The following is a 110940-nucleotide window of genomic DNA, read 5'->3' as shown; positions in this document are numbered from 1 at the left end:
CAACAAGCCCGGCGTCGACGCCCGGTTCTCCCTGGACGGCGAGCGGCTGGCCTGGATCCCCGACCCCGCGGCCGGCGAGCTGGACCACCCGGTCCTGTACGCCGCACCGCACCCGGTCGTCCTCGACGCCATGAAGGCGGCCCCGGACCGGCCCCACCTGTGGAAGACCCTGCCCGACGCCCTCTGAGGCCTCGCCGAGCCGGGGTGCGCCGGGGACTCTTGGCGAAGTGGCCGCCGCCGGCCGCGAGTTCGCGCACCGGGCCGGACGAGAGCGCACCCGGCGTCGGCGGTGTCCTTCACATCACGGCCAGAGGAACCAGCCGGCCGGAGCCGTGCACGACCGCAGCCGCCGACGCCGCCATCGACCGGGGCCGCGCCGACGAGCCCGCTCTTCATGGCCGGCGCTTCCGCAACTCCCCAGGGGCGGTGTCCTGCTGACATGACGTTCATCGCTGGGCGCGACCAGCCCCACCGGCCCGCAGCGGAACACACCACCGAGGCCCGGCCGTCACCGCCCCACCCGGCCCAAGTGCCGCAGGCTACCGCGCTTCGGCCGCCCGCAGCTGCTCCGCAGTCGGTGCCGTGCCCCCGAGGTGGGCCGGCAGCCACCAGGCGTCCTCCAGGCCCTTGGGGCGGCCAGGGTAGGCGCGCTGTGCGGCGTCCAGCAGTTCCTGGACGCGCTCGCGGAGCCGGCGCGTGATGGCGCCCGCGTACTGGTCGCGGGGTGCCTCGACCGCCTCTCCGACCCGGATGGTGACGGGCAGGTGGCTGCGCTTGAAGTTGCGCGGCTGCCCCTTGGTCCACAGCCGCTGGGTGCCCCACACCGCCATCGGGATCAGCGGGACGCCGGCGTCCTGGGCGAGCCGGGCCGCACCCGACTTGAAGCTCTTCAGCGTGAACGACTGCGAGATGGTGGCCTCCGGGAAGACCCCGACGACCTCACCGGAACGCAGCGAGTCCAGCGCGTGCTCGTAGGCGGCCTCGCCCTGCTTGCGGTCGACCGGGATGTGCCGCATGCCGCGCATCAGCGGACCGGAGATCCGGTGGCGGAAGACGGACTCCTTCGCCATGAAGCGGACCAGGCGCTTCTGCGGCAGGGCCGCCAGGCCGTTGAAGATGAAGTCCAGATAGCTGATGTGATTGCTCACCAGCACGGCGCCGCCCGAGCGCGGGATGTTCTCCGACCCCTGGCAGTCGATCTTCAGATCCCAGACCTTGAACATCGTCTTGGCGAAACCGATGACGGGACGGTAGACCAGCTCTGCCATGGGCGGGGTGGACCCTTTCTGCTCTGCTCGGGAAAGGGGGGCTCCCGGCGGGGAAGTTACGGGGCCGTAGGTTTACGGCGTCTCGCAGATCGTGCCCGAAGAACGGACGGGTAGCCAGTCCTGGTGCCCCGCGGCGGCGAGATCCTCGTCACGTCGGCCTACACCCCACCTCGGATCTTTAAACGCCTTTTACTCCCCGCGTACCGTGGCCCTCTTCAGAAGCAGGAACATCTCGCACCCGAGGCAGTAGCCGAACGCGGCGTTGAGGAACGCGGCCGCGAGCGCGGCGCCGGTCGCGGCCAGCCCCAGCCACTCCGGACCCGCCGTGAACCCGACCAGGCCGAGCCCCGCGAACACCAGCCCCACGGCCTGCGCGAACCTCGGAGGCTCCGGCGCCTCGAACTCCCTGGGCGGCCCGAGCCGGGGCCGTACGGCCGTGCGGAAGGCCCAGCCGTAGGGCGAGCGCTGCACGCCCGCCGCCGCGCCCAGCGCGAACGCCAGCGTCTGCCAGCCCAGCACCCACACGTTCTCCAGACTCAGGGCCACGGCCAGGACGGCCGTCGTCACGGCCGCCGCGAAGCGCGGCCCTCTCGCGTCGATGTCCATGAAGCAAGCATTCCGCAACGGCAACGCCCCCGGGAGGCGGGAATCTTTGCAGTCTCGTGAATGCTTGTGCAGATGATGACCGGAGTGATGGTGTGCGTGGCGGTGCTCCTCGTGGCGAGCGCCGCAGGAGTGCTGCACAGGCGGCGGAGCGGGAGAGTGCGGGTGCGCGGGCGGGACGACGGCAAGCGGCTGGGACCGGCCGAACTCGGCGGCGAACTCGGCGAGCGGGCCACCCTGGTCCAGTTCTCCAGCGCCTTCTGCGCGCCCTGCCGGGCCACCCGGCGCGTCCTCGGCGAGGTCGCGGACATGGTCCCGGGAGTGACCCACGTCGAGATCGACGCCGAGGCGCACCTGGGCCTCGTACGCGACCTGGAGATCCTGAAGACGCCCACCGTGCTGGTGCTCGACGCCGACGGGCGGATCGTGCGGCGGGCCACGGGACAGCCCCGCAAGGCCGATGTCATCGCGGCACTCGGGGAAGCCGTGTGAGGGGGCCTCAGCAGACCGCGCGGCGCCTTCCGGATCCCGGACCGTGCTTGACTGTGCGCACCATCCATCGTCAGCCTGACCCTATGCCGATCCAACTCCTTCTCTACGGGCGGGTCCACGTCGACCTCGCCCGCACCGCGAGCGCCACTTGTCCGGGCTGCTGAGAAACCACGGCCCCCAGCTCGCGAACTCCGGCAGAAGGACAACTCCATGACGGCCTCTCCCGAACTCGGCACCGTTCAGCTCGCCTCTCCCGACCTGCTGCGCTCCACCTTCCGCCGGCACGCCGCCGGTGTGGCGGTGATCACGGCGCGTGGCGCATCCGGCCCGGTCGGCTTCACCGCGACCTCCCTCACCTCCGTCTCCGCCGAACCCCCGCTCGTCTCCTTCGGCATCGGCACCAGCGCCTCCAGCTGGCCCGCGATAGCCGCGACGGACCACGTCGGCGTGCACATACTGGGCGAGCACCAGAGCGAGCTGGCCGCCACCTTCGCCCGCAGCGGCGCCGACCGCTTCGGCGCGCCGACCGCCTGGCACGAGGGCCCCGAAGGCGTGCCGGTGCTCGACGACGTGCTCGCCTGGCTCGTGTGCCGCGTCATGGCCCGGGTCCCGGCCGGCGATCACCGGATCGTGCTCGCCGAGGTCGTCATGGGCGACCCCTCCGGCGCCGGCCGGCCGCTCCTCTACCACCAGGGGCGCTTCAACGGTCTGCGGGATTGATCACGCCACCCACTGCCTGCGGAGCCGTCCAGTTCCGGTTACGCTGCGTTGCGAAGGTCACAGTTCAAAGCGCTTGCTTAGCGGGCAGGAACTGGGTGTACTGACGAGTAATATTTCGGCGGGAGCGCGCGGACGCTCCGACCGGGATCGGCCGCTTGAGGCGCCTATGCTGCCTGCAAGAGGCAGCCAGGAAATGACGATGCAGTAGGAGAGCCGGCGTGAGCTTGAGGATCGTTGTCACTGTGAAGTACGTGCCCGACGCCACTGGCGACCGGCACTTCGCCGATGACCTGACCGTCGACCGCGACGACGTGGACGGTCTGCTCTCCGAGCTGGACGAGTACGCGGTCGAGCAGGCGCTGCAGATCGCGGAGAACTCGGACGACGACGTCGAGGTCACCGTCCTGACCATCGGCCCCGAGGACGCCAAGGACGCGCTGCGCAAGGCGCTGTCGATGGGCGCCGACAAGGCCATCCACGTCGAGGACGACGACCTGCACGGCACGGACGCCATCGGCACATCGCTGGTGCTGGCCAAGGCGATCGAGAAGGCCGGCTTCGACCTGGTCGTCTCCGGCATGGCCTCCACCGACGGCACCATGGGCGTCGTACCGGCCCTGGTGGCCGAGCGCCTCGGCGTCCCGCAGGTCACCCTGCTGTCCGAGGTCTCGGTCGAGGACGGCACGGTCAAGGGCCGCCGCGACGGCGACGCCGCCTCCGAGCAGCTCGAGGCGCAGCTTCCCGCGGTCGTGTCGGTGACCGACCAGTCGGGCGAGGCCCGCTACCCGTCCTTCAAGGGCATCATGGCGGCCAAGAAGAAGCCGGTGGAGTCCTGGGACCTGTCCGACCTGGACATCGAGGCCGAGGAGGTCGGTCTCGAGGGTGCGTACACCAAGGTCGAGGCCGCGAACGAGCGCCCGGCGCGCACGGCCGGCACCATCGTCAAGGACGAGGGCGAGGGCGGCAAGCAGCTCGCTGAGTTCCTCGCGAGCCAGAAGTTCATCTAAGGGCTCGCCCCCGCTGACCGCCCCTCAACTTCGTTTTCGCAGGAGAGCAATCCCATGGCTGAAGTCCTCGTCTACGTCGACCACGTGGACGGCGCCGTCCGCAAGCCCACCCTGGAGCTGCTGACCCTGGCCCGCCGCCTCGGCGAGCCCGTCGCCGTCGCCCTGGGCAAGGGTGCCGCCGACACCGCCGCGACCCTCGCCGAGCACGGCGCGACCCGCGTCCTGACCCACGACGCCTCCGAGTACGCCGAGTACCTGGTCGTGCCGAAGGTGGACGCCCTGCAGGCCGCCCACGAGGCCGTGTCCCCGGCCGCCGTGCTGGTGCCGTCCTCCGCCGAGGGCAAGGAGATCGCCGCCCGTCTGGCGCTGCGCATCGGTTCCGGCATCATCACCGACGCCGTCGACCTGGAGGCCGGCGACGAGGGCCCGGTGGCCACCCAGTCGGTGTTCGCCGCGTCCTTCACCACCAAGTCCCGCGTCATCAAGGGCACCCCGGTCATCACGGTCAAGCCGAACAGCGCCGCCGTCGAGGCCGCCCCGGCCGCCGGTGCGGTCGAGGCCCTGTCGGTGACCTTCTCCGAGCAGGCGACCGGGACCAAGGTCACCGGCCGTACGCCGCGCGAGTCCACCGGCCGCCCGGAGCTGACCGAGGCCGCGATCGTGGTCTCCGGCGGCCGTGGCGTCAACGGCGCGGAGAACTTCTCGATCATCGAGGCGCTCGCCGACTCCCTCGGCGCGGCCGTCGGCGCCTCGCGCGCCGCCGTCGACGCCGGCTGGTACCCGCACACCAACCAGGTCGGCCAGACCGGCAAGTCGGTCTCGCCGCAGCTGTACATCGCCAACGGCATCTCCGGCGCGATCCAGCACCGCGCCGGCATGCAGACCTCCAAGACGATCGTGGCCGTCAACAAGGACGCCGAGGCCCCGATCTTCGAGCTGGTCGACTTCGGCGTGGTCGGCGACCTGTTCGACGTCGTCCCGCAGCTGACCGAGGAGATCAAGGCCCGCAAGGGCTGAGCCCGACCCGGCACGTCCGAGGCCCCGGTGACCGACGCGGTCACCGGGGCCTCGGTGCATCCTGGTGACGGCCGCCGGGCGCCGCCCAGCGGTTGGACGGGGTGTTGACCAGTGAGAACCGCACAGATAACTTCATTCTACGGATTGTTGATTCCGTACAGCGGAAAATGGAGGGTGTGGGATGGGTCAGCAGGAGAAGGTGGCGACGAGCCTCGCGGGCGCCGTCAGCGAGGAGATCAGCGCCTCCCTGGCACCGGTCGACGCGGAGCTGGAGCGCCGCTACCCCGGGGACCCCGGCACCCGGCAGCCCGTGCACACCGTCTACGTCCCCGGTGACGCCTTCGCCGCCGGCACCATCCGCTCCTGGGGCGACCAGGCGCTCGCCGCCCTCGACGAACACGCCCCGGACGCCGCCTCCCTCGCCGCGGTCCTGGGCCTCGCCGACGAACTCGCCGAGCCGGTCTACTCCCGTGTCCGCGCCAAGCTCGAGCGCGAGCCGATCGAAGACCTGCGCGTCGACTTCGAGGACGGCTACGGCCCCCGCCCCGACGCCGAGGAGGACCAGGCGGCGGCCCGGGCGGCCCGGCTGATCGCCGAGGCGTACGCGAACGGCACGGCGGCGCCGTACATGGGCATCCGGATGAAGTGCATGGAGGCCGCGGTGCGCGACCGGGGCATCCGCACCCTCGACGTGTTCCTCACCGGCCTGATCGAGGCCGGCGGCCTGCCCGACGGCCTGGTGCTGACCCTGCCCAAGGTGACGTACCCGGAGCAGGTCACCGCGTTCGTACAGCTCCTGGAGGCCTTCGAGAAGGCGCACGGCCTGGACGCGGGCCGGCTCGGCTTCGAGATCCAGATCGAGACCAGCCAGTCCATCCTGGCCACCGACGGCACCGCCACCGTCGCCCGGATGATCCAGGCCGCCGAGGGCCGTGCCACCGGGCTGCACTACGGCACCTTCGACTACAGCGCCTGCCTCGGCGTCTCCGCCGCCTACCAGGCCAGCGACCACCCGGCCGCCGACCACGCCAAGGCCGTCATGCAGGTCGCGGCGGCGGGCACCGGCGTACGGGTCTCGGACGGTTCCACCAACGTCCTCCCGGTCGGCCCCACCGCCAAGGTCCACGACGCCTGGCGGCTGCATTACGGCCTCACCCGGCGCGCCCTCGCCCGCGCCTACTACCAGGGCTGGGACATGCACCCCGGCCACATCCCGACCCGCTACGCCGCCGTCTTCGCCTTCTACCGGGAGGGCTTCGAGCAGGCCGCCGGCCGGCTCGCCCGGTACGCCAACCGGGCCGGCGGCGACGTCATGGACGAGCCCGCGACGGCCAAGGCCCTCAGCGGTTACCTCCTGCGCGGCCTGGACTGCGGCGCCCTCGACATCGCCGAGGTCGCCCGCCTCACCGGTCTGACCCGCGCCGACCTGGAGGGCTTCGCCGCACCCCGGCGCGGCGACCTGACGGCCTCGGCGCAGTAGGGGCTGCCGAAGGCCGCGCGAGGCCTACGGCCGCTGGACGAACGTGCGGTGGGCCGGGACCGACGACGACAGTCGAGCCCCGACTCGGCCATCTCCGGCCGGAGTTGGCATCCGGTCGCCGTGCGGCAACCGGGCTCCTCCAGGGTGGGTCCGGTCACGGGCGGCTCAGTCGGCCGGCGGCAGTTCGCCGGAGCCGCGGGTGATCAGCCGGGTGGGCAGCTCGATGCGCTCCGGTGCCGCCAGGCCGCCGTCCAGCCGCTGGAAGAGGCGCTCGGCGGCGGTACGGCCGAGGGCGGCCGCGTCCTGGGCGACGACCGTGAGGCCGGGCCGGAGCAGATCGGCCAGCTCGATGTCGTCGAAGCCGACCAGGGCGACCCGGCGGGACTGCTCGGCCAGCACCCGGATCACGGTGACCGTCACCCGGTTGTTGCCGGCGAAGACCGCGGTGACGGGGGAGGGACCGGAGAGCATCTCCTGCGCCGCCCGGCGCACCCGCTCCGGGTTCGTCTGCCCGAGGGACATCCAGGCGTCCTCGACGGGTATGCCCGCGTCCTCCATGGCCGCCCGGTAGCCGCGCAGCCGCTCGGCGGCGGTGTGGATGCGGGGCATGTCGCCGATGAACCCGATCCGGCGGTGGCCGTGGGCGATCAGATGGGCGACGCCGTCCCGGGCGCCGCCGTAGTTGTCGGACAGGACCACGTCGGCGTCGATGCGCCCGGCCGGACGGTCCACGAACACGGTCGCCACGCCGGCCCTGATCTCCGGTTCGAGATAGCGGTGGTCGTCCCCGGCGGGGATCACCACCAGACCGTCCACCCGCCGCGCGCACAGGGCCAGCGCCAGCTCCTGCTCGCGCTCCGGGTCCTCGGCGCTGGAGCCGTTGATCAGCAGGGCGCCGTGGGCGCGGGCCACCTCCTCGACCGCGCGGCTCAGGGGACCGTAGAAGGGGTCGGCGAGGTCCTCCAGGACCAGTCCGATGCTCGCCGTACGGCCCTTGCGCAGCACCCGAGCGCTGTCGTTGCGGCGGAAGCCGAGCGCCTCGATGGCCTCCTGCACCCGGCGCTCGGTGTCCGGGGTGACGCCGGGCTCGCCGTTCACCACCCGGGAGACCGTCTTCAGGCCCACCCCGGCCCGCGCCGCCACGTCCTTCATGGTCGGGCGGTTGCCGTAACGGGTGCCGGGAGGGCTGTCTGCGCGGCGGGTGGTCTCGGGCACGGTGCGGTGTCCTGTTCCTGTCGTCCGTCTGTCGTCCCTCTGCCGCGGAGGCGGTGCGTCCGGGGCGGGCCGCCGGTGTGTGGGAGGCCGTGCACCCCGGGTGGTGCGCCGGTCCGCGGTCTGTATGAGGATGTGGCGTCGAGCATAGAGCCTGGACAACGTTGTCAGATGCGCGAGAGACTGTCCACCGTTGTCTGTCGGCCCGCGCCCCACCGCCCGACCGGCCCGCGCCTGTTCGTTTCTCGAGCTTCCACGGGGAGATCTGACTCTGATGCACACCGACCTCGTCGCGGCCCTGGACATCGGCGGCACCAAGATCGCCGGCGCTCTGGTGGACGGCGACGGACGGATACTCGCCCGGGCCCAGCGCGGCACGCCCGCCCGGCAGGACGGCGAGACGGTCATGCGGGCCGTGGAGGAGGTGCTCGGCGAACTCGCCGGCTCGCCGCTGTGGGGACGCGCTGACGCCGTCGGCATCGGCAGCGCCGGGCCGGTGGACGCCTCCGCGGGCACGGTCAGCCCGGTGAACGTGCCGGGCTGGCGGAACTTCCCGCTGGTCGAGCGGGTGCGTGCGGCCACCGGAGGGCTCCCGGTCGAGCTGATCGGGGACGGCGTCGCGATCACCGCGGCCGAGCACTGGCAGGGGGCCGCCCGGGGCCACGACAACGCGCTGTGCATGGTCGTGTCGACCGGGGTGGGCGGCGGCCTGGTGCTGAACGGCCGGCTGCACCCCGGTCCGACCGGCAACGCCGGGCACATCGGGCACATCAGCGTCGACCTCGACGGCGACCTGTGCCCATGCGGCTCGCGCGGCTGTGTGGAGCGGATCGCCAGCGGCCCCAACATCGCCCGCCGCGCCCTGGAACAGGGCTGGCGTCCCGGCCCCGACGGCGACACCTCCGCCGCCGCCGTGGCCGCCGCCGCCCGCGAGGGCGACCCGGTCGCCGTGGCCTCCTTCGAGCGCGCGGCCCAGGCGCTCGCCGCCGGCATCGCGGCCACCGCGACCCTGGTCGAGATCGACATCGCCGTGATCGGCGGTGGGGTGGGCAAGGCGGGCGACATCCTCTTCACGCCGTTGCGCAAGGCGCTCACCGAGTACGCGACGCTGTCCTTCGTCCAGCGGCTCACGGTCGTACCGGCGCAGATGGGCACGGACGCGGGCCTGGTCGGCGCGGCGGCGGCCGCGCTGGCCCGCCGCCCGGACGCGACGGCGGGGGTCTGAGCCGGGGCGTCAGCGCCCCGGGGGCGTGCGGGGCGGTGTCGGCACGCGGCTGCCGGTGCGAGGGGCGGTGTCGGCACCCGCGGACGCGCCGGATGCGATGTCGTGCCCGGGGCCTGCGCCGTCCTGACGGTGCGCGGGGGTGGTGTCGGCACGCGGCTGCCGGTGCGTGGGAGGTATCGGTACCCGCGGACGCGCTGGACGTGATGTCGTGCCCGGGGCCTGCGCCGTCCTCACGGTGCGCGGGGGCGGTGACGGCACGCGGCTGCCGGTGCGCGGGTGGTGTCGGTACCCGACCACCCGCTGGACGCGATCTTGCGCCAGGGGCCTGCGCCCTACCGACGGTGTGCGGGGGCGGTGTTGGCACGTGGCTGCCGGTGCGTGGGCTGTATCGGTACCCGCGCACCCGCTGGACGCGGTCTCGCGCCCGGGACTTGCGCCGTCCCGAGGGCGCGCGGGGGCGGTGTCGGCACGCGGGCGGTATCGGTACCCGCGCACTCGCCGGATGCGATTTCTTGCCCTGGATCGCCGTCCTGACGGTGCGCGGGGGTGGTGTCGGCACGCGGCTGGCGGTGCGTGGGCGGTATCGGTACCCGCGCACGCGCTGGACGGCCCCCGGGCACCCGCTGGACGCGATCCTGTGCCCGGGTCCTGCGCCGCCCCGAAGGCGCGCGGGCGCGGTGTCGGCACGCGGCTGCAGGCGCGCGGGCGGGACCGGCACCCGCGCACCCGCGGCCGGGCACGGTCTCGCGCCCCGCGCCTGCGCCGTGCTCAGCAACTCACGCGCGCGTCCGCCCAGTCCGCGTGGTCGGAGTCGTTGCCGTCGCCCGCGTCGGTGACGACCAGGCGGACCACCTGGGCGCCGGTGACGTCGGCGGCGAGCGGCTGGGCCGGCATGGCGTTGGTCAGGACGTCCGTCGAGGCGACCTTCGTGCCGTCCGCCCAGACCTCGAAGGTGACGCTGCCCTTCGTGCCCTTCTCGTCGTCGACCCCGACGTCCGCGGTGAGCCGGGTGCAGGACCTGCCGGTGTAGAAGGAGACGTCGCTCGGCGCATGGACGCCGAGGCCCTTGGCGTACACCGTGCCGCCGATGGTGATCGGGTGGCCGTCGCCCGCGGCGCTCTCGCCGTTGCTCGTGTCGCGTTCCACCGGACCCCAGCCGCTGGTCGCGGACAGCCACGGCAGGTCGCTCAGGTACGAGGTCCCGGCGGGCGGCCGGACGACGACGGACGCGGTCACCGGGAGGGTGTCGGTGACGCGCTGCCCGGCCGGCGAGAGATAGCGCGCCCGCAGGGTGAGGCCGTAGGAGCCGGTCGGGGTGCCGGCCGGCGCGGTGACGGTCCAGCCCGTGCGCAGGGTGGCGCCGGTGGCGAGGGCGTCGGCCGTCGTGGGCGATGCGGCCCGTACGGTCCACCCGTCGGGGCCGGTCAGGGACACCGACACCCGGCGCGCGGCAGTGCGGCCCAGATCCGTCACCGTGCTGGTCAGCGTGGCCGGGGTGCCGGCCTCGAGGAACGGGGTGCTGTCCAGGCCCAGTTCGGCGGCGGGCGGGTACGCGGCCCAGTGGGAGTCGGCGGCGACCCGCAGCAGCACCGTGCCGTGGGCGGGCACGGTCGCCGCGATGGTGCCGGCCGTGTTGGAGGTGCTGTGCCGCCACAGGTCCCGCAGGGTGTAGGCGGAGGCGTCGGGCAGGCCGACGGCGGACGCGGTGGTGGAGATGCGCTGGGCGGTGCCCGACTCGTTGAACAGAGCCACCGCGCGGCTGCCGTCCTTCATCTCCTTGGCGATCACCCAGCGTCCGCCCGCCGAGGAGACGACCGTGCCCTGCCTGCCCAGCGGGTCCTGGTCGACGGCGATGACCTCCTTGTTGTCCAGGATGTCGAACGTCGCGGGTGAGGCCTTGCGCAGGTCGGTGCCGATGAGCAGCGGCGCGGCCATGACCGACCAGAGGGAGAAGTGCGAGCGGTACTCGGTGTCCGTCATGCCGCCGTTGCCGACCTCCAGCATGTCGGGGTCGTTCCAGTGGCCGGGCCCGGCGTACGGCGCGAGCGGCAGGTTCTGCTTCAGGATCGACAGCATCGAGCCCCAGCTGTCGCTGATGTCGCCCGTGGTGCGCCACAGGTGACCGACGTCGGCCGCCCACTCCCAGGGCTTGTTCTGGCCCCATTCGCAGATGCTGTAGACGATGGGGCGCCCGGTGGCCCTGAGCGCGTCCCGCATGGTGGTGTACCGCTGCTTGGCGTCGACGCCCTGGTTGTTGCAGTTGTCGTACTTCAGGTAGTCCACGCCCCAGTCGGCGAACTGCCGGGCGTCGCTGTACTCGTGGCCGAGCGCGCCGGGGAAGCCCGCGCTGTTGCAGGTCTTGGTGCCGGCGCTGGTGTAGATGCCGAGCTTGAGGCCCTTGGAGTGGACGTAGTCGGCGACGGCCTTGATGCCGTGGGGAAAGCGTGCCGGGTCGGGCACCAGTTTGCCGTCGGCGTCGCGTTGCGGCAGCGCCCAGCAGTCGTCCAGGTTGACGTACTGGTAGCCGGCGTCCTTCAGGCCCTTCGACACGAAGAGGTCGGCGATGCCCTCGACCATGCTCTCGTTGAAGTCGGCGCTGCAGTGCGTGGAGTTCCAGTTGTTGAAGCCCATGGGCGGGGTGAGGGCGAGACCGTCGGCCAGGCTGGGGGCGACGGGGGCCGCGGCGGGAGCTGCCAGGGCGGGGCCGGCGAGGCCCGCCGCCAGGAGCAGGCCTGCACCGAGCGCTCCGAGCGCTCTTCTGCGGGTGGTACTGGTGGTGCGCGTGTGAGGGTGACGCATCGTTGACGTTCCTCCGACTCGCGACGGGTGGCTGACGACCGTCCGGACACCTGGGTGGGGCACGGGTGTCATGTGTGTGTCAGCTGTGCGCGTTTACGTTAGGACGTGTCGGACTGTGTTGGAAGAGGTGCGCGCACACTGTCCTGCAGCCCGTCAGACTCCGTGCAGCCGCGGTCCTTTCACCCGGTCGAGGTGAAGGGTGTTCGGATGTGTTGCCTTCCGGCCGTCAGGACCGGTCGTCGACCCGGCCCCAGCCGGGCAGCGGGGGCTGGGGCCAGGCGGGCGGGGCGGGCAGGGATCCGGGCGGCGCGTCGGTCGTCAGCACGGCGGCCGAAGCGCGGCCGCCGAGCCAGCCGAGCAGTTGGTGCCCGGCGCCCGCCACGGAGGGACCCTCGGTCGCCACGGACCAGCGCCGGCCCAGATCGACGGCCTCCACGGAGGCGATCGGAAAGCGCCGGGCGCGCAGGGTGGTGAGGGTGTCGTCCAGTGCCCAGGAGACGTAGCCGTCCGGCCACTGTTCGGTGCCGTGGCCGACGTCGAGGTCGAGGTGGTGCGTCTCCAGCTCGCGCAGACAGCGCAGCAGCAGGTACCAGGCGGGATGCCGCCAGCCGGCCAGCGCGGGGACCAGACGGTCCCAGGCGGGGGCGGGCAGCGTGCGCGCCTGCTCCGCGAACCGCTCCAGGCTCTCGCGCAGCCGGTCGGCGAGCCGGCCGGCGGGGAGCGCCGCGTCCCGTTCGACCGCGGCCGCCAGTGCCGCCGCGTCCGCGCGCGGACCCGGTTCGCGGCAGGTGCGGGCGAGCCGCAGCAGCCAGACGTACGCGTCGACGCTGTGGGCGACATGGGCGAGCACATGGCCTCGGGTCCATCCCGGCAGTCTCGACGCGGCGCGCAGTCCCGTGTCGGACAGGCCCGCCGCGGACCGCACGAGCCGGCCGCCCGAGCGCACGACCTCGTCGACGCGTTCCCCCGTGCTGGGGACGGCCGGGCTCACCGGAACTCCCGTACGACCTCGATGAGGCCGACGATATGGGCGTTGAACTCGTCCAACTCCTCGGCCGGTACCCACAGTTCGAGGATCGTCTCGCCGCCGGCCCGGCGGACCGGGTACCGGGCGAGGAACTCCGTGTCGACCTCGAACCTGGTCACGTAACCGGCGCCGTCGTGCTTGACGTTCCAGTCCCGGGCGATGCGGATCGCGTAGTCCTCGTCGAGGACGGGATAGAAGACGGGCTGCTCCGGGAGCCGGGGCGGCCAGGCCCGCCAGTCGAGGGCGCGGACCAGCTCCAGTTCCGCGGGTCCCGTGGGACGCCAGAGGGTTGTCGTCGGCTGCGGTGAGCTGGTCATCGGGTCGCGTTTCCGGGGGTCGGGGCCTGCCACGGGAGCGGGCGGGGCGGGACCTCGGACGATATCGGCGGCCCTCCGGCGCGGGCCACCGGTTTCCGGCCGGGCCGACGGGGCCCGCGCGTCCGCCCGGCGGACGGCCGCCCCGGTGCTCCGCTGCCTTCCCCGGGCACAGGGACCCGGCCCTCCCGCCGCGACGGCAGCCCGCGTCGTTCGCCCGTCGGTTTCCGCGTGACCCCTGGTCCGGTCCGGCAGTTGATCAGGCCATGAAGAAGCGCAGCATGCTCGCCATCGCCTCCCTGGCCACCGGATTCGTCGTGGCCGCCGTCACCCCCTCCCACGCGGCGGACCGGGGTCCCGTGAAGGACCTGCAGGTCTCGGACACCCTCGACTCGGTCGGCCACCTGGCCGGGCAGGACAGCCTCGCCGTCGACGACAACGCCCTCGGCGGCCAGGAGTAGCCCCGGCCCCGCAGGGCGCATGTGCCGGTGTCCCCGCCGCCGGGGGCACCGGCACACCTGTTCCGGCGCCCTCACCGGGGCGGGGTTTCCGTGGCAGGGTGGAGCGGGCAAGCCTCAGGGGGCCGACACATGAGGGGGAGTCCGTGACCGTCGTCTGGATCAACGGCGCGTTCGGTGCGGGGAAGACCACGACCGCACGGGAGCTGATCGAACTGATCCCGAACAGCACGCTCTTCGACCCCGAGGTCATCGGCGCGGGGCTCGCGCAGCTGCTGCCGGCCAAGCGGCTCGCCGAGGTCGGCGACTTCCAGGACCTGCCGATCTGGCGCCGGCTCGTGGTCGACACCGCGGCCGCGCTGCTGGCCGAGCTGGGCGGCACCCTCGTCGTGCCCATGACCCTGCTCCGCCAGGAGTACCGCGACGAGATCTTCGGCGGCCTCGCCGCCCGCAGGATCCCCGTGCACCATCTTCTGCTCGCCCCGGCTGAAACGATCCTGCGTCAGCGGATGGCCGACCGGGAGACCACGGGTGGCCCGTCCGACGGCGAGATACCGCCCGGCCGGCCCGGCGGCGAGATACCGCAGCGGCAGTGGGCCGACCACCACATCGAGCCCTACCGTGCCGCTCTCGCCGCCTGGCTCACCGCGGACGCCCACCTCGTGGACACCAGCGACCTCACCCCGTACGCCACCGCCGTCCGCATCGCCGAGGCCGTCGGCAGCGGCGCCGTACCGCCCTGTGACATCGTGCAGACCCCGGAGCCGACCGCCGAGACCCTCGCCGCCGGGGTGCTGCTCTTCGACGAGCACGACCGGGTGCTGCTCGTGGACCCCACCTACAAGCCCGGCTGGGAGTTCCCCGGCGGGGTGGTCGAGCGCGGCGAGGCGCCGGCCCGCGCCGGGATGCGCGAGGTCGCCGAGGAGACCGGGATACGGCTCACCGAGGTGCCCCGGCTGCTCGTCGTGGACTGGGAACGGCCGGCGCCGCCCGGTTTCGGCGGGCTGCGGCTGCTGTTCGACGGCGGCCGGCTGGCGTCCGGCGAGGCGTCGGGGGTGCTGCTGCCCGGCCCCGAGCTGCGCGGCTGGCGCTTCGCGACCGAGCAGGAGGCCGCCGAGATGCTGCCGCCGGTGCGCTACGAACGGCTGCGCTGGGCCCTGCGCGCCCGTGAGCGCGGTGCGGCGCTGTATCTGGAGGCGGGGGTGCCGGTCGGCTGAGCCGGCCGCGGCGGTGCGGTCAGTCCGCGCCCGCCGCCGCGCGCAGGGCCGGGGCGGCGTTCCCGACGACCGGGTCCCCGTGTCCGAAGCAGGCCACGTCGGCCGCGAGCTCCGCCAGCCGGCCGAGCGAGACGAGGAGCCGGGGCCGGTCGAGGTTGAAGACCCCGGGGACGACCGTGCCGTCGACGGGTGAGGCGGCCACCGTGTCCCCGGCGAACAGCACCCCGTGCTCGGGCAGGAACACGGCGATGCTGCCGTCGGTGTGCCCCGGGACGTGCAGCACCCGGGCGCCGCCGCCGAAGTCCAGGACGGCGCCGTCCGCCACCTCGGTCACCGCGGCCGGCGGCACGGGCGTGCCCTCGGGCAGCTGCTCGGCCGCGGCCGCGTGGAGCGGCAGCTCCCAGTCCTCGAACTTCGGCGGGGGGCCGGGCAGTTGCCCCCGGACGAACGGCGCGTCCAAGGGGTGCGCCAGCACCTCGGCGCCGCACATCCCGGCCAACTCGCCCGCCCCGCCCACGTGGTCCTCGTGGAAGTGGGTCAGCACGATCCGCCGTACGTCCCCCGGGGCGTGCCCCAGCGCCGTGACCGCGTCGGCGATCGCCCGGCCGGCGCCGATCGGGCCGGCGTCGATCAGCGTCAACTCGCCGCCGTCGCGCCAGAGATAGGCCTGGCCGACCGGGAAGCGCAGGAGATGCAGCCGGGGCAGTAGTGCGATGACGTCCATGCGCCGACCGTAGGCGGCGCCCCCACCCCCGAGCGAGGGCGCTCTGCCCACGGCAGAAGGGCTCAGCCCGCCGCGTAGTTGCGCAGGAAGAGCGCCTCCGCGACCGACAGCCGCTCCAGCTCCTCGGCGGACACGCTCTCGTTGACCGCGTGGATCTGCGCCGCCGGCTCGCTCAGGCCGATGAGCAGGATCTCCGCCTCCGGGTACAGGCCCGCGAGGGTGTTGCACAGCGGGATGGAGCCGCCCTCACCGGCGTACTGCATGGTCTCGCCGGGGTAGGCGGCGGCCATCGCGTCGGCCATCGCCTGGTACGCCGGGCTGGAGGCGTCGGCGCGGAAGGCCTGGCCCTGTCCGATCTGCTCGGTGGTGACCCGGGCGCCCCAGGGGGTGTGCGCCGCGAGGTGGGCCTCCAGCAGCTTGCTCGCCTCCGCGGCGTCCACGCCCGGCGGCACCCGCAGGCTGACCAGCGCGCGGGCGCTGGCGTGCACGGACGGGGTGGCGCCGACCACCGGCGGGCAGTCGATGCCGAGGACGGTGACGGCCGGGCGGGCCCACAGGCGGTCGGCGACCGAGCCGTCGCCGATCAGCCCCACCCCGTCGAGCACCTTGGCGTCCGCGCGGAACTGCTCCTCGGTGTACTCCAGGCCGTCCCACGCCCCCGTGGCGTCGAGCCCGTCGACCGTGGTCGAGCCGTCCTCGGCGCGCAGCGAGTCCAGCACGCGGATCAGCGCGGCGAGCGCGTCCGGGGCGGCGCCGCCGAACTGGCCGGAGTGCAGGTTGCCCGCGAGCGTGTCGATCCGCACCCGGACCAGGGTCATGCCGCGCAGGGTGGTGGTCACCGTGGGCAGCCCGGCACGGAAGTTGCCGGCGTCGCCGATCACGATGGTGTCGGCCTTCAGCAGCTCGGGGTGCTCCTCGGCGTACCGCTCCAGGCCGCCGGTGCCCTGCTCCTCCGAGCCCTCCACGATCACCTTGACGTGCACCGGGACGCCGCCGTTCGCCTTCAGGGCGCGCAGCGCGAGCAGGTGCATGATCACGCCGCCCTTGCAGTCGGCGGCCCCGCGGCCGTACCAGCGGCCGTCGCGCTCGGTCAGCTCGAACGGCGGGGTGGTCCAGCCGGCCTCGTCCAGCGGGGGCTGGACGTCGTAGTGCGCGTACAGGAGAACCGTTTTCGCGCCCTCGGGGCCCGGCAGGTAGCCGTACACGGACTGGGTGCCGTCGGGGGTGTCGAGCAGGGCCACGTCGACGAAGCCCTCGGCGCGCAGCGCGTCGGCGACCCAGTTCGCGGCGCCCTCGCTCTCGCTCCTCGGGAACTGGGTGAAGTCCGCCACCGACTTGAAGGCGACCAGCTCGGCCAGCTCCGCCTTGGCGCGGGGCAGCAGCGAGGCGACGGTCTCGGCGACCGGATTCGACGACATGGGCAACGCTCCTCGTGGGTGCGACGGTGAACCGCTTGTACAGGTGGGTACCCCTGATCCTCCCACAGTGGCCTGCGAGGACGGCCGCCGTAGGATGCGGGGGACACTACGGCAGCGGCTTGATCGGAGCGGTAGACCATCGTGAGCGGCGAGAACTCTTCGGCGGACGACGTGCAGCGGGTGTGGGACGTCGTCGTGGTGGGCGCGGGACCCGCGGGGGCGTCGGCCGCCTACGCGGCGGCGGTCGCGGGCCGGCGCGTGCTGTTGCTGGAGAAGGCCGAGCTGCCCCGCTACAAGACCTGCGGCGGCGGCATCATCGGTCCCTCGCGCGACGCGCTGCCGCCCGGTTTCGAGCTGCCCCTGCGCGACCGGGTGCACGCGGTCACCTTCTCCCACAACGGCCGCTTCACCCGCACCCGGCGCTCCAAGCAGATGCTGTTCGGGCTGATCAACCGGCCCGAGTTCGACCAGCAGATGGTCGAGCACGCCCAGAAGGCGGGCGCCGAGCTGCGCACGGGCGTCACGGTGCAGCGGGTCGAGCAGCACGGCTCGGCGGTGCCGGACCGGCGGACGGTGGCGGTCGTGCTCCAGGGCGGAGAGACGGTGCTGGCCCGGGCGGTCGTCGGCGCCGACGGCAGCGCCAGCCGGATAGGGGCCCATGTCGGGGTGAAGCTCGACCAGGTGGACCTCGGCCTGGAGGCGGAGATCCCGGTCCCCGAGCCGGTCGCCGACGACTGGAAGGGACGGGTCCTCATCGACTGGGGCCCCCTGCCGGGCAGTTACGGCTGGGTGTTCCCCAAGGGCGACACCCTGACGGTCGGCGTGATCTCCGCGCGCGGTGAAGGCGCCGCGACCAAGCGGTACTTGGAGGACTTCATCGCCCGCCTCGGGCTGTCCGGCTTCGAGCCGGCCGTCTCCTCCGGGCATCTGACCCGCTGCCGCGCCGACGACTCGCCGCTGTCCCGGGGCCGGGTGCTGGTCTGCGGGGACGCGGCCGGGCTGCTGGAGCCGTGGACCCGCGAGGGCATCTCCTACGCCCTGCGCTCGGGCCGGCTCGCGGGGGAGTGGGCGGTGCGCGTCGCCGAGGCGCACGACGCGGTCGACGCCCGCCGCCAGGCCCTGAACTACGCGTTCGCGGTCAAGGCCGGGCTCGGCGTGGAGATGAGCGTCGGCAAGCGCCTGCTGGCCGTGTTCGAGAAGCGCCCGGGCCTCTTCCACGCGGCCCTCACCGGCTTCCGCCCGGCGTGGAACGCGTTCCGCGACATCACGCGGGGCTCGACCTCGCTGGCCGACATCGTCCGTACCCACCCGATCGCCCACCGCGCCCTGAGCGCGCTGGACCGGCGCCCGGTGGCGGCTCCGGCCGAGGACCCGGCCGGTTCCTGACCGGGACCGGCGGGGGAGAGGCCCGGCACCGGCGGGAAGCCATCGGGTGCCGGGCGGAGCCCATGCGGACCGGGCCGGTGGGGGGGCGGGACCGGGACCGGTACCGGCGGCCCGGTGGCGGCTCCGGCCGGTGCCTGACCGGGACCGGCGGGGGAGAGGCCCGGCACCGGCGGGAAGCCATCGGGTGCCGGGCGGAGTGCGCGCGGACCGGGCCGGTGGGGGGAAGGCGCGGCCCGGGACCGGGACCGGCGCCCGGCGGCGTGGCCGGTCGGGGCGCTCGGTCCGGCGAGGCGTCCGGTCAGCTCGTGACCGTGATGTGGAAGACCGGGTGGTCCGGGGCGATGCGGCGCAGCTCCTCGTCCGGGGAGTCGGGACCGACGCCGTCGAAGAAGATGCCGACCTCCGCCTTCCAGCGCTTGAGGTAGGCGCGCAGCAGCGGAACCTTGTCGTCGTCGGCGACCTCGGTGGCGGTGAACACGTCCACCTTCCGGCCCAGCCGCAGCTCGCCGCCGCTGGCCGCGCGCATGTTGTGGGTCCACTGCACATGGCCGCGCGGGGCGACCAGGTACTGCTGTCCGTCCACCGTCAGCAGGTTCACCGGCGTGGTGCGCCACTCGCCGCTCTTGCGCCCGCGCACCGCGAGGACCCGGGAGCCCCAGACGCTGATGCCGCGCCCGGTGAACCAGGCGACCGACCGGTTCAAGACGTTGACGGTGAACCAGCCCGGCTTCTTGACGTGTGTCGACACGGGGACCCCCACGGTTTGGGAGAGCGGTGCTCTCGCTGGACTCGATTCTGGCGCACATGGCGCTCCAGAGCAAGAGCAGTGCTCTCGTTTGTGTGCACCGCTCTCGATCCATGGCAGACTGGCTCGTATGAGCACCACGGAGGGAGCCCGCGCACGGGCCAGGAGGGACGTCACGGCGGCCATCAAGGAAGAGGCGCGCAGACAGCTGGCGAAGGACGGCGCCGCCAAGCTCTCGCTGCGGGCCGTCGCCCGCGAGCTGGGCATGGTCTCCTCCGCGCTGTACCGGTACTTCCCCAGCCGCGACGACCTGCTCACCGCCCTGATCATCGACGCGTACGACTCCCTCGGCGAGGCTGCGGAACGGGCGCGGGACGCCGCGGCCGGCGCCGATCCCCTGCACCGCTGGACGGCGGTGTGCGAGGCGGTGCGCGACTGGGCGCTCGCCCGTCCGCACGAGTACGCCCTCATCTACGGCTCGCCCGTGCCCGGCTATGCCGCCCCGCAGACCACGGTCCCGGCGGCCGCCCGCGTCGGCCTCGTCTTCATCGGCATCGTCCGGGACGCCCACGAGCACGCCGGCCTCGCCGACCTTCCCCTGTCCGCCGAGCTGCGGCCCGAGGCCGAGCGCATGGCCGCCGACTTCGCCCCCGGGCTGCCCCCGGAGACCGCCGCCGCTCTTGTGGCGGCCTGGGCCCAGCTGTTCGGCCTGGTCAGCTTCGAACTGTTCGGCCAGTTCACCAACGTGGTCGAGGACCGGGCGGCCTTCTTCCGGCACGCGGCGGCCCGGCTGGCCCGGCAGGTGGGCCTCGACCGCTCCTGACGCCCCGGAAGGCGGCGCCGACAAGGGATCGCGCCGGAAGGGTCAGGCCCGCGTCGGCGGCCTCGGCCCGCAGCCGCGGGTACTCCCCGGGGAGTACGCGTGATCACCTCGTCCGGCTGACGCCCGCGCCGGCCGGCGGCGTCTACCGTGGCCCGCATGGAAGAGCAGCGCGCCCCGGAGCGGTGGTGGCGGCACGGGCCGCCGTGGCGGGACGCGCCCGACGGGGCGGAGCCGCACGGCACTCCCCGCCTGCCCTGGCGCACCACCGCGCTGATCACCGCGTTCGTCCTGATCGGCAGCAACTTCGCCGGGCACGGCCAGCCGCACCGCGTCCCCCTCGACGGCTACGGGCGCGTGCTGCTGCTCGCCGCCTCGCTGCTGCTCCTGGGCCGGCACCGGTATCCGGCGGCCGTGGCCTTCGGCGCCGCCGCGGCGACCCTCGGCTACCTGGCCGCCGGCTACCCCTACGGCCCGGTGTTCGTGGTGGTCGCCGTCGCCTGCTTCAGCGCGGTCGTCGCCGGGCGTCGGCGGGCCGCCTGGGCGTCCGTCGGCCTGCTCTGGGCCGGGCACGCCCTGGTCGCCCTCTGGCTCTACCGCTGGCTCCCGCCCGCGGGCGACCGGCGCGCGGGCCTCACGCAGGAGATCGTCATCGGCACCTGGCTGCTGGCGATCGTCGCCCTGGCCGAACTGGCCCGGGTGCGGCGCGAGCAGTGGGCGCGCGAGCGCGCCGACCGGGCGGAGGCGGCACGGCGCCGCGCGGACGAGGAACGGCTGCGGATCGCCCGCGAGCTGCACGACGTGCTCGCGCACAGCATCTCCGTCATCAACGTCCAGGCCGGCATGGGGCTCGCGCTGCTCGACAGCGACCCCGAGCAGGCGCGGGCCGCGCTCACCACCATCAAGGCCGCCAGCAAGGAAGCGCTCGGCGAGGTCCGCCAGGTCCTCGACACCCTGCGCGCCCCCGGCGCCGCCCCGCGCGCCCCCGCGCCCGGTCTGGACCGGCTGCCGGAGCTGGTGGAGCAGGCGGCCGCCGCCGGACTCACCGTGGAGGTCGAGGGCGAGCTCCCGCGGCTGCCGCCCGGCGCCGACCTCGCCGCCTTCCGCATCGTGCAGGAGGCCCTGACCAACGTCGTACGGCACTCGGGGTCGCGGCACGCGCGCGTGCGGTTCGCCCACGACGGCCGGGCGCTGCGGCTGCGCGTCGACGACGACGGCCCGGCCACCGGGGCCGACGCCGGCGGCAGCGGCAGCGGACTGGCCGGCATGCGGGAGAGGGCCGCCGCGCTCGGTGGCACCATCGAGGCGGGACCGCGGCCCGGCGGCGGCTTCCGGGTGCTCGCCGTACTGCCGTCGCACCTCAGGGAGGACCAGTGATCCGGGTACTGCTCGCCGACGACCAGTCGCTGGTGCGGGCCGGTTTCGGGGCGTTGCTCGGCGCGCAGCCGGACATCGAGGTGGCCGGGGAGGCGGCCGACGGCGAGGAGGCGCTGCGCCTGGTGCGGGAACTGCGGCCGGACGTCGTCCTGATGGACATCCGCATGCCCCTGCTGGACGGCCTCGCCGCCACCCGGCGCATCACCGGCGACCCGCAGCTGAAGGACGTGAAGGTGGTCATGCTCACCACCTTCGAGCTGGACGAGTACGTCTTCGAGGCGATCCGCTCCGGCGCCTCCGGCTTCCTGGTGAAGGACACCGAACCGGACGAACTCCTGCGCGCGGTACGGGCGGTGGTGCAGGGTGACGCCCTGCTGTCGCCGGGCGTCACCCGCCGGCTGATCGCCGAGTTCGCGGCCCGCTCCAAGGAGCCCGCCGCGGCCGACGCCCTCGCCCACCTCACCGAGCGGGAGCGGGAGGTGATGGCGCTGGTCGGCATCGGCCTGTCCAACGAGGAGATCGCCCGCCGCCTGGTGGTCAGCCCCCTCACCGCCAAGACCCATGTGAGCCGCACGATGGTCAAACTGGGCGCCCGGGACCGCGCCCAACTCGTCGTCCTGGCCTACGAGTCGGGGTTGGTGCGGCCTGGGTGGCTGGGCTGACCCGCCTTCCGGAAGCGCACCAGCACGCTGATCACCCGGGCTGTGAAGACGACCGGCGCGACGGCCGTGCCGAGCCGCAGCAGGACCAGGGACAGCAGGCGCGGGAGATCGAAGAGCAGCGCGGGCCCGGCCACGGCGCCGAAGAGCACCCCGGCCGCGAAGAGGGCGCTCACCAGCGCGTACCCGATCTCGACCGTGGCCGCGTCCTGCTGGGCCTTGGTGCGGCGTCCCCCGTATGCGTACATTCCGCCAGCTTCACAGACGTGCGCCCGGCGGGGCAACCCGCCCCGCCGGGCGCACTGTTGGAGGCCTCCCCCTAGTCGCGGACCGCCACGCGCTCCGCTTCGGCTTCCTCCAGGATGGACCTGGCGACCACGACGGACCGCTGCGTACGGCGCCGGCGCAGGCCGGTGAGGGTGATCAGCAGGCCCGCCACGGCGATGCCCGTGACGACCATGAAGCCGGGCCGGTAGCTGTCGAGGACGGCCCGCGGGGTGGCGTGCGCGGGGGCGCCGGCGGTCACCACGGCCGTGACCACCGCCAGGAAGATCGCGCCGCCCACCTGCACCGAGGTGTTGAGCAGACCGGAGACCATGCCCTGCTCGTGGTCCTCGACACCGTTGGTGGCCTGGATGTTGAGGGACGGGAAGACCAGGGCACAGGCCGCGCCGATCAGCAGCATGGACGGCAGGATCACCGCCGCGTACACCGGGTCCAGGTCGACCCGCAGGAACAGCGCGTAGCCGAGGACCATGAAGGCGAACCCGGCCGCGATCAGGCGCGGGGTGCCGAACCGGTCGACGATCGCACCGACCTTCGTGGAGGACACCGCCACCAGCGCGCCCGCCGGCAGGAACGCGAGCGCGGTGTGCAGCGCGGACCAGCCGAGCAGGGACTGCATGTACAGCGTCGTCAGGAACTGGAAGCCCACGTAGCTGCCGAAGAAGGCGATCGCGCCGAGCTGGGCGCGGACCTGGCTGCCCGAGCGCAGGACGCCCAGCCGGATCAGCGGGCTCGGCGAGCGCCGCTCGACGGCGACGAAGGCGGCGAGCAGAACGGCGACGGCGAGGAAGGACAGCAGGGTGCGGGCCGAGGCCCACCCGGCCTGCGGCGCCTGCACCACGGTGAAGACCAGCAGCAGCATCGACGCGGTGCCGAGGACGGCGCCCGGGACGTCGTAGCCGTCGTGGTTCTCCTCGCGGGCACTGCGCGGCAGCAGCCGCAGCCCGGCGAACAGGGCGACCAGGGCGATCGGCGCGGGCAGCAGCATGGTGAAGCGCCAGCTGGCCTCGGTGAGCAGGCCCGACAGCACCAGGCCCATGGAGAAGCCGGTGGCGGCGCAGGTGGTGTAGATGGACAGGGCCCGGTTGCGCAGCGGGCCCTCCGGGAAGGTCGTGGTGATGATCGACAGGCCCGCCGGCGCCGTGAAGGCCGCGCTCAGGCCCTTGACGAACCGGCTGGCGATCAGCAGCGGACCCGAGTCGACCAGCCCGCCGAGCAGCGAGGCGAGCGCGAACACGCCGAGCGCGACGAGGAACACCTGACGCCGGCCGAGCAGGTCGGCGGTGCGGCCGCCGAGCAGGAGCAGCCCGCCGTAGCCCAGGATGTAGCCGCTGACGATCCATTGCAGCGTCGACGTGGACAGGTGCAGGTCGGAACCGATGGACGGCAGCGCGACGCCGACCATCGACACGTCCAGCGCGTCCAGGAACATCGCCGCGCAGAGCACCAGCAGGGTGCCCCACAGCCGGGGCGTCCAGCGGACCGCCGGGGACGGGGCCGTGGAAGGGGTGAGCGGAGAGGTCATGCCGACGACACTACATGCGCATGCATGAGATGCAAATGCATTTAATTCCGATGCAACAATCTTGTCTCTCTGCTACGGTGCGCTCATGGCGTCGAACAGGTCCGAGCAGGCGCTCGTGGAGCAGTGGCGGGAGATCCTCGCACTGCATGCCCGCACCCAGTGCGAGCTGGACCGGGTGCTGCACGGACACGGCCTGTGCGCCAGCGACTTCGAGGTCCTCGACCTGCTGGCCGAGGCCGCGCCGGCGGACGGCGGGTGCGCCTACCGGGTGCAGGAGATCTCCGAGCGCGTCCATCTCAGCCAGAGCGCGCTGTCCCGGCTGATCGGCCGCCTGGAGAAGGACGGCCTGGTCGAGCGCGCGATGTGCGCCGAGGACCGGCGCGGCGTGCGGGTGGCCCTCACCGCGAAAGGGCGCGCGCTGCACGGCGAGGTACGGCCGGTGCAGCGCGCGGTGCTGAGCCGGATGCTGGCGGGCGAGCTCAGCTCCAGGTGACGGCCGACCGCTCCCGCCACAGCCCGGCGACGGCGGGGTCCCCGGTCACCTGCGGAAACGGCTGCCGGTTCCACAGCGCGAGATACAACTCGGCGGCGGGCCCGGCCACTTCGCAGTCGGTCACGCCCGAGGCATCCCGCGTGGCCGCCGGCGGCTCCTGGGACAGCCGTACGGTCCACACCGCGCCGTCGGTGTCCGTCGCCCGCACCCGCAGCACCCGGGGCTCGTCGCTGCGGACCCTGCTCTTGGGGCGGGCGTGGAAGCCGCGCAGCAGTTCGTCGATGCCGTCCACCGCGAACGCGGGGCCGATCCCGGACCGGGCGCCGCCCCGCGCCGACTCCGCGTCGACCCGGTGCACCGTCGTCTCGTGCGCCTGACGCCGCGCCCAGAACGCGAGCGGTGACGGCGCCGGCAGGAAGTGCCAGCACTCCACGTCGGGCGCGGCCGAGGCGAGGGTGTCGACGAGATACCGGTGCCCGTCGCGGAACCAGGCGAGCAGTGCGTCGCCGTCCAGGCCGGGCAGCCCGCCGTCGGGGTGGTACGAGGTGTGCCCCTCGGCGACGAAGGCGGCGGCCCAGCGGTGCACCATCCCGGTGTGCCGCAGCAGGTCCCGCACCTGCCAGTCGGGACAGGTCGGCACCTTGGCCTCGACGCCGGCCTGCGCGGCCGCCTCGGCCAGCAACCGGCCCTCCCGGTCCAGGGTCTGAAGAAAGTCGGCAGTGTCCATGCGCGCGAGTCTGCCGGATGGAGCAGGCTCGAAGGGCACTGGTTTTCGGCGCCGCGGAGCCGCTGCTCGGCAGGCGGTCAGACACCCGCCGTACGGCGGGTGCACACCCCGATGACCGCGGCGACGGCGGACAGGGCCGCCACGCTGGTCAGCGCGGCCGGCAGGGAGAACCAGTCGGCCATGAACCCGATCGCGGGCGGCCCGAGGAGCATGCCGCCGTAGCCCAGTGTCGAGGCGACCGCGACGCCGGAGGGGCCGGTCAGGGCGCCCGCCCGTTCCACCGCCACCGGGAACAGGTTGGCGAGGCCCAGTCCGGTGACCGCGAAGCCGATCAGCGCGGCCCAGAGGGACGGGGCGAGCGAGCCGAGCAGCATCCCCAGGGCGGCGACGGTGCCGCCGCCGATCACCGTGCGGGCGCGGCCGAGACGCTCCAGCAGGGTCGTGCCGGTCGCCCGGCCCAGGGTCATGGCCAGCGCGAAGCACGCGTACCCGGCCGCCGCCGCACCGGACGACGCCGCCAGGTCCTGCTGCAGGTGCAGGGCGCCCCAGTCGGCCATCGCGCCCTCGCCGTAGGCGGTGCACAGCGCGACCAGCCCGAAGACGACGACCAGCCCCCGGCCGCCGGTCCGCCGTGGCGCGACACCTTCCGTCTCCCCGCGCGCGGCGGGCGTACGGTCCCGGGGCGCGGGCGGCGCCTGCCGCAGCAGGACGCGCCCGGCGACGGCCGTGACGAGCAGCCCGATCACGGTGAGGCCGAGCAGGTGCCGCGTGGGGGAGAGCGCCCCCGCGACGAGACCGCCGAGACCGGCGCCGACCATGCCGCCGAGGCTGAACGCCGCGTGGAACGACGGCATGACCGGCCGCCGCAACGCGGCCACGAGGTCGACGGCGGCGCTGTTGAAGGCGACGTTGATGCCGCCGTAGGCGGCGCCGAAGAGCAGGAGTACGGCGCCGAGCGCGGGCGCGGAGTGGGTCAGCGGGGGCAGGCTGACGCTGAGGCAGAGCAGCACGGCGCACACCACGGTGACCGGATGACTGCCGTAGCGGCGGCAGAGCCGCCCGGTGAGGGTCATGGTGACGACGGCGCCCGCGGAGACACCGAGGAGGGCCATTCCCAGCGCGCCGGCGGAGGCATGGGTCTGCTGCTTGATGGCCGGAATGCGCACGACCCAGCCCGCGAAGACGAAGCCGTCGAGAGCGAAGAACGTGGTCAGCGCGATGCGGAGCCGGGTGAGATCACCGGTGCCACCCGGCACGACGCTGTGCGAACGGGATTTGTTTATTAGCGGCACAAAGTCAGGCTAGGTGGCGGGGCGGGGGCGCGGCAAGGGGAGCGCCGGGGAACCGGGGCGGGACGCGTGGCAGCACCACGTCTGCGCCCCGCCCGGGGTGTCAGCCCTCGCGGCCGGGGAGCATGGCCAGCGCCCGGGAGCGCTGTGCGACGAGGTCGTCGTAGGTGCCGTCGCGTTCGGCCCAGCGGTGCATCAGAACCCCCTTCACCAAGATCTCGTGCGGAGTGGGGTGCGCCGAGAGCAGGTGCATGACCTCGGTGGCGAAGTCGTCGAGCGGCAGTGCGTGCGGGTTCACCTGCTCCTGGCCCGCCGTGGCGACGGCCGGGGGCACGAGCTCGACGACGCCGACACCGGTGCCGTCGAGCTGCGCTCGCAGTGCCTCGGAGTAGGCGTGGACCGCGGCCTTCGAGGCGGCGTAGCTGGGCATCGGCGGGAACGGCAGGAAGGCGATGCCGGAGGTCACGGTGATGAAGGTGCCGGCGCCCCGCCGCACCAGGTGCGGGGTGAAGGCGTCGACGACCCGGATGGTGCCGGTCAGGTTGGTGTCGATCGTCGTCCGTGCCGCCTCGAAGTGCGCGGGGTCGCGCAGGTCCTCCAGGAGCATGACGCCCGCCATCGTCACCACGGTGTCGAGTTCGGGGTACCGGGCGAGCACGGCGTCACGGGCCGACGCGACGGAGGCGCCGTCCGTGACGTCGACACGGAACGTGCCGAAACCCTCCCCGGCGAGTTCCGAGAGCGCCTGCGGGCTGCGGCCGCCCACGGCCACGGTGCTGCCCGCCGCGGCGAACCGCCGGGCCAGCTCTCGCCCGATGCCCGAGGTCCCGCCGACGACGAGAACGGTGCGGTTGGACAGATCCACGGGATCTTCCCTTCGTCCAGGGCGCCGCCGGCGTACGGGCTCACGGCGCAGACAGCGGTGTTTCCTGCCTCTTGCACGGCAGTGCTCCGCAGTCTTGACGGAATCCGCCGGGTGGGGCAGGGCCCCCGTCTTCCCTGGTCCTGTCAGGGCCCCCGCTGGGACACCCGCACCGCATTACGGTGGCGTCATGAGGGATGAGCAATCCGGCAACCGGCTCGGCAGCTACCTGCGTGCCCGGCGTGAGCTGGTCACCCCGGCGCAGGCAGGACTCCCGCCCGGCGGCAACCGCCGCGTGCCCGGCCTGCGCCGAGAGGAAGTCGCCCTGCTCGCCGGCATCAGTCCCGACTACTACCTGCGCCTGGAGCGGGGCCGCGACAAGAACCCCTCACCTCAGGTCCTCGAATCGCTCGCGCGCGTCCTGCAGCTCGACGACGTCGAACGGACGTACCTGCTCGGCCTCGCGGCGGCACGCTCCAGGGCACCGCGCCGCAAGCAGCCCGAGCACGTGCCGGCACGGGTGCACCAGCTGCTCGCCCACCTTCAGATCCCCGCGTTCGTCGAAGGGCGCGCGTTCGACGTCCTGGCCTCCAACCCCCTGGCCGTCGCACTCTCCCCCCGCCTGCGGCCGGGCGAGAACCGGTTGCGTTCCCTACTCCTCGATCCCGAGGAACGAGCCTTCCACCAGGACTGGGCGAAAGCCACCGCCGATTTCGTCGCCGCGCTGCGGACCACCATCGGCGACGACACCGACAATCCCCGGTTCGTCGAGCTCGTCGGGGAACTCGCGCTGTCCAGCGAGCGGTTCCGCACCCTGTGGGCCCGCCAGGACGTCCGCAGCCTCGACGGAGGCACGACCACCGTCCACCACCCCGTCGTCGGCGACCTGCGTCTGCACCGGGACAAACTCCCCGTCGACGACGTCATCCTGGTCCTGTACTACCCCGACAAGGACAGCGACAGCGACGAGAAACTGCGGCTCCTCGCCTCACTCTCGTCGACCGCGTCCGCCGGCCCGGCACACGACAGGCCGGCGGACGATCCGGGCCCGAGAACGCCCTGACGACCACACGCGGCCCCCGCCTCACACCGGCTCGACCCCCTTGCCCGTGACCACCAGCGCCGTCTCCGTGCCGTGGTCCTCGTCGGAGACGATCCCGAGGATCGCCCGCGCGACGCCGGCCGCGTCCAGTGGCACCGGGAACCGCTCCTCGAGGCAGGCGTCCGCCGACTGGCCGGTCTCGGCGCCGTACGCGGCGGCCGCGGCCCGGCCGATCGCGGTTCCGTTCAGCAGCCGGCCCGGAACGAGGGCGACGAAACGGATGCCGAGACCGCGCGCGTCGGCGGCGCGCTGGAGATAGCCGGCCAGGAACATCTGCGTCCGCTTGGCGCCCGCGTAGCCGCCCGACAGCGGCGAGCCGCCGAGCGCGGCGCCGCTGGACAGGATCACCACGGTCGAGCCGGGCCGCAGGGGCCGTGCCAGGGCGGCGCGGCCCACCTCGAAGGCGATCCTGACGTCGACGTGCCACGGAGCCGAGAACGACTCCCAGCTCTGTTCCCCGATCGCCGCCATCCGGGGACGCGTCCCCGCGGCGACCACGACGAGATCCGGATCCGCCTCGGCGAGCAGCGCCGCCACCTGTGCGGGGTCCGTCGCGTCCCGCTCGCGCCCGGCGGCCAGGACCCGGGCTCCGGCGGCGGTGAGGGCGTCGACGGTGGCACGGCCGACACTGCCGGCGGCTCCGATGACAAGGGCACTGTGGACGGTCATGAGTTCCTCCTCGGAGAGTGGTGCATGGGTGTCGGGGGTGGTACGGGTGCACGGCTCGCGGCGGGGCGGGCGCCCCCGCGGCCGTACGACCGCTGCGGCTCACGATCCGGCGGGCCCTGCTGTCCGCAGCCCGGCCAGCTGCCGCTCCAGCGCCTTCACCGCGCCGCCGCGCCAGCCCTCGGCGAGGGACGCCGACAGCGGGTCGGGGAAGATGTCCTCCTCGTCCTTCTCCACCCCGTCGAAGAGGGCCCGTGCGACGGACCGGGCCGATGCCTTCGGGATGTCGAAGGCACGGATCATGTCCGTGTCCACGGGCCCGGTCAGCACGGCGTGCACCCGCACGCCCCGCTCCGCCAGCAGAGTGCGCAGCGACTGCGTCAGCGAGAACGCCGCCGCCTTCGACACCGAGTAGGCCGGCAGGACCGGGAGCGCGGCGAGGCCGTTCAGCGACAGGTTGTTGACGATGGCGCCCCGCGAGCGGAGCAGCAGCGGCAGGAAGGCGCGGATCACGTCGTAGGTGCCGAAGAGGTTGACGGCGAGGTGCCGTTCGAGCGCCGTACGGTCGTCCAGCTCGTCGGGTACGGCGATGCCGGCGTTGTTGACCAGGACGTCGAGTGCACCCACCTCCCCGGCGGCCCGGCGCAGCCCGTCCCCGTCCGTCACGTCCAGGTACAGCGGCGTGACCCGCCCGTCCGGGTGGGACAGCGGCCCACGGGTACCGGCGTACACCCGCTCCGCGCCCCTCGCCAGGGCCTCGTGCACCAGCTCCCGGCCGATGCCGCGGCTGCCCCCGGTGATCAGCACGGAACTGCCCTCGATGGTCGTCACGGTGTGATCTCCCTCGTCCATGGAGCGCGTGCACGCGACGGCCGACGCGCTCGGCGGAATTGCGGTCTCTTGTCGGGACACGGCCGCCCCGGGCAGGTCACCGATGACTTTCCGGCCCGGACGGTGTCCTCACCGGTGTGCTCTCCGGAAGGACAACCGGACGGATAGGCGGAAGAGGCGAGGGAAGACGCGATGACCCAGACGACCCTGGCGCGTGCCCGGGCCGGCGACCCGGAGGCGTTCCGGGAGCTCACCGAGCGGTACCGGCGCGAGCTGCAGGTGCACTGCTACCGGATCCTGGGGTCCGTGCAGGACGCGGAGGACCTGGTCCAGGAGACCCTGCTGGCCGCCTGGCGCGGGCTGGACGGGTACCAGGGCCGGGCCTCCGTGCGCGCCTGGCTGTACCGGATCGCGACCAACCGCTGCCTGAACGCGCTGCGCGACGCGGGACGCCGGCCGCAGCCGCGCGAACCGGGGCCGCCGCCGTCCGGCGTGCCCGAGCCCACCCGCCGCGGCGAGGCGGTCCGGTACGAGCCCTACCCGGACGCCCTGCTGGCGGACCTGCCCGACAGCGCGCCGGGACCGGAGGCCCGCTACGAGACGCGGGAGGCGCTGGCGCTGTCGTTCACCGCCGGGCTCCAGCGTCTGCCGCCACGGCAGCGCGCGGTGCTGGTGCTGCGCGACGTGCTCGGCTTCCGCGCCGCCGAGGTGGCCGAACTGCTCGACAGCAGCGGCGTGTCGGTCAACAGCGCGCTGCAACGCGCGCGTGCCGCGCTGGACGGCCGGATCCCCGGCCCGGACCGCGACCGTGCCCCCCTGCCGCGCTCGGCACGGGAACGCGCGCTCGCCGGGCGGTTCGTGGACGCCCTCGAACGGTCCGACGTCGACGGGCTGGTGGCGCTGCTGACCGACGACGCCCGGCTGACGATGCCGCCCGAGTCCCTGGAGTACGAAGGACGCACGGCGATCGCCCGGTTCTACGGCGCCCTGCCCTGGTGGGGTGGCCGGGCGCTGCGTCTGGTGCCCACGCGTGCCAACGGGCAGCCCGCGTTCGGCAGTTATCTGCGCGAGCCGGGCGAGGCGGTCGCGCACGCCTACGGACTGGTGGTTCTCACTCTGCGAGACGACGGGATCCGCGCCATCACCCGCTTCGGCGACAACGCGCTGCTGCCGCTCTTCGGACTGCCCCGGATGCTCCATGACGGGCAAGCGGCGGACCGGTGGCCGACCGGCGCGGCCTGACCTGCGCGGACTCGGGCCCGCTCACGACGGCGGCGGCGTCAACGCGGCCTCACGAGGGGCTGGTCGGGGGCGCCGTGCGGCCGTCCGCGCGGGTTCCGCCGTCGGATACAGGTCGGTTAATGCTTGCTCACGAGCTGGTTGCCGGGGGATGAGCGGTCCATGATGGCCCCATGACGTTGGCCTCGCGCGCGCTCGCGCAACTGGCGACCTGGCCCGACCTGAGCCAGGCGGTCCCGAGCTGCGGCCTGGGACAGGCGGTGAGTTCGGCCCGGGGCGAGATCGCCCACTTCCACTCGGACCGGGATGTCGACCTCCGGCTGACCGACCGGGCGATCCGCCGGTTCGCCAAGGACCTCCGGGACGCCGGGGCGATCAGGATCGTGCCCGGCTCCCAGTGGGTGACCCTGCGGCTCGACGCGTCCAGCGACGTCGATCTGCTGCTGACCCTGGTGAGCGTGGCGCTCCAGGCCCAGCAGAGCGCGGCCGACGCGCCCGGCCGGCCGCCGGTGGGCTGCAACGACCAGCGCGGCGCCGGGTTCGTGAAGGCCGACCTCGGCGGCATCTGAGCCGGGCACCGCGACACGCCGCCGGGCGTGAGCGGGTCACACGGTGACGACCCGGACACCCGCCTCCTCGAAGCGGCGCACCGTCTCCGGCTCCGCCGCCGTGTCCGTCACCAGCGTGTCCACCAGCTCCGTGTCACAGATCCGGGCGAACGCGCGCCGGCCCAGCTTGCTGGAGTCCGCCGCGACCACCACCCGCTCGGCGCGCCGGCACAGCAGCCGGTTGATCGCTGCCTCCGCCTCGTCATGGGCCGCCGCGCCGTGCGTCACGTCCAAGGCGACGACGCCGAGCACCGCCACGTCGAGCGTGATCTGCCCGAGCACCCCGTCCGCGAGCGGACCGATGAGCTCGTACGACTGAGGGCGCGCCACCCCGCCCGTCACCACGATCTTGAACTGGGGCCGTACGGCCAGCTCGTTGGCGATGTTGAGCGCGTTCGTGACGACGGTCAGCGCGGGCGATCCGGTGGCCAGATCGCCGCGTACGGCCAGGGCGCGGGCCACCTCCGTGGTGGTCGTGCCGCCGGTCAGCCCCACCGCCTCGCCGGGCGTGACGAGTTCGGCGACGGCCTTGGCGATGCGCTGCTTCTCCGAGGCGCGGCGGGCCGTCTTGTAGCGCAACGGGAGTTCGTACGACACCCCGTGCACCACCGCTCCGCCCCGGGTGCGCACCAGCATCTGCTGCTCGGCGAGCTGGTCGAAGTCCCGGCGGATCGTCGCCGCCGACACCTCCAGCTCGGCCGCCGCCTCCTCGACCTCCAGCCGGCCGCGCTCGACGAGCAGTTCCAGCAGCGCCTTCCAGCGGGCGTCCCGGGACATCCGCAGCCTCCGTTCCGATGTGCTCCCGGTGACCCTAGCGCACCCCACTCCGCGCGCGATTGCTTGATTGTGCTCGAAAGCTCGCTATATCTTGCAGGAACAATCAGCTAGGGGAGGGTGTGGCCATGAGCCATGTCGAGAACGAGCTGAACAGCCAGCCCGAGTGCTGGATACGGGCGGCCGAGCAGACCGGGCGGTACCGGGACGCACTGCCGAAGCCAGGGGAGCGGGTCGCGATCGTGGGCTGCGGCACGTCGTACTTCATGGCACAGGCGGCAGCGGCGCTGCGCGAGTGCGCGGGCGGGGGCGAGACCGACGCGTTCGCCGCCTCCGAGTTCCCGTACGGGCGGCCGTACGACCGGGTCGTGGCCCTCACCCGCTCCGGCACCACGACCGAAGTGCTCGGCCTGCTGGCGGAGTTGCGGGGCAGGACGCGGACCACGGCCGTCACCGGCGACCCGGACACCCCGGTGGCCTCGGCCGCCGACGACCTCGTCGTGCTGGACTTCGCCGACGAACGCTCCGTCGTGCAGACCCGGTTCGCCACCACCGCCCTCACCCTCCTGCGCGCCCACCTCGGCCTGCACACGGACTCCGTCGTCGCCGACGCCCGTAGGGCCCTCACCACACCTCTTCCCGAAGGGCTGGCCGACTGCACCCAGTTCACCTTCCTCGGACGCGGCTGGAGCGTCGGGCTCGCGAACGAGGCCGGGCTGAAGATGCGGGAGGCCTCGCTGTCCTGGACCGAGGCGTACCCGGCGATGGAGTACCGGCACGGCCCCATCAGCATCACCACCGCGGGCACCGCCACCTGGATGCTCGGCGAGGCGCCCGAAGGACTCGCCCGGCAGGTCCGCGCCACCGGCGCACTGTGGATCGACGGCACGCTCGACCCGCTGGCCGAACTCGTCCGCGTGCAGCGGCTCGCGGTCGCCGTCGCCGCCGCCCGCGGCCTGGACCCCGACCGGCCGCGCCACCTCACCCGCTCGGTGATCCTCGCCCCCTGACACCAGGCCCCGACCCGGAAGGACACCCGCCGTGCCCCTCGCGTCCACCGGCGACCTGGTCACCGCGGCCGCCGCCCGCGGATCCGCCGTCGCCGCGTTCAACGTCATCACCCTGGAGCACATCGAGGCCGTCGTCGCCGGCGCCGAGCCGGCCGGCACGCCCGTCGTGCTGCAGGTCAGCGAGAACGCCGTCAAGTTCCGCTACGGGCGGCTGCTGCCGCTGGCCCGGGCCGCCGTCGCCGCCGCCGAACGCGCCGCCGTACCCGTCGCCCTGCACCTCGACCACGTGCAGAGCGAGCACCTGCTGCGCCAGGCGCCCGACGCCGGGTTCAGCTCGGTGATGTACGACGCGGCCCGGCTGCCGTACGCCGACAACCTCTTCGCCACCCGGGCCGCCGTCGACTGGGCGCATGCCCAAGGGATGTGGATCGAGGCCGAGTTGGGCCAGATCGGCGGCAAGGACGGCCGGCCCCCGCTGGACGCGCACGCGCCGGGCGCCCGCACCGACCCGGACCAGGCCCGCGACTTCGTGGCCGGCACCGGCGTCGACGCGCTCGCCGTCGCCGTCGGCAGCACGCACGCGATGACCACCCGCACCGCCGCCCTCGACCACGCCCTGATCAAACGGCTGTCCGCCGCGCTGCCCGTCCCGCTCGTCCTGCACGGCTCCTCCGGTGTCCCGGACGACGGACTGACCGCCGCGGTCGCCGGCGGCATCGCCAAGGTCAACGTCGGGACCGCGCTCAACGCGGCCATGACCGGCGCGATCCGGGACTTCCTCGCGGCCCACCCGGAGGCCGTCGACTCCCGCACGTACCTCGGTGTGGGCCGGGAGGCGATGGCCCGCGAGGTGCGCCGGATCATCGGCGTCCTGTCCCGGGCGGCCTAGCCCTTCCTGACCGCTCTCAGCACCACGAACTTCGGGTCGGAGGCCACCACTTCACTGTTCCCGAACAACCGCCTCAGCTTCACGTGGTAGCCGAGGTGCCGGTTCCCGATCACCCACAGCTCACCCCCCGGCCGCAGCGAGCGCCGCGCCCCGGTGAACATCCGCCACGCCGTCGCGTCGGTCGTGGCCTGGTGGGAGTGGAACGGCGGATTGTTCAGCACCAGGTCCACGCTGCCCGGCGCCACCCCGGCCAGTCCGTCGCCGACCCGGAACTCGGCGTGCCCCGGCACCCCGTTGGCCTTGTACGTCGCCTCCGCCGAGGCCACCGCCTGGAACGACTCGTCCACGAACAGCACCTCGGCGGACGGGTCGGCGAGGGCCACAGCCGTACCGACGACGCCGTTGCCGCAGCCCAGGTCCACCACGCGGCCCGCGCCCGGCGCGGGCAGGTGCTGCAGGAAGAAACGGGTGCCGATGTCCAGGCGGTCGGCGCAGAAGACGCCCGCGTGGTTGACGACCGTGCGGCCCGAGATCACGCCGACACCCTCCGGGAGGGTGTAGCGGTGCGGCCACGGGTTCGCGGGCCGCTCCAGCGCCGGATCGGGAGTGCAGAAGATCAGCCGGGCCTTCTGCCGCGCCAGCGAGGTCCGCGTCGGGCCGAGGACGCGCTCGAACAGCCGGAGGGTGGAGGTGTGGATCTCCTTCACCATCCCGGTGCCCACGACGACCGTGCCCGCGTGCACGGCCGGCGCCAGCCGCAGCAGCTGGTCCTCCAGCAGGGCCAGGCTCTTCGGCACCCGCACCAGCAGCACGTCCACCCGCTCCGGCGGCGGGTCCTGCGTGGTCAGCAGCGGGACGGCGCCGGGCTCCACCCCGGCCCGCGCCAGATTCGCCCGGGTCGCCTCCTGGGTCAGGAACGAGTCGGTGATCTGCGCCGGCCGGTGCTCCGCGAGCGCCGTGGCCAGCGCGCCCCAGCGGTCCCCGACCACCACGACGGTGCCGGTGAGCGGCACTTCCTCCTCGGCCAGATGCCGCAGCAGGTACGCGTCGGCGGCGTCCCAGGCGCGCAGCCGGTCGCGCGGGTCCTCGGGGAAGCGGGCCAGCTCGACCTCGCCCCACGGTGTCGTCATACGGTCGCTCATCGTGCCCCCAGGCTAGCGGAGCAGCAGCTCAGGGATGGTGGGGCAGGATGGGGGCATGGAGGACGAGCTGTTCGCCCGGGAGCGTGCCGAGGTCGCGCCGGGCGCCGTGCACGTCCCGGACTGGCTGGACGCCGGCGCGCAGCGCGACCTGCTCGCCGCCTGCCGCCGGTGGGCGCGGCCGCCGGCCGGACTGCGCACGGTCCGCACCCCGGGCGGCGGCACGATGAGCGCGCGGCAGGTCTGCCTGGGCTGGCACTGGTACCCGTACGCCTACGCCCGCACGGCCGTCGACGGCGACAACGCACCCGTGAAGCCCTTCCCCGGCTGGCTCGGCGAGCTGGGCCGCCGCGCCGCCGTCGCCGCGCTGGGCCCGCAGCCGCCGTACGCGTACGACATCGCACTGATCAACTTCTACGGCGGCGACGCCCGCATGGGCATGCACCGCGACGGCGACGAGAAGGCGGACGCCCCGGTGGTGTCGCTGAGCCTGGGCGACACCTGTGTCTTCCGGTTCGGGAACACCGCGACGCGCTCCAGGCCGTACCGGGACGTCGAGCTGCGCAGCGGCGACCTGTTCGTGTTCGGCGGGCCGTCCCGCCTGGCCTACCACGGGGTCCCGCGGGTGTACGCCGGCACCGCCCCGGACGGGCTGGGCCTGTCCGGGCGTCTGAACATCACGCTACGGGTCAGCGGCCGGTAGCGGGCCGCACCTGCGGATCATGGGAGACTCCCCCTCATGAGCGGCAACGCGGATCCCCGGACAGCGGGGGAGAGGACCACCTCGAGAGCGCGACTGGACCGGGGGCGCGGCGCCCTCGGACCCGCGCTGGAGCTGGTGCACACCGGGCGGGCGCCGACCCGCGCCGTGCTCACCGCGGAACTCGGCGTCACCCGGGCCACCGCGGGGGCCGTGGCCGCCGAGCTGGAGGCGCTCGGCCTGATCCGGGTGGACGCCCGGCCGGGTGCCGCGGCCGGCTCCCAGGGCCGCCCCTCGCACCGGCTCCAGGTCGCCGAGGACGGCCCGGTGGCGCTCGCCGCCCAGGTCCACGCCGACGGCTTCCGGGCCGCGCTGGTCGGTCTCGGCGGGCGGATCGTGGCGACCGCGCCCGGCTGCGAGACGGTCGAGGCCGACCCGGCGAAGGTGCTCGGCTCGGTCGTCGAGGCGGGCGCCGAGCTGCTGCGCACGACCGGCCGCCGCTGCGTCGGCGCCGGCCTCGCCGTGCCGTCCGCCGTGGCCGAGCCCGACGGCCTCGCCCTCAACCCGCTGCACCTGGCCTGGCCCGTCGGCGCCCCGGTCCGGCGGATCTTCGCCGAGCGGGTGCGCGAGGCCGGCATCACCGGCCCGGCGTTCGCCGGCAACGACGTCAACCTCGCCGCGCTCGCCGAACACCGGCACGGCGCGGGCCGGGGCGCCCGGGACCTGCTGTGCGTGGCCACCGGGCACCGGGGGGTCGGCGGTGCGCTGGTGCTGGACGGCCGTCTGCACACCGGCAGTTCAGGGCTCGCCCTGGAGGTCGGCCACCTCACCGTCAACCCCGAGGGCCGGCCCTGCCACTGCGGCAGCCGCGGCTGCCTGGACGTCGAGGCCGACCCGCTGGCCCTGCTGGTGGAGGCCGGCCGCGAGCCGGGCCCCGAGGTCTCCCTGCTCCAGCAGGCCAACGACCTGCTGCGCACCCAGTACGACGACCCGGCCGTCCGCCGGGCCACCGAGGCGCTGATCGACCGGCTGGGTCTCGGCCTGGCCGGACTGGTCAACATCCTCAACCCCGACCGCATCATCCTCGGCGGCCTGCACCGCACCCTGCTGGACGCCGACCCGGAACGGCTGCGCGCCGTCGTCGCCGACCGCAGCCTGTGGGGGCAGAGCGGCGGAGTGCCGATCCTGCCCTGCACGCTCGACCACAACAGCCTCGTCGGAGCGGCGGAACTGGCCTGGCAGCCGGTCCTCGACGACCCGCTGACGGCACTGACCTGACGGCTCCTCCCAGGGCAGGTCAGTGGTCGTACAGCGCTCGCAGCGCCGCCAGGCCCGGCCCCCTCACGCCCACTCGGCCGCGAAGGCCCGCCCGGGATGCTCCGAGAGGATGCGTCCCACCAGGTCCGCGCCCAGCTCGGCCGCCAGCCGGTGGCGCAGCCGGCGCAGCAGGTACGGCATCCCCGGCCCGCCGTCCACCGAGCGGGCCCCGGCCACCACGGTGTCCCCGCCGAGCAGCAGCCGGTCGCCGAAGCCGGCCTCGGCCAGCGCCCGCACCGCCCGAGGCATCCGCCAGTCGGTGGCGTGATGGGCGCGCGACGGCCCGTCGAAGGCCAGCCAGCACCCGGACTCGGCGGCCTGCCGCTGTGTCACCGGGTCGGGGAAGCGGTTCAGATGCCCCAGGATCACCCGGTCGCCGGGCACCCCCAACTCCCCGCACAGCAGGTCGAGTACGTCCGGCGCGCCCGTGCCCTGCTCCAGGTGCACGGCGATGGGGGCACCGGTGGCGTGGTGCGCCTCGGCCGCCGCCGCCATCGTCCAGCGGGCGTGCGCGTCGAGCGTGTGGAAACCGCCCGCCACCTTGATCAGACCGGCCCGCACCCCGGTCGTGCCGATGCCCTCGGTCAGCTCGGACACGAACAGCCCGGCGAGGCCGCCACCGCGCAGCCGGCCCAGCACCTCGGGGCCGTAGTGCCCGGCCTGGTGCAGGCCGGTGGCGCACACCAGCCGCACACCGGTGGCCCGGGACAGCTCCGGCAGGTCCGCGGCCCGCCGCCCCATGCCGTACGGGGTCCACTGCACGACGGCCGCGCCGCCCGCCGCCCGGAACGCGGTCAGCTCGGCCCGCGCGGCCGCAAGGTCGTCCAGCTCCTGGCCGGGCAGCAGCGGGCTGCCGAGGAAGAGGTGGTCGTGCGCGTCGCACACGCCCAGTTGCTCGGGGCGGATGTCGCCGAGGACCGTACGCACCCGGCTCACCACTGCCGCCCCCGCGGGAGCGTTTCCCGGCCGGGCGCGGACAGGTGCAGCACCTGGAAGAGGTCCCCGTCGGCCCCGGGCGCGTCGTGCTCCCAGAGCGAGAAGTGCACCAGCTCCCACGCGCGCGTGTCCACGGCCGCCGCGGCGAGGACCGCGCCGTCCTGGGCCGCGAGCCGTCCGGTCTCGGCCGCCGCGTCGCTCATGAAGGCCGCCAGCTCCACGCCGTCCGGGACCGGTCGGCGGTGCCGCACGGCGAACCGGGGCGCCGACCCGCTCGCGGCGCCCTCCTCGAACGCCAGGCCCGTCCACTGCCGGACCGCCGGCCGCCCGAAGTCGTTCACCGGCCCCTGGAAGGCCCCTCCCCACAGGAAGCCGTTCATGCCCTCCGTCGTGTTCCACAGGTAGAACGGCCCGTACTGGTTCACCGGCGAGCCGTGCACCCCGCGCTCGCGCAGCAGATACGTCTTGACGCCGAGCCCCTCCCAGTCGTCCAGCAGATGCCCGACCCGGGCGACGCGGGAGCGGATGACACCCATGTCGTAGTCGGCGGGCAGCGTGAACTCGTACTGCATGGCGTGCATGTCGAGCGTCCCTCTCTCAGGCGGGGTGGTCAGCCACCCGCGTGCTCTGTCCGGGAGCCGGGGGCGCCAGCAGGGCGAGCAGGCCGCGGACGCCGGCGTCGAAGGCGGCGGGGGAACCGGAGGCGCGGGCGAGGACATAGCCGCCCTGTACGGTCGCGAGGACGGCCGCGGCGATCTCCCCGCCGTCCAGCGACGGCGCGAACTGCCCCTGGCGCTTGCCCTCTTCGACGATCCCGGCGATCCGCTCCCGGATCCGCGCGAGCGTCGCGTCCACCGGCGCGCGCAGCTCGTCGTCGGCCATCACGTCCGGATCCATGGTCAGCCGGCCGACCGGGCAGCCGCGCAGCACGTCACGCTCGCGCAGCAGATACGCCTCGATGCGCTCGTACGGCGTGCCCGGCCCGTCCAGCACCCGCTCGGCGGTGGCGCGCAGCTCCTCGGCCGTCCGCCGGATCGCCGCCAGGGCCAGGTCCGGCTTGCCCTTGAAGTGGTGGTACATGCTGCCCTGTCCGGCGCCGGCGCGCTCCAGGATCGCCTTGGGGCTCGTGCCCACGTATCCGCGCTCCCACAGCAGCTCACGGGTGGACTCGATCAGTCGTTCCGGGGTGCTCCTCATGAACCTACTGTACATACTAGTAGTTACAGTCCGCCAGTGGTCCAGGGGAGCAGTCCGCCGCGCCCGCCGTACTCCCCGCGAGGTACCCGCACTGCCGCCGGCCGCACGACGACCCGGACCCCTCCCCGGAGGGAGCCTCGTGTCATCCCCGCACAGCGCAACCGACAGTGCAACCGACAAGGGAGTGACCCGAGATGCAGACCCTGGCCGACTGGCACGGTGGACCCGGCCCATGGATCCTGTTCTTCCCGCTGATCTGGGCGGCCGTGGTGATCGGCGCCGTCACCGTGCTGCGCCGCACAGCCTGGCGCGGCCGCGGCGGCCCGTGGCGGCCGGCCGCCGGCGCACACCCCGCCGGCGACTCGCCGCTGGCGGTCCTCGGCCGCCGCTTCGCCTCCGGCGAGATCGACGAGGACGAGTACTGGCGCCGGCTGTCCGTCCTGGAGGAGCAGTTCGGCCGCGCCGGCAAGGGCGGTGCGGCGTGACCGCGACCGCACTGCGGGCCGCGGCCCGCGTGGTCGACGCGGTGAAGGTGTACGGCGGTGGCGACACCGCCGTACGCGCCCTGGACGGCGTCGACGTCTCCTTCCCCGCCGGGCGCTTCACCGCGATCATGGGCCCCTCCGGCTCCGGCAAGTCCACCCTCATGCACTGCGCGGCCGGGCTCGACACGCTCACCTCCGGCGCCGCCTGGATCGGGGACACCGAACTCGGCGCGCTGGACGACCGGCGCCTGACCCTGCTGCGCCGCGACCGGGTCGGCTTCGTCTTCCAGGCGTTCAACCTGGTGCCGACGCTGACCGTCGCGGAGAACATCACCCTGCCCCTGGACCTGGCCGGCCGGCGCGGCGCCCCGGAGTGGATCGACGCGCTGATCGACGCCGTCGGACTGCGCGACCGGCTGCACCACCGGCCGTCGCAGCTGTCCGGCGGGCAGCAGCAACGCGTCGCCGTGGCACGGGCGTTCGCCGGACGGCCCGAGGTGGTCTTCGCCGACGAGCCCACCGGGAACCTCGACTCCCGCTCCGGCGCCGAGGTGCTCGGCCTGCTCGGTTCGGCCGTACGGGAGACGGACCGCACCGTCGTCATGGTCACCCACGACCCGGTGGCCGCCGCGCACGCCGACGAGGTGCTCTTCCTCGCCGACGGACGGCTGGTCGACCGGATGGAATCGCCGACCGCGGACCGGGTCCTGGACCGCATGAAGGCCTTCGAGGTGCGCACGTGAACGCATCGCTCCGGCTCGGCCTCACCTCCCTGCGCACGCACCGGCGCCGGTTCGCCGGCACCTTCCTCGCCGTGTTCCTCGGCGTCGCCTTCCTGACCGGCACCCTCGTCATGGGCGACACGCTGCGGGCCAGCTTCGGCAGCATGTTCGGCGAGGCCACCAGCGGCACGGACGCCGTCGTACGCGGCGCCGACGCCATCACCACGCCCGGCCAGTCCCAGGGCGTACGGCGGCCCGTCGACACCTCGCTGGTGAGGACCGTCGAACGGGTGCCGGGCGTGGCCGCGGCGGCCCCGGACATCCAGGGAGCCGGCCAGCTCGTCGGCGCCGACGGCAAGCCGGTCGGCGGCCAGGGACCGCCCACGATCGCCGGGAACTGGATCACCGATCCCGGGCTCAACCCCTACCGGATCGCCGAAGGCCGTGCCCCCGCCCGGCCGGGCGAGGTCGTGGTGAACCGGGGTGCCGCGAAGAAGGGAGGCCTGAGGATCGGCGACACCACCACCCTGCGCACCCCGGACCCGGTGAAGGTCACGATCGTCGGCCTCGCCACCTTCGGCGGGCAGGACGGCATGGCCCAGGTGACGTTCACCGGCATGACCCGCGCCGACGCCGAGAGGCACCTCACCGCCCGGCCCGGCCAGGCGGCGTCCATCGCGGTGCGCGCCGGGCCCGGGGTGAGTCAGAAGGAGCTGGTCCGGCGGCTGACTCCGGTGCTGCCGAAGGGAGTCGAGGCGATCACCGGGCAGCAGGCGGCGCAGGAGAACACCGACATGATCTCCAGCCAGTTCCTGACGGTGTTCACCACGTTCCTGCTCGTCTTCTCCGGTGTCGCCCTGCTCGTCGCCACCTTCTCCATCCACAACACCTTCGCGATCGTCGTCGCCCAACGCACGCGGGAGAACGCCCTGTTGCGGGCACTCGGCGCGGCCCGCCGCCAGGTGACCGCCGCCGCCCTCGCCGAGGCCTGCCTCGTCGCGCTCACCGCGTCCCTCACCGGGCTCGCGGGCGGCATCGGCATCGCCGCGGGCCTCCAGGCGCTGTTCCCGGCGATCGGATTTCCGTTCCCCGACGGCGACCTGGTCGTCAAGACGCTGTCCATGACGCTGCCGCTCGCCGTGGGCCTCGTGGTCTGCCTGGGTTCCGCACTGCTGCCGGCCCGGCGCGCCGGACGGACCGCGCCGCTCGCCGCGCTGCGGGAGACGGCCGTCGACACCTCCGGCGCCTCACGCGTCCGCGTGATCGCCGGGGCGGTCCTCGGCGCGTCGGCGCTCGCCGCCACCCTGACCGGCGTCCTGGTGTCCCCCTCCGTCTGGCTCGCGGGCCTGGGCGCACTGCTCGCCCTGGCGGCCTTCGTCGTCCTCGGCCCGGTCGCCGCCACGACGGCCGTAAGGCTCCTCGGCGGCCCCCTGGACCGACTGCGCGGCGTCACCGGCTCCCTGGCACGGCGCAACGCCCTGCGCAGCCCCAGGCGGACGGCGGCCACCGCGAGCGCGCTGATGATCGGCGTTGCCGTGGTGTCGCTGTTCACCGTCTTCGGCGCCTCGCTGAAGGCCACGATGGACCGGACGGTGTCCCGGTCCTTCGCCGGGGACGTCGCCGTCAGCAGCCCGTCCTTCGGCGCGGGCGGCAGCGGCCTCAGCCCCCGGCTCGCCCCCGCCCTGCAGCGGCTGCCGCAGGTGGACACGGCCGTGGGGCTCGGTCGCGGGGTCGCGGAAGTCGACGGCAGGGGGCGGGCGTTGACGGTCACCGACCCGGTCGCCCTCGCCCGCACCTTCGACCTCGGCACCGTCACCGGCTCGCTGCGCGGCCTCGGCGCCGACGGCATCGCGATCGACCGCACCGAGGCGGCCCGGCAGCACCTGCGCACCGGCGGCACGGCCAGGCTGACCTTCACCGACGGCAGCACGGAGGACTTCATCGTCCGGGCCCTGTACGACCGGTCGGAACTCGCCGGTGACTACGTCATCACCCGGGCCGCGTGGGCCCCGCACCGCACGCAGGACGCCGACACCCTGATCGCCGTCACCTTCCGGCACGGGGTGGGCGCCGACGCGGGCAAGGCGGCGGTGAGGAAGGTCGCCGCGCGGTACGGCAACCCGTCCGTGCAGACCCGGGACGAGTACGCGCAGTCGTCGGCGGGCGGCATCGACATGATGCTCACGCTCGTCTACGCGCTCCTCGCCCTCGCCGTGGTCATCGCCCTGCTCGGCATCGCCAACACGCTGACCCTCGCGCTGCACGAGCGCACCCGGGAACTCGGTCTGCTGCGGGCCGTCGGCCAGACCCGGGCCCAGCTGCGGGCCATGGTCCGCTGGGAGTCGGTGCTGGTCGCCGCGTTCGGCACGGCCGGCGGGCTCGGGCTCGGCGCCTTCCTGGGCTGGGTGCTGGTGAGGGCCTCCGACGGTGCGAGCGACACCGCGTTCGCCTTCGCCCTGCCGCCCGTACGCCTCCTGGTGGTCGCCCTGGTCGGCCTCCTCGCCGGCGCCCTGGCCGGACTGCGCCCGGCACGCCGGGCGGGACGGCTGGACGTACTGGGCGCCATCGCAACGGAGTGACAGCGTCGCCTCCGCGGCGTGCGCCCCCTGGACGGGCGGGTGGCGGTCGTCGCGCAGGTGCGGGTGGGACGTGGCCGGTCGCGCCCGCGCGGCGGAGCCGCATGCCGATACGGCCCAGCGCCCCTGGCGGCTGCCTGAGCAGCTGTGGGCAGTCGTGCCTCCGCCGGTGCCCGAAGGGCCTGGGGACCTCAGGCGGCACGGGCGCGGCGGCGCCGCCGTGGGCGCGGGCCGCCGAGCTGAGGCCCCACGGCAACCCGCGGGTGGGGGCGGGCTGCCGTGGGGCGGGGTGTCTCACCGCCCGGTCAGCCGGGAACGGCGGACCGGGCGGGAGCCTGGGGGCGGGGGCCGGCCGCGCTCGCCACCGGCGCGGCAGCGGCGGGCGCTTCCGCGGTCAGGGCGACTCCGGCGCCGACGGGCGTGCCGACCGGAGTCCTGGCCGCCGTACCGACGCGGACGGGCTCCGGCGCGGCGGGCACCTCGGCGGCGCGGCGCGGCGTGTGGGCCGGATACGGACGAACCGCCGCGGGTGCGGGCAGCGTGAACCAGACGACCTTGCCGTGCTCGCCGTCCGGCCGCGCCCCCCAGCTCTCGCTGACCGCCGCCACCATCGCCAGCCCGCGCCCGCACGTGGCCAGCGGGCCGCCGTCCGCCGTGTCCGGGGCGTCGGCCGGCACCGGAAGCCGGGGATCGTTGTCGCGCACCGAGACCGTGAGCCGGTCCGGCGCCAGCTCCAGCTCGACGGTGCACGACTTGTCGGGCCTGGCATGCCGGTGGACGTTGCTCAGCAGTTCCGTCACACCGAGCGCCGCCCGGTCTATCAACGCGTCCATGTGCCAGTAGCGCAACTGCGCAGATACGATTCTGCGGACCTGGCCGATCCGCGACGGCAGGGCTTGGAGCTCCACCGTGCAGTGCCTGCTTGGGTGACTGATCACGGCTGCGACTCCCCGATGTAGAGGTCCGAGGGACCGGAAGAACACGGAGAACAACGGATCCAGCAGGGTGGCTTGCGTCCAAACGTCCGCCTGCTGTCATGGCCGGCGGGCTGGTTCGCAGCGTTATCGCCGGTAAACCCAGAGTGACGTATGACCAGCGTGACGCAGCGGATGCGGTCCCGCAACTCGCCGCGACGGACCGCTGCTCGGCGTCATACGACCGGCGTCCTGCCGAGCGGGCGGCCGCGCCTTCCTCAGCCGCCGCGCCCGGCGGCCCGGCGCACCGCCTCGATGAACCGTCGTGCCGCGGGCGGCCCCGGCTCGCCCGGAGCGGGGTCGTGCTCGCCGAGCGTCAGCAGGTACCGCTTGCCGTTGAGGTCGGCGAGCGCCTTGTCGTCCGGCCCGAACCACGGCCGGGACGCACGCACCGCCTGCACCGGGGCGCTGTCGATCTCGCTGCCGTAGCTGGTGAGCAACTCCAGCCTGCCGTCGTTGATCCGGACCTGACCGGCCCGGGTGAGCGAACGCAGCCGCTTGCCGATCCGCACGCCCGTGGCTGTGAACTCCGGCTCCGCCATCCTTGGCCGCCCCCTTGCCCGTGTGCTTCCGCGATCCAGTGTGCGCCCACGGCCGGGACGGTCGTCCCGACGCGTGCAGTCTGCCGCGATGCGGCCGGGAGCACCAGTACACGCGAGGCGCCCGCGCCGCCTGCCCGGAGCACTCCCGCCAATGCGCCCCGACGGTTCGCGCCCCCCTGCTCCCCAGGGGTGTCTTTGGGTGGCTGAAAGATGCGTTTATGCAGGTGGGAAGCGGTGTGAAAGATGCCTATGCTCGAGGTGCCGGCCGCGTGAGGCGTCGTCGGCGCCCAGCCGAAGGAGCATCGCCGTGAGCACCACCCACCCCACCAGGACCGGCGCCACCCTCGACGCCGACCGCAGCGACGCCGGCTACCGCGACTGGCTGAAAGAGGCCGTACGCAAAGTCCAGGCCGACGCCAACCGGTCCGCGGACACGCACCTGCTGCGCTTCCCCCTGCCCGAGCGGTGGGGCATCGACCTCTACCTGAAGGACGAGTCCACCCATCCCACCGGCAGCCTCAAGCACCGCCTCGCCCGCTCGCTGTTCCTGTACGGCCTCTGCAATGGCTGGATCCGCCCGGGCCGCCCGGTCATCGAGGCCTCCAGCGGTTCGACCGCCGTCTCCGAGGCCTACTTCGCCAAGCTGGTCGGCGTGCCCTTCATCGCGGTCATGCCCCGCACGACCAGCGCCGAGAAGTGCCGTCTGATCGAGTTCCACGGCGGCCGGTGCCACTTCGTGGACGACTCCCGCAAGATGTACGAGGAGTCCGCCCGCCTCGCGGTGGAGACCGGTGGGCACTACATGGACCAGTTCACCTACGCCGAGCGGGCCACCGACTGGCGCGGCAACAACAACATCGCCGAATCCATCTTCCGCCAGCTTCGGTTGGAGCGGTTCCCGGAGCCGGCCTGGATCGTCGCCACCGCCGGCACCGGCGGCACCTCCGCGACCCTCGCCCGCTATGTGCACTACATGCAGTACGACACCCGGATCTGCGTCGCCGACCCGGAGAACTCCTGCTTCTTCGAGGGCTGGACCACCGGCGATCCGGACGTCACCTGCGACTGCGGTTCCCGGATCGAGGGCATCGGCCGCCCGCGCATGGAGCCGAGCTTCGTGCCCGGCGCGATCGACCGGATGATGAAGGTGCCGGACGCCGCCAGCGTCGCCGCCGTACGGGCCCTGGAGCGGGCCATCGGCCGCAAGGCGGGCGGCTCCACGGGGACCGGGCTGTGGAGCGCGCTGAAGATCGTCGCCGAGATGGTGGCCGAGGGGCGCCGGGGCAGCGTCGTGACCCTGCTGTGCGACCCGGGCGACCGCTACCTCGACAAGTACTACTCCGACGCCTGGCTCGCCGGGCAGGGCCTGGACATCGCGCCGTACACCGCGGCGATCGAGACCCTGCTGGCCACGGGGGTGTGGCCGGACTGAACCGGTGCCGGCGGTCCGGGAGGCCGGCGCCCGACGCCCCGGTGACAGGGGTGTGTGGGTTTGGTGACGTCTCAATTGCGGTTCTGGGCAAGCTTGTTGTGCCTGTGTGACTGATAAGATCATCCCACTTTTCACATGGGCTGACGGCGTGTCACAGACGCGCCCGGGGGGACAGTCTCGAAGGCACCATCGCGCTCGCACGCTTTCGGCGCGATGCGACTTGAAGAGAGTCTCATGACGTCATTGACCACGGATCCACTGTTGTGGATCTTGCTGGTGGTGCTCGTCGCTGCGGTCGCCGCAGTGCTGCGGGCCCGGAGAACCAACATGGCGCTCCGAAAAACGCGAAAGGAACTGGAGACACACCTGGGCGAGGCCCGCGGCGAGGTCAGCCGGCTGCACGCGCACATCGCCGCGCTCACCGCCCAGCAGCAGCGCGACCTCGCCGACGTACGGGCCGACGCCGAGGCGGCGACCAAGGCGGTGCTGAAGTCCGCCATGGGCACGCTCCAGTCGCTCGCCGAGGAACAGCAGGTCCTCCTCGACAGCCTGCTGAGGAAGTACGGCGACACCACCGACGTCCTGGCCGACCTGATGACGGTCGACCACACCGGCAGCCAGTTCGGCCGCCGCGCCAAGGGCATCTCCGTGCTGTGCGGCGGCTGGCTGGGCAGGCGCGAGGGCGCCGCTACCGTCTACGACGTCGCCCGCAGCGCCCAGGGCAGGATCAAGGACTTCAACCGGGTCAGCGTCCACTCCCAGGTGAACGTCTCGCTCGTCGGCAAGGCGGTCGAGCCGGTGGCCGTCGTCCTGGCCGAACTGCTGGACAACGCGACGAACTACAGCGCGCCGGGCACGCCGGTCGAGGTCAACATCCAGAGCGTGCCGACCGGTGTGTGCTTCATCGTGGACGACGCCGGCCTGGGCATGGACCAGGAGACCAAGGACCGGGCGGCGGCACTGCTGTCCGTCGACGGTCCCGTCGACATCACCGGCCTCGGCGATCCGCCGCGGTTCGGCTTCGCCGTGTGCGGCATGCTCGCCGCCCGCTACGGCTTCGCCGTCTCCGTCGGTTCCGTGTCCCCCTACGGCGGAGTGCGTGCAGTGATCCGTGTACCCGAAGGTCTGCTCTCGGCCGACGCTCCTTCCCCCGAGGCCGGCGCCCAGGACTCCGCCACCCCCGAGGAGGCCCCGCAGCGACTGGCGCCGGTACCGGTCGTCGGCCCCACGCACGTGGTGGGGACGACCTCGGGAGGCCTGCCCAAACGCCGGCGGCGCAGCGGTCCCGTCACGGTCGTCCCGGCCCTCGACAGCGCCGGCCCGCAGGAGCCCGCGGAGGCGGACAGCGAGGTGACGGCGTCGCGGATCGGGGCGTTCGCGCGCGGAACCCAGCTCGGGCGCACCACGAACACCACGGAAGGACCTGACAACCAGTGAACATCGACCTGTCGTGGGTGCTGAACGACGTGCTCGAGGTGCGCGGAGCCCGGCACGCGATCCTCGTCTCGGGAGACGGCCTGCTGCTGCAGCGCTCGGACGACATCGGGCGCGACGACGCCGAGACGAACGCCGCGGCGATGAGCTCGATGCAGTCGCTGAGCCGCGCCGTCGCGGGGTTCGTGGGAGCGGGCCACGGGATCTGGAAGCAGACGCTGCTGGAGTACGACGGCGGCTGGATCTTCCTGATCGCCGCGGGCCAGGGCTCCTACCTCGCCGTCTCGGCCGCGCTGGACGTCGACATGGAGGCGATGTCCTTCCGCATGCAGAAGACGGTGGCGGGCCTGAGCAAGGCGATGAGTGTGGCCCCGCGCTCGGACGGTGCGGGCGTATGACGACGCCCGGCGAGGAAGCCTCCGTCACCAGCGAGTTCGTCCGCTCCTACGTCATCACCGGCGGCCGGAACCTGCCCGCATCGGACGACCTGGCGCTGCACACCCTGGTCACCCTGGCTCCCGACCGGACCCCTCCGCTGGGAGCCGGCCCCGAGGTGATGGCGATCTGGAAGCTGTGCTCCGGCGGCTATCTGTCGGTCGCCGAAGTGGCCGGCCACGTGGGACTGCCGGTGGGGGTGGCCCGGCTGCTGCTGACCGACTTATTCGAGCAGGGCCACCTCCTGCGCCGCGCGGAGCCGCCCCGGGCGCAGAACGTTGACAGAGCGACCCTCGAGAAGGTTCTGAATGGACTCCAATCCCTCATCGGCTGAGACGGCCCCTGGATCCATCTACGTCTCCAGCGCGGTGACCAACGCTGCCAAGATCCTGGTCGTCGGCCATTTCGCCGTGGGCAAGACGACCTTCATCGGCTCGCTGTCGGAGATCACCCCGCTGCGCACCGAAGAGAAGATGACGCAGGCGTCCCTGCACGTGGACGACCTCAGAGGCGTCGCGGACAAGACCACCACCACCGTGGCGCTGGACTTCGGCCGGCTGACGCTCAGCGACGAACTCGTGCTGTACCTGTTCGGCACCCCGGGACAGCAGCGCTTCATGCAGCTGTGGGAGGACATGGCCCGCGGCGCGCTCGGGGCGCTGCTCCTGGTCGACCCCGCCCGGCTGGAGGAGACCTTCCCCGTCATCGACCTCGTCGAACGGTACGGCCTCGAGTACGCAATCGCCGTCAACAGCTTCGAGCGCGCCAAGGTGTACGAGGAGGCGGAGGTGCGGGAGGCCCTGGACCTGCTCCCGGACACCCCCGTCGTCTACTGCGACGCGCGCGACCGGCAGTCGTCCGCCCTCGCGCTGATCGCCCTCGTGCGCCACCTGCTCACCCGAGCCGCCTGACACCTCCCATCCGCCCGGATCGTCTCTCCCCCCGGACCACCGGCCCGGAGCCAGCAGAAGGAACCCCCATGGACCCCCAGTCAGCCCCCGCCACCGCGGCGGCCCGATGCCCCATGCACGACGCGGCGTTCGCCACCGACCCCCAGCAGGTCTACGACCGGCTGCGCGCCCACGGCCCGGCCGGACCGGTCGAACTCGCCCCCGGCGTCGAGGCCACCCTGGTCGTCGGCCACGAGACGGCCCTGCGCGTGCTGCAGAACTCCACGCTCTTCGCCCGGGACGCCGGCCGCTGGAAGGCGCTGAACGAGGGGCGCATCCCGCTGGACCACCCGGTGCTGCCCATGATGGCGTACCGGCCCAACTGCCTGTTCACCGACGGCGCCGTGCACCTCAGGCTGCGCAAGGCCGTCACGGACAGCCTCGCCAAGCTCAACATCACCCGGATCCGCCGCGACGTCGAGCCCATCGCCGACTACCTGATCGACCAGTTCAGCGAGCGGGGCCGCGCCGACCTGCTCAACGACTACGCCAAGCTGCTGCCGCTGCTGCTGTTCAACAAGCTGTTCGGCTGCCCGGCGGACATCGGCGACACCCTGACCGGGGCCATGTCGGCGATCTTCGACGGCAAGGACGCGCTGCGCGCCAACGAGGAACTCACCTCCTGCCTCATGGAGTTGATCGCCCTCAAGCGGCGCAGGCCCGGCGACGACGTCACCTCCTGGCTGATCCAGCACCCCGCCGGGCTCACCGACGAGGAGCTCAAGGACCAGCTGGTGATGCTGATGGGCGCCGGCGTGGAACCCGAGCGCAACCTGATCGGCAACGCCCTGCTCCTGCTGCTGTCGCCCGACGCGAGCGGACGCGACTCCGGGCTGCTGATCGAGGAGGCGATCGACCACGTGCTGTGGAACCAGACGCCCATCGCCAACTACGCCACCCACTACCCGGTCCAGGACGTGGACCTCGGGGGAGTGGTGGCCGGGGCGGGCACGCCGGTCGTCATCAGCTTCGCCGCCGCCAACACCGACCCGGCCCTGGCCGAGGCCCGCCGCACCCACAGCAAGGGCGCCCACCTGGCCTGGGGAGCCGGTCCGCACGCGTGCCCGGCCAAGGACCCGGCGACGGTCATCGCCGTCACCGCGATCGAGAAGCTCCTCAACGCCCTGCCCGACCTCACCCTGGCCGTCCCCGCGCGGGAACTCGAATGGCGGCCCGGCCCGTTCCACCGGGCGCTGGTCGCGCTGCCCGTGGCGTTCAGTCCCACGCCGGCCACCCACATCGCCTCCGCGCTGCGGGACCGTACCGCCCCCGCCGCGGCCGAGCAGCCGCTGCCCACCGCCGCGCCCGCCGGCGCCGTCCGTCAGGAACCGGCCAGGAAGAAGGGCTTCTGGAGCAGCTTCCTGGACATCTTCCGCGTCTGACGGATGAGATGTGACGGTTTGTTGGGTGGCATGTGACGGGAGCAACAACAACAGGCGCATGACGACGGAGAGGGGAAGGGTAGGTTCCGGCGGTAACGGTAGCGCCCAGCCACAAAGGAGCTTCGCGTGACCGCCGTTGGCGTCATACGTGGTACCACCACCGATCGCCGAGCCGTCATCCCCCTTCTCCGTCGCCTCCGTTCAGCCGAAGGACAAGCCGATCCCTTCACCGTCTGGGACGAACTGCGTGCCCTGGGAGAGGTGGTGCCCGCTCCCTGGGGCGGGTACTTCGTCACCGGATTCGATCTCTGCAACCAGATCCTGCGCGGCAGGGACTGGCTCGTACCCGACTTCGCCTGGCAGGAGCGCCGGCCCGATCCGGCCCGCTGGCGTCATCCGGCGACGCGGGAGATGACGCGTACGCTCTCCCGCCTCAACCCGCCCGAACACACCCTGGCGCGCCGCGCGTTGGGCAACCTCTTCGACCGGGGCACCCTGGACGCCATGCGGCCCCGGATCGAGGACCACGTCACCCGGCTCCTGGACCGCCTGGAACTGCAGCTGCGCACCCTGGGCGAGGCCGACTTCGCCGGCACGGTCGGCGACCAGCTGCCCGTCCACACCATCGGCCAGTGGCTCGCCGTCCCGGCCGAGCACTACCCGCACATCCTGGACTTCACCCACCGCCAGGTCCACGCCCAGGAACTGATCCCCACCAGCAGCGAGCTGGCGATCTCCGCCCAGGCCACCGTGGAGATGAGGGCCTTCTTCACCGGCCTCCTCGCCGACCGGCGCCGCCACCTCGGCGACGACGTCCTCAGCGACTGGATCCGCTACTGGGACGCCCACTACGCCGGCGACAGGGCGGCCGCCGACCGGATGCTGTACGACCTGACGATGTTCATCACCATCGCCTCCCTGGAGACCACCGCGACCCTGCTCACCAACGCGGTGTGGTTAGTCACCCAGGACCCGGTCCGCGCCGACTGGCTGCGCCGGCACCCCGAGCACATCGACGACGCCGTCGACGAGACGCTGCGCTACGACCCGCCCATCCACCTCAACACCCGCTTCGCCGCCGAGGACACCGTCCTCGCCGGCGTCCCCGTCCCCAGGGACACCACGGTCCACGTCCTGTACGGCGCCGCCAACCACGACCCGCGCCGCAACCCGGACCCCCACGTCTTCGACATCCGCCGCAAGGGCGCCCACCTCACCTTCGGCGGCGGCGTCCACTACTGCCTCGGCTCGGGCCTGGCCCGCTTGGAGGCCCGTCTGCTGCTGACCCAGCTGCTGGAACGGTTCCCCACCCTGCGGCCGGTCGCCGCCCCCAGCTACGCGAGCCGCATGGTGTTCCGGCGCATCACCTCCCTGAAAGTGACGACATGACCGCCCTCCCCCTCGAGACCCTCCCGGCCGGCGCCGTACGGCGGACCCTGCGGACCCACCGGGAGGGCCCCGTCCTCACCGTCGAGCTGAACACCCCCGACCAGGGCAACACCGTCACCGACGCCCTGCTGGACGATCTCCTGGCGGTCCTCCAGGACCAGGACCCGGCCGTCCGGGTGCTGGTGCTCACCGGCAGCGGCGACGACTTCTGCCTCGGAGGCGACCGCGGCGAGTTCGCCCGGCACCTCGCCCACGACCCCACGGGGGGCGGCATCCGCGTCTCGGGGACCAAGGCACGGCGCGTGTGCGAGGCCCTGACCGGCAACCCCGCCGTCACCATCGCCCGCGTCCACGGCAAGGCCGTCGGGGCGGGAGTCGCCCTCGCCCTCGCCTGCGACCTGCGGGTCGGCTCTGAGGACGCGACCTTCCGGCTGCCCGAACTCGCCCTCGGGCTGCCCACCGCCTGGGGCGGCCTGCTGCCCCGGCTCATCAGCGAGGTCGGCGCGGCCCGGGTCCGCGAGATCGTCCTCACGGGCCGGATCGTCACCGCGGCGGAGGCCCAGTCCCTGTCCCTGCTGCAGAAGGTCGTCCCCGCCCACGAACTCGACGCGGCGGTCGCCGAGTGGGCCAGACCCGTCGTGCGCCGCCCGCCGGCGGCCCTGCGCGTCACCAAGGCGCTGCTCAACTCGCTGTCCGCGGCCTCGCGCCTGGCCGACGTCTCCGTACTGGACCCGGAACTGATGGCGGCGGTGGTGTCCGAGGCGCACCACGACCGCGGCGCCACCTGACCAGCGCCTCGCCGGACGCCGGGCGGGCGCCTCCGCCACGAGGACCGTCTCCTCGGACCGCGTCCCGCCCGGCGCCGCGGCCGGTGGCGCAGGCGACCTCGTCCTTCGCAGCCTGAACGCCGTACGGCCGGCAGCGTCCGCCGAAAGGCGCACCGCTGCTGACGGACGCTCAGATGTCCGTGTCGTCTTCTTCCCCGGGCTCGCCCGCCACGATCACCCGCAGATGCTCGGAGATCTCCGCGCGGGCCTCCGCGGGCAGCCCCGCATCCGTCACCAGCGTGTCCACCTGCTCCAGCGCGGCGAACGAACTCAGGCCCACCGTGCCCCACTTGGTGTGGTCGGCGACCACCACGACCCGGCGCGCGGAGTGCACCAGGCGCCGGTTCGTCTCCGCCTCGGCGAGGTTCGGCGTGGACAGCCCGGCCTCCACCGATATGCCGTGCACACCGAGGAACAGCAGATCGAAGTGCAGGGCGGCGATCGCCTGGTCGGCCACCGGACCCACCAGCGAGTCCGACGGCGTGCGCACCCCGCCGGTCAGCACCACCGTCGCCGCGCCCTGCCGCTGCCCCGAGGTGCGCTGTGCGGAGTGGAAGACGTCCGCGACCCGCACCGAGTTCGTCACCACGGTCAGGTCGGGGACCTCCAGCAACTGCTGGGCGAGTGCGTACGTCGTCGTACCACCGGACAGGGCGATCGCCGTGCCCGGGGTGACCAGCTTGGCCGCGGCGCGCGCGATGTCCTCCTTGGCGGTCAGCTCCAGACCCGACTTGGCCTCGAAACCGGGCTCGTGCGTGCTGGCCTCGACCACCGGCACCGCGCCGCCGTGGACCTTCTCCAGCACGCCCTGGCGGGCGAGGGCGTCCAGGTCGCGGCGCACGGTCATGTCCGACACACCGAGCTTGCGGGTCAGTTCGTTGACCCGCACACCGCCCCGGCGCCGGACCTCGTCCAGGATCAGTGCGCGGCGCTGCTCGGCGAGGAGGTTCTGATTCTCGCTCACGTACGCTCAGGTCCTTTCGCCGCCATCCGTCCGACACGCCCGGCGCACCGCCTCCGACCAGGACATTCCGGCCGGACCCGGGTGTGCGGGCGTCCCATCTTTTCACGGGTCGGCACCGGTTGCGCCACCGCCTGTCACGACGCGCTCATGCCACTTCCGCCGCGGCCGGGGTCACCCGGATCGGGGAGATTCCGTGACGAGGGGTGTGGGCCGCCTTCCGGCCGGAGATCCTGGATCCCGCGTCGACACGGTTTTCCGGGCGCTTCACGGGGGTGCGAGAACAGTGGACCGCGCACAGGAGGAATCCGGCGAGCGGCGGACCGGACAGGGCCCGGCGGCGCAGTCCGAGCTGGAACTGCTGGTGCACGGGGCCGGCGGGACCACTCCCGGCAGGATGCTCGGCGATCCACGCACCGTCCGGGTGAGCGGGGACGACACCGCCGCCGTCTTCCGGCGCGCCGAGGACACCGGGCCCGGGAAGGGACGCCGCGAGGGGCCCGTCCAGGAGGCGTACGTCCGGTGCAACCTCACCTCGGTGACAGCAGCCGTGCCCTGTGGCTGCGGCTGCTGCCGTTCATGGTGGTCGACCTCGCCCACTGGATGCGCCCCGCGGCCGCCGGACGGCAGTGCGCCGTCCGGCTCTACGGCCTCCTCGTCCGGCTCGCCGCCCTCACCCTGACCGTGCTGCTGGTCGCCGCCGCCTGCGAGGTGGCCCTGGACCTGGTGGCCTGGCAGTGCGCCGGCGCGCGGAGCTGCGCCCGGCGCCACACCTGGCTCGCCTTCCTCGCCCCGCACCAGCGGCCCCCGGCGGTTGGTGGAGCCTGCCCGGCCGCCGGCTGGCGCTCGCCGCGCTGGCGCCGACCACGCTGACGCTGCTGCTCTGGTACCTCTCCCGGCGGACCTGGAGCGCGTACGAGTCCCACCGGCCGATGACCCACGACGCCGCACCGGACACCGACGGCAGCGCGCTGACCAGGCCCGGCTTCTGGTACGGCCGCCGGCTCGTGGCCCGGCTGCGCGCCGCCCACACCACCGTGGCCCTGCTGACCGTCGCCGCCGCCCTGGCCACCCCGGCCGTCCGCTCCGACCTCCGGCCCGGCGGCTCCGCCGCCCTCGAAGTCCTCGGCGGGCTGCTCGGCGCGGCCCTGGCGGCCTGGGCGGCGACGGCCGTGGGCGTCGTCTGCCGCCGGGGCCGCACCGAGCACCACCTGGACCAGCACCTCGACCGGCGCCTCGTACGCATGCTGCCGCTCGGCGCGCTCGCCCTGCTGCTGCTCACCGCGGTCTATGCGGGCTGGGCCCGGCCCGGCTGGCGCTCCGCCGGCCGTCTCCCGGGCGACCCCGCCTTCGGCGCGCTCATGCTGGCCCAGGGCCTGCTGGTCGTCGCGCTCGCCGTGGTGGCCCGCGCCCTGTACCGCAGCGGCCCCGACCCGCGGACCGGCATGCGCGGCCTCGCCGGACCGGCCGTCGCCCTGCTGGCCTGCGCCCTGGGCGGCGTGATGTCCGGCGGGGTCGCCCAGCGCGTCGCCGACTGGCTGGACGGCACCCGCGCCCTGCTCCCCGGCCCGCCCGTCCTGCTGACCTGGCAGGCGTCCACCATCCCGCCGGTCCTCGCGGTCCTGCTGCTCCTCGCCGCCCGGCTCGCGGCAGGCGCCGCCCGGACGGCCCGCGCCGAACGCCGCCGGGTCCGCCGGGAGCAGCCCGGCGAGCCCGAGGACCCGGCGCGCACCCGAGCCATCGCCCACGCCCGCGCCATGGCCACCCTCACGGACCGGGCGCCCCTGGTCGTCGGCGTGCTCGCCACCGGGCAGACCCCCGACGGAGCCGCCCGCCGCACCTACGACGCCGTACGGGCCGCCGCCGAGACCTCGCAGGCACTGGGCTCCTGGCTGGTCGGCCTCGGCTTCATAGTCTTCGTCACCTGGGGCAGGCGCGCCTACAAGGACGCCTCCGCGCGGCGCACCATCGGCATCCTCTGGGACGTCGGCACCTTCCGGCCGCGCGCCGCGCACCCCTTCGCACCGCCGTGCTACGCCGAGCGCGCCGTGCCGGACCTCACCTGGCGCATCGCCACCCGGACCCAGCACACCGGGGGCCGCCTGGTGCTCTCCGGACACTCCCAGGGCAGTGTGCTGGCCGCGGCCGCCGCCTGGCAGCTCCCCGCGGCCGTCCGCGGCCGCATCGCGCTGCTGACCTACGGCTCCCCGCTGGAACGCCTCTACGGCCGCTGGTTCCCGGCCCACTTCGGACCGCCCGCGCTCGCCGCCCTGCACCGCGACGTCGCCTGCTGGGCCAACCTCTGGCGCGCCACCGACCCCATCGGCGGGCCCGTCCGCCTCCCCGGCGGCGCCACCCCCGGGGTCGACCACGGCCCGCTGTGCGACCCCCTCGCCTACGGCCGTACGCCCGAGCATCCCCTCCCGGCGCCCGTCCTCGGCCACTCCGACTACCAGGCGGACCCGGCGTTCGCCCGGGTACGGGGCCGCCTGCTGAACCGGCTGCGCCCGGACCTGCAGGGCCCGCGCCCGGAACCCACGGAGCGGCGGGCCGACACCGGCTAGGCGCACCGGCCCGCGGTGGTGTCGCACCGGCCGGTCACCGGCGCACGCGGTCCGTCCCGGCGCCCCGGGGAGCCGGGCGCGCCTGCGGGGGCGCCCTCGTCCGGGGCCGTGCTCAGGCGGCGGTCGCTCAGGGCAGTTCCGGAAGGTCCTCCGCGAACAGCAGGGTCAGGTCGTCGGTGCTGGGGTCCGCCAGCTGGGCGACCCGGCTCGCGTGCCGCTCCACCATCGCCTCGAACGTCTGGCGGGCGGTGCGGCCGTTGCCGAACGCCGGGCCCTTCGGGATGGCCGTGAAGTACTTCAGCAGCGCCTCGGCCGCGCCCGGCGCCAGCCGGTACTCGTGCTCGTCGGCCTGCTGCTCCACGATCCGCAGCAGCTCCTCGGGGCCGTAGTCGCCGAAGGTGATGGTGCGCGAGAACCGGGAGGCGACACCGGGGTTGACGGACAGGAAGCGCTCCATCTCCGCCGTGTACCCGGCGACGATCACCACCACCGCGTCCCGGTGGTCCTCCATCAGCTTCACCAGCGTGTCGATGGCCTCCTTGCCGAAGTCCCGCCCGGCGTCCTCCGGCGACAGTGCGTACGCCTCGTCGATGAACAGCACACCGCCGCGCGCCCTCTCGAACGCCTCCTGGGTGCGGATCGCCGTGGAACCGATGTGCTCGCCGACCAGGTCCACCCGGGACACCTCCACCAGGTGCCCCTTCTCCAGCACACCGAGGGAGGCGAGGATCTCGCCGTAGAGCCGGGCGACCGTGGTCTTGCCGGTGCCGGGGGAACCGGTGAACACCAGATGCCTCTTCACCGAGGCCGCCTTCAGCCCCGCCTGCTGCCGGCGCCGGCCCACCTCGATCATGTCGGTCAGCGCCCGCACCTCGCGCTTGACGCTCTCCAGGCCCACCAGCGCGTCGAGTTCCCCGAGCACGTCCTTCGACGTCCGCACCGGCTCGGCCGGCTCGGCGGCGGTGACCAGCGGTTCCTGCTCCGTGCTGCGCTGCCCCGGGATCGTGCCGAGCAGACCGGGGGAGTGCACCACGGTCTGTACGGCGGTCTCGCGCACCGCGGGCGGCCGCATGCCGGCGCTCTCGTCGCTGGTGCAGTCCTCCACGACGGGACCCGTCCCGGACCCGCCGTCCGGGCCGGCGTCGGCGAACTCGTAACCACCGCGCGCGCAGCGCTCCGTACGGCACCGGCGCAGCGTCGCCCGGCAGCCGTCGATCACATGGAAGCCGTAGCCTCCGCTGCCGCTGACCCGGCAGTCGAGGAAGCTGCCGCGGCCGCCCGCGGAGACGTAGAAACCGGCCTCGGCGGGGGAGTCGACCGTGCAGCGCTCGATGGCCGGGTCGGCGCCCTTCGTGACGATCACGCCCGTCTGGGTGCCGTCCAGGGTGCAGTTGTTGAGCGTGCCTCCGCTGCCGTGGTCGCGGAACCACGCCCCGGTCGCCGCCTCCCGGATCCGGCAGTCGTCGAGCTGGGCGGTCGCCCCGTCGCTGACCGACACCGCCGTGTTGCGCACCTGCGACAGGTCGCTGTCCACGACGTCCGCGCGCGAGCCGCGGTCCAGCACGAACAGGGCGTCGGGCACGTCGTGCACCCGGCAGGAGTCGAGGACGGCGGTGGCGCCGTCGCTGACCCACACCGCCGGATAGTCGCCGGTGCTGTCGAAGATCTCGCACTGGTTGGCGTCCACCCGGGTCCCCGGATCCCACACCGACAGGCCGTTGCGCCCGAACTGACGCACCGTCGTCCGGGTGAGCGTGAGCACCGAGCGGGAGCGCAGGTCGACCGCGTTCTCGGGGATGTCGTGGATGTGGCAGTCGGCGAGTGTGAGCACCGCGTCCGTGTCCAGGGTGACGCCGTCGGCCGTGGTGCGGTGCACGTCGCAGTCGGTCAGATGCGCGGTCGCCCGCTGGCTGACCTGTGCGCCGGAGCCGCGGACCTCGTAGATCTCGCAACCCACCGCCTCCAGCGCGGAGTTCTCGCCGGTCACGGTCATCCCGGTGCCCGAGGCGTGGTGCACCCGGCAGCGCTCCAGCCGCGGATGCGCACCGCCCCGCACCGCCACGCCCGCCTGCCCGGCCGCGACGACCTCGCACTCCTCGAACACCCCGCCCCCGCCGTCGAGCACGGCGATGCCGATGCCGGCCGGGTTGTCGACCGTGCAGCGGCGCACGGTCGGCCGGGCGCCGCCGCGGACCTCGATGCCCGCCGCGGACCGGGTGACGATCCGCAAGTCCATCAGCTCGGGCGTGCCCTCCTCGACCAGCAGCGCGGGCGCCGCCGCGTCCTGGCCCTCCACGTGCACGTCCTGCACCACGGCCGCGGCGCGCACGGTGAGCGGCACGCCGGCCTCCGGCGCGATCCGCACCGAGCCGGGCGAGCCCTCGGGCCCGCGGAGCGTCACGGCCCGCTCGATCACGAGGTTCTCCCGGTAGGTGCCCGGGGCGATGGTGAGGACGTCACCGTCGGCGGCGGCCTCCAGGGCGGCGGCGAGCGATGCGTACTCGCCTGTGCGGCGCCGCCACCGCGACGTACCGGTGTGCGTCACCTGGACCGTGCCCTGTGCCATGGCGTTGCTGTGCCCCCACCTCGTCGTACTGATGGCTCGCTCCCTCAGGGGACCTTCCCGCCGGCACCGGCACCGGCACCGCGACCGTGCTCAGCCGTGGGGCTGGTGCGCGTTCGCGCTCCCGAAAACCTGGGCGCGGCCCTGCGGTTCGCTCACCCGCGGGTTGTCGCCGAAAGCGCTTCGGCCGGTCCACCGTAGCGCGTGCGTGCGGGGTGGGTTGACCGGAGGCGGAAGGCGGTCAGCTGCCGGTGCCCGCCTTGCCCCAGTCCGGGCCCGCCCGCTCCCAGGCCTGGTCCCAGCGTGCGTACCGCCTGCGGACCATCCGCCAGACCGTCAGCCGCCTGCCGCCCTCGACCAGGCCCGCGGCCAGCAGGGCCGCGCCGATTCCGGCGAGCACCGCGTGGGTCGTGGCGGTGGGGGAGTCCAGCGGACGGGCCGTTATTCGTCCGTGCGGGTCCGTCCACATCCTGAAGTGGTCGCCGGCGTGCGGGGACTTCAGGTCCGCCAGGGCCCGGCCGTGCCGGTGGCTGCCGTCCGGCGCCGTCCACGCGGCGAGGACACGGCTGCGGGTCTCGCGGGCCGTCGTGGTGTCGGGGTCGGTGTCCAGCGGGGCCTCGCCCAGATCGCGTACCACCGTGGCCGTGACCAGATGGCGGGTGTGCCGCTGCTCGCGCACGGACCGCTGCAGCGAGTCCTGGGCGGCGGCGCCGGCCAGGCAGCCGGCCACGGGTGCGGCCACGGCCATCAGCACCAGCGCCACGAGGGCCACCCACGCCTCGGCCAGATCGGTCGCGCGGCGCAGCGGATTGCGCCGCCAGCGCCACAGGCCACTGATCACCCGCATGTCCCCACCCCCTTTCGCTCCGTCATATCCCCCGGCGCGGACGCGCGTCCGCGGCCCGGAGCAAGAGAGAGCGACATCACTACTTGCACCGCGCTCGGTCACGCACGCGGCTTCTCACGAATCTCTCATCCGTCCCAACGACCGGGACCCGCCCCCGGTTCCCCGCCCGCCGAGCCGTTCTTCCGTGCTAGCCGAGCACCCGGACCGGGTCGCCGATCCTGATCGTGCCGCGCGAGAGAGGGACGAGGTTCTGTCCGAAGAGGAGCCTGGAGCCGACGTTGCGGTGACGGGCCAGGGTGCGCAGCGGCTCCCGGCCGCGTGCGGCGGTGTCCTGGTCGGTGGTGGTGACGACACAGCGTCCGCTCGGCTTCGCGACGCGGAAGAGGACCTCGCCGACGGAGATCCGCGACCAGTGGTCCTCGGCCCAGGCCTCGGTGCCGGCGACGACGACGTTGGGCCGGAAGCGGTTCATCGGCAGCGGGCCCTCGTGCGCGTAAGGGCCCTCGGCGATCAGCGCGTTCAGCGCGTCGAGGGAGGCGGTCGTGGTGACCAGCAGGGGGTAGCCGTCGGCGAAGCTCACCGTCTCGCCGGGCAGGGCGTACTCGGGGTCGACCGGGCGGCGAGTGGCCGGATCGTCGAGGTGGACCAGGCGGACGTCCGCCTCCAGATAGGCACTGCACCAGGCGTGCGCGGCGTCGGCGGCCGGCACCGCCTCGACCTTCGTGCCGAAGACGTTCACCGGCACCGTCCCGGCCGGCTCGGGCACCGGCACCGTCAACGGCGCACGGCCGGGCGCGGACAGACGGACACCGCCGCCGGGCCCGGGCTCGGCGGCGGCCAGCGCGAGCCGCGGCTGCTCGCGCTGGGTGACGACCTTTCCCCCGTCGTCGACCAGTGTCCAGCGCCGGTCCCCGGCCAGGCCCCAGGGCTCCACCACGGCCTCCCGGGGTGCGACACCCCGGAATGCCTTGACCGGATGGACGTGGATCGACTGCACTTCGGCGTTTCCCATGCGGTCATCGTGCCAGTGGGCGCCGACGACGGCATGCGCCGGTCAGTAGCCGCGGTACTGCTGCTGGTTCTGGTACGGGTCCTGATAGGGCGTCGGCGCGGGCCTCGGCGCGGCCGGGCGCATGGCCTCGTAACCCGTGGCCATCGGACGCTGCTGCTGCGGCGCCTGCGGGCCGGGGTAGCCCCGCGGGGCGCTCGCCTGCTGCGGGATGTACGCGGTCGGCGCCTGCTGCAGCGGCGCGGGCTGCGGCGCCTGCGGGTAGCCGTAGGCGGGGGCCTGCGGGGAGGGAGCCGCCGGGAGGGCGGGCAGGGCCGACGACAGCGCGGGCAGGCTGCTGCCCGTGTCGTAGGCGGCGGGGACCCGGATCGGGGCGATCTGCGGGGTACCGCGCTCGGCGACGAGCGAGTCGTAGATCGGGGTGTCCGGGAAGGAGGCGGAGTAGTAGCCGCCACCATAAGTGGAGCGGGGGGAGGTCATGGCACATAAGTTAAGCCCACGATGTGCTCGTTGGGGAGACCGATAAGAGGGTTGTTTTCCGTGTCCGCAGTGACGTGGGATCCCCAATCCGAGCGAACTTGGCAAAAAGGGACGGCGGCCCGCGTTTAAATCATGTAAAGGGCGACTTCCTCCAGGGTTACCGCCGGTTGACCGGCGATCTTCCGGCGCCGGGGCATGGGAGTTCGCCGTGGGCGCGCATAGGTTGTGCGGGTAGGGATGACCTGGACGACCGACGGCCGCGGAGCCGACACGGATGGGGGCGGACATGTCCATGATGAAGGGGGCGAACACGCCGGTGCCGACCACGGCACTGCGCGTGGAACTGGGGTGGCGCTCCGGACCGGGCGTGCCCGACGCGGACGCCTCGGCGCTGCTGCTCGCCACCGGAAAGGTGCGCTCCGACGACGACTTCGTCTTCTACAACCAGCCCGCCCACCCTTCCGGCGCCGTCCGCCACGAGGGCAAGAAGTCGGCCGGCGCGGGCGTCACCGACACCCTCGTCGTCGACCTCGCGCGCGTGGAGGGCGCCGTCGAGCGGATCGTCCTCGCCGCCTCCGCCGACGGCGGGACCTTCGGACAGGTCCCCGGCCTCTACATCGAGGTGACGGACGCCGCGAGCGGCCGGCCGGTCGCCCGCTTCGACAGCCCCGGCGCGACCGTGGAGACGGCGTTCGTCCTCGGCGAGTTCTACCGCCGGCAGGGCGCCTGGAAGTTCCGCGCCGTCGGCCAGGGCTACGGCAGCGGACTCGAAGGCCTGGCAACGGACTTCGGCATCACCGTGGACCAGCCCCAGCACGCCGCGCCGCCCGCCGCACCGCCCCGGGTGGCGGCGTCCCCGCCCCCGGCGGCCCCGGCACCCCCGCCGCCCCCGGCACCGGCCGGGCCGACCCCGCCCCCGGCTCCCTTGACCGCCCCCGCACCGCCCCCGCCGCCCATGCCGAGCGACCCCGTGACCCCGCCGGCGCCCCGGCCCGTCCGCCTGTCCAAGGTCACCCTCACGAAGACGGCGCCGTCCGTCTCGCTCGCCAAGCAGGGCGGCACGTCCGGAGCCATGCGGGTCAACCTCAACTGGCAGACGCGCAAGCACCTTTCCGGGTGGGGCGGCCGCTGGGGAGGCGGCGGCCGGGGCGAGATCGACCTCGACCTGTGCGCCCTGTACGAACTCGCCGACGGCCGCAAGGGCGTCGTCCAGGCCCTCGGCAACGCCTTCGGGTCGCTGCACCGGCCGCCGTACATCCACCTCGACGGCGACGACCGCACCGGTGCCCTCGCGAGCGGCGAGAACCTCACCGTCAACCTCGACCACAAGCAGGACTTCCGGCGCATCCTCGTCTTCGTCACCATCTACGAGGGCGCCGACTCCTTCGCCGACCTGCACGCCACCGTCACCCTGCAGCCGGAGCACGGCGCCGCGATCGACTTCTCGCTCGACGAGTGCACCGTCCCCTCCACGGTGTGCGCGCTCGCGCTGATCACCAACACCGGCGGCGACCTCCTCGTGCAGCGCGAGGCGCGGTACCTGGTGCCGCAGCGCGGAGTCAGTCCGCAGCGGACCGTCGACCGCGCCTACGGCTGGGGCATGAACTGGACGCCCGGCCGCAAGTGACCGGGCTCAGCCCTCGTCGGGCACGGCACCGGGGCGCGCGTACGTGCGGCCCTTCCACGCCGCCCCGCGCCCCCGGTAGTGCTGCACGGCCGAGTCGACCGTCATCAGCAGGTACAGCAGCGCCGTGAACGGCAGCAGCGGGGCGAGCCACAGCGGCTGCCGGTAGTAGCGCAGCATCGGCACGTACGTCCCCGTCATCACCGCCCACGCCGCGCCGCCCACGGCCGCCGTCGCCGCGGAGCCGCCCGCCGCCCCCGCGACCAGCGCGGCGGGCGGCACCAGGTACACCAGCGCCAGCCCGGCGACCGTGCCGAGCAGCAGCAGCGGGTTGTGCCGCAACTGCGCGTAGGCGCTGCGCGAGACCATCCGCCACAGGTCGTGCAGCCGCGGATACGGCCGCACGCTGTCCACCCGGTCGGCCAGCCCCAGCCAGACGTGTCCTCCGGCGCCCTTGACCGCGCGCGCCAGGGCGACGTCGTCGATCACGGCGTGCCGGATGGAGTCGGGGACGCGGGCCTTCTCGGCCGCCGTGGCCCGCAGCAGGACGCAGCCGCCGGCCGCCGCGGCCGTACGCGAGCCCCTGCGGCCGATCCACCGGAAGGGATACAGCTGCGCGAAGAAGTACACGAACGCCGGGACCACCAGGCGCTCCCAGACGCTCTCCACCCGCAGCCGCGCCATCTGCGACACGACGTCGAAACCGCCGGCGCCGGCCGCCGCCACCAGCGCGCGCAGGCTGTCCGGGGCGTGCGCGATGTCGGCGTCGGTCAGCAGCAGATACTCGGGGTCACGCGCGCGTGCCAGGCCGATGCCGTGCCGCACGGCCCACAGCTTGCCCGTCCAGCCCGCCGGCGGCTCGCCCGGCGACTCCACGGTCAGCGGCAGCCCGCCGTGCCGCCGGGCCAGCTCGCGGGCCAGCTCCCCGGTGCCGTCGGTGCTGCCGTCGTCCACCAGGAAGACCTCGGCCCGCCCCGGATAGTCCTGCGCCAGCAGCGACGGCAGGCTCGCGGGCAGCACGGCCGCCTCGTCCCGGGCCGGTACGACCACGCAGACGGACGGCCACGCGTCCGGCTCCCGGCGCGGCGGCAGCCGCACGTCCGTGCGCCAGAAGAAGCCCTGGCCCAGCAGCAGCCAGCACCAGGCGGCCAGCGATACGACGGTGATCCACATCAGGGCGCTCACGCCCGCAGTCTGCCCCACCCGGGCGGCGGGCAACGCCCGATCGTCTATCGTGGCCGGGTGAAGATCGCGCTCATGGACTCCGGAATCGGCCTGCTCCCCGCGGCCGCCGCGGTACGTCGGCTGCGGCCCGACGCGGAGCTCGTGCTCTCCTGGGACCCGGACGGGATGCCCTGGGGGCCGCGCACCCCCGAGGACATCACCCAGCGTGCCCTCGCCGTGTGCGAGGCGGCCGCCGCCCACGGCCCCGACGTCCTGATCGTCGCCTGCAACACCGCCTCCGTGCACGCCCTGCCGGTGCTGCGGGCCCGCTTCGAGCCCGAGCTGCCGATCATCGGCACCGTTCCCGCGATCAAGCCGGCCGCCGCGGGCGGCGGGCACGTGGCGATCTGGGCCACCCCCGCCACCACCGGCAGCGCCTACCAGCGGAACCTGATCGAGCAGTTCGCCGCCGGCGCCGACGTCACCGAGGTGCCCTGCCCGGGGCTCGCGGACGCGGTGCACCACGCGGACGACGCGGCGATCGACGCCGCGATCGCCGCGGCCGCCGCCCGCACCCCCGAGGACGTGACCACCGTGGTCCTCGGCTGCACCAACTACGAGCTGGTCGGCGAGCGCATCCGGGCCGCCGTCCAGCGCCCCGGCCGTCCGCCGCTCGCCCTGCACGGCTCCGCCGGAGCGGTGGCCGCGCAGGCCCTGCGCAGGATCGGCGCCGAGGCGGACCCCGGCGCCGCCCCCGGCACCGGGCTCACGGTGCTGCTCAGCGGCCGCGAGGCCGCTCTCCCGGACACCGCCCTGTCCTACGCGGAAGGCCGTTTCCTCCAGGTCAGCCCCGTCCGCTGACCTGTGCCCGGGCGGGCCGGCCCTGGCCCACCCGGGGCAGTCACCCTCCGCGACGCACTACCCGCGCAGGGAAACCTGAGTAACCTCATAACCATGAGGGACCACCCCCACGCCGAGGACGGCCGGCCCCCCGAGATCTGGACCGGGCGCGCCACCAACCGGGTCCAATGGCTGCTGGCGCTGGTCGGCGCGGCCTGCATGGCCCTGGGCATCGAACTGGCCGTGGACTCCGCTTGGACGTCCGGAACCGCCCCGCTCGCGATGTCCGTCGTCGGCTGCATCGCCGCCGGTCTGCTGGTCCTCTTCGGCACGCTCGCCTTCGTGCACGTCGACCTCAGACTCGACAAGGAGTGCGTGGAGGTGCGCTGCGGACACATAGGGCTGCCGCGCCGCCGCATCCCGCTCTCCCATGTGGCCGGCGCCGACTTCACCGCCCTCGTCACCCCCCGGCACTGGGGCGGGTGGGGTTACCGGTGGCGCCCGGAGAAGGGCACCGCCGTGGTGGTCCGGCGCGGCGAGGGCATCGTGCTGCGCCTGTGGGACGGCCACACCTTCACGATCACCGTGGACAACGCCGAGGCGGCGGTGCGGGCCATCCGGGACCGGCTGCGCACGATCACTCCCGGTCCGGCCCGCTGAGGCCGCGCCGGTCACCGCTCAGGGCCGGGGCTCCGCGCCCCGGTGCGCCCACGGCCGCGCCGTCGCCCATCCGGCCAGCAGCCCGGCGCCCACGGTCACCGTCGTGAAGCTGAGCGCGTCGCTCACCGCGGCGAACACGGCGAGCGCGGTCAGGGCGGCGCCGGCACTGAGGACGACCGGTGTGGAGCGGGGCGAGCGCCACAGCGCGTGCAGCACCCAGCAGAACACCGCGGCGCACAGCAGCACTCCGACGGCGCCCTGCTCGGCCGCGAGTTGCAGCAGTGCCGAGTGCGGCCCGCCGTCGGCGGACAGCGGGGGCGACGCCGTACCGGCCAGTTCGCCGAACCGTCCCGGACCGACGCCGAGGCCCCGGTCGCGGCCGGCCAGCCGCAGGGCGTCCTGCCACAGCGCCACCCGGCCGGCGCCGAGCCGGTCCGCCAGCATCCTGGCCGGGCCGCCCGGCAGCACGCCCGCGGCGAGCGCCCACGCCGTGCCGGCCGCCAGAGCCGCCACCGCGGCCAGACCCAGCAGCCACACGCCCCGCCGGGACGCCCACCCCGCGGCGAGCGAGCACAGCAGTACGGCCGCGGCGGCAGCGCAGCCCGCCGGCGACCCGAGCACGGCCCCGGCCGGCACCATCGCGACGGCCGGCAGCCGCAGCACCCGCCTCAGTTCCCCTGCGGGCGTGGCCCAGGCGGCACAGCACAGGGCGCCCGTGGCCAGCGCCAGCAGGGCGGCCGTGCCACCGGCGTGGCCGAGCGGGGCGGCGTACCGGGCGCCCACGGACGGACCGGGCAGCGCCACCGCCAGCGTCACCGCGATTGCCGCGCCGGCGCAGGGCGCGGCCACCGGCAGCAGCGCCCCGGACACCCGGCCGACGGCATGACCCGCGGCCACGGCGAGCACCGCGAGCAGCACGCCCTCGGGCCGTCCGTCGTGCGCCGCCGCGGTGATCAGCGACCAGCCGGCGCAGGCGCCGAGCAGGATCATCCCCGCCCCGTCAGAAACGTTTCGCCTGACGTCGGCCGCGTCCGTGTCCACACCGGACACGGGCCTCGTCCCCGTCGACCCCACCACTGCCCCTCGTCCCCGTCCCCGACCCCTGTCCTCAGGCCACGGCCGGGCACGGCGCCGGATCCGGCCGCACCGCCGAGGCTGGGCACACCGTAGCGGCTGATGACCGCTTTGGGCACGAGATGCGGCGGAACGGCGTGGCAGGGACGCCGGACGCCGCACCGGTTCCCCGGCCGGTCGCACAGCGCCCCGACCGGCGGCGGACCAGCGCCGAAGCGGCCGGTCCGGCCCGCGAACCGCGCTGTCGGAGGCCCGGGACGCCGCCGTACACTCACCCGGGTGACCGTCACCGCAACTTCCGTGGACCAGCCGGATCAGCTCCAGCCGTCCCCCGCGCCCCGCGGGTTCCGCGGCCGCCTGCTCCGCCTGGTCCCGGCCGCCGCCTCCGCGCTGTGCGGAGTGCTGCTCTACGTCAGCTTCCCGCCGCGCACCCTGTGGTGGCTGGCGCTGCCCGCCTTCGCCGGCTTCGGCTGGGTGCTGCGCGGCCGTGGCTGGAAGGCGGGCCTGGGCCTCGGCTATCTGTTCGGGCTCGGCTTCCTCCTGCCGCTGCTGGTGTGGACGGGCGTCGAGGTGGGTCCCGGTCCCTGGCTCGCCCTCGTCGCCATCGAGGCGGTGTTCGTCGCCCTGGTCGGCGCGGGTGCCGCCGCCGTCTCCCGGCTGCCGGCCTGGCCGGTGTGGGCTGCCGCCCTCTGGATCGCGGGCGAGGCGGTACGCGCGCGCGTGCCCTTCCGCGGCTTCCCCTGGGGCAAGATCGCGTTCGGGCAGGCGGACGGCGTCTTCCTCCCGCTGGCCGCGGTGGGCGGCACGCCCGTGCTCGGTTTCGCCGTCGTGCTGTGCGGATTCGGCCTGTACGAGGCCGGGCGGCTGCTCGCCGAGCGGCGCCGGAACCGGGTCGTGCGGCGCGGGGCCGCGGCCGCCGCGCTGCTGAGCGTGGCCGTCCCGGTGGCGGGCGCCGTCGCCGCCCGGCCGCTGGTGAGCGACGAGGCACAGGACGGCACCCGGACCGTCGCGGTCATCCAGGGCAACGTGCCGCGCTCCGGTCTGGAGTTCAGCGCCCAGCGGCGCGCCGTGCTCGACCACCACGTGCGCGAGACACTCAAGCTCGCCGCCGACATCAAGGCGGGCAGGACCCCCAGGCCCGACTACGTGCTGTGGCCGGAGAACTCCTCCGACATCGACCCCTTCGCCAACCCCGACGCGGCCGCCGTCATCAACGAGGCCGCCAGGGCCGTCGGCGTGCCCATATCGGTCGGCGCCGTCGTGGAGCGGGACGGCAGGCTGCTCAACGAGCAGATCCTGTGGGACCCGGCCAAGGGACCGACGCAGACCTACGACAAGCGGCAGATCCAGCCGTTCGGCGAGTACCTGCCGCTGCGCGGACTCGTCGGCGCGATCAACAAGGACTGGACCGGCATGGTCCGCCAGGACTTCAGCCGCGGCAGCACGCCCGGCGTGTTCGACATCGACGGCGCCAAGGTGGGCCTCGCCACCTGCTACGAGGCCGCCTTCGACTGGGACGTGCGGGACACCGTCACCCACGGCGCGGAGATGATCTCCGTGCCGAGCAACAACGCGACCTTCGACCGCAGCGAGATGACCTACCAGCAGCTCGCCATGTCCCGCATCCGCGCGGTCGAGCACAGCCGCACCGTCACCGTGCCGGTCACCAGCGGCGTCAGCGCGATCATCATGCCGGACGGCAGGATCACCCAGAGGACCGGCATGTTCGTGCCCGCCTATCTCGAGCAGAAGGTGCCGCTGCGCACGTCCAGGACGCCCGCGACCGAACTGGGCATCCTCCCCGAGATCGCCCTGGTGCTCGTCGCCGCGGGCGGCGTCGGCTGGGCGATCGGCTCGGGCCTGCGCCGCCGGCGCACCGAGGGCGCGTAGCGGTGCGGCCCCGATCGCGGCGCCGGGTGGCGTACGGCCGTACGCCTCGCGTACCTCCGTTGAACCGGTCCGTACGCCCCGGGAACCTCCCCGGGAGCGCGGGCGCCGCCGGTTAGGGTCGGGCCCATGGCTACTCCTGACTTCATCCGCACGCTGAGGGCCACCGCGGGTCAGCAGCTGCTCTGGCTCCCCGGGATCACCGCGATCGTCTTCGACGACGACGGCAGAGTGCTTCTGGGACGGCGTGCCGACACCCGCAAGTGGTCGGTGATCGGGGGGATCCCGGAGCCCGGCGAGCAGCCCGCGGCCTGCGCCGTGCGGGAGGTCTACGAGGAGACGGCGGTGCGCTGCGTCGCCGAGCGGGTCGTCCTCGTGCAGGCCCTGGATCCGGTCACGTATCCCAACGGCGACCAGTGCCAGTACATGGACATCACCTTCCGCTGCCGCGCGGTGGGCGGCGAGGCCCGGGTCAACGACGACGAGTCCCTGGAAGTGGGCTGGTTCGACGTGGACGCGCTGCCCGAGCTCCATGAGTTCGGCCGCTTCCGGATCAAGCAGGCCATGTCGGAGGCACCCACATGGTTTGACACTACGCTTGCCGACTGAAGTATGGGTGGCTACCACATGTGGTGAGGGATGGGTCCTGCTTAGGGTCGGTACATGACCACGCCCAGCCCCCCGCCCGGCCCTCGCCCCCAGTCCGTCGCCCTCGACCTCGGCGGCCGGACCGCCCTCGTCACCGGCGCCGCAAGCGGCATCGGCCGCGCCTGCGCGCTGCGGCTGGCGGCCGCCGGAGCGAAGGTGCGGGCCGTCGACCGGGACACGGCCGGCCTGGCCGGGCTGGCCCGGCAGGCCGAACGCACCGCCGGGCTGCCGGGCGCCGTCGAACCGCTCACCCTCGACCTCACCGACCTCGACGCCGCCGAACGCGCCGCCGCCGGCGCCGACGTGCTGGTCAACAACGCGGGCCTGCAGCTGGTGCGCCCCATCGAGGAGTTCCCGCCCGAGGTCTTCCACACCGTGCTGACCGTGATGCTGGAGGCGCCGTTCCGCCTCGTCCGCGGGGCCCTGCCGCACATGTACGCACAGGGCTGGGGCCGCATCGTCAACGTGTCCTCCGTCCACGGACTGCGTGCCTCCGCCTTCAAGTCGGCGTATGTGGCCGCCAAACACGGTCTCGAGGGCCTGTCCAAGACGGCCGCTCTGGAAGGCGCCCCGCACGGTGTGACCTCGAACTGCGTGAACCCCGGATATGTGCGCACCCCCCTGGTGGAGAAGCAGATCGCCGACCAGGCGCAGGCGCACGGCATCCCCGAGGACCGCGTGCTGGCGGAGGTGCTGCTGAAGGACAGCGCGGTCAAGCGGCTCATCGAACCGGAGGAGGTGGCCGAAGCCGTGGCCTACCTGTGCAGCCCGCAGGCGTCCTTCGTCACCGGCACCTCCCTGGTGCTGGACGGCGGGTGGACGGCCCACTGAGGCACCCGGCGGCGCCCGGCCCCGGAGTTTTCCACAGGCCTGACCGGCCGGGCGGCCGATACGGAATCCTGTGACCATGTCCCGCGATCACCTTCAGCCGGCCCCCAGCGGCAGCATCGAGGCCCCGTACCTCGAGCTGCTCGCCCGCGACGCCTCCGCGGAGGCGTACGAGCAGCCGGTGCTGCTCGCCCGCGCCGAGGGCGGACCGGCCGGGCGGATCGCCGCGCTGGAGCAGGCCAAGCTGCTCGCCCTGCGCGTCCGGGCCGAGCTGGAGGGCCGCCGCCGGCGCGAGGCGGAGCTGTCCGCGCTCTTCGAGACCGCCCACGACCTCGCGGGGCTGCGCGACCTGGACGCCGTCCTGCAGGCCATCGTGCAGCGCGCCCGCTCCCTGCTCGGCACCGACGTCGCCTACCTCACGCTGAACGACCCGGCGCGCGGCGACACCTACATGCGGGTCACCGAGGGCTCCGTCTCCGCCCGCTTCCAGCAGCTGCGCCTCGGCATGGGCGAGGGCCTGGGCGGACTGGTCGCCCAGACGACCCGGCCGTACGTCACGGACGACTACTTCAAGGACGCCCGCTTCCAGCACACCCACACCATCGACGCCGGCGTCCGCGACGAGGGCCTGGTCGCCATCCTCGGCGTCCCCCTGATGCTCGGCCACCACGTCATCGGCGTCCTCTTCGCCGCCGACCGCAGGGCCCGCGTCTTCGAGCGCGCCCAGATCGCCCTGCTCGGCTCCTTCGCCGCCCTCGCCGCGGCCGCGATCGACACCGCCAACCTGCTCACCGAGACCCGGGCCGCCCTGGCGGGCCTGGAGCGCGCCAACGAGATCATCCGGGACCGCAGCGCCGTCATCGAGCGCGCCTCCGACGTCCACGACCGGCTCGCCGAACTCGTCCTGCGCGGCGGCGGGGTGCACGACGTGGCCGCCGCCGTCTCCGAAGTCCTCGACGGCGCCGTCGAGTTCTGCGAGGCCGACGCCGCGCCGGCCGAGGCGCTGGAGGCGTCCCGCGCCGAGGGCCACGCCGTACGGCACGGCAGCGACTGGATCGCCGCGGTCGCCGCCGGCGGCGAACTCCTCGGCGCGCTGGTCCTGCGCGGGCACCCCGGCCTCGACCCGGTGGACCAGCGCACCCTGGAGCGCGCGGCGATGGTCACCTCGCTGCTCCTGCTCGCCCGCCGGTCGGCCGCCGAGGCCGAACAGCGCGTCCGCGGCGAACTGCTGGACGACCTGCTCGACGCACGCGACCGGGACCCGCGCCTGCTGCGCGAGCGCGCCACCCGGCTGCACGCCGACCTCGACGCCACCCACGTCGTCCTCGCCGCACGCCTCGACGGCCCCGCGGCCGACGCCGACGAGGAGGCCGCGGCCCGCCGCCGCCTGTGGTCGGCCGCCTCCCACCTCGCCGCCACCCGGCACGGCCTGTCCGCCGCACGCGACGGCGGCACGGTCCTGCTGCTGCCGCTCGCCGGCGGGGACACCGCCACGGACCTGGCCCGGCGCACCGCCCGCCAGCTGGGCACGGCGGTCCACCAGCCCGTGACCGTCGGCGCATCGGCCCCGGTCACGGATCTCACCACCCGCCCCGAGACCGTCGTCGCCGCCTATGCCGAGGGCCGCCGCTGCCTGGACGCGCTGCGCCTGCTGGGCCGGGCCGGGGACGGCGCGGCGGCCGAGGACTTCGGCTTCCTCGGTCTGCTCCTCGCGGGCGAGCGGGACGTCGCCGGCTTCGTCGACCGCACCATCGGCCCGGTCGTGCGCTACGACGAGCGGCGCGGCACGGAACTGCTGCGCACCCTGGACGCGTACTTCGCCTGCGGGATGAGCCCGGCCCGCACCAAGGACGCGCTGCATGTGCACGTGAACACGGTCGCCCAGCGGCTGGAGCGGGTGGGCCGCCTGCTGGGCGGCGACTGGCAGGATCCGGGCCGGGCCCTGGAGATCCAGCTCGCCCTGCGCCTGCACCGGTTGGCGGCCCCGGACAGACGCTGACCGCCGTACGGACACGTAGTAGCTCGCGGCCGCACACGACGACGGCTCCCCCCTGGGGACCAGGGCGGGAGCCGTCCGGAGAGTCGCCCCGACGGGTTCGGCGCCAGGGGTCATGCGTGCCGGTGCGAGTGCCGGTTGCCGGTGATGAGGCGGTACAGGGCGAGGAGGATGAGGGAGCCGACGATCGCCGCTATCCAGGTGGAGAGGTCGAAGAACCCGTCGATGGAGTCGACGCCGAAGATCACCTTGCCGAGCCAGCCACCGAGCAGACCGCCGGCCACGCCGATGAGCATGGTGATGATGATGCCGCCGGGGTCCTTGCCCGGCATGATGGCCTTGGCGATGGCGCCGGCGAGCAGGCCGATGATGATCCACGCGATGATGCCCATGTGCGTCTCCGTCTCTTCGTACGAGGACTGTGTCAGCTCCTCGTCTGTACCGTCCGTGCTCGAACAAACCTGCTCTCGGCGAATCGCACGTGTGCGCCTGGCGCTCATCTGTGAGGTCTCCCTCTCTTTTGGGCACCCCTGCATGAGTCGTGCGACTGGTGGGAAGTCGGAGGTGCACAGCTCGCCTCCCGGGCAGAGCAGTCTTCGTCCTCACGAAGGAGAAGCACGACCGTGTCGATCAGTCCCGGCCACATACCGTTGGGCGGCCCAGGGGGTACCTCACCGCCGCCCGTCCCGCGCCGTACGCACGCGCAGCAGGGAGGTGGTCGCGGATGTGCGGGCTGAGCGGTGAGATGCGCTTCGACGGCACCCGCCCCGATCTGGCGGCCGTCGAGCGCATGACGGACCGGCTCGCCGCCCGCGGACCCGACGGCCGGGGCGTCTGGTCCCGGGACGCCGTGGCGCTGGGGCACCGCCGTCTGAAGATCATCGACCTCTCCGAGCGCGGGACCCAGCCCCTGACCGACACCGAGCAGGAGATCACCGGTGTCTTCAACGGGTGCATCTACAACTACAAGGAGCTGCGCGCGGAACTGAAGGCCCTCGGCCACCGGTTCCTGTCCACCTCGGACACCGAGGTCGTGCTCACGGCGTACCGGCAGTGGGGCACCTCCTGTGTCGACCACTTCCACGGCATGTTCGCCTTCGCCCTCTTCGAGCACCGGACCGGCCGCCTGGTGCTGGGCCGCGACCGGCTCGGCATCAAACCCCTGTACCTGGCACAGACCCCGGGGCGGCTGCGCTTCGCCTCCTCGCTGCCCGCCCTGCTCGCGGCCGGCGGCGTCGACACCTCGCTCGACCCGGCCGCCGTGCACCAGTACCTCAGCTGGCACGCCACCGTCGCCGCGCCCCGGACCGTGCTGGCGGGCGTGCGCAAGCTTCCCCCGGCCACCGTGCGGGTCGTCGACCCGGACGGCACCCACCGGGACCACTGCTACTGGCAGCCCACGTACACGCGCCGCCCCGAGCACGCCGGCATGGGCGCCGCCGAGTGGCGGGACGCGGTGCTGGACGCGCTGCGCACCGCCGTACGCCGGCGGATGGTCGCCGACGTCCCGGTCGGCGTCCTGCTGTCCGGGGGACTGGACTCCAGCCTGATCGTCGCCCTGCTGGCCGACGAGGGGCAGCGGGACCTGGCGACGTTCAGCGTGGGCTTCGAGGCGGAGGGCGGCGACGAGGGGGACGAGTTCCGCTACTCCGACCTGGTGGCCAGGGAGTTCGCCACGGACCACCGGCAGCTGGTGGTTCCCTCGCAGCGCGTGTCGACGGCCCTGGACGCGGCGGTCGCGGCGATGAGCGAACCCATGATGAGCCATGACGTGGTCGCCTTCCACCTGCTGTCCGAGCAGGTGTCCGAGAGCGTCAAGGTCGTCCAGAGCGGGCAGGGCGCCGACGAGGTCTTCGCCGGCTACCACTGGTACCCGCAACTGGCCTCCGCGGCCCGCGAGGACGAGCCGCAGAGGTATGCCGAGACCTACTTCGACCGGCCGCACGCCGACCTCGCCGCGATGCTGCACCCCGACATGCTGCCGTCCGACGACGTCTCCGGCCGGTTCGTCCGCGAGCACATGGCGGCACCCGGGGCCGAGACGGCGCTCGACGCAGCCCTGCGCCTGGACACTCATGTCATGCTGGTGGACGACCCGGTCAAGCGGGTCGACAACATGACGATGGACTGGGGCCTGGAGGCCCGGGTGCCGTTCCTGGACCACGAACTGGTCGAGCTGGCGGCCGCGTGCCCGCCGGAGCTGAAGCTGGCCGACGGCGGCAAGGGCGTCCTGAAGGAGGCCGGCCGCAAACTGCTGCCCCGTGAGGTGGTCGACCGCCCCAAGGGCTACTTCCCGGTCCCGGCGATCACCCACATGGCGGGACCCGTCCTGGACAAGGTGCGTGCGGCACTGACCGCCCCGGAGGCCAAGCGGCGCGGGCTCTTCCAGGACTCCTACGTCGCCGAGCTCCTGGCGGCCCCCGACGAGCACCGCACCAAGCGCGGAGCGAACGCACTGTGGCAAGTGGCTTTGCTGGAGATATGGCTGCAGACGCACGGAATCTGACCGGGGAACCCCCCGCGGTACGGCAGCCCGGCGCCGGCACGGCCGGTGCCGGGCGGCCTGCCACCGCCCGCCCGGAGCGCACCGCCGACCCGGCTCCGCCGGCCCCCGACGGCCGGAGGACCGCCTTCGCCGCGCCCGCCCGCGTCCCGCTGCCGAACGCCTCCGGGCCGCGCGAGGCGACGACGCGGCTCATCGCGCACGGCTGCTGGTACCCCTCGGCCGACCCGGCCGGCACACAGGTCGCCTTCATCTGCGACCGCGGCGGTGTGCCCCAGCTGTGGACGGGTCCCGTCGACGGCGATCCCGTGCGCCTGCTCGACGACGGACCCGACCCCGTGACGGAGGTGGCCTGGTCGCCCGACGGCCGCTGGATCGCCTACACCACCGCCCCCGGCGGCGGTGAGCACACCCGCGTGCTGTGCGTCCGCCCCGACGGCAGCGACCGGCACATCCTGGCCGGAGCCGAGCCGGGCAGCTCCGCCCACCTGGGCTGCTGGGCCCACGACGGATCGGCGGTCGCGGTCACCGTCGCGGTCCCCACCGCCGTATCCGCCCCGGACGCCATGGCGGAGGCCGGCGCCGCCGGACCCGGCCCGTCCGACGGCCTGCTGCCGGCCCCCTGGCACGGCCGGACCGGCGACACCCGGCTCCTCGGTCCGCCACCCCACACGGACGCCGGGCCCGCACTGCCGTCACCCGTGGTCGCCGTGGAGACGGCGACGCTCGGCGCACCGGGCGGCGCAACCGCCCCGGCGGCCGGATTCGGCGACGGGCTGTCGGCCTACCTCGTCGATCCCGACGGCGTCGCCGCCCCCGCCCTGCTCGCCGTCGAGAAGGACGCGGCGACGCTCCGCGTGTGCGATCTCAGCCGGGACGGCGCGCTCGCACTGCTGCGCCGGGGACCCCGCGGCCGGCGCGAGGCGGTCGTGCTGCGCACCGCCGACCACGTGACGACCTGTGTGATGCCGGTGGCCGACGGGGACCCGTGGATCGGCGGCTTCTCACCCCGCGCGGACACCCTCTGGCTGCGCAGCAACGCCCATCGGGAGTTCGCGGTCCTGCTCGCCGCCGCACTCGACCCGGAAGGGCACCCGCGTGGCTGGTCGGTCGGCGCCTCCCGGGAGAGCACCGACCTGGAGCTGCTGCGGTGCGCCCGCGACGGCAGCCACGCCGTGCTCGCCTGGAACGTCCGGGGCATGAGCGAGCTGGAGGTGCTGGACACGGACGCGACCCCCCAGACCGGGGCGGGCCCCTCCCGGACCGTCTCCCTGCCCCACGAAGTGGTCACGCGCATCGTGCACGCCGGCCATCGGCTGCTGCTCGCCCTGTCCGGGTCCCGCCGCCGCCCCGGCATCTGGTGGCTGCCCGGCGGCGCGACCCCGTTGCGCACCCCGTGGTCGTCCCGCGACGAGGACGCCGTACCCCCGGGCCGCCCGCCCGTGCGGCCGGTGCCCCTGCGCCCCACCGCCCGGGACGGGCTGCCGCTGAACGGCTGGTACTACCGCGCGCCGGGCCGCGGCCCCGGCGAACCGGCGCCCTGCGTCATCCACCTGCACGGCGGCCCCGAGGACCAGGAGCGCCCCGTCCTCAACCCGCTGTACCACGAGATCCTCGGGCGCGGACTGGACGTCTTCGCGCCCGACGTCCGCGGATCCTCCGGCTACGGCCGGTCCTTCGTCGACGCCGACCTGGGCAGGGGACGGTTCGCCGCGATCGACGACGTGGCGGACTGCGCCGCCCACGCGGTGCTGGCCGGTCCGGCCGATCCCGCCCGGCTCGCGGTGATGGGCCGCTCGTACGGCGGCTATCTCACGTTCGCCTCCCTGGTCTGGCACCCGGACCTGTTCCGCACCGGAGTGGCGGTGTGCGGCATGTCGGACCTCGCGACGTTCTTCGAGGGCACCGAACCCTGGATCGCCCAGTCGGCGGCCCACAAGTACGGCCACCCCGAACACGACCGCGAACTGCTGCGGGCGCTGTCACCGATGAGCCGCATCGACGCGCTGCGGGCACCCGTGCTCGCCGTGCACGGCGAGCACGACACCAATGTGCCGCCGGGGGAGTCCGAGCAGTTCGTACGGGCGGCGCGCGAGCGCGGTGTGACCGCCGAACTGCTCACCCTGCGCGACGAAGGACACGAGTTCCTCCGCGCCGACAACCGCCGGCTCTTCCGCCGTGCCGCTGCCGACTGGCTGCAACGGCACCTGGCCACCTGACCGGTCGTGCCCGGGTACTCGCCCGGGGCCGGGGTACCCACGACAGCCCCGCCTGCGAGGAGCGCACCATGACCGGGGAAGGACCACAGGCCCGCGGACGGCGGGCCGGGCGGCTGCGCGAGACGGCCGCCGAGGTGTTCGGCTGGGAGGAACTGCGTCCCGAACAGCTCACCGCCATGGAGTGGGTGCTTGAGGGACGGGACTGTCTCGTCGTCATGCCGACCGGATCCGGCAAGTCCGCCGTGTACCAGGTTCCCGCCCTGCTGCTGTCCGGTCCTGTCGTCGTCGTGTCACCGCTGCTGGCCCTGCAGCGGGACCAGATCGCGGGACTGCCCGGAGGCGACCGCGCCCCCGAGGCCGTCGCCGTCAACTCCGACCTCGGCGCGGCCGAGACCGAGGACGCCTGGGCAGCGGTACAGCAGGGCTCGGTGCGCTACGTCTACCTGTCCCCGGAACAACTGGCCAAGGACGAGGTCGTCCAGCGGCTGACCGAGGCGCACCCGCCCTCTTCGTGGTGGACGAGGCCCAGTGCGTGTCCTCCTGGGGCCACGATTTCCGGCCCGAGTACCTGCGTCTGGCCCCGGCGGTACGGCGGCTGGGCCGGCCGCCCGTCCTGGCGCTCACGGCGACCGCCGCGCCCCCGGTACGGCAGGACATCGTCGAACGGCTCGGCATGGACCGGCCGCGGCAGCTCGTCACCGGATTCGACCGCCCCAACATCAGGCTGGACGTGCGCCGCCACCTCGACGACGACGAACGGCGTTCCCGCGTCCTGGAGGACACCGCCGCCGCTCCCAAGCCCGGCATCGTCTACGCGGCGACGCGCAAGGACAGCGAGGCCTACGCCGCTGAGCTGGCCTCCCTCGGGCTTGCCGCCGCCGCTTACCACGCGGGCCTGCGCGCCGCCGAACGCCGGCGGATCCACGAGGCGTTCCTCTCCGGCGACCTGGATGTCGTGGTGGCCACCTCGGCCTTCGGGATGGGCATCGACAAGGAGAACGTGCGGTTCGTGCTGCACGCCTCACTGCCGGGCTCCCTCGACGCCTACTACCAGGAGATCGGGCGCTGCGGCCGCGACGGACGGCCCGCCCTCGCCGTACTGCACTACCGCACCGAGGACACGGGAATGCAGGCGTACTTCAGCAGCCGCACGCCCCGTCCCCAGGCCGTGGACGCGGTCGTACGGGCGGTTCACGCCCACCGTGACGCCCCACCGGACCTCGACCGGCTGCGGCACGACACCGGCATGTCGCGCGCCAGGGTCACGACGGCCGTGAACCTGCTGGAGGAAGCCGGCGCCCTGGTCACGGACGCCTCGGGTGCCGTCCGCCCGGTCCCGGGCACGGCACCGTCGCGCGCGGTGCGCCGGGCCGTGGACACCGCCGAGGCCCACAAGCGCATGGACCGCTCCCGAGTGGACATGGCACGGGCGTACGCCGAGACCACCGGCTGCCGGAGGCGCTTCCTCCTGGGCTACTTCGGCGAGGAGTACGAAGCCCCCTGCGGCAACTGCGACATGTGCGACGAGCAGGAGAGCGGCGGCGACGCGACGGGCACCGGCCGGCATCCGCAGGCCGGCGCCTATCCGCCCGGAGCCGCCGTACGGCACGGCGAGTGGGGCCGCGGCACCGTGCTGAGCGAGGACGGGGACCGCATCACCGTACTCTTCGACGACGTCGGCTACCGCACGCTCTCCCTGGACGCCCTGGCCGCCCGGGACGACCTGCTCACCGTGGTGAGCGGCCCGGACGAGAGCCGGCTGTAGCCCTGACCCCGTCCCACGCGCCCCCGGGGGCCGCTGCCTCAGCCCAGCTTCTTCAGCAGTTCGGCCGCCAGCGCGGCGGAGCTGGCCGGGTTCTGGCCGGTGACCAGGTTGCGGTCGACGACCACATGGGGCTGCCACGGCTCGCCGGCGCGTACGTCGACGCCCGCTTCCTCGAGCCGCGTCTGCAGCAGCCACGTGGCCTTGTCGGCGAAGCCCGCCTGGGTCTCCTCGGCGTTGGTGAACGCGGCCACCCGGTAACCGGCGAAGGCGTTCGAACCGTCGCCGCGCTCGGCGGCGAGCAGCGCGGCCGGTCCGTGGCAGACCACGCCGAGCGGCTTGCCGGAGTCGAGCGCGGCGACGAGCAGCCCGCCGGAGGCGGGGCTGACGGCGAGGTCCTCCATGGGGCCGTGGCCGCCGGGGTAGAAGACGGCGTCGTAGTCGTCCGGGCTGACGTCCTCCAGCCTGACCGGGTGCTGGATCTCGGTGAACGAGGCGAGGGCGGCGGCGATCCGGTCGGCGCCCTGCGGACCGCCGTTGGCCTCCGGAGCGAGGCTGGCCTGATCGACGGTGGGGAGGACACCGCCCGGCGTGGCGACGACGATCTCGTGACCGGCGGCCCGGAACGCCTCGTACGGGGTGACGGCCTCCTCGGCCCAGAAGCCGGTGGGGTGCTTGGTGCCGTCGGCCAGCGTCCAGTGGTCGGCGCCGGTCATCACAAAGAGGATCTTCGACATGGTGCTTCCTTCGCGGAGAGGTGCGACGCGATCGAACGTAGAGCGCCGAGCCATCGGAATCCAATGAGGAATCCGATGCCCGGCATTGGAAGTCCTATGGCGGCAACCGCTTCAATGGTCCGTGTGAGCGAAGGCCCTCTCGATCTCAATCTGCTGCGCACGTTCCTCGCCGTGTACCGGTCGGGTTCGTTCACCGGCGCCGCCCAGCTGCTCGGGCTGTCGCAGCCCACGGTGACGACGCAGATGCGCACCCTGGAACGGCAGACGGGGCGTCAGTTGTTCGAGCGGCTGCCGCGCGGCGTCGCGCCGACGGCCGTGGCGGACGAGCTGGCGGTACGGGTCGCCCCCGGGCTCGACCTGCTCGGCGCGCTCGCCGGCCCCGACCCGGCGGCGGGCCGTACCGCAGCACCGGTGCACCTGGCGGGTCCCGCCGAGTTCCTGTGCGTCACCGCGCTGCCGGCGCTGGCGCCGCTCGTGGCGGACGGCGTACGGCTGCGGGTGGCGGCCGGGCTGACCGACGCCCTGCTGGGCGGACTGCGGGCCGGCCGGCACGACCTGGTGATCGCCACCGTCCGCCCCCGGGGACGGACGCTGTACGCCGTACCGCTGATGGATGAGGAGTTCGTGCTGGTGGCGGCCCCCTCGTGGGCCGACCGGCTGCGGGAGCCGCTCGCCGCCGAGGGGCCCGCGGCCCTGCACGGGGTGCCCCTGGTGACGTACGCGGAAGACCTGCCCATCGCCCGCCGCTACTGGCGCCATGTCTTCGGCCGCCGGCTGTCCTGCCCCGCCGCCGTCACGGTGCCGGACCTGCGCGGAGTGAAGGCCGCGGTGGCGGCCGGCGCGGGCTTCTCCGTGCTGCCCCGCTATCTGTGCGCGGACGAACTCGCCTCGGGCGCCCTCGTCCCGCTGCACGAGCCCGAGGACCCGCCCATCAACACCGGATACCTGGTCCAGCGGCCGGGCGTCCCCGACAATCCGGACGTGATCCGCGTCCGCGACCACCTGCTGCGCACGGTCCGCAGCTAGCCCGGATCACGGCGAACGTCACCCGTCCTCCCGGTGCCCGGGCCCGCCCCGGCGCCACGGTCCTTCGTCGTGTCCCCGCCCCTCCTGGTGTCCCCGCCGTTTCCGGTGTCCCTGGCGTCCCCGCGACCCTCGATGCCCTGGGCTTTCCCGATGCCCCGGCCTTTCCCGGCGCCCCGATGCGGACCCGTGTGCCGGTCCTGCCCGGTGCCCCGGTCGCTTCCGGTGCCCGCAGGCAGGCTGGGGCGCGCGCTGCCTCCGGGGAGTTCCTCCGCCACCGGCACCGGCTGCCGGTACCGCGTGGAGGTGTCGATGCGCGGCGCGGCCCGGTCCAGGGCGCGGGCCGTGGACCTGGCCTCGTCCATGTCCGGCACGGACACGGCGAGGAAGCGGAAGGGGGCGGAGGGCCGCAGTTCGACGCAGACCACGGGTCTGCCCGCCCGCAGGGCCACGAAGTCCGTCCCGCCGGGATGACCGCGCGTCCCGACGGACCGGCCGCCGGGAATCCAGACGCCGCGCCGCGGGACTCCGCGCAGGGCGCGCCACCACTCGGACTCGGCGGTCACCCGGCACACCTCCGCCAGCGCCACCCGCACCCCGCCACGGCGCGCGGCGACCCGCTCCCACCAGGACAGCCGTACGACCAGGTCGTCCCCGTCGACGAGCATCCGTGCCATCGCCCATCTCCTCCGATCGTTCCGCGCCGCGCCTTCGGGCGGCCGCCCGATCCCCGTGTCGTGCCGGCACTGCCCGGGTACCCGGCCGGGACGCCGGAGGCAGGTGTGCCATGCCCGCCGGACCGGCCGGCAGGGCGTCGCTGGGCGAGGTCACCGATCCGGAGGCACGGCCCGCCGGTGACGTGGAAGGAGCGGACGGGACATGCGGTTTCATGATCGTGTCCATGCCGGGCGGGAGCTGGCCGAACGGCTGCGCATCCGGCAGGAGGCCGGGGCGCTGACCCATCCGGTCGTGCTGGCCCTGCCGCGCGGCGGGGTGACGGTGGCCCGTGAGGTGGCGCGGGCGCTGGAGGCGCCGCTCGACGTGCTGGTCGCGCGCAAGATCGGGGCGCCGTTCCAGGAGGAGCTGGGCGTCGGGGCGCTCGCGGGCGACGATCCTCCGCTGTTCGACAAGCGGACCCTCGACGAGTTCGGCCTGAGCGAGGAGGACCTGTCCGACGTGGTGGAGCGGGAGCGGGTGGAGCTGCGCCGCCGGGAGGAGCGGTACCGGCAGGGCCGGCCCGCGCCCGAGCTGCGCGACCGTACCGTGATCCTGGTGGACGACGGGGTGGCCACCGGGGCGACCGCGCGGGCGGCGCTGCGCTGGCTGCGCCGGCAGGCGCCGGAGCGGGTGGTGCTGGCGGCGCCCGTGTGCTCGCCGCAGGCGGCCGAACTGCTGCGGGGCGAGGCCGACGAGGTGCTGTGCCTGCAGCGGCCCGCGGTCTTCCTGGCCGTGGGAGAGTGGTACGAGAACTTCGAGCAGCTGACGGACGACGACGTGCTCGCCGCGCTGCACGGACAGTGACCCGGGGCGCGCCGCCGAGGCCGGAGCGGAGGCCGCGATGGAGTTGGTCGAGGAACGTTCCTTCCGCTACCGCATCGAGCCGCGGGCCGACATGCGCGTGCCCGGGGTCGTGTTCGCCTCCCGGGAACTGCTCGCGGACGCCGAGCAGTCCCTGGAGCAGGTCGCGCACGTGGCCACGCTGCCCGGCATCGTCGCCGCCTCGTACGCCATGCCGGACATCCACTGGGGGTACGGCTTTCCCATCGGAGGGGTCGCCGCCACCGACGTGGCCGACGGCGGGGTGGTCTCGCCGGGCGGCGTCGGCTTCGACATCTCCTGCGGGGTGCGGCTGCTGGCCGCCGACTGCGACGGCGACACCCTCCGGCCCGCGCTGACCGCGGTGATGGACGGCCTGGACCGGGCGATACCCCGCGGGGCCGGGCCCGGCGGCGTGTGGCACCTCGGCGATCCCCGCGAGCTGGAGCGGCTGCTGGCCGGCGGTTCCCGCTACGCCGTGGAGCAGGGCCACGGCGAGGAACGCGACCTGCTGCGCTGCGAGGACGGCGGTGCGGTCGCCGACGCGGACGTGACCCAGGTCGGACAGCGGGCCCGTGAGCGGGGCCTGGCCCAGGTCGGCAGCCTGGGATCGGCCAACCACTTCCTGGAGGTGCAGCAGGTCGCCGAGGTGTACGACGAGCAGGCCGCGGCCCGGTTCGGGATCGCGCCGGGCCAGGTGTGCGTGATGATCCACTGCGGCTCGCGCGGCCTCGGCCACCAGATCTGCACCGACCATGTGCGCCTGATGGACCGTGCGATGGCCCGGTACGGCATCACCGTGCCCGACCGGCAGCTGGCCTGCACACCGGTCGACTCGCCCGAGGGGCAGGCCTACCTCGGGGCCATGGCCGCGGCCGCCAACTACGGCCGGGCGAACCGGCAGTTGCTCTCCGACGCGGCGCGCGGCGTTTTCCGGCGCGCCGCCGGCGCCCGGCTGTCACTGGTGTACGACGTCTCCCACAACCTCGCCAAGATCGAGACGCACCCGGTGGACGGCCGCCGGCGGCGGCTGTGCGTGCACCGCAAGGGCGCCACCCGGGCCTTTCCGCCCGGGCACCCCGAACTGCCCGAGGACATCAGGGAGTTCGGTCAGCCGGTGCTGATCCCCGGCACCCTTGGGACGGCGTCGTACGTGCTCGCCGGGGTGCCCGGCGGCGACGCCTTCCACTCCACCTGCCACGGCGCGGGCCGCACCATGAGCCGCCACCAGGCCGCCCGCTCCGTCACCGGCGGCGAGCTGCGGGCACGGCTGCGCCGGGCGGGCATCGCCGCCCGCCCGAAGTCCTGGCGCGGCCTGACGGAGGAGACCCCCGAGGCGTACAAGGACGTCGACGCCGTGGTCGGCGCGAGCGAGGGCGCGGGGCTGTGCCGCAAGGTCGCACGGCTGGTGCCGCTCGGAGTCGTGAAGGGGTGACGCGGGCGCCCTCGGGCGGTCACACGTCCACGATCACCGAGCAGGACCAGCCGTACGCGTCCGGGCCGATGTGCAGCTCCTGCCAGGAGACGCCCTTGGGCACCGCACCGACAATGGTGACGTCCGCGAGGCCGGCGAGCGACAGCCGTACCTCCAGGCCCCCGTCGTCGGCGGGCTCCGCCTCCACGTCGACGGGGATCCGGCCGGTCACCTCCAGCCGGTAGACCACCTCGTCCAGCAGCGTCACCAGCAGGTCCGCGTCGTCGCCGGGAGCGAGACGGATCCGTTCCAGCGTCGTGGGATGCGCGTGCGACACGTCCGCGAAGGCCTCGACCATGGCGCGTACGGCCTCGGTGAGGCAGTGCTCCCGGGTGGTGCCCCACGCCTGCAGACGCGTGTCCGCCGTGTGCGGCATCGAGCGGTGGCCGTTGTCGCCCTCGCGCCGTGCGCGCAGCTCGTCGCTGATGTCACCGACCATGGCTGCCGTGATCCCTTCTCCGAGCCTCGTCTCGATTGTCCCGCCGGGTGCGGCGCGGCGCCGACCGAGTCCGCGGCCCCGGACGGGAGCCACGGCGGCCGTTCGTTGATCGCGCGCGGGCGGTATTAGGCTGGGTGACCGTCCGGCCGGCACGTCGACGACCGGGCCGGGACCGAGCTTCAGGGAGTGACCGATGACCGTGGGAACCGAGCGGGCCGTCCTGGCGGGCGGTTGTTTCTGGGGCATGCAGGATCTGATCCGCAAGCAGCCGGGCGTGGTGTCCACCCGTGTCGGCTACAGCGGCGGCGACACCCCGAACGCCACCTACCGCAACCACGGCGACCACGCCGAGGCCATCGAGATCCTCTTCGACCCCTCGGTCACCAGCTACCGGGACATCCTGGAGTTCTTCTTCCAGATCCACGACCCGACCACGAAGGACCGCCAGGGCAACGACATCGGGCGCAGCTACCGGTCCGCCATCTTCTACGCCGACGAGGAACAGAACCGCATCGCCGTGGACACGATCGCGGACGTCGAGGCGAGCGGGCTGTGGCCGGGGAAGGTGGTCACCGAGGTCGAGCCGCTCGGCGACTTCTGGGAGGCGGAACCGGAGCACCAGGACTACCTGGAGCGCTACCCCAACGGCTACACCTGCCACTTCCCCCGGCCGAACTGGAAGCTGCCGCGCCGGCAGTCGGCCACGACGGACTGAGCGGCGCCGGGCCGCGTCCCCGCCGCCGGGCGCCCGCCCGCGTACCGGACCCGCTCTCACGACAGCCGGTGCGCTTCCTCCGGCGCCGGCGGCAGGGCGAGGTGGGCCAGGTCGCCCGGCGGGGGACTGGTCACCGGCCACAGCGGAGCGGCCTCCCCGTCGGCGAGGGCGGCGGGTGCGTCGGTGAGGTTCATGCGCTCGCGCAGCCGGCCGTAGAAGTCCGTCGGACCCAGCCGGACCGCCCGCAGCCGGCGCGGCGCCGCGTACACCCCGATCCAGTCACCGGGGCTCAGCACCCCGCGCAGCTGGCCGTCGATGCTCACCGCCGCCTGGCCGGAGCGCGGAAGGATGCGCAGCGCGACGGGCTCGTCCGGGGCGGCCACCACCGAGCGGTTGAACACCATGTGCGGGGCGACCGGCGTGAAGACCAGGCCCTCGGCGCGCGGTGAGACCACCGGACCGCCGGCGGCGAAGCTGTAGGCGGTGGAGCCGGTCGGCGTGGCCACCAGCAGCGCGTCGGCGGAGTAGGAGGCCAGGAGCCGGCCCGCCAGATAGACGGCGACCGACACCTGCCGGTCCCGGGCGAGCTTCTCCACGACGACGTCGTTCAGCGCGGTGACGTTCAGCGCGACGCCCCAGTTGTCGCCCACCTCGCACTCCGCCCGCACCCGAGGCGGCGGCAGCATCGGCCCGCGGCCGTACCGCAGCAGCGCCTCCATCTGCGCGGGCACCTCCAGCCGGCAGGACGCCCGCATGGTGAGGAGCATCCGGCTCTCGACGGTGATCCGCTCCTCCCGCACCGCGTTCAGGGCCGCACGCACCGCCGGGGCCGGGACCTCGGTGAGGAAGCCGACGCGGCCGAGGTCCACGCCGAGGACCATGGCGTCGTTCTCGGCCGCCAGCCGGGCGCCGCGCAGGAACGTGCCGTCGCCGCCGAGGGTGACGATGAGGTCCGGGTCGTCCGCCGCGTCGACCTCCTCCCGCGCGCTGTGCCGCGCTCCCTCCTGCCACACGTCGATGTCGGCGCACCCCACGGCGTGCTCCGCGCACCACTCGCGCACCGCCTGCGCGGCCGCCACGGCCTCGGCGCGCCCGCCGTGCACCACCAGACCCACACGGTTCACCGCCATGACCGCCTCCGCACAGTCGTATGTCCGCCTCGCTGCCGACCCGCCCCCGTTCGCCATCCTCACCGCGGATCGCTCCGGGCGCGACACGCGCCACGCCCGCGGGACCGGCCCGCCCGGCCGGGCGGGGCCGCACGCACTGGTCAGCCCGGCCGTCGGCCGGACGGTCGTCCGGTGCCCGCGGGCCGGGAGCCCGGTGTGCGGCCGAAGGTGCGGCGGAAGACGTCGATGAAGGCGCTGGCCGACGACCAGCCGCACCGGTGCGCCACGGTGGTCACCGGTGTCCCCTCCGCGAGCAGGACCAGCGCCCGGTGCAGCCGCAGCTGGGTGCGCCACTGCGGGAACGTCATGCCGAGTTCGGCGCGGAAGAGCCGGGACAGGGTGCGGTCGCTCGCCCCGATCGCGCGGCCCAGCTCGGCGAGGGTGCGGCCGTCGGCCGGGTCGGCGCGCAGGATGTCGCACAGGGCGCGCAGCAGCGGCGCTGCGGGCGTGGGCAGGTGCAGGGGCTGCTGGGGGGAGGCCCTGAGCTGGTCGAGCAGCACTGCGCGCAGCCGGGCCCGCTCGGGGCTGCCGTCGTCGGGCGTCCGGGTGTGGGCGACGATCAGCTCGCGCAGCAGCGGCGAGACGGCGAGCACGGTGGGGGTGTCCAGGGCCAGCGGGTTCTCCGAGGCCGGCAGCCCCATCAGGTGCAACTCCAGCTCGCCGTGCGCCTCGTGCGCGTGCACCGTGCCGGCCGGCACCCAGATGGCGCGGGTGGCGGGGGCGACCCAGGAGCCCGCGTCGGTGGTGACGGCCACGACTCCCCGGCCCGCGTAGACGATCTGGTGGTCGTCGTGCCGGTGGGCCTCGATCGACGCGTGCGGCGCCAGCCGCCGGGTGTGCGTGGGAGCCGTCGGCTGGTGGCGGATTTCCGTCATCACCTGGCAGATTACCGGAAGTCCGACAGCCCGGCCGGGCCGGAGGATGACGTGGTGCGAAGGAACACCTCGATCATCCTGCTCTCCGCCGGGCACGCCTGCGTGGACGTCTACCAGGGCGCCGTGCCCTCCCTGATCCCCTTTCTCGTCGCGCAGCGCGGCTACGGCTACACCGCCGCCTCGGGCGTCGTCCTCGCCGCCTCCCTGCTGTCCTCCGTCGCCCAGCCGGCGTTCGGCGCCCTCACCGACCGCCGGGCCGTCCCCTGGCTGCTCCCGGTCAGCACGCTCCTGGCCGGCGCCGGGATCGCCCTGAGCGGGCTCGGCGGCTCCTACCTCCTCACCCTGGCGTGCGTGGCGCTGTCCGGGATCGGGGTGGCCGCCTACCACCCCGAGTCCGCCCGGGTCGCCCGGCAGGCGGCCGCCGGCGCGCACAGCGCCATGGGCTGGTTCTCGCTCGGCGGCAACGCGGGCTTCGCCCTCGCCCCGCTGCTGGTCGCCGCCGTCGTGGGCACCGGCGGCCTCGGCCGTACCCCGCTGCTGGTGCTGCCGGCCCTGGCCGGGGCCGGGGCGTGCCTGGCCGTGCTGCGCGCCCCCGGGCGGCGGCCGTCCGCACCGGCCGGTACGGCAGCGGCGCGCGCGGCCGACGACACGGCGTCGTTCGTGAAGCTGTCACTGGTCGTGGTGTGCCGCTCGGTGGTGTTCCTCGGGCTGAGCACCTTCCTCTCCCTGTACGTGGAACAGCGCCCGGGCGGGAGCAGGGCCGCCGGCACCGCCGCACTGTTCGTGCTCTACCTCGGCGGCGCGGTGGGCTCGGTGCTGGGCGGCGCGCTGGCGGAGCGGTGGGACCGGGTGACGGTGTGCCGCTGGTCCTATCCGGTCGCGTCCGTAGCGGTCGCGGGGGTGGTGTACGTCCCCGGACCCGCCCTGTACGCGTGCGTGGCGCTGACCTCCGCCTGCCTGTACGTGCCGTTCTCCCTCCAGGTCACCCTCGGCCAGGACTACCTGCCCTCACGCGTCGGTACGGCCGGCGGCATCACCCTGGGCCTGGCCGTCAGCGCCGGCGGTCTGGCGAGCCCGCTCATCGGCCGGCTCGCCGACGCCACCTCCCTGCGCACCGCCCTGGCCCCGCTCGTCGTGCTGCCGGTCCTCAACTGGCTGCTGCTGCGCACCCTGCGCGAACCTGCCCTCGCTCACCCGGCCTTCACCACGGAGCCCGGCGCCTCACGGCTGCAGCCGTCCACCCGGCGCCGGTGACCGGCGGCGACGGAGACACGGCTTGCGGACGCGTGAAGGCCGGGGCGAGGAGCCCCGGCCTTCGCACACCGGTGTCCGGTCACTCGTTCTGGAAGATGGCCTTGCTCACCTCGGCCGGGTTCTGGAACTCCTTCTTCCCGAGGTGCGAGATCCGCTCGGTGATCTCCTTGGGCGCATGGTTGTCCTGCGCGACTTTCTCGAGCTGCTCCCGGTTGGCCGGGTACTCCGCGCCGGACAGGGCTTTCTGCAGATCAGGGGGGCTGATACCCGCCATGGTTCCTCCAGGCGGTGAGAAGGTCGGTGTTTTCTCGGTGTTCTCTCCCGCGCGCCGCATCCGGCGCCGGGACTGCCCAGGTACCCATCCCGGGGCGACGGATTCACACACGCCGGCGGGTGATGGGACGTCCGGCGGGCGGGTACCCGGGGCGTCGGAAACAGACCGGACGCGTCCGGGAGGCCCCATGAGCGACGACATGCCCACCCCGTCCCAGGCCGAGGGCGAGCGGGAGGCGGACGAGGCGGGCACCGAGGTGCCCCGCACCACCCCGTCCCAGGCCGAGGGCGAGGACACCGGCGAACAGGACGTCGGCGACGGCGACGACTGAGGGAGGCAAGATGAGCACGGCGCACACCAGCGTCCCCGAGGTGCTGGCGGCAGTGAAGGACGTGTCGTACCCGGCCGACAAGGAACGCCTGGTCGAGGCCGCGCGCGAGGCGGGTGCCTCCGGCGAGGTCCTCAAGGCCCTGCGGGGCATCCCCGCAGAGCAGTACACGGGCCGCGAGGACGTGGCGAAGTCGGTGCGGGTGGACCCGGACTCGGACCTCGACCGCACCGCCGCCCAGCGCGCGGAACAGGCACGCGAGGGAGGCAAGCCCGGGGTCTCCCAGCATCTGCGGGAGGAGCCGAGGACCCCCATCCAGGAGGAGTTCGACCGCTGAACCCCCCACGCCGGCCGGGCGGTTCCGTCATGGACCGGCGTCCTTGACGCCCCCGAGGCCCCCGCCTAGCGTGCTCGCACACGTCCGCACAGGTAGGGCAGGTGGCTCGGCCATGACGGAATCCCGCGGCCCGCTCGGCGTCACCGGCGGCGGATCCGCCGGCCGCCCGACGCGGGTGGAGACGCACGGCCTCGACGTGATCGGGGACGCCGAGCGCAAGGGCACCCCGCGCACGCTGTTCTGGCCCTGGTTCGGCGCCAACGTCTCCGTTCTCGGCCTGAGTTACGGCGCGTTCGCGTTCGGCTTCGGCATCTCCTTCTGGCAGGCCCTCGCGGCCGGCGCGCTCGGCATCGTCGTCTCGTTCCTGCTGTGCGGGTTCGTCGCGGTCGCCGGCAAGCGCGGCTCGGCGCCGACGATGGTGCTCAGCCGGGCCGCGTACGGAGTACGCGGCAACCGGCTGCCGTCCGTCGTCTCGTGGATGCTCACCGTCGGCTGGGAGACCGTCCTCACCGCGCTCGCCGTCATGGCCACCGCCACCGTCTTCCGCCGCCTCGGCTGGGGCGGCGGCACCGAGACCGAGATCGTCGCCCTGGCCGTGGTGGCGGCGCTGACCGTCGTCGGCGGCGTCATGGGCTTCGACCTGATCATGCGGCTGCAGACGGCCATCACCGTGGTCACCGGCGTCCTCACCGTCGTCTACGTCGGCCTGGTCGCCGATCGCGTCCACTGGAGCGCGGTGAGCGCCGTCCCCACGGGCTCCGCGCAGGAGTTCATCGGCGCGCTGGTGTTCATGATGACCGGCTTCGGCCTCGGCTGGGTCAACGCCGCGGCCGACTACTCCCGCTATCTGCCGCGCGGTTCGTCCAGCCGCGGCGTGATCGGCTGGACGACCTTCGGCGCGTCCCTGGCCCCGCTGCTCCTGCTCGTCTTCGGCCTGCTCCTGGCCGGCTCCTCGCAGCAGCTCAGCAAGGCCGTGGCGGCCGACCCGATCGGCGCGCTCACCACCATCCTGCCCACCTGGTTCCTGGTGCCGTTCGCCGTGGTCGCCGTCCTCGGCCTGGTCGGCGGCGCCGTCCTGGACATCTACTCCTCGGGCCTGGCCCTGCTCTCCGCAGGCCTGCCGGTGCCCCGCCCGCTGGCCGCCCTCCTCGACGGCGTCCTGATGATCGCCGGCTCGGTCTACATCGTGTTCTTCGCCGGTGACTTCCTCGGCCAGTTCACGGGGTTCCTCACCACGCTCGGCGTCCCCATCGCGGCCTGGTGCGGCGTCATGCTCGCCGACCTGGCCCTGCGCCGCCGCGACTACGACGACGGCGACCTCTACCGGCCGCACGGCCGCTACGGCGACGTCCCGCTGCCGCCCCCGCTCGTCACCCTCGCCGCCACGGCCGTCGGCTGGGGCCTGGTCACCAACACCGCGGCGCACTGGCTCAGCTGGCAGGGCTACCTCCTCGGCCCCCTCGGCCTGGGCGGCAGGTCCGGTGCCTGGGCGTACGCCAACCTCGGCGTCCTGGCCGCGCTGGCCCTCGCCTTCCTCGGCGCCCTGCCGACCGGCCGGCACCGGGTCCGCACCCAGGAGGCACCGGCACCCACCCCGCCGACCAGCGAAGGAGCGCTCCACCCATGACCACCGGACACCTCGCCGTGATCGACATGCAGCGCGTCTTCGCCGACCCGGCGAGCCCCTGGGCCGCCCCCCGCTACGCCGACGCGGCGGCGGGCGTCCGCAGCCTGCTGCCCGCCTTCGCCGGCCGGGCGACCTTCACCCGCTTCGTGGCCCCGGCGAAACCCGCCGGGGCCTGGCGCGACTACTACGCCCAGTGGCCCTTCGCCCTCCAGCCCCCGGACGCCGCGCTCTGGCGGCTCACCGACGAGTTCACCGACCTGGCCGACACCGTCGTGGACGCCCCCGCCTTCGGCAAGTGGACCCCGCAACTCGCCGCCCGCCTCGGCCCCGCCGACCGACTGGTCCTGGCCGGTGTCAGCACCGAGTGCTGTGTGCTCTCCACCGCCCTGGCCGCCGCCGACGCGGGACGCGAGGTCCTGGTCGTCGCCGACGCCTGCGCCGGCGCGGACGACGACTCCCACGTCAAGGCCCTGCAGATCATGGAGATGTACCGGCCGCTGATCCAGGTCACCGGCGTGGACGCCGTGCTGGCGGAAACGGGGCCGTGAGCGGTCTTCACCGTCCCGTCATCACGGGAGCCGGGCCGTCACCGCATCTCCTCCGGTCCGCAACGCATGGCGTGCGGCCCGCCGGGTACGCGTGGCGGAGCACACCCGGGCGCCGTCCGCTCCCGGGTGGGCCGTCACACCGTCGCTACCAGGGGATCTGCCATGGAGACACCCGCACACAACGACCTGCCGACGCCCGCCCAGCAGGCGCTGGACGCGCTGGCGGTGAACGCCGAGGACGAGACCGCGCTGGACGTCCTCGCCCACAGTGACGTGCTCGTCCCCGTGCCGGACGACGCGGTCGACGGCGAGGGCGCCGACGCCACGACCGTCGCCCTGCCGGTGCTGGAACAGCCCGGAGGCGACCCGGTCGTGCCCGTCTTCACCACCGAGGGCGAGATGACCGACCTGCTGCCGTTCGTCTCCCGCTACCGGCTGATCCCGCTGGGTGCCCTGGCCTCCCAGTGGCCCGACGACGACCTCTCCCTGGCCATCGACGGCAGCTCGACCCACGCCCTGACGCTGACGTCGCAGGGGGTGCGCACGCTGCTGGCCAGGTGAGCCGCGGCCCCTGGCCGCACTCCCGGGGCCCGGCGAAGGGCGGCCGCATGCCGACCGGCGTCGAGGTCCCGGGACCGGGCCGGTCCGCTAGTGCTCCCGGTCGGCCAGCATCCGCTCCAGCACGGCGCGCTGGAGCGGCCGTACCTCGGCGTGCAGGGCGCGGCCCTTGGGCGTGAGGGCCACCCACACCCCGCGCCGGTCCTCCGCGCACACCGAACGCTCGACCAGGCCGTCCTTCTCCAGCCGGCTGATCAGCCGGGACAGCGCGCTCTGGCTGAGATGCACCCGGCCGACCAGGTTCTGCACCCGGCACTGGTCGCCTTCCGCGGGCGACTCGGCGGCCAGGATGTCCAGCACCTCGAAGTCGCTGGCACCCAGCCCGTGCGGATGCAGGGCCCGGTCGATCTCACACATGGTGCGCGCGTGCACGGCGAGGATGTCCCGCCACCGTTCCTCGAGCCGGGCGTCGGCCGTCTTGACTGCCATACCCGCACGGTAGCACCGATCCAGCCAATCGTTGAGTGTGCAACTAGTGCGGATGCGGGCCGTACCGGCCTGGTCCCGCCGGTGCTCAGGCGACCGGGTCCTGGAGCAGGCCGACGAGGTTGCCGTCGGGGTCCTTCACCGACGCGATCAGCCGGCCGTTGCCGACGTCCCGCACGTCCTGGACCACCTCGGCGCCCGTCTCCAGCAGCCGCGCGAGCCTCTCCCGCAGATCGGTGACGTGCCAGAACGGCACCGGCCCGGTCAGGCCCTGGGCATGCCCGTTCGGGTCGAGGCCGAGGTCCTGGCCCTCGGCCTTGAAGCCGACGTAGTAGGGCTCATCCACGTACGGCTCGACTCCGAGCAGCGCGGTGAACAGGGCCTTCGCCCGGTCCTTGTCCTTGACGGGGTAGATGATCGTCTGCAGGCCGGCGGTCATGGGGCTCTCCTTCTCAGGTGCGTGGCCCGGCGGGTCCTTCCACCGGTGCGCTTCCGACGCACCTCACGCTAGGCCCGCACCGACCGCCCCGGCTTCTTCGATCCTGACCGCTTGCCGCCCGGCTCCGGCGAGCCCGCTCGCCGGCCCGCCCGCCGGCGCCCGCCGGCCACGTCCCCGGAGACGACCCGGCCGTCGCCTCCGGTCAGGCGGACTCGCGCCGCACCAGTTCCGTCGGAAGGATCACCGCCGCCGGATCCTCCCCGCCGATCTGTGCGAGCAGCACCCGCACCATCTCGTTGCTGATCCGGTCCCACGGCTGCCGGATCGTGGTGAGCGCCGGGGTCGCGGCCGTGGCCGCGGGGGAGTCGTCGAAGCCGCCCACGGCGATGTCGTCCGGCACCGTCCGGCCGGCCCGGCGCAGCGCCGCCAGCACGCCCTGCGCCATCAGGTCGGAGGCGACGAACACCGCGTCCATGTCCGGGGCCCGCTCCAGCAGCCGCTCGGCACCCGCCTCACCGCTGGCCCGGCTGTAGTCCCCGGAGACGATCAGGCTCTCGTCGACGCCGATCCCCGCCTCGGCCAGCACCTCCTTGTACCCGGCGAGCCGCTCCACACCGCCCGGGGTGTCCAGCGGGCCGGTGACCACGCCGACCCGGTGCCGACCGAGCGAGAGCAGATGCCGGACCATGTCCCGGGCGCCGTCCCGGTCGTCCGCGGCGACGTAACTCACCTTGGAGCCGAGGCCGATGGGCTTGCCGCAGGCGACCAGCGGCACCCCCGCCTCCCGCAGCTCCTCCGCGACCGGATCACCCGAGTGGCTCGAGACCAGCAGCACCCCGTCGACGTGCCCCGCGGTGATGTACCGCATGATGCGCCGCCGTTCGTCCTCGGTACCCGCGATCATCAGCAGCAGCGGAATGTCGTGGGCGGCCAGCGCCTGGGTGCAACCGCGCAGCAGCACATTGAAGTTGGGGTCCTCGAAGAACCGCTCCTGCGGCTCGGTCAGCAGGAAGCCCACCGAGTCCGAGCGACCGGTGATCAACGACCGGGCGTGCCGGTTCACCACGTACCCGGTCTTGCGGATGGCGGCGTTGACCGCCTCCTGGGCGGCGGGGCTGACGTAGTGGCCGCCGTTGAGCACACGCGAGACGGTGCCGCGCGAGACACCCGCCTCGCGCGCCACGTCGTGGATCGTCGGCGGCCTGCGCCGGCCCCCCGGATTGCTCATGGTCATGACTTTACGGCCCCGGACAGCAGATCCAGGCTCCAGAACCGCTGGATCACCAGGAACAGCGCGATCAGCGGCAGCACGGCGAGGAACGCGCCCGTGATCACCAGCGTGTACAGCGCCGGCGTGTTGGAGCCCTGCTCCAGCAGCGTGTACAGGCCCAGGGTGAGCGGGAACTTCTCGTCGTCGCTGAGCATGATGTATGGCAGCAGGAAGTTGTTCCACACGGCCACGAACTGGAACAGGAACACCGTGACCATGCCGGGGATCATCATCGGCAGCGCGATCCGGGTGAAGATCCGCCACTCGCTCGCCCCGTCCATCCGCCCGGCCTCCACCACGTCGGCGGGGACGGCGGCGGCGGCGTAGATCCGGGACAGGTACACGCCGTACGGGGAGAGGATCTGCGGCAGCAGCACGGACAGGTAGGAGTCCGTGAGGTCCGCCTTGGCCAGCAGCAGGTACTGCGGGACGGCGAGGATGACCGGCGGCATCAGGACGCCCGCGAGCAGGACGTTGAACATCGTCTCGCGGCCCTTGAAGCGGTAGGTCGCCAGCGCGTAGCCGCTGAACGCCGAGACGGCCGTGGAAAGCAGTGCGCCCAGACCGGCGTACAGCGCCGAATTGCCCATCCAGCGCCAGTAGATGCCGCCCCGGTAGGCGTTCAGGTCCGTGATGTTCCGCGTGAATCCGGTCCCCGGCAGGAACGTGAAGGTGGAGAACAGCTCGCGGCCGGACTTGGTGGACGCGATCACCACCCAGGCGACCGGCAGGAGGGTGTAGACGGCGCCGATGAGCAGGGTGACCGTCGGGACGAGCGCGATCCGCCGGCGCAGGGGCGGCCCCTGCGCCGTCCCCGGGGTGGTGCCCGCGGCCGGCGCAGTCTTGCGGACGGCGAGCGTGCTCATCGTGCCTCCTGCTTGTTGCGGCGGTTCGCGGCCCGCAGGAACCCGAAGGACAGCACCAGGGTGGCCAGCGCGATCAGGGTGGCCTCGGCGGCGGCCGCGTAGACGTCGCCCCGGTGGAAGGCGTCCTGGTACACCTTCATCAGCGGACTCCAGCTGGTGTTGACGGAGTTGGTCAGCGGCTTGAGGGTGGTCGGCTCGTTGAACACCTGGAGCGTCGCGATGACCGAGAAGAAGAAGGTCAGCACCAGCGAGGGCGCCACCATCGGAATCTTGATCCTGAGCGCGACCTGCAGCGCACTGGCGCCGTCGAGTTTCGCCGCCTCGTACACCTCGGCCGGGATCGACCTGAGCGAGGTGTAGATGACGATCATGTTGAAGCCGGTGCCGCCCCACACCGCGATGTTCGCGAGGGCGAGGTAGAGCGGGCCGCCGTCCAGCAGGTCGGGCTGCGGCAGGTGCAGCTTGTGCAGGACGTAGAAGAAGGGGCTGACGGAGGGCAGATAGAGGAAGCCCCACATCAGCGCGGCCACCACACCGGGAATCGCGTACGGCAGGAAGATCGCGAGCCGGGTGAACGGGGCGAGCTGCACCTTCTCGGAGTCCAGCATCAGCGCGAACAGCAGCGCGAGGCCGAGCATCACCGGGACGACGATGCAGCCGTAGCCGAGCACGCGCAGCGCCCCGTGCAGCAGTTCGCTGTCGTGAAAGGCGTCGGTGTAGTTCTCGAAGCCGGCCCACACCTCCTTCCGCGCCCCGGATCCCAGGCCGAGCCCGGAGACGTGCACCTTGCGGAAGCTGAGGTAGACCGCGTAGCCGATGGGCAGCGCGAAGAACAGGGCGAAGAGGAGCGTGGCGGGGACGAGGAAGACGAAGGGGGCGCTTCGCGCCCGTGCGCGGCCGGTGGCGGGGGACGTGAGGCCGCGCGGGGCCCCCTCGGCCCCGTACGGCCTCCGGCTGGTGGCGGTGCTCACCGGGAAACCCCGAAGCCCTGCTTCTTCAGGTCGGCGACCGTGGCGTCCTGCATCGTGTCCAGGGCGGCGGTGAAGTCCGACCTGCTCTTGGCGGCGGCGCCGAAGGCGTCGTTGAAGGCGGCGTAGGCGACGTTGACGTTCGGGCCCCAGGCTGAGGGCGCCGTGGTCTTCGCTATCCCGGCGGCCTTGGTGTAGAAGTCCGGCTGGTTGGAGAAGAAGGCCGGCGGGTTGGTGAAGGCGCCGCTGAGCTGGGCGGAGGTGGAGGCCGGGTAGATGCCGCCCTCCTTCGCCAGCGCGTTCAGGGCGCTGGGGTCGGTGTTCAGCCAGGCCGCGAACCTGGCCGCCGCCTCCTTGTGCGCGGAGTCGGTGGTGACGGCCGTGGAGGAGCCGCCCCAGTTGCCGGTCACGTCCTGGCCCGCGGACCACTGGGGGAGCGGGGCCATGGCCCACTTGCCCTTGGTGTCCGGTGCGGCCGTGGTCAGCGTGCCCGGCGCCCACACCGCGCTGACCCAGGCGATCTCCTGACCGGTGTCCATCGCCTTGTTCCAGGCCGGCTGGTACATCGGCTGGTTGTCGATGACGCCTTCCTTGACCAGCCCGCCCCAGAACCGGGCGACCTTCCGGGTGGCCGCGTCGTTGATGGCGACCTTCCACTTCTGGCCGGAGGTGGTCCACCACTTGGCGCCGGCCTGCTGGGAGAGCCCCGCGAAGAGCCCGGCGTCGCCCGCCGAGAAGGTGGTCAGGTACTTGTCCGGGGCCTTCTTCCGCAGGGCGCGGGCGGCCTCGGCGAACTGCTGCCAGGTGGCGGGGACTTTCAGGCCGTACTTCTTGAACAGGTCCGCGCGGTAGTAGAACATCATCGGGCCGATGTCCTGGGGGACCGCGTAGACGGCGTCCGTGCCGAGGGTGGTCTGCTGCCAGACGCCGTCGGCGAACTTGCCCTTGACGCCCGCGACTTCCTTGGAGATGTCGGCCAGCGCGTCATTGCTGACCAGCGTCGGCAGCACCTGGTACTCGGCCTGCACCAGGTCCGGGGCCTTCTTCGCCTGGTGCGCGGTGAGGATCTTGGTGATCAGCGAGTCGCCGGACGCCTGCTTCTTCACCGTGACGGTGATCTGCTCCTTCTTCCCCGGGCCCTTGTTCCACAGGTCCACGACCTTGTCCATGCCGGGTGCCCAGGTCCAGTACGTCAGCGAGACCGGGCCGGACTCGGCCTTGCTGTCGTCCCCGGAGCCGCAGGCGGCGAGGGTGGTCGCGCCGAGCGCGACGGCGAGGGCGGTTGTCACGAGGCGGCGACGCTTCGTGTGCGGCATGGTTTCTCCCCTGACCAGGGTCCCCGCCCGCTGCGGAGACCTCCCATGCGGTTGTGCACGTTCACATGACCCGGCTACCCGTGCTGGGAAAGCCCCTGCCATGCTGCTGTGAGCGTTCACAGTAGAGAAACGTCCCGGACACTTGTCAATGGTTGTTGCTGTGCGGTTATGTTTGCCTCGCACCGCCGATGCTGTGTGTGCACGTTCCCAAATGATCGATTCTCGGGAGAGATCCATGCCGGACAGCAGACCCAGGGGCCTCGCGAGGCTCGCCTTCGGCGGGGACTACAACCCCGAGCAGTGGCCGGAGCACGTCTGGCAGGAGGATGTCCGGCTGATGCGGGAGGCCGGCGTCACGATGGTGAGCGTCGGGATCTTCTCCTGGGGCCTGCTGGAACCCTCCCCGGGGACGTACGACTTCGGCTGGCTCGACCGCGTCATCGCCCTGCTGCACGAGAACGGCATCCGCGTCGACCTCGGCACGCCCACCGTGGCGCCGCCCGCCTGGTTCTACCGGGCCCACCCCGAGGCGCTGCCGGTGACCGCCGAGGGCATGCGGTACGAGTTCGGCTCGCGCGGCGCGATCTGCCACAGCAACGCCGACTACCGCGCCGCCGCCGCGGCCATCACCACCAGGCTCGCCGAACGCTACGGCGACCATTCCGCGCTGGCGCTCTGGCACGTCCACAACGAGTACGGCGTCCCGGTCTCGGCCTGCTACTGCGACTCCTGCGCCGCGCACTTCCGCCGCTGGCTCGCGGAGACCTACGGCACCGTGGACGCGGTCAACGAGGCCTGGGGTACGGCGTTCTGGGGCCAGCACTACACGAGCTTCGACCAGATCAACCCGCCCCGGGCCACCCCCACCGTCGGCAACCCGGGCCAGGCCCTCGACTACAAGCGGTTCACCGACGCCACCATCCGGGAGAACTTCCGCGCCGAACGCGACATCCTGCACCGCCTCTCACCGGGTGTCCCGGTGACCACCAACTTCATGACCGCCCTCAGCCAGTGCGACTCCATGGACTACTGGGCCTGGGGCCGCGAGGTCGACCTGGTCACCAACGACCACTACCTGATCACCGACGGCCGCCGCACCCACGTCAACCTCGCCATGGCGGCCGACCTCACCCGCTCGGTCGCCGGCGGCGCCCCCTGGCTGCTTCTGGAGCACTCCACCTCGGGTGTCAACTGGCAGCCCCGCAACCCCGCCAAGGCCCCCGGCCAGATGGCCCGCAACTCCCTGGCCCATGTGGCCCGCGGCTCCGAGGGCGCCATGTTCTTCCAGTGGCGCCAGTCCCGGCGCGGCGCGGAGAAGTTCCACTCGGCGATGCTGCCGCACGGCGGCACCGACACGCGCGTGTGGCGCGAAGTGGTCGAACTCGGCGCGTCCGTACAGTCGTTGAGCACCATCCGCGGCACCCGCACGCAGGCGGACGTCGCCATGCTCTGGGACTGGCAGTCCTGGTGGGCGCAGGCCCTGTCCTGGCGCCCCAGCCAGGACCACGACCCGCGCGAACGCGCCGACACCTTCTACGAGGCCCTCTACGACCGCCACCTCACCGTCGACTTCGCCCACCCGGAAGCCGACTTGTCGGCCTATCCCCTTGTCGTCGTACCGGCCCTGTACCTGATGACGGAGACGGCCGGGAACAACCTCACCGAGTACGTCGACAACGGTGGCACGCTCGTGGTGTCGTACTTCTCCGGCATCGTCGACGAGCACGACGCCGTGCACGACGGCGCCTACCCGGGCGCGCTGCGCGACGTCCTGGGCCTGACGGTGGAGGAGTTCTCGCCGCTGCTGGCGGACGAGCGGGTACGGCTCGAGGGCCCCGACGGCTGTGAGCTGACCGGCGACGTGTGGACGGAGTTCGTCGTGCCGCGCGGCGCCGAGACCGTGTGGCGGTACGCCGACGGGCTCGCCGCGGGCCGCCCGGCCGTCACCCGGCACGGGCGCGGCCGGGGCACCGCGTGGTACGTCTCCACCCGCCTCGACGCCCGGAGCCTGGACACCGTCCTCGGCCGGGCCGCCGGCGACGCCCGGATCGCCCCGCGCGACGACCTGCCCCGCGACGTCGAAGTGGTCCGCCGCACCGGCGAGTCCGGGACCTACCTGTTCGTGATCAACCACACCGCCGACGACACCAAGGTGCCGCTGGACGCGCCCGGCACCGAGCTGCTGACGGGCGAACGCGCCGCGGGCCGCCTTCCGGTCCCGGCGGAGGCCGTCCGGGTCGTACGGCTCGACGGCTGAGCCGGCTCCCCTCCGTCCGCGTGTGCCACGAGAGCCGCGGGCGGAGGGGTTCTCCTCCAGCCCCCACCGGAGGACCCCACCCCGTTCACGTCGAAGGGACGACGGACGATGAAGTTCCATCCCGGACGCACCACCAGAGTCCTGCTGCTGCCGCTCGCGGCCGGGCTCGCCCTCACCTTCCTGCCCGCCCGGACCGCCTCCGCCGCGAGCACGCTCACCAACGGCGGGTTCGAGGCGGACGGCACGGGCGCGGCCACCCCCGCCGGCTGGTCCGAGTACGGCGACACCGGCGCTTCCTACAGCGAGGCCGGCGGCCACGGCGGCGGTTACCGCCTCACCCACTACTCCGCTTCCGCCTACAAGGTGGAGACGTACCAGTACCTTTCGGGGCTGACCAACGGCAGCTACACGCTGACCGCCTGGGTCCGCTCCAGTGGTGGACAGAAGGCCGCGTACATGGCGCTCAAGAATTGCGGGAGTGCGGAGCAGCGCACCGATCTGCCCGTCTCGTCCAGTGGGTGGATCAGGATCGTCACCCCGGTCAAGGTGACCGGTCATCAGTGCACCATCAGCGTCAACAGTGACGCGAACGCCGGCAACTGGATCAACGTTGACGATCTGACCTTCACGCCCGGCACGACCGGTACATCCATCCACGGCGCCGACATCTCCTCCCTCGCCAAGAGCGAGGCCGAGGGCGGCGTCTACAGGACCGCCTCCGGCACCACCGGCGACGCCCTCGCCGTCCTGAAGTCGTACGGCATGAACTACGCCCGGCTGAAGGTGTGGGTGAACCCGGCCGACGGCTTCAACGACAAGACGCACGTCCTCGCCATGGCCCGGCGGATCAAGGCTCAGGGCATGAAGCTGCTGGTCGACTTCCACTACTCGGACAGCTGGGCCGACCCCGGCCGGCAGAACAAGCCGGCAGCATGGATGGGCCATACATACAGTCAACTCGAGACGGACGTGTACCAGCACACGTACGACGTGTTGAACGCGTTGAAGGCTCAAGGCACCACCGCCGACATGGTCCAGATCGGCAATGAGATCAATGCCGGCATCCTGTGGTCCGAGGGATCCACGGACAACTGGAGCCAGTTGGCGGGACTGCTCAACTCCGGCTACGACGCCGCCAAGGCGGTCAGCTCCTCCACGGTCGTCGCGCTGCACCTGGCCGAGGGAGGGGACAAGGCCGGCACCGAGTGGTGGTTCGACAACGCGGTCGCGAACGGCGTGAAGTTCGACGTGATCGGCCTGTCGTACTACGGCTACTGGCACGGCCCGCTCGCCGACTTCCAGAGCACCCTGGACGACGCCGCCTCCCGCTACGGCAAGCCGGTGTTCGTCGCCGAGACGGCCTATCCGTTCACCCTGGCCCAGGACGACTCCCTGGAAAACCAGATCGACACCACCGGTGAGCTGGTCTCCGGCTATCCGGCGACCGTGGCCGGCCAGACCAGGTGGATGAACGACGTGGCGAGCATCGTCGAGGCCGTGCCGAACCACCGCGGCCTCGGCGTCTTCTACTGGGAGGCGACCTGGACCGCCGTCCCCGGCAACGGCTGGGACCCGGCCGACGCCGGCTCCGGCAACGGCTGGGAGAACCAGGCCCTGTTCGGCTACGACGACAGGGCGCTCTCCTCCATGACGTGGTTCGGCCACCGCTGAACCACCGGTGGGGGACCGGCCGCAAGGGGCGGCCGGCCCCCGCCGTTCTTCCGGCGCACACCGGCCCGCCCCGGCCGTACGGAGGTGGGGTACCGGACAACGAACGCCGAGTCCCGGCCGCGGCGGAGTCGCCGGCGGCACAGTGGGAACACTGCGTACGAGGAGGCCGGGGACGGAGGCGGACGGATGATGGGAACCCCCTCGGGCCGGATGCGGCGGACGATCCTGGAGTGGCTCAAGGACCCGGCGGCCCACTTCCCGGCGCCCCGTGGCCGCGACCTCGCCGAGACGGGCGTCACCGCGCGCGCCGTCGCCGCCAAGCTGGGCGTGCCCCGCCGGACCGCCGCCGCCCACCTGGACTTCCTCGCCCGGCTCGGCGTGCTGCGCACCCGCCGCGGCTACTGCCGTACCTACTACCGGCGCGACGAGATCCGCATCGCCGAGGTGGCCCGGGTCTTCGAGAAGGGCTGGTGACGCACGCCTGCGGCGCCGCCCCGGAGCCGCGGTGGACCGGCCGCGGCCCGGCGCGCCGCACGGGCCCGCCCGCACCACCGCCGCGCGAGGGACCGGCAAGCGGGCGGCGGGCCGGAGATGATGGGCCGACCGACGGAAGGGCACCGCACATGGACCGACCCACGGCACTCGTCCCGCTGCACTACGTCTCCCTGGGCGGGCGCGGCCCCGAGGACGTGACCGTCGACGCGCACGGCCGGGTGCTGACCGGAGTGGCGGACGGCCGGATCCTGCGCGTCCATCACCTCGGCGACCCCCGGACGGCCCGCGTGGAGGTGCTGGCCGAGACCGGCGGCCGTCCCCTCGGGCTCGAACCGCTCGCGGACGGCGGCCTGTTGGTGTGCGACGCGGAACGCGGCCTGCTCCGCGTCGATCCCGGCCCCGGCACCGGCCACACGGTCCGCGTCCTCGCGGACTCGGTCGCGGGGGAGCCGCTCCGCTTCTGCAGCAACGCCGTCGCCCTGCCGGACGGCACCGTGTACGTCACCGTCTCCAGTCGCCGTCACCCGCTCGAGCGGTGGATCGGCGACATCGTCGAGCACACCGGAACCGGGCGGCTGCTGCGTGTCCCGCCCGAGGGCGGCGAGCCCGAAGTCCTGCTGGACGGGCTGCAGTTCGCCAACGGCCTGGCGGCCGGCGCCGACGGTTCCTTCCTGGTGATCGCCGAGACCGGCGCCTGCCGGCTCACCCGCTACCACCTCACCGGCCCGCGCGCCGGTCACGCCGACCTGTTCGCCACCCTCCCCGGCATGCCGGACAACCTCTGGCGCGAGGGCCCCGGCGGCCCGCTGTGGGTCGCGCTCCCCAGTCCCCGGGTCCCTCCGCTGGAGCTGCTGCACCGCGCCTCGCCCGCCGTGCGCGGCGCGGCCGCCCGGGCCGCCGTCCACGCGCCGTACCGCCCGAGCGGGACGATCGGCGTGATGGCCCTCGACGACGCCGGACGGACCGTGGCGCACCTCACCCGCCGCCGCTCCGGCTTCCGCATGGTCACCAGCGTCTGCGCGACCGGGGACCACCTGGTACTCGGTAGTCTCTGGGAGCCCGGCGTCGCCGTCTGCGCGCGGCCCGCCGCCCGCTGACCCGGCGGTAGGCTGGTGCCCGGCCATGATCACCCGTTCGGGGCAGGCCCAAGAGGAGACGTACCAGCATGACAGCCCCGGAAGCCGAGAGCCTCCGTGTCCGCACCGGCCCGCGGCGGCGGTCCGAGTGGCGCAGCCAGGCACCCGTCGTCGCGGTGGTCGCCCTGGGCGGCGCCGTCGGCGCCTGCGCCCGCTACGGCCTGGTCCTCGCCGTTCCCGCAGCGCCCGGCGGCTTCCCCTGGGCCACGTTCTGGGCCAACGTCACCGGCTGCGCGGTGATCGGCGTCTTCATGGTGCTCATCACCGAGGTCTGGGCCGCCCACCGCCTGATGCGCCCCTTCTTCGGCACCGGTGTGCTGGGCGGCTACACGACCTTCTCCACCTACGCCGTCGACATCCGCAAGCTGGTCGACGCGCACCGCCCGGGCCTCGGGCTCGCCTATCTCGCCGCGACGCTGTGCGCGGCCCTCGCCTCGGTGTGGCTGGCCTCCGTGGCCGCCCGCCGGCTGCTGACCGGGAGACAGCGATGACATCACTGACCGGCCGGGCCCTCAGGCTCACCGTCTACATCGGCGAGGACGACACCTGGCACCACAGGCCCCTGTACTCGGAGATCGTGCACCGCGCCCACGCGGCAGGACTCGCCGGGGCGAGCGTCTTCCGGGGCATCGAGGGCTTCGGCGCCTCCTCCCGCATCCACACCTCCCGCCTGCTGTCCCTGAGCGAGGACCTGCCCGTGGCGATCGTCGTCGTGGACACCGAGGAGCGGGTACGCGCCTTCCTGCCGCAGCTCGACGAACTCGTCGGGGAGGGGCTCGTCACCCTGGAGGAGTGCGAGGTCGTCCGGTACGTGGGGCGCTCCGGCGACACCGGGGGCGCGCGCGGGAAGGGTGAGAAGTCGTCGTGAACTGGCTGCTCGTCATCGCGGGCGCCATGGTCGGCGCACCACTGCGCTATCTCACCGACCGCGCCGTGCAGGCCCGCCACGACTCCGTCTTCCCCTGGGGCACCTTCGTGGTGAACGTCACCGGCTCGCTGATCCTCGGCCTGCTCACGGGCGCGCTCTCCGCCGGGGCGGTCGGGCCGCATGTGCAGCTGCTGGTCGGCACCGGGTTCTGCGGGGCGCTGACGACGTACTCCACGTTCTCCTACGAGACCCTGCGGCTGGCCGAGGCCGGCTCCGGCGCGTACGCCGCCGCCAACGTGCTGGGAAGCGTCGCGGCGGGGCTCGCCGCCGCCTTCGCCGGTGTCTCGATCGCCGGAGCCCTGTGGGCCTAGGCGCTTGCCAGGGCGCCGGGCGCACCAAGTACTGTCTACAGCAATGTCGACCAACTCTCCTCAGAACTGGATCCCATGAGCGCCATCTCCGTCGGTCAGGCCGTCGTCCTCGGAGTCGTCGAGGGGGTGACCGAGTTCCTCCCGGTGTCCTCCACGGGGCACCTGAAGATCACCGAGGGGCTCATGAACATCCCCGTCGACGACAAGTCCGTCGTCGGTTTCTCCGCCGTCATCCAGGTCGGCGCCATCGCCGCCGTGCTCGTGTACTTCTTCAAGGACATCAAGCGGATCGTCTCCGCCTGGTTCCGCGGTCTGACCAACCGCGAGGAGCGCTACCACCACGACTACAAGTTCGCCTGGTGGGTCATCTGCGCCACGATTCCGATCGTCCTGGTGGGCCTGGCCGCCAAGCCGCTGATCGACGGCCCGCTGGCCTCGCTGTGGGTGGTGGCCGGTTCGCTGATCGCCGGTTCGGCCGTGATGTGGTGCGCGGACCAGATGGGCCGGCACAAGCGCGGCGAGGACGACACCTCGTTCAAGGACGCCATGTGGGTCGGCTGCTCGCAGATCCTCGCCCTGCTCTTCCCCGGCTTCTCCCGCTCCGGCGCCACCATGTCCACCGCCCTCATCCTGGACCTCGACCGCGTCGCGGCCACCCGCCTGTCGTTCTTCCTCGGCATCCCCGCCCTGACCGGCGCGGGGCTGTACGAGCTCAAGGACGCCCTCGGCGCGGGGGTGGGCGCCGCCCCGCTGGCCGTCGGCACGATCGTGTCCTTCGTCGTCGCCTACGCCTCCATCGCCTGGCTGCTGAAGTTCGTCGCCAAGCACTCCTTCAACGCGTTCGTGATCTACCGCATCGTCATCGGGGCCGGCCTGCTCGGCCTGCTGGCCACGGGCACGCTCAACGCCTGACCGAAACTCTCCTTGGTCACCCGCGGGGTGCCGATGCCTGTTGTGCAGGCGTCCGCACCCCGTTCATGTCTTCATACGGGGCGCGGCTTGACAGTCCGGGCACCGAAGCCGCAGGATCGCATCCGTGAACCTGTCAGACAGCCAGACAGGTGGTGCGGGTCCGCGCCGCGTCAGCGCGATGGAAGCGGTCCTGGCCCACCTCCGCGGCGCCATCGAACGCGGCGTGTACGCCATCGGCGACAAGCTCCCCTCCGAGGCCGAGCTGTGCCGCACCCTCGAGGTCTCCCGCCCCGTGCTGCGCGAGGCGCTGCGCGCGCTGCAGACCATGGGCCTGACGGTCTCCCGGACCGGCAAGGGCACCTTCGTCGTCGCGAGCGCCGTGGAGGACCCCACGTTCGGCGACTACGCGGCCAGCGACCTGCTCGAAGTGCGCCGCCACATCGAGATCCCCGTCGCCGGGTACGCGGCAGCCCGGCGCACCCCGGAGAACCTGGACCACCTGGCCCACCTGCTCGACCGCATGGAGCGGGAGACGGACACCACGGCCTGGGTCGCCATGGACACCCTCTTCCACCTCGCCGTCGCCGAGGCCGCCCAGAACCCGGTCTTCCGCCGGGTCATCGAGGAGATCCGCGACGCACTGGCACGCCAGTCGGCCTTCCTCAACCAGCTGGGCGGCCGCCGCGAGCAGTCCAACCGCGAGCACCGGGCCATCGTCGAAGCGCTGATCGACGGATCCGAACACGACGCCGTCCAGGCCATGAGCCACCACCTGGACCGCGTCGAGACCACCCTCACCGACATCGTGCGTCCTCAGCACGCGGACGGCCTGCCCGCCGAAGGCGGCCCCGAGGCATGAGCGCGCAGCACCCGGAACGGCCGGTTCCGGACCCACCACCGTGCCCCGTCCGCCGCTGATCGCCGTAACCCCCGCCGCCGGGCGGTACGCCCTCCGCGGCCGGACCTCCCGCACCTCCGCCCGCGCCGGCGCGTGACCCGCGTACCGGCCGGACCCGACCCATCGATACAGGCAGTGATGTACAGCAGCTCCCTCGCCGACGCACCCGCCATACGCGAACCCCTCCACGCCCCCGTCGCCCACCTCGTCCGCGGCGGAGTCGTCGAAGGCATCCACTACGGCTCCGTCGTCGTCCTCGGCGCCGGCGGCCGGGTGGACTTCCAGCTCGGCGACATCGAGGCCGCCTTCTACCCGCGCTCGGCCGTCAAGCCCCTCCAGGCCGTGGCCATGCTGCGCGCCGGGCTGCCGCTCGACGGCCCGCTGCTGTCGCTGGCCGCCGCCAGCCACTCCGGCGAGGACCGCCACCTCGCCGGGACCCGGCGCATCCTCGACCTCGCCGGGCTCACCGAGGACGACCTGCGCAACGTCCCCGACCTGCCGTACGACCCGGTCGTTCGGGACGCCTGGATCCGCGAGGGCCGGGACCCCTCCCGGCTCGCCCAGAACTGCTCCGGCAAGCACGCGGCCATGCTGTGGACCGCCCGGCTGGGCGGCTGGTCCCTGCCGGACTACCTCGACCCGCAGCACCCGCTCCAGCAGGCGATCAGGGAGACCGTCGAGGACCTCACCGGGCAGCGGGTCGCCCGGGTCACCGTGGACGGCTGCGGCGCGCCGCTGTTCTCCCTCTCCCTGCACGGCCTGGCCCGCGCCCTGTCCCGGATCGTCTCGGCCGCCCCCGGCACGCCGGAGGCGCGGGTCGCCGACGCGATGCGCGCCCACCCCGAGATGGCCTCCGGCGCCCGCCGTGACGTCGCCGCACTGATGCGGGCCGTGCCGGGGCTGCTCGCCAAGGACGGTTTCGAGGGCGTGCAGGTCGCCGCGCTGCCCGACGGCCGGGCCGTCGCCGTGAAGATCGCCGACGGTGCGAACCGGGCGCGGATTCCCGTGGCGGCGGCTGCGCTCGCGCGCGCGGGCGTCGACCCCGCGCTGCTGACCGGGTTCGCGGGGGAGCCGCTGCTGGGCGGCGGCGAGCCGGTGGGGTGTGTGCGGGCCGTGCGCGCCCTGGACCCGGTGTCCCAGCCCGCTTGTGTGTAGTCCGCCGCCCCGCGCCCCCTCGGGGGCGCGCTCACCCCACCCCTTCGCGAGGAAGCCCTCACCCCTCATGACCGCCGCCGCCACCCGCACCGAACACGACCTTCTCGGCGACCGCGACGTACCCGCCGACGCGTACTGGGGTGTGCACACCCTGCGCGCGACGGAGAACTTCGCCATCACCGGCACCCCCATCTCCGCCTACCCGCACCTGATCGAGGCCCTGGCCGCAGTCAAGGAGGCCGCCGCGCTCGCCAACGAGGAACTCGGCCTGCTGGCGCCCCGGAAGGCGCGCGCGATCGTCGCCGCCTGCCAGGAGATCCGCGCGGGCAAGCTGCACGACCAGTTCGTCGTCGACGTCATCCAGGGCGGCGCCGGCACCTCCACCAACATGAACGCCAACGAGGTCGTGGCGAACCGTGCGCTGGAACTGCTCGGCCACGCCAAGGGGGAGTACGCGTATCTGCACCCCAATGAGGACGTCAACCTGAGCCAGTCCACCAATGACGTGTATCCGACCGCCGTCAAGATAGCCACGGTCTTCGCGGTGCGCGGACTGCTCAAGGCGATGGCCGTCCTGCAGGACGCGTTCGCCCGCAAGGCCGTCGAGTTCCGTGACGTGCTCAAGATGGGCCGTACACAGTTGCAGGACGCCGTGCCGATGACGCTCGGTCAGGAGTTCTCCGCGTTCGCCGTCATGATCGAGGAGGACCGCAGCCGTCTCGCCGAGGCCGTCGAACTGATCCATGAGATCAACCTCGGCGCCACCGCCATCGGCACCGGCCTCAACGCCCCCGCCGGATACGCCGAGTCGGCCCGCCGGCACCTGGCCCGGATCACCGGGCTGCCGCTGGTCACCGCCGCCAACCTGGTGGAGGCCACCCAGGACTGCGGCGCCTTCGTCCAGATGTCGGGTGTGCTCAAGCGGATCGCGGTCAAGCTCTCCAAGAGCTGCAACGACCTGCGGCTGCTGTCCTCCGGCCCGCGCGCCGGACTGGGCGAGATCAACCTGCCGCCGGTGCAGGCCGGTTCGTCCATCATGCCGGGCAAGGTCAACCCGGTGATCCCGGAGGTGGTCAACCAGGTCGCCTTCGAGGTGATCGGCAACGACGTCGCCATCACCATGGCCGCCGAGGCCGGACAGCTCCAGCTCAACGCCTTCGAGCCGGTCATCCTGCACTCCCTGTCGAAGTCCATAGCCCATCTGCAAAGGGCCTGCCTGACCCTGGCCGAGCGCTGCGTGTCCGGCATCACCGCCAACACCGAGCGGCTGCGGGCGAGCGTGGAGAACTCCATCGGCCTGGTCACCGCCCTCAACCCGCACATCGGGTACACCGCCGCCACCGAGATCGCCAAGGAGGCCCTCGCCACCGGCCGGGGCGTGGCCGAACTCGTCCTGGACAAGGGCCTGCTGCCCGCCGAGCGGCTGGCCGGCCTGCTGCGCCCCGAGGTCGTCGCCGGCAGCGGGGCGCCGGCCACCTGACCTGCGGTAACAGGCGGATATCGGCCCCGGGGCGAGTGGGCTCCGGGGCCGGTCCGGAGGCACAATGGTGATCATGACAACGACGTCGTCCCTCACCTTCCTGCCGGTCCTGGAACGCATCGCCGAGGAGATGGAGCGCACCCCCGGCCGCGGCCGGGCCGCCGACTACATCCCGGCCCTCGCCGCCTGCGACCCGCGCCGCTTCGGCATGGCCGTCGCCGAGCTGGACGGCACGGTGTACGGGGTGGGGGAGTGGCGCGAGCCGTTCTCCACGCAGTCCATCACGAAGGTCTTCACCCTCGCCCTGGACCTGGCCCGCGAGGGCGACGAACTGTGGGAGCACGTGGGCCGCGAGCCCTCCGGCAACCCCTTCAACTCCCTGGTCCAGCTGGAGTACGAGAACGGCATCCCGCGCAACCCCTTCATCAACGCGGGCGCCCTCGTCGTCACCGACCGCCTCCAGACCCGTACCGGGGACGCGGCCGGCGAGCTGCTGGCGTTTCTGCGCGCCGAGAGCGGCAACGCCTCCCTTGACTTCGACCAGGAGGTCGCCGCCTCCGAGAGCGCGCACGGCGACCGCAACGCCGCCCTGGCCCATTTCATGGCGTCCTACGGCAACATCGACAACGACGTGCCCGTCCTGCTCGACCAGTACTTCCGGCAGTGTTCGGTCCGGGCGTCCTGCGCCGACCTGGCCCTCGCCACCGGCTTCCTGGCCCGGCACGGCATCCGCGCCGACGGCGGCCGGCTGCTCACCCGCAGCCAGGCCAAGCAGGTCAACGCGGTGATGCTGACCTGCGGTACGTACGACGCGGCCGGGGACTTCGCCTACCGCGTGGGACTGCCCGGCAAGAGCGGGGTCGGCGGCGGGATCATCGCGGTCGTGCCGGGCCGGTGCACGCTGTGCGTGTGGAGCCCGGGCCTGGACGAGCGCGGCAACTCGGTGGCCGGAGTGGCCGCGCTCGACCGGTTCACCACGCTGACCGGGCTGTCGGTGTTCTGACCGCTCCGGCCGCCGCGGGCCCTTCAGTCCAGGAACTCGTGCAGCAGCGGGAGCAGCAGGGCCGTACGGCGCATGAGCGCCATGTGGGTGGTGCCCGGGAGCACCGCGAGACGGGCGTGCGGGATCAGGCTCCGCATCTCCGCCGCGTGCTCGATGCGCACGAAGTCCGTGTCGCCGATGACCAGCAGCGTCGGCGCCCGCAGAGCCCGAAGGTCGCCGGCGGTCCAGGGCAGCGGTGCCCGGGCGGCCGCCGAGCACCTGGCGAGCAGGTCCTGGAAGCGCTCGGGGTGCGGCGCGACCGCGGCGTACGCGTCCGCCATCTCCCGGAAGTCCGCCGGGCCCGGCAGCCGTGACGAACCGGAGGCCGGGTCCTGGATCTCCGGGTGGTAGCCGTCCCGCGTGTACGGGGCGGAGGCGAGGACCAGCCGTCCCACCCGGTCCGGATGCCGTACCGCCACCTCCAGGGCGGTCAGTGCGCCGAGGCTGAAGCCGAGGAAGTCGGCCTGCTCGATACCGAGTTCGTCCAGCAGCACGACCACGTCGGAGGCGAGAGCGGGCACCGTGAGCGCGCGGCCGGTGTCGGCGGTGTGCCCGTGCCCCTGCAGTTCGGGGGCGACCACCCGGCGGGTCGCGGCCAGCGCGGGCAGCACGGCGCCGAAGGACAGGTCCACCGTGCACACGCCCCCGTGCAGCAGCACCAGCGGCCGGTGCGCGGACGGCTCGCCGTGGAGTTCGTAGTACATCCGCAGGTCGCCGGTCTTCGTGTGGGCGGAGCTGTGCGCCACGGTGATCACGTCCGTTCCGTCGGTTGCCGTCCCGGTGGTGACCCTGCGGACGCCCGGAAGTCATCGCCGCTCACACGCCGGTCACGTGCGGGCCGCCCGCCGGTGAGCGGAGCGTCGTCTTCCGGCCACCCGGCGTTGACACGCTGCCCGAGTGTTGGCCATGGCATTTCCCGTCGATCTCCGCCGCTGCCAGGTACTCGGGCTGGCCGGCACCGCATGTCTCGCGCTGGGCGGCGAGACGGCCGGCGCCCTGCCCGTACGCGACCTGCTGGCCCCGGCCTCGGCGCAGGCGGCGCTCGGTGTCGTCGGGGTGTACTTCGGTGTCGTCCTGCTGACGGCGGCCTGGCTGCTGCTCGGCCGCCTGGTGCGCGGCCCGCAGCCGCCCACCCCGCGCGCCCTGCTGCTGGTGCTCGCCGTGTGGGCGGCGCCCCTGCTGCTCGCACCACCGCTGTTCAGCCGGGACGTCTACAGCTATCTCGCGCAGGGCGCCATGGTCGACGCCCACATGGACGTCTACGCCCACGGCCCCGCCCAGCTCGGCGGCCCGCTCGCCGACGAGGTGGCCCCGATGTGGCGGCACACCGGCGCACCCTACGGTCCCGCCTTCCTCGCCCTGGCCTCCGCGCTGTCCGGTCTGACCGACGGCCGGCTGCCCGCCGGCCTGCTCGGCATGCGCCTGGTCGCGCTGCTCGGGGTGGCCCTGATGGCGGTGGCGCTGCCCCGCCTCGCCCGGCACAGCGGCGCCGACCCGGCCGCCGCCCTCTGGCTCGGCGCCCTCAACCCGCTGGTGCTGCTCCACCTGGTCGCGGGCGCACACAACGACGCCCTGATGCTCGGCCCGCTGGGGCTCGGCCTGGTCGCCGCGCGCGGGGACCGGCCCGCCGGCGGTGTCCTCGGAGCCGTCCTCGTCACCCTGGCCGCCCTGGTCAAGGCGCCGGCCGCGCTCGGTCTGCTCGCGGTCGTGGCCCTACAGGTCCGCTCCGGCCGCCGCCCCCTGCCGGCCGCCCTGAGCACGGCGGCAGCGTCCGCCGTGACGACGGTCGCCGCCACGGCCGTCGCCGGCACCGGATACGGCTGGATCGGTGCCCTGAACACCCCGGTCTCCCCGCACAACTGGGCCCTGACCAGCCTGCTCGGCCGCGCCACCGGCGCCCTCCTGGCACACCTAGGCAGCAGCCTGGCCCCCCTGGCCGTGCCCGCCTGGCAGGTGCTCGGCCTCGCCGCGACCGCCGTGGCCGTGGCGCTGATATGGCTGCGGACGCGCGTCAGACCCGTGTACGCGCTCGGCCTCAGCCTGCTCACGGTCGCCGTGCTCGGCCCCGCGATCCGCCCCTGG

Annotated in this window: 109 protein-coding genes and 2 pseudogenes (2 of these 111 cut by a window edge); 67 read left to right on the top strand and 44 right to left on the bottom strand. The window is 73.6% G+C overall.

The genetic code is table 11. From position 1 onward, the window contains the following. Nucleotides 1–187, top strand: partial view of a transglutaminase family protein gene (locus ACGFZN_RS04255; protein ID WP_393856933.1) — the 3' portion only. Its footprint begins 407 nt before the window's first position; 187 of the gene's 594 nt are visible here — the last part of the coding sequence; the start codon falls outside the window, past its left edge; it ends in the stop codon at nt 185–187. Nucleotides 188–539: 352 nt separating this feature from the next. Here ACGFZN_RS04255 and ACGFZN_RS04250 read toward each other — a convergent pair whose 3' ends face one another. After that, the gene (locus ACGFZN_RS04250) at nt 540–1268 is read right to left on the bottom strand and encodes a lysophospholipid acyltransferase family protein (RefSeq protein ID WP_393856932.1); all 729 of its coding nucleotides are present in this window, start codon (nt 1266–1268) and stop codon (nt 540–542) included. A 189-nt stretch (nt 1269–1457) separates the two neighbouring features. Then, nucleotides 1458–1874 carry a DUF4395 domain-containing protein gene (locus tag ACGFZN_RS04245; protein WP_393856931.1) on the bottom strand — a complete coding sequence of 139 codons (417 nt, stop codon included), beginning with the start codon at nt 1872–1874 and terminating at the stop codon, nt 1458–1460. A 75-nt stretch (nt 1875–1949) separates the two neighbouring features. Between ACGFZN_RS04245 and ACGFZN_RS04240 the strand changes: the two genes are divergently transcribed. From ACGFZN_RS04240 to ACGFZN_RS04215, 6 genes are all read left to right on the top strand, one after another. Then, on the top strand, nt 1950–2363 hold the full coding sequence (locus ACGFZN_RS04240; protein ID WP_393857187.1) for a TlpA family protein disulfide reductase: 414 nt from the start codon (nt 1950–1952) through the stop codon (nt 2361–2363). Nucleotides 2364–2446: 83 nt separating this feature from the next. After that, a complete protein-coding gene (locus ACGFZN_RS04235) occupies nt 2447–2527 on the top strand; it encodes a putative leader peptide (RefSeq protein ID WP_393857186.1) in 81 nt (26 codons plus the stop codon). Nucleotides 2528–2573: 46 nt separating this feature from the next. After that, nucleotides 2574–3083: a flavin reductase family protein gene (locus ACGFZN_RS04230; protein WP_393856930.1), complete on the top strand. Its 510-nt coding sequence runs from the start codon at nt 2574–2576 to the stop codon at nt 3081–3083. A gap of 218 nt (nt 3084–3301) precedes the next feature. Further along, complete coding sequence (locus ACGFZN_RS04225; RefSeq protein WP_393856929.1) at nt 3302–4090, top strand: electron transfer flavoprotein subunit beta/FixA family protein; 789 nt, start codon at nt 3302–3304, stop codon at nt 4088–4090. A 54-nt stretch (nt 4091–4144) separates the two neighbouring features. After that, entirely contained in the window at nt 4145–5107 is a 963-nt protein-coding gene (locus ACGFZN_RS04220) for an electron transfer flavoprotein subunit alpha/FixB family protein (protein ID WP_393856928.1), read from the top strand. Nucleotides 5108–5288: 181 nt separating this feature from the next. Then, entirely contained in the window at nt 5289–6587 is a 1299-nt protein-coding gene (locus tag ACGFZN_RS04215) for a DUF6986 family protein (protein WP_393856927.1), read from the top strand. A gap of 165 nt (nt 6588–6752) precedes the next feature. Here the strand turns inward: ACGFZN_RS04215 and ACGFZN_RS04210 are convergent, their stop codons facing one another. After that, nucleotides 6753–7802 (bottom strand): LacI family DNA-binding transcriptional regulator, encoded by a 1050-nt coding sequence (locus ACGFZN_RS04210; protein ID WP_393856926.1) that lies wholly within the window; start codon nt 7800–7802, stop codon nt 6753–6755. Nucleotides 7803–8073: 271 nt separating this feature from the next. On the opposite strand from ACGFZN_RS04210, the gene ACGFZN_RS04205 reads away from it, so the two are divergent. Continuing rightward, the gene (locus ACGFZN_RS04205) at nt 8074–9024 is read left to right on the top strand and encodes an ROK family protein (RefSeq protein ID WP_393856925.1); all 951 of its coding nucleotides are present in this window, start codon (nt 8074–8076) and stop codon (nt 9022–9024) included. Between the two features lie 768 nt (nt 9025–9792). On the opposite strand, the gene ACGFZN_RS04200 is transcribed toward ACGFZN_RS04205, so the two are convergent. The 3 genes from ACGFZN_RS04200 to ACGFZN_RS04190 form a co-directional block, all read right to left on the bottom strand. Further along, complete coding sequence (locus ACGFZN_RS04200; protein WP_393856924.1) at nt 9793–11823, bottom strand: NPCBM/NEW2 domain-containing protein; 2031 nt, start codon at nt 11821–11823, stop codon at nt 9793–9795. A gap of 226 nt (nt 11824–12049) precedes the next feature. Continuing rightward, nucleotides 12050–12814: a maleylpyruvate isomerase family mycothiol-dependent enzyme gene (locus tag ACGFZN_RS04195; RefSeq protein WP_393856923.1), complete on the bottom strand. Its 765-nt coding sequence runs from the start codon at nt 12812–12814 to the stop codon at nt 12050–12052. Then, the gene (locus tag ACGFZN_RS04190) at nt 12811–13167 is read right to left on the bottom strand and encodes a hypothetical protein (RefSeq protein ID WP_393856922.1); all 357 of its coding nucleotides are present in this window, start codon (nt 13165–13167) and stop codon (nt 12811–12813) included. The genes ACGFZN_RS04195 and ACGFZN_RS04190 overlap by 4 nt, the downstream gene beginning before the upstream one ends. A 263-nt stretch (nt 13168–13430) precedes the next feature. On the opposite strand from ACGFZN_RS04190, the gene ACGFZN_RS04185 reads away from it, so the two are divergent. Both ACGFZN_RS04185 and ACGFZN_RS04180 read left to right on the top strand, forming a co-directional pair. Continuing rightward, nucleotides 13431–13625 carry a hypothetical protein gene (locus tag ACGFZN_RS04185; RefSeq protein WP_393856921.1) on the top strand — a complete coding sequence of 65 codons (195 nt, stop codon included), beginning with the start codon at nt 13431–13433 and terminating at the stop codon, nt 13623–13625. Nucleotides 13626–13768: 143 nt separating this feature from the next. Further along, nucleotides 13769–14839 (top strand): NUDIX domain-containing protein, encoded by a 1071-nt coding sequence (locus tag ACGFZN_RS04180; RefSeq protein ID WP_393856920.1) that lies wholly within the window; start codon nt 13769–13771, stop codon nt 14837–14839. 19 nt (nt 14840–14858) lie between these two features. On the opposite strand, the gene ACGFZN_RS04175 is transcribed toward ACGFZN_RS04180, so the two are convergent. Both ACGFZN_RS04175 and ACGFZN_RS04170 read right to left on the bottom strand, forming a co-directional pair. Further along, nucleotides 14859–15563, bottom strand: a complete 705-nt coding sequence (locus tag ACGFZN_RS04175; RefSeq protein ID WP_393856919.1) for an MBL fold metallo-hydrolase — start codon at nt 15561–15563, stop codon at nt 14859–14861. Between the two features lie 62 nt (nt 15564–15625). Further along, on the bottom strand, nt 15626–16981 hold the full coding sequence (locus ACGFZN_RS04170; protein ID WP_393856918.1) for a dipeptidase: 1356 nt from the start codon (nt 16979–16981) through the stop codon (nt 15626–15628). A 141-nt stretch (nt 16982–17122) separates the two neighbouring features. Here ACGFZN_RS04170 and ACGFZN_RS04165 point away from each other — a divergent pair, with 141 nt between their 5' ends. Next, the gene (locus tag ACGFZN_RS04165; protein WP_393856917.1) at nt 17123–18367 is read left to right on the top strand and encodes a geranylgeranyl reductase family protein; all 1245 of its coding nucleotides are present in this window, start codon (nt 17123–17125) and stop codon (nt 18365–18367) included. 298 nt (nt 18368–18665) lie between these two features. Here ACGFZN_RS04165 and ACGFZN_RS04160 read toward each other — a convergent pair whose 3' ends face one another. After that, nucleotides 18666–19115 (bottom strand): nitroreductase family deazaflavin-dependent oxidoreductase, encoded by a 450-nt coding sequence (locus tag ACGFZN_RS04160; RefSeq protein WP_393856916.1) that lies wholly within the window; start codon nt 19113–19115, stop codon nt 18666–18668. Between the two features lie 127 nt (nt 19116–19242). Between ACGFZN_RS04160 and ACGFZN_RS04155 the strand changes: the two genes are divergently transcribed. The 3 genes from ACGFZN_RS04155 (at nt 19243) to ACGFZN_RS04145 (ending at nt 21971) form a co-directional block, all read left to right on the top strand. Continuing rightward, nucleotides 19243–19935 (top strand): TetR/AcrR family transcriptional regulator, encoded by a 693-nt coding sequence (locus tag ACGFZN_RS04155; protein ID WP_393856915.1) that lies wholly within the window; start codon nt 19243–19245, stop codon nt 19933–19935. A gap of 156 nt (nt 19936–20091) precedes the next feature. Beyond that, nucleotides 20092–21309 carry a sensor histidine kinase gene (locus tag ACGFZN_RS04150; RefSeq protein WP_393856914.1) on the top strand — a complete coding sequence of 406 codons (1218 nt, stop codon included), beginning with the start codon at nt 20092–20094 and terminating at the stop codon, nt 21307–21309. Then, nucleotides 21306–21971 carry a response regulator gene (locus ACGFZN_RS04145; protein WP_393856913.1) on the top strand — a complete coding sequence of 222 codons (666 nt, stop codon included), beginning with the start codon at nt 21306–21308 and terminating at the stop codon, nt 21969–21971. Before ACGFZN_RS04150 ends, ACGFZN_RS04145 begins: the two co-directional genes overlap by 4 nt. On the opposite strand, the gene ACGFZN_RS04140 is transcribed toward ACGFZN_RS04145, so the two are convergent. Together ACGFZN_RS04140 and ACGFZN_RS04135 are read right to left on the bottom strand one after the other, a co-directional pair. Further along, nucleotides 21932–22216, bottom strand: a complete 285-nt coding sequence (locus tag ACGFZN_RS04140) for a DUF6332 family protein (RefSeq protein WP_393856912.1) — start codon at nt 22214–22216, stop codon at nt 21932–21934. The two genes, ACGFZN_RS04145 and ACGFZN_RS04140, sit on opposite strands and share 40 nt — an antisense overlap. Nucleotides 22217–22287: 71 nt before the next feature. Then, the gene (locus ACGFZN_RS04135; RefSeq protein ID WP_393856911.1) at nt 22288–23778 is read right to left on the bottom strand and encodes an MFS transporter; all 1491 of its coding nucleotides are present in this window, start codon (nt 23776–23778) and stop codon (nt 22288–22290) included. Nucleotides 23779–23863: 85 nt separating this feature from the next. Here ACGFZN_RS04135 and ACGFZN_RS04130 point away from each other — a divergent pair, with 85 nt between their 5' ends. After that, on the top strand, nt 23864–24271 hold the full coding sequence (locus tag ACGFZN_RS04130) for a MarR family winged helix-turn-helix transcriptional regulator (protein WP_393856910.1): 408 nt from the start codon (nt 23864–23866) through the stop codon (nt 24269–24271). Here the strand turns inward: ACGFZN_RS04130 and ACGFZN_RS04125 are convergent. From ACGFZN_RS04125 to ACGFZN_RS04115, 3 genes are all read right to left on the bottom strand, one after another. Further along, on the bottom strand, nt 24258–24998 hold the full coding sequence (locus ACGFZN_RS04125; RefSeq protein ID WP_393856909.1) for a maleylpyruvate isomerase family mycothiol-dependent enzyme: 741 nt from the start codon (nt 24996–24998) through the stop codon (nt 24258–24260). The genes ACGFZN_RS04130 and ACGFZN_RS04125 overlap by 14 nt on opposite strands. A 77-nt stretch (nt 24999–25075) precedes the next feature. Next, nucleotides 25076–26254 carry an MFS transporter gene (locus ACGFZN_RS04120; protein WP_393856908.1) on the bottom strand — a complete coding sequence of 393 codons (1179 nt, stop codon included), beginning with the start codon at nt 26252–26254 and terminating at the stop codon, nt 25076–25078. A gap of 136 nt (nt 26255–26390) precedes the next feature. Next, complete coding sequence (locus ACGFZN_RS04115) at nt 26391–27152, bottom strand: SDR family oxidoreductase (RefSeq protein ID WP_393856907.1); 762 nt, start codon at nt 27150–27152, stop codon at nt 26391–26393. A 187-nt stretch (nt 27153–27339) separates the two neighbouring features. Here ACGFZN_RS04115 and ACGFZN_RS04110 point away from each other — a divergent pair, with 187 nt between their 5' ends. Continuing rightward, on the top strand, nt 27340–28212 hold the full coding sequence (locus ACGFZN_RS04110) for a helix-turn-helix transcriptional regulator (RefSeq protein WP_393856906.1): 873 nt from the start codon (nt 27340–27342) through the stop codon (nt 28210–28212). A 21-nt stretch (nt 28213–28233) separates the two neighbouring features. Here the strand turns inward: ACGFZN_RS04110 and ACGFZN_RS04105 are convergent, their stop codons facing one another. Continuing rightward, nucleotides 28234–28920 carry an SDR family oxidoreductase gene (locus ACGFZN_RS04105; RefSeq protein ID WP_393856905.1) on the bottom strand — a complete coding sequence of 229 codons (687 nt, stop codon included), beginning with the start codon at nt 28918–28920 and terminating at the stop codon, nt 28234–28236. A gap of 99 nt (nt 28921–29019) precedes the next feature. Then, nucleotides 29020–29748, bottom strand: coding sequence for an SDR family NAD(P)-dependent oxidoreductase (locus tag ACGFZN_RS04100; RefSeq protein WP_393856904.1), 729 nt, complete (start codon nt 29746–29748; stop codon nt 29020–29022). A gap of 192 nt (nt 29749–29940) precedes the next feature. On the opposite strand from ACGFZN_RS04100, the gene ACGFZN_RS04095 reads away from it, so the two are divergent. Continuing rightward, on the top strand, nt 29941–30990 hold the full coding sequence (locus ACGFZN_RS04095) for an RNA polymerase subunit sigma-70 (protein WP_393856903.1): 1050 nt from the start codon (nt 29941–29943) through the stop codon (nt 30988–30990). Between the two features lie 170 nt (nt 30991–31160). Next, nucleotides 31161–31556, top strand: a complete 396-nt coding sequence (locus ACGFZN_RS04090; RefSeq protein WP_393856902.1) for a luciferase family protein — start codon at nt 31161–31163, stop codon at nt 31554–31556. 36 nt (nt 31557–31592) lie between these two features. On the opposite strand, the gene ACGFZN_RS04085 is transcribed toward ACGFZN_RS04090, so the two are convergent. Then, nucleotides 31593–32372 (bottom strand): DeoR/GlpR family DNA-binding transcription regulator, encoded by a 780-nt coding sequence (locus ACGFZN_RS04085; RefSeq protein WP_393856901.1) that lies wholly within the window; start codon nt 32370–32372, stop codon nt 31593–31595. 125 nt (nt 32373–32497) lie between these two features. Between ACGFZN_RS04085 and ACGFZN_RS04080 the strand changes: the two genes are divergently transcribed. Together ACGFZN_RS04080 and ACGFZN_RS04075 are read left to right on the top strand one after the other, a co-directional pair. Then, nucleotides 32498–33379 (top strand): SIS domain-containing protein, encoded by an 882-nt coding sequence (locus tag ACGFZN_RS04080; protein ID WP_393856900.1) that lies wholly within the window; start codon nt 32498–32500, stop codon nt 33377–33379. Between the two features lie 31 nt (nt 33380–33410). Continuing rightward, a complete protein-coding gene (locus ACGFZN_RS04075; protein WP_393856899.1) occupies nt 33411–34268 on the top strand; it encodes a ketose-bisphosphate aldolase in 858 nt (285 codons plus the stop codon). Here ACGFZN_RS04075 and ACGFZN_RS04070 read toward each other — a convergent pair. Next, nucleotides 34265–35398: a methyltransferase gene (locus ACGFZN_RS04070; protein ID WP_393856898.1), complete on the bottom strand. Its 1134-nt coding sequence runs from the start codon at nt 35396–35398 to the stop codon at nt 34265–34267. The genes ACGFZN_RS04075 and ACGFZN_RS04070 overlap by 4 nt on opposite strands. 67 nt (nt 35399–35465) lie before the next feature. On the opposite strand from ACGFZN_RS04070, the gene ACGFZN_RS04065 reads away from it, so the two are divergent. Together ACGFZN_RS04065 and ACGFZN_RS04060 are read left to right on the top strand one after the other, a co-directional pair. Next, nucleotides 35466–36110: an alpha-ketoglutarate-dependent dioxygenase AlkB family protein gene (locus ACGFZN_RS04065; protein ID WP_393856897.1), complete on the top strand. Its 645-nt coding sequence runs from the start codon at nt 35466–35468 to the stop codon at nt 36108–36110. A 36-nt stretch (nt 36111–36146) separates the two neighbouring features. Continuing rightward, nucleotides 36147–37385, top strand: coding sequence for an ROK family protein (locus tag ACGFZN_RS04060; RefSeq protein WP_393856896.1), 1239 nt, complete (start codon nt 36147–36149; stop codon nt 37383–37385). A 63-nt stretch (nt 37386–37448) separates the two neighbouring features. On the opposite strand, the gene ACGFZN_RS04055 is transcribed toward ACGFZN_RS04060, so the two are convergent. From ACGFZN_RS04055 to ACGFZN_RS04045, 3 genes are read right to left on the bottom strand one after another with little or no spacing between them, the layout of a single operon-like run. Continuing rightward, nucleotides 37449–38360 (bottom strand): phosphotriesterase, encoded by a 912-nt coding sequence (locus ACGFZN_RS04055; protein ID WP_393856895.1) that lies wholly within the window; start codon nt 38358–38360, stop codon nt 37449–37451. Beyond that, a complete protein-coding gene (locus ACGFZN_RS04050) occupies nt 38357–38941 on the bottom strand; it encodes a DUF4865 family protein (RefSeq protein ID WP_393856894.1) in 585 nt (194 codons plus the stop codon). Before ACGFZN_RS04050 ends, ACGFZN_RS04055 begins: the two co-directional genes overlap by 4 nt. Nucleotides 38942–38957: 16 nt before the next feature. Beyond that, the gene (locus ACGFZN_RS04045) at nt 38958–39572 is read right to left on the bottom strand and encodes a TetR/AcrR family transcriptional regulator (RefSeq protein ID WP_393856893.1); all 615 of its coding nucleotides are present in this window, start codon (nt 39570–39572) and stop codon (nt 38958–38960) included. Between the two features lie 179 nt (nt 39573–39751). On the opposite strand from ACGFZN_RS04045, the gene ACGFZN_RS04040 reads away from it, so the two are divergent. From ACGFZN_RS04040 to ACGFZN_RS04030, 3 genes are read left to right on the top strand one after another with little or no spacing between them, the layout of a single operon-like run. Beyond that, entirely contained in the window at nt 39752–40042 is a 291-nt protein-coding gene (locus tag ACGFZN_RS04040; RefSeq protein ID WP_393856892.1) for an SHOCT domain-containing protein, read from the top strand. Then, nucleotides 40039–40785, top strand: a complete 747-nt coding sequence (locus tag ACGFZN_RS04035) for an ABC transporter ATP-binding protein (protein WP_393856891.1) — start codon at nt 40039–40041, stop codon at nt 40783–40785. The genes ACGFZN_RS04040 and ACGFZN_RS04035 overlap by 4 nt, the downstream gene beginning before the upstream one ends. Continuing rightward, entirely contained in the window at nt 40782–43343 is a 2562-nt protein-coding gene (locus ACGFZN_RS04030; RefSeq protein ID WP_393856890.1) for an ABC transporter permease, read from the top strand. Before ACGFZN_RS04035 ends, ACGFZN_RS04030 begins: the two co-directional genes overlap by 4 nt. A gap of 302 nt (nt 43344–43645) precedes the next feature. Here the strand turns inward: ACGFZN_RS04030 and ACGFZN_RS04025 are convergent, their stop codons facing one another. Together ACGFZN_RS04025 and ACGFZN_RS04020 are read right to left on the bottom strand one after the other, a co-directional pair. Continuing rightward, nucleotides 43646–44278, bottom strand: a complete 633-nt coding sequence (locus tag ACGFZN_RS04025; protein WP_393856889.1) for an ATP-binding protein — start codon at nt 44276–44278, stop codon at nt 43646–43648. A gap of 254 nt (nt 44279–44532) precedes the next feature. Beyond that, nucleotides 44533–44856: a hypothetical protein gene (locus tag ACGFZN_RS04020; RefSeq protein ID WP_330341538.1), complete on the bottom strand. Its 324-nt coding sequence runs from the start codon at nt 44854–44856 to the stop codon at nt 44533–44535. A gap of 307 nt (nt 44857–45163) precedes the next feature. On the opposite strand from ACGFZN_RS04020, the gene ACGFZN_RS04015 reads away from it, so the two are divergent. From ACGFZN_RS04015 to ACGFZN_RS03980, 8 genes are all read left to right on the top strand, one after another. Next, nucleotides 45164–46288 carry a PLP-dependent cysteine synthase family protein gene (locus ACGFZN_RS04015; protein ID WP_393856888.1) on the top strand — a complete coding sequence of 375 codons (1125 nt, stop codon included), beginning with the start codon at nt 45164–45166 and terminating at the stop codon, nt 46286–46288. A 234-nt stretch (nt 46289–46522) separates the two neighbouring features. Further along, a complete protein-coding gene (locus ACGFZN_RS04010; RefSeq protein ID WP_393856887.1) occupies nt 46523–47725 on the top strand; it encodes an ATP-binding protein in 1203 nt (400 codons plus the stop codon). Then, nucleotides 47722–48120, top strand: a complete 399-nt coding sequence (locus ACGFZN_RS04005; protein ID WP_360146260.1) for a roadblock/LC7 domain-containing protein — start codon at nt 47722–47724, stop codon at nt 48118–48120. Before ACGFZN_RS04010 ends, ACGFZN_RS04005 begins: the two co-directional genes overlap by 4 nt. Continuing rightward, the gene (locus ACGFZN_RS04000; protein WP_393856886.1) at nt 48117–48491 is read left to right on the top strand and encodes a DUF742 domain-containing protein; all 375 of its coding nucleotides are present in this window, start codon (nt 48117–48119) and stop codon (nt 48489–48491) included. Before ACGFZN_RS04005 ends, ACGFZN_RS04000 begins: the two co-directional genes overlap by 4 nt. Continuing rightward, nucleotides 48466–49068: an ATP/GTP-binding protein gene (locus ACGFZN_RS03995; RefSeq protein WP_393856885.1), complete on the top strand. Its 603-nt coding sequence runs from the start codon at nt 48466–48468 to the stop codon at nt 49066–49068. Before ACGFZN_RS04000 ends, ACGFZN_RS03995 begins: the two co-directional genes overlap by 26 nt. Before the next feature lie 113 nt (nt 49069–49181). Continuing rightward, nucleotides 49182–50489 (top strand): cytochrome P450, encoded by a 1308-nt coding sequence (locus ACGFZN_RS03990; RefSeq protein ID WP_393857185.1) that lies wholly within the window; start codon nt 49182–49184, stop codon nt 50487–50489. Between the two features lie 126 nt (nt 50490–50615). Further along, nucleotides 50616–51878 (top strand): cytochrome P450, encoded by a 1263-nt coding sequence (locus ACGFZN_RS03985; RefSeq protein WP_393856884.1) that lies wholly within the window; start codon nt 50616–50618, stop codon nt 51876–51878. Further along, complete coding sequence (locus ACGFZN_RS03980; protein ID WP_393856883.1) at nt 51875–52666, top strand: enoyl-CoA hydratase/isomerase family protein; 792 nt, start codon at nt 51875–51877, stop codon at nt 52664–52666. Before ACGFZN_RS03985 ends, ACGFZN_RS03980 begins: the two co-directional genes overlap by 4 nt. 169 nt (nt 52667–52835) lie before the next feature. Here ACGFZN_RS03980 and ACGFZN_RS03975 read toward each other — a convergent pair whose 3' ends face one another. Continuing rightward, nucleotides 52836–53669, bottom strand: a complete 834-nt coding sequence (locus tag ACGFZN_RS03975; RefSeq protein ID WP_393856882.1) for a DeoR/GlpR family DNA-binding transcription regulator — start codon at nt 53667–53669, stop codon at nt 52836–52838. 283 nt (nt 53670–53952) lie between these two features. On the opposite strand from ACGFZN_RS03975, the pseudogene ACGFZN_RS03970 reads away from it, so the two are divergent. Then, nucleotides 53953–56230: pseudogene (locus ACGFZN_RS03970) on the top strand (hypothetical protein). Nucleotides 56231–56357: 127 nt separating this feature from the next. On the opposite strand, the gene ACGFZN_RS03965 reads toward ACGFZN_RS03970, so the two are convergent. From ACGFZN_RS03965 to ACGFZN_RS03950, 4 genes are all read right to left on the bottom strand, one after another. Beyond that, the gene (locus ACGFZN_RS03965) at nt 56358–58796 is read right to left on the bottom strand and encodes a right-handed parallel beta-helix repeat-containing protein (protein WP_393856881.1); all 2439 of its coding nucleotides are present in this window, start codon (nt 58794–58796) and stop codon (nt 56358–56360) included. A gap of 238 nt (nt 58797–59034) precedes the next feature. Beyond that, nucleotides 59035–59640 carry a hypothetical protein gene (locus ACGFZN_RS03960; RefSeq protein ID WP_393856880.1) on the bottom strand — a complete coding sequence of 202 codons (606 nt, stop codon included), beginning with the start codon at nt 59638–59640 and terminating at the stop codon, nt 59035–59037. 187 nt (nt 59641–59827) lie between these two features. Further along, complete coding sequence (locus ACGFZN_RS03955; RefSeq protein ID WP_393856879.1) at nt 59828–60652, bottom strand: MOSC domain-containing protein; 825 nt, start codon at nt 60650–60652, stop codon at nt 59828–59830. Nucleotides 60653–60694: 42 nt separating this feature from the next. Further along, on the bottom strand, nt 60695–61129 hold the full coding sequence (locus ACGFZN_RS03950; RefSeq protein WP_393856878.1) for a DUF6643 family protein: 435 nt from the start codon (nt 61127–61129) through the stop codon (nt 60695–60697). 292 nt (nt 61130–61421) lie between these two features. On the opposite strand from ACGFZN_RS03950, the gene ACGFZN_RS03945 reads away from it, so the two are divergent. Then, complete coding sequence (locus tag ACGFZN_RS03945; RefSeq protein WP_393857184.1) at nt 61422–62756, top strand: TerD family protein; 1335 nt, start codon at nt 61422–61424, stop codon at nt 62754–62756. A 6-nt stretch (nt 62757–62762) separates the two neighbouring features. On the opposite strand, the gene ACGFZN_RS03940 is transcribed toward ACGFZN_RS03945, so the two are convergent. Beyond that, the gene (locus ACGFZN_RS03940) at nt 62763–63926 is read right to left on the bottom strand and encodes a glycosyltransferase (protein WP_393857183.1); all 1164 of its coding nucleotides are present in this window, start codon (nt 63924–63926) and stop codon (nt 62763–62765) included. A gap of 69 nt (nt 63927–63995) precedes the next feature. Between ACGFZN_RS03940 and ACGFZN_RS03935 the strand changes: the two genes are divergently transcribed. Both ACGFZN_RS03935 and ACGFZN_RS03930 read left to right on the top strand, forming a co-directional pair. Further along, nucleotides 63996–64778 carry a glutamate racemase gene (locus ACGFZN_RS03935; RefSeq protein WP_393856877.1) on the top strand — a complete coding sequence of 261 codons (783 nt, stop codon included), beginning with the start codon at nt 63996–63998 and terminating at the stop codon, nt 64776–64778. A gap of 93 nt (nt 64779–64871) precedes the next feature. Then, on the top strand, nt 64872–65417 hold the full coding sequence (locus ACGFZN_RS03930) for a hypothetical protein (RefSeq protein ID WP_393856876.1): 546 nt from the start codon (nt 64872–64874) through the stop codon (nt 65415–65417). Nucleotides 65418–65435: 18 nt separating this feature from the next. Here ACGFZN_RS03930 and ACGFZN_RS03925 read toward each other — a convergent pair whose 3' ends face one another. Then, nucleotides 65436–66407 (bottom strand): O-antigen ligase family protein, encoded by a 972-nt coding sequence (locus ACGFZN_RS03925; protein WP_393856875.1) that lies wholly within the window; start codon nt 66405–66407, stop codon nt 65436–65438. 363 nt (nt 66408–66770) lie between these two features. Here ACGFZN_RS03925 and lnt point away from each other — a divergent pair, with 363 nt between their 5' ends. From lnt to ACGFZN_RS03905, 4 genes are all read left to right on the top strand, one after another. Continuing rightward, nucleotides 66771–68381, top strand: coding sequence for an apolipoprotein N-acyltransferase (gene lnt, locus ACGFZN_RS03920; protein WP_393856874.1), 1611 nt, complete (start codon nt 66771–66773; stop codon nt 68379–68381). Nucleotides 68382–68507: 126 nt separating this feature from the next. Beyond that, complete coding sequence (locus tag ACGFZN_RS03915; RefSeq protein WP_393856873.1) at nt 68508–68987, top strand: NUDIX domain-containing protein; 480 nt, start codon at nt 68508–68510, stop codon at nt 68985–68987. A gap of 54 nt (nt 68988–69041) precedes the next feature. Next, nucleotides 69042–69857, top strand: a complete 816-nt coding sequence (locus ACGFZN_RS03910; protein WP_393856872.1) for a 3-hydroxybutyrate dehydrogenase — start codon at nt 69042–69044, stop codon at nt 69855–69857. A gap of 76 nt (nt 69858–69933) precedes the next feature. Then, the gene (locus tag ACGFZN_RS03905; protein ID WP_393856871.1) at nt 69934–71853 is read left to right on the top strand and encodes a helix-turn-helix domain-containing protein; all 1920 of its coding nucleotides are present in this window, start codon (nt 69934–69936) and stop codon (nt 71851–71853) included. A 110-nt stretch (nt 71854–71963) separates the two neighbouring features. Here ACGFZN_RS03905 and ACGFZN_RS03900 read toward each other — a convergent pair whose 3' ends face one another. Then, nucleotides 71964–72242: a GlsB/YeaQ/YmgE family stress response membrane protein gene (locus ACGFZN_RS03900; protein WP_189297688.1), complete on the bottom strand. Its 279-nt coding sequence runs from the start codon at nt 72240–72242 to the stop codon at nt 71964–71966. 332 nt (nt 72243–72574) lie between these two features. Here ACGFZN_RS03900 and ACGFZN_RS03895 point away from each other — a divergent pair, with 332 nt between their 5' ends. The 3 genes and pseudogenes from ACGFZN_RS03895 (at nt 72575) to ACGFZN_RS03885 (ending at nt 78337) form a co-directional block, all read left to right on the top strand. Continuing rightward, nucleotides 72575–74356, top strand: coding sequence for an N-acetylglutaminylglutamine amidotransferase (locus tag ACGFZN_RS03895; protein WP_393856870.1), 1782 nt, complete (start codon nt 72575–72577; stop codon nt 74354–74356). Next, nucleotides 74332–76572: a prolyl oligopeptidase family serine peptidase gene (locus ACGFZN_RS03890; protein ID WP_393856869.1), complete on the top strand. Its 2241-nt coding sequence runs from the start codon at nt 74332–74334 to the stop codon at nt 76570–76572. The genes ACGFZN_RS03895 and ACGFZN_RS03890 overlap by 25 nt, the downstream gene beginning before the upstream one ends. A gap of 68 nt (nt 76573–76640) precedes the next feature. Next, nucleotides 76641–78337, top strand: a pseudogene (locus ACGFZN_RS03885) (RecQ family ATP-dependent DNA helicase). 38 nt (nt 78338–78375) lie between these two features. Here ACGFZN_RS03885 and ACGFZN_RS03880 read toward each other — a convergent pair. Continuing rightward, entirely contained in the window at nt 78376–79071 is a 696-nt protein-coding gene (locus ACGFZN_RS03880) for a type 1 glutamine amidotransferase domain-containing protein (RefSeq protein WP_393856868.1), read from the bottom strand. Between the two features lie 114 nt (nt 79072–79185). Here ACGFZN_RS03880 and ACGFZN_RS03875 point away from each other — a divergent pair, with 114 nt between their 5' ends. Next, nucleotides 79186–80097 carry a LysR family transcriptional regulator gene (locus tag ACGFZN_RS03875; protein WP_393856867.1) on the top strand — a complete coding sequence of 304 codons (912 nt, stop codon included), beginning with the start codon at nt 79186–79188 and terminating at the stop codon, nt 80095–80097. On the opposite strand, the gene ACGFZN_RS03870 is transcribed toward ACGFZN_RS03875, so the two are convergent. Beyond that, on the bottom strand, nt 80094–80771 hold the full coding sequence (locus tag ACGFZN_RS03870; RefSeq protein ID WP_393856866.1) for a hypothetical protein: 678 nt from the start codon (nt 80769–80771) through the stop codon (nt 80094–80096). The two genes, ACGFZN_RS03875 and ACGFZN_RS03870, sit on opposite strands and share 4 nt — an antisense overlap. 202 nt (nt 80772–80973) lie before the next feature. Between ACGFZN_RS03870 and ACGFZN_RS03865 the strand changes: the two genes are divergently transcribed. Together ACGFZN_RS03865 and ACGFZN_RS03860 are read left to right on the top strand one after the other, a co-directional pair. Further along, nucleotides 80974–81615 (top strand): phosphoribosyltransferase, encoded by a 642-nt coding sequence (locus tag ACGFZN_RS03865; protein WP_393856865.1) that lies wholly within the window; start codon nt 80974–80976, stop codon nt 81613–81615. Nucleotides 81616–81652: 37 nt separating this feature from the next. Next, on the top strand, nt 81653–83065 hold the full coding sequence (locus tag ACGFZN_RS03860; RefSeq protein WP_393856864.1) for an RtcB family protein: 1413 nt from the start codon (nt 81653–81655) through the stop codon (nt 83063–83065). Between the two features lie 19 nt (nt 83066–83084). On the opposite strand, the gene ACGFZN_RS03855 is transcribed toward ACGFZN_RS03860, so the two are convergent. Continuing rightward, the gene (locus ACGFZN_RS03855) at nt 83085–83543 is read right to left on the bottom strand and encodes an archease (protein ID WP_393856863.1); all 459 of its coding nucleotides are present in this window, start codon (nt 83541–83543) and stop codon (nt 83085–83087) included. Nucleotides 83544–83736: 193 nt separating this feature from the next. Here ACGFZN_RS03855 and msrA point away from each other — a divergent pair, with 193 nt between their 5' ends. Beyond that, complete coding sequence (msrA, locus tag ACGFZN_RS03850; RefSeq protein ID WP_393856862.1) at nt 83737–84258, top strand: peptide-methionine (S)-S-oxide reductase MsrA; 522 nt, start codon at nt 83737–83739, stop codon at nt 84256–84258. Between the two features lie 56 nt (nt 84259–84314). On the opposite strand, the gene ACGFZN_RS03845 is transcribed toward msrA, so the two are convergent. Together ACGFZN_RS03845 and ACGFZN_RS03840 are read right to left on the bottom strand one after the other, a co-directional pair. After that, the gene (locus ACGFZN_RS03845) at nt 84315–85388 is read right to left on the bottom strand and encodes an NAD(+)/NADH kinase (protein WP_393856861.1); all 1074 of its coding nucleotides are present in this window, start codon (nt 85386–85388) and stop codon (nt 84315–84317) included. Between the two features lie 140 nt (nt 85389–85528). Beyond that, the gene (locus ACGFZN_RS03840; RefSeq protein ID WP_393856860.1) at nt 85529–86302 is read right to left on the bottom strand and encodes an AraC family transcriptional regulator; all 774 of its coding nucleotides are present in this window, start codon (nt 86300–86302) and stop codon (nt 85529–85531) included. Nucleotides 86303–86356: 54 nt separating this feature from the next. Here ACGFZN_RS03840 and ACGFZN_RS03835 point away from each other — a divergent pair, with 54 nt between their 5' ends. Beyond that, the gene (locus ACGFZN_RS03835) at nt 86357–87556 is read left to right on the top strand and encodes an MFS transporter (protein WP_393856859.1); all 1200 of its coding nucleotides are present in this window, start codon (nt 86357–86359) and stop codon (nt 87554–87556) included. Nucleotides 87557–87635: 79 nt separating this feature from the next. On the opposite strand, the gene ACGFZN_RS03830 is transcribed toward ACGFZN_RS03835, so the two are convergent. After that, a complete protein-coding gene (locus ACGFZN_RS03830; RefSeq protein ID WP_330341598.1) occupies nt 87636–87830 on the bottom strand; it encodes a DUF2795 domain-containing protein in 195 nt (64 codons plus the stop codon). 187 nt (nt 87831–88017) lie between these two features. On the opposite strand from ACGFZN_RS03830, the gene ACGFZN_RS03825 reads away from it, so the two are divergent. The 5 genes from ACGFZN_RS03825 to ACGFZN_RS03805 all read left to right on the top strand — a co-directional run bounded on the left by ACGFZN_RS03825 (nt 88018) and on the right by ACGFZN_RS03805 (nt 91231). Continuing rightward, the gene (locus tag ACGFZN_RS03825) at nt 88018–88161 is read left to right on the top strand and encodes a hypothetical protein (RefSeq protein ID WP_393856858.1); all 144 of its coding nucleotides are present in this window, start codon (nt 88018–88020) and stop codon (nt 88159–88161) included. Between the two features lie 10 nt (nt 88162–88171). Further along, nucleotides 88172–88495, top strand: coding sequence for a DUF2795 domain-containing protein (locus ACGFZN_RS03820; RefSeq protein WP_393856857.1), 324 nt, complete (start codon nt 88172–88174; stop codon nt 88493–88495). Nucleotides 88496–88607: 112 nt separating this feature from the next. Beyond that, nucleotides 88608–90122: a purine-cytosine permease family protein gene (locus tag ACGFZN_RS03815; protein ID WP_393856856.1), complete on the top strand. Its 1515-nt coding sequence runs from the start codon at nt 88608–88610 to the stop codon at nt 90120–90122. Continuing rightward, complete coding sequence (locus ACGFZN_RS03810; RefSeq protein WP_393856855.1) at nt 90119–90670, top strand: cysteine hydrolase family protein; 552 nt, start codon at nt 90119–90121, stop codon at nt 90668–90670. The genes ACGFZN_RS03815 and ACGFZN_RS03810 overlap by 4 nt, the downstream gene beginning before the upstream one ends. Nucleotides 90671–90832: 162 nt before the next feature. Continuing rightward, nucleotides 90833–91231, top strand: coding sequence for an SseB family protein (locus ACGFZN_RS03805; RefSeq protein WP_393856854.1), 399 nt, complete (start codon nt 90833–90835; stop codon nt 91229–91231). An 87-nt stretch (nt 91232–91318) separates the two neighbouring features. Here the strand turns inward: ACGFZN_RS03805 and ACGFZN_RS03800 are convergent, their stop codons facing one another. From ACGFZN_RS03800 to ACGFZN_RS03775, 6 genes are all read right to left on the bottom strand, one after another. Further along, entirely contained in the window at nt 91319–91717 is a 399-nt protein-coding gene (locus ACGFZN_RS03800) for a MarR family winged helix-turn-helix transcriptional regulator (protein ID WP_393856853.1), read from the bottom strand. Between the two features lie 85 nt (nt 91718–91802). Further along, a complete protein-coding gene (locus ACGFZN_RS03795; protein WP_393856852.1) occupies nt 91803–92153 on the bottom strand; it encodes a VOC family protein in 351 nt (116 codons plus the stop codon). 202 nt (nt 92154–92355) lie between these two features. Continuing rightward, a complete protein-coding gene (locus ACGFZN_RS03790; protein ID WP_393856851.1) occupies nt 92356–93387 on the bottom strand; it encodes a LacI family DNA-binding transcriptional regulator in 1032 nt (343 codons plus the stop codon). Beyond that, nucleotides 93384–94289 (bottom strand): carbohydrate ABC transporter permease, encoded by a 906-nt coding sequence (locus ACGFZN_RS03785; RefSeq protein WP_393856850.1) that lies wholly within the window; start codon nt 94287–94289, stop codon nt 93384–93386. The genes ACGFZN_RS03790 and ACGFZN_RS03785 overlap by 4 nt, the downstream gene beginning before the upstream one ends. After that, nucleotides 94286–95260, bottom strand: coding sequence for a carbohydrate ABC transporter permease (locus ACGFZN_RS03780; RefSeq protein ID WP_393856849.1), 975 nt, complete (start codon nt 95258–95260; stop codon nt 94286–94288). The genes ACGFZN_RS03785 and ACGFZN_RS03780 overlap by 4 nt, the downstream gene beginning before the upstream one ends. Next, nucleotides 95257–96573 (bottom strand): ABC transporter substrate-binding protein, encoded by a 1317-nt coding sequence (locus ACGFZN_RS03775; RefSeq protein WP_393856848.1) that lies wholly within the window; start codon nt 96571–96573, stop codon nt 95257–95259. Before ACGFZN_RS03775 ends, ACGFZN_RS03780 begins: the two co-directional genes overlap by 4 nt. Before the next feature lie 235 nt (nt 96574–96808). Here ACGFZN_RS03775 and ACGFZN_RS03770 point away from each other — a divergent pair, with 235 nt between their 5' ends. The 12 genes from ACGFZN_RS03770 (at nt 96809) to ACGFZN_RS03715 (ending at nt 108819) form a co-directional block, all read left to right on the top strand. Next, nucleotides 96809–98830, top strand: coding sequence for a beta-galactosidase (locus ACGFZN_RS03770; RefSeq protein ID WP_393856847.1), 2022 nt, complete (start codon nt 96809–96811; stop codon nt 98828–98830). Nucleotides 98831–98938: 108 nt separating this feature from the next. Continuing rightward, on the top strand, nt 98939–100501 hold the full coding sequence (locus ACGFZN_RS03765; RefSeq protein WP_393856846.1) for a glycosyl hydrolase 53 family protein: 1563 nt from the start codon (nt 98939–98941) through the stop codon (nt 100499–100501). A 186-nt stretch (nt 100502–100687) separates the two neighbouring features. After that, nucleotides 100688–100975 (top strand): winged helix-turn-helix domain-containing protein, encoded by a 288-nt coding sequence (locus ACGFZN_RS03760; protein ID WP_393856845.1) that lies wholly within the window; start codon nt 100688–100690, stop codon nt 100973–100975. A gap of 149 nt (nt 100976–101124) precedes the next feature. Further along, on the top strand, nt 101125–102093 hold the full coding sequence (locus ACGFZN_RS03755) for an SMP-30/gluconolactonase/LRE family protein (protein WP_393856844.1): 969 nt from the start codon (nt 101125–101127) through the stop codon (nt 102091–102093). A gap of 68 nt (nt 102094–102161) precedes the next feature. Beyond that, complete coding sequence (crcB, locus tag ACGFZN_RS03750) at nt 102162–102623, top strand: fluoride efflux transporter CrcB (RefSeq protein WP_393856843.1); 462 nt, start codon at nt 102162–102164, stop codon at nt 102621–102623. Then, nucleotides 102620–103000 carry a DUF190 domain-containing protein gene (locus tag ACGFZN_RS03745; protein WP_393856842.1) on the top strand — a complete coding sequence of 127 codons (381 nt, stop codon included), beginning with the start codon at nt 102620–102622 and terminating at the stop codon, nt 102998–103000. The genes crcB (ACGFZN_RS03750) and ACGFZN_RS03745 overlap by 4 nt, the downstream gene beginning before the upstream one ends. Then, nucleotides 102997–103371 carry a fluoride efflux transporter CrcB gene (crcB, locus tag ACGFZN_RS03740; RefSeq protein WP_393856841.1) on the top strand — a complete coding sequence of 125 codons (375 nt, stop codon included), beginning with the start codon at nt 102997–102999 and terminating at the stop codon, nt 103369–103371. The genes ACGFZN_RS03745 and crcB (ACGFZN_RS03740) overlap by 4 nt, the downstream gene beginning before the upstream one ends. 75 nt (nt 103372–103446) lie before the next feature. Next, on the top strand, nt 103447–104283 hold the full coding sequence (locus tag ACGFZN_RS03735; RefSeq protein ID WP_393856840.1) for an undecaprenyl-diphosphate phosphatase: 837 nt from the start codon (nt 103447–103449) through the stop codon (nt 104281–104283). Nucleotides 104284–104461: 178 nt separating this feature from the next. Then, nucleotides 104462–105142 carry a FadR/GntR family transcriptional regulator gene (locus ACGFZN_RS03730; protein ID WP_393857182.1) on the top strand — a complete coding sequence of 227 codons (681 nt, stop codon included), beginning with the start codon at nt 104462–104464 and terminating at the stop codon, nt 105140–105142. A 177-nt stretch (nt 105143–105319) separates the two neighbouring features. Then, entirely contained in the window at nt 105320–106336 is a 1017-nt protein-coding gene (locus tag ACGFZN_RS03725) for an asparaginase (RefSeq protein ID WP_393856839.1), read from the top strand. Nucleotides 106337–106403: 67 nt separating this feature from the next. Next, complete coding sequence (aspA, locus tag ACGFZN_RS03720) at nt 106404–107816, top strand: aspartate ammonia-lyase (protein ID WP_393856838.1); 1413 nt, start codon at nt 106404–106406, stop codon at nt 107814–107816. 64 nt (nt 107817–107880) lie between these two features. Further along, nucleotides 107881–108819, top strand: a complete 939-nt coding sequence (locus ACGFZN_RS03715; protein WP_393856837.1) for a glutaminase — start codon at nt 107881–107883, stop codon at nt 108817–108819. A gap of 23 nt (nt 108820–108842) precedes the next feature. Here ACGFZN_RS03715 and ACGFZN_RS03710 read toward each other — a convergent pair whose 3' ends face one another. Continuing rightward, nucleotides 108843–109613, bottom strand: coding sequence for an alpha/beta fold hydrolase (locus ACGFZN_RS03710; RefSeq protein WP_393856836.1), 771 nt, complete (start codon nt 109611–109613; stop codon nt 108843–108845). A gap of 151 nt (nt 109614–109764) precedes the next feature. Here ACGFZN_RS03710 and mptB point away from each other — a divergent pair, with 151 nt between their 5' ends. Beyond that, nucleotides 109765–110940 carry the 5' portion of a polyprenol phosphomannose-dependent alpha 1,6 mannosyltransferase MptB gene (gene mptB, locus ACGFZN_RS03705; protein ID WP_393856835.1) on the top strand. It continues 228 nt past the right edge of the window, so only the first 1176 of its 1404 coding nucleotides appear in the window; its start codon is at nt 109765–109767; the stop codon falls past the right edge of the window.

This window comes from Streptomyces sp. NPDC048192, from assembly GCF_043202415.1.
Classification (GTDB): domain Bacteria; phylum Actinomycetota; class Actinomycetes; order Streptomycetales; family Streptomycetaceae; genus Streptomyces.
Note: the sequence above shows the minus strand (reverse complement) of the source record. Positions and strands in the feature narration are given on the sequence as shown.

Bases quoted from the DNA above. Each gene is read 5' to 3' on its own strand.
- ACGFZN_RS04250 (WP_393856932.1), bottom strand. From the start codon at position 1,268: ATGGCAGAGCTGGTCTACCGTCCCGTCATCGGTTTCGCCAAGACGATG.
- ACGFZN_RS04245 (WP_393856931.1), bottom strand. From the start codon at position 1,874: ATGGACATCGACGCGAGAGGGCCGCGCTTCGCGGCGGCCGTGACGACG.
- ACGFZN_RS04240 (WP_393857187.1), top strand. From the start codon at position 1,950: ATGACCGGAGTGATGGTGTGCGTGGCGGTGCTCCTCGTGGCGAGCGCC.
- ACGFZN_RS04235 (WP_393857186.1), top strand. From the start codon at position 2,447: ATGCCGATCCAACTCCTTCTCTACGGGCGGGTCCACGTCGACCTCGCC.
- ACGFZN_RS04230 (WP_393856930.1), top strand. From the start codon at position 2,574: ATGACGGCCTCTCCCGAACTCGGCACCGTTCAGCTCGCCTCTCCCGAC.
- ACGFZN_RS04220 (WP_393856928.1), top strand. From the start codon at position 4,145: ATGGCTGAAGTCCTCGTCTACGTCGACCACGTGGACGGCGCCGTCCGC.
- ACGFZN_RS04215 (WP_393856927.1), top strand. From the start codon at position 5,289: ATGGGTCAGCAGGAGAAGGTGGCGACGAGCCTCGCGGGCGCCGTCAGC.
- ACGFZN_RS04205 (WP_393856925.1), top strand. From the start codon at position 8,074: ATGCACACCGACCTCGTCGCGGCCCTGGACATCGGCGGCACCAAGATC.
- ACGFZN_RS04200 (WP_393856924.1), bottom strand. From the start codon at position 11,823: ATGCGTCACCCTCACACGCGCACCACCAGTACCACCCGCAGAAGAGCG.
- ACGFZN_RS04190 (WP_393856922.1), bottom strand. From the start codon at position 13,167: ATGACCAGCTCACCGCAGCCGACGACAACCCTCTGGCGTCCCACGGGA.
- ACGFZN_RS04185 (WP_393856921.1), top strand. From the start codon at position 13,431: ATGAAGAAGCGCAGCATGCTCGCCATCGCCTCCCTGGCCACCGGATTC.
- ACGFZN_RS04175 (WP_393856919.1), bottom strand. From the start codon at position 15,563: ATGGACGTCATCGCACTACTGCCCCGGCTGCATCTCCTGCGCTTCCCG.
- ACGFZN_RS04170 (WP_393856918.1), bottom strand. From the start codon at position 16,981: ATGTCGTCGAATCCGGTCGCCGAGACCGTCGCCTCGCTGCTGCCCCGC.
- ACGFZN_RS04155 (WP_393856915.1), top strand. From the start codon at position 19,243: ATGAGCACCACGGAGGGAGCCCGCGCACGGGCCAGGAGGGACGTCACG.
- ACGFZN_RS04150 (WP_393856914.1), top strand. From the start codon at position 20,092: ATGGAAGAGCAGCGCGCCCCGGAGCGGTGGTGGCGGCACGGGCCGCCG.
- ACGFZN_RS04140 (WP_393856912.1), bottom strand. From the start codon at position 22,216: ATGTACGCATACGGGGGACGCCGCACCAAGGCCCAGCAGGACGCGGCC.
- ACGFZN_RS04135 (WP_393856911.1), bottom strand. From the start codon at position 23,778: ATGACCTCTCCGCTCACCCCTTCCACGGCCCCGTCCCCGGCGGTCCGC.
- ACGFZN_RS04130 (WP_393856910.1), top strand. From the start codon at position 23,864: ATGGCGTCGAACAGGTCCGAGCAGGCGCTCGTGGAGCAGTGGCGGGAG.
- ACGFZN_RS04125 (WP_393856909.1), bottom strand. From the start codon at position 24,998: ATGGACACTGCCGACTTTCTTCAGACCCTGGACCGGGAGGGCCGGTTG.
- ACGFZN_RS04110 (WP_393856906.1), top strand. From the start codon at position 27,340: ATGAGGGATGAGCAATCCGGCAACCGGCTCGGCAGCTACCTGCGTGCC.
- ACGFZN_RS04105 (WP_393856905.1), bottom strand. From the start codon at position 28,920: ATGACCGTCCACAGTGCCCTTGTCATCGGAGCCGCCGGCAGTGTCGGC.
- ACGFZN_RS04095 (WP_393856903.1), top strand. From the start codon at position 29,941: ATGACCCAGACGACCCTGGCGCGTGCCCGGGCCGGCGACCCGGAGGCG.
- ACGFZN_RS04090 (WP_393856902.1), top strand. From the start codon at position 31,161: ATGACGTTGGCCTCGCGCGCGCTCGCGCAACTGGCGACCTGGCCCGAC.
- ACGFZN_RS04085 (WP_393856901.1), bottom strand. From the start codon at position 32,372: ATGTCCCGGGACGCCCGCTGGAAGGCGCTGCTGGAACTGCTCGTCGAG.
- ACGFZN_RS04080 (WP_393856900.1), top strand. From the start codon at position 32,498: ATGAGCCATGTCGAGAACGAGCTGAACAGCCAGCCCGAGTGCTGGATA.
- ACGFZN_RS04070 (WP_393856898.1), bottom strand. From the start codon at position 35,398: ATGACGACACCGTGGGGCGAGGTCGAGCTGGCCCGCTTCCCCGAGGAC.
- ACGFZN_RS04065 (WP_393856897.1), top strand. From the start codon at position 35,466: ATGGAGGACGAGCTGTTCGCCCGGGAGCGTGCCGAGGTCGCGCCGGGC.
- ACGFZN_RS04060 (WP_393856896.1), top strand. From the start codon at position 36,147: ATGAGCGGCAACGCGGATCCCCGGACAGCGGGGGAGAGGACCACCTCG.
- ACGFZN_RS04050 (WP_393856894.1), bottom strand. From the start codon at position 38,941: ATGCACGCCATGCAGTACGAGTTCACGCTGCCCGCCGACTACGACATG.
- ACGFZN_RS04045 (WP_393856893.1), bottom strand. From the start codon at position 39,572: ATGTACAGTAGGTTCATGAGGAGCACCCCGGAACGACTGATCGAGTCC.
- ACGFZN_RS04040 (WP_393856892.1), top strand. From the start codon at position 39,752: ATGCAGACCCTGGCCGACTGGCACGGTGGACCCGGCCCATGGATCCTG.
- ACGFZN_RS04020 (WP_330341538.1), bottom strand. From the start codon at position 44,856: ATGGCGGAGCCGGAGTTCACAGCCACGGGCGTGCGGATCGGCAAGCGG.
- ACGFZN_RS04010 (WP_393856887.1), top strand. From the start codon at position 46,523: ATGACGTCATTGACCACGGATCCACTGTTGTGGATCTTGCTGGTGGTG.
- ACGFZN_RS04000 (WP_393856886.1), top strand. From the start codon at position 48,117: ATGACGACGCCCGGCGAGGAAGCCTCCGTCACCAGCGAGTTCGTCCGC.
- ACGFZN_RS03995 (WP_393856885.1), top strand. From the start codon at position 48,466: ATGGACTCCAATCCCTCATCGGCTGAGACGGCCCCTGGATCCATCTAC.
- ACGFZN_RS03990 (WP_393857185.1), top strand. From the start codon at position 49,182: ATGCACGACGCGGCGTTCGCCACCGACCCCCAGCAGGTCTACGACCGG.
- ACGFZN_RS03980 (WP_393856883.1), top strand. From the start codon at position 51,875: ATGACCGCCCTCCCCCTCGAGACCCTCCCGGCCGGCGCCGTACGGCGG.
- ACGFZN_RS03965 (WP_393856881.1), bottom strand. From the start codon at position 58,796: ATGGCACAGGGCACGGTCCAGGTGACGCACACCGGTACGTCGCGGTGG.
- ACGFZN_RS03960 (WP_393856880.1), bottom strand. From the start codon at position 59,640: ATGCGGGTGATCAGTGGCCTGTGGCGCTGGCGGCGCAATCCGCTGCGC.
- ACGFZN_RS03955 (WP_393856879.1), bottom strand. From the start codon at position 60,652: ATGGGAAACGCCGAAGTGCAGTCGATCCACGTCCATCCGGTCAAGGCA.
- ACGFZN_RS03950 (WP_393856878.1), bottom strand. From the start codon at position 61,129: ATGACCTCCCCCCGCTCCACTTATGGTGGCGGCTACTACTCCGCCTCC.
- ACGFZN_RS03945 (WP_393857184.1), top strand. From the start codon at position 61,422: ATGATGAAGGGGGCGAACACGCCGGTGCCGACCACGGCACTGCGCGTG.
- ACGFZN_RS03940 (WP_393857183.1), bottom strand. From the start codon at position 63,926: ATGTGGATCACCGTCGTATCGCTGGCCGCCTGGTGCTGGCTGCTGCTG.
- ACGFZN_RS03930 (WP_393856876.1), top strand. From the start codon at position 64,872: ATGAGGGACCACCCCCACGCCGAGGACGGCCGGCCCCCCGAGATCTGG.
- ACGFZN_RS03925 (WP_393856875.1), bottom strand. From the start codon at position 66,407: ATGATCCTGCTCGGCGCCTGCGCCGGCTGGTCGCTGATCACCGCGGCG.
- ACGFZN_RS03915 (WP_393856873.1), top strand. From the start codon at position 68,508: ATGGCTACTCCTGACTTCATCCGCACGCTGAGGGCCACCGCGGGTCAG.
- ACGFZN_RS03910 (WP_393856872.1), top strand. From the start codon at position 69,042: ATGACCACGCCCAGCCCCCCGCCCGGCCCTCGCCCCCAGTCCGTCGCC.
- ACGFZN_RS03905 (WP_393856871.1), top strand. From the start codon at position 69,934: ATGTCCCGCGATCACCTTCAGCCGGCCCCCAGCGGCAGCATCGAGGCC.
- ACGFZN_RS03900 (WP_189297688.1), bottom strand. From the start codon at position 72,242: ATGGGCATCATCGCGTGGATCATCATCGGCCTGCTCGCCGGCGCCATC.
- ACGFZN_RS03895 (WP_393856870.1), top strand. From the start codon at position 72,575: ATGTGCGGGCTGAGCGGTGAGATGCGCTTCGACGGCACCCGCCCCGAT.
- ACGFZN_RS03890 (WP_393856869.1), top strand. From the start codon at position 74,332: ATGGCTGCAGACGCACGGAATCTGACCGGGGAACCCCCCGCGGTACGG.
- ACGFZN_RS03880 (WP_393856868.1), bottom strand. From the start codon at position 79,071: ATGTCGAAGATCCTCTTTGTGATGACCGGCGCCGACCACTGGACGCTG.
- ACGFZN_RS03875 (WP_393856867.1), top strand. From the start codon at position 79,186: ATGGTCCGTGTGAGCGAAGGCCCTCTCGATCTCAATCTGCTGCGCACG.
- ACGFZN_RS03870 (WP_393856866.1), bottom strand. From the start codon at position 80,771: ATGGCACGGATGCTCGTCGACGGGGACGACCTGGTCGTACGGCTGTCC.
- ACGFZN_RS03865 (WP_393856865.1), top strand. From the start codon at position 80,974: ATGCGGTTTCATGATCGTGTCCATGCCGGGCGGGAGCTGGCCGAACGG.
- ACGFZN_RS03860 (WP_393856864.1), top strand. From the start codon at position 81,653: ATGGAGTTGGTCGAGGAACGTTCCTTCCGCTACCGCATCGAGCCGCGG.
- ACGFZN_RS03855 (WP_393856863.1), bottom strand. From the start codon at position 83,543: ATGGTCGGTGACATCAGCGACGAGCTGCGCGCACGGCGCGAGGGCGAC.
- msrA (WP_393856862.1), top strand. From the start codon at position 83,737: ATGACCGTGGGAACCGAGCGGGCCGTCCTGGCGGGCGGTTGTTTCTGG.
- ACGFZN_RS03845 (WP_393856861.1), bottom strand. From the start codon at position 85,388: ATGGCGGTGAACCGTGTGGGTCTGGTGGTGCACGGCGGGCGCGCCGAG.
- ACGFZN_RS03840 (WP_393856860.1), bottom strand. From the start codon at position 86,302: ATGACGGAAATCCGCCACCAGCCGACGGCTCCCACGCACACCCGGCGG.
- ACGFZN_RS03830 (WP_330341598.1), bottom strand. From the start codon at position 87,830: ATGGCGGGTATCAGCCCCCCTGATCTGCAGAAAGCCCTGTCCGGCGCG.
- ACGFZN_RS03825 (WP_393856858.1), top strand. From the start codon at position 88,018: ATGAGCGACGACATGCCCACCCCGTCCCAGGCCGAGGGCGAGCGGGAG.
- ACGFZN_RS03820 (WP_393856857.1), top strand. From the start codon at position 88,172: ATGAGCACGGCGCACACCAGCGTCCCCGAGGTGCTGGCGGCAGTGAAG.
- ACGFZN_RS03815 (WP_393856856.1), top strand. From the start codon at position 88,608: ATGACGGAATCCCGCGGCCCGCTCGGCGTCACCGGCGGCGGATCCGCC.
- ACGFZN_RS03810 (WP_393856855.1), top strand. From the start codon at position 90,119: ATGACCACCGGACACCTCGCCGTGATCGACATGCAGCGCGTCTTCGCC.
- ACGFZN_RS03805 (WP_393856854.1), top strand. From the start codon at position 90,833: ATGGAGACACCCGCACACAACGACCTGCCGACGCCCGCCCAGCAGGCG.
- ACGFZN_RS03800 (WP_393856853.1), bottom strand. From the start codon at position 91,717: ATGGCAGTCAAGACGGCCGACGCCCGGCTCGAGGAACGGTGGCGGGAC.
- ACGFZN_RS03795 (WP_393856852.1), bottom strand. From the start codon at position 92,153: ATGACCGCCGGCCTGCAGACGATCATCTACCCCGTCAAGGACAAGGAC.
- ACGFZN_RS03790 (WP_393856851.1), bottom strand. From the start codon at position 93,387: ATGACCATGAGCAATCCGGGGGGCCGGCGCAGGCCGCCGACGATCCAC.
- ACGFZN_RS03785 (WP_393856850.1), bottom strand. From the start codon at position 94,289: ATGAGCACGCTCGCCGTCCGCAAGACTGCGCCGGCCGCGGGCACCACC.
- ACGFZN_RS03775 (WP_393856848.1), bottom strand. From the start codon at position 96,573: ATGCCGCACACGAAGCGTCGCCGCCTCGTGACAACCGCCCTCGCCGTC.
- ACGFZN_RS03770 (WP_393856847.1), top strand. From the start codon at position 96,809: ATGCCGGACAGCAGACCCAGGGGCCTCGCGAGGCTCGCCTTCGGCGGG.
- ACGFZN_RS03765 (WP_393856846.1), top strand. From the start codon at position 98,939: ATGAAGTTCCATCCCGGACGCACCACCAGAGTCCTGCTGCTGCCGCTC.
- ACGFZN_RS03760 (WP_393856845.1), top strand. From the start codon at position 100,688: ATGATGGGAACCCCCTCGGGCCGGATGCGGCGGACGATCCTGGAGTGG.
- ACGFZN_RS03755 (WP_393856844.1), top strand. From the start codon at position 101,125: ATGGACCGACCCACGGCACTCGTCCCGCTGCACTACGTCTCCCTGGGC.
- crcB (WP_393856843.1), top strand. From the start codon at position 102,162: ATGACAGCCCCGGAAGCCGAGAGCCTCCGTGTCCGCACCGGCCCGCGG.
- ACGFZN_RS03745 (WP_393856842.1), top strand. From the start codon at position 102,620: ATGACATCACTGACCGGCCGGGCCCTCAGGCTCACCGTCTACATCGGC.
- ACGFZN_RS03735 (WP_393856840.1), top strand. From the start codon at position 103,447: ATGAGCGCCATCTCCGTCGGTCAGGCCGTCGTCCTCGGAGTCGTCGAG.
- ACGFZN_RS03730 (WP_393857182.1), top strand. From the start codon at position 104,462: ATGGAAGCGGTCCTGGCCCACCTCCGCGGCGCCATCGAACGCGGCGTG.
- ACGFZN_RS03725 (WP_393856839.1), top strand. From the start codon at position 105,320: ATGTACAGCAGCTCCCTCGCCGACGCACCCGCCATACGCGAACCCCTC.
- aspA (WP_393856838.1), top strand. From the start codon at position 106,404: ATGACCGCCGCCGCCACCCGCACCGAACACGACCTTCTCGGCGACCGC.
- ACGFZN_RS03715 (WP_393856837.1), top strand. From the start codon at position 107,881: ATGGTGATCATGACAACGACGTCGTCCCTCACCTTCCTGCCGGTCCTG.